At 63.5% G+C, this 83,995-nt stretch carries 79 protein-coding genes and 1 tRNA gene (1 of these 80 cut by a window edge); 36 read left to right on the top strand and 44 right to left on the bottom strand.

From position 1 onward, the window contains the following. Positions 1 to 164: 164 nt before the first annotated feature. Complete coding sequence (locus PSUB009319_RS07900) at positions 165 to 437, bottom strand: hypothetical protein (protein WP_124381667.1); 273 nt, start codon at positions 435 to 437, stop codon at positions 165 to 167. Positions 438 to 844: 407 nt separating this feature from the next. Here PSUB009319_RS07900 and PSUB009319_RS07895 point away from each other — a divergent pair, with 407 nt between their 5' ends. Beyond that, positions 845 to 1,651 (top strand): hypothetical protein, encoded by an 807-nt coding sequence (locus tag PSUB009319_RS07895; RefSeq protein ID WP_124381666.1) that lies wholly within the window; start codon positions 845 to 847, stop codon positions 1,649 to 1,651. 33 nt (positions 1,652 to 1,684) lie between these two features. Here PSUB009319_RS07895 and PSUB009319_RS07890 read toward each other — a convergent pair whose 3' ends face one another. Together PSUB009319_RS07890 and PSUB009319_RS07885 are read right to left on the bottom strand one after the other, a co-directional pair. Beyond that, complete coding sequence (locus PSUB009319_RS07890; RefSeq protein WP_124381665.1) at positions 1,685 to 2,488, bottom strand: transporter substrate-binding domain-containing protein; 804 nt, start codon at positions 2,486 to 2,488, stop codon at positions 1,685 to 1,687. Between the two features lie 78 nt (positions 2,489 to 2,566). Then, the gene (locus PSUB009319_RS07885) at positions 2,567 to 3,988 is read right to left on the bottom strand and encodes a M20 family metallopeptidase (protein WP_124381664.1); all 1,422 of its coding nucleotides are present in this window, start codon (positions 3,986 to 3,988) and stop codon (positions 2,567 to 2,569) included. A gap of 227 nt (positions 3,989 to 4,215) precedes the next feature. On the opposite strand from PSUB009319_RS07885, the gene PSUB009319_RS07880 reads away from it, so the two are divergent. Further along, on the top strand, positions 4,216 to 4,491 hold the full coding sequence (locus tag PSUB009319_RS07880; RefSeq protein WP_124381663.1) for a hypothetical protein: 276 nt from the start codon (positions 4,216 to 4,218) through the stop codon (positions 4,489 to 4,491). Between the two features lie 27 nt (positions 4,492 to 4,518). Here the strand turns inward: PSUB009319_RS07880 and PSUB009319_RS07875 are convergent, their stop codons facing one another. The 4 genes from PSUB009319_RS07875 to PSUB009319_RS07860 form a co-directional block, all read right to left on the bottom strand. Continuing rightward, a complete protein-coding gene (locus PSUB009319_RS07875; protein ID WP_124381662.1) occupies positions 4,519 to 5,829 on the bottom strand; it encodes a HipA N-terminal domain-containing protein in 1,311 nt (436 codons plus the stop codon). Between the two features lie 521 nt (positions 5,830 to 6,350). Next, on the bottom strand, positions 6,351 to 7,283 hold the full coding sequence (locus PSUB009319_RS07870) for a DMT family transporter (RefSeq protein ID WP_124381661.1): 933 nt from the start codon (positions 7,281 to 7,283) through the stop codon (positions 6,351 to 6,353). 61 nt (positions 7,284 to 7,344) lie between these two features. Further along, the gene (locus tag PSUB009319_RS07865) at positions 7,345 to 7,893 is read right to left on the bottom strand and encodes a methylated-DNA--[protein]-cysteine S-methyltransferase (RefSeq protein ID WP_124381660.1); all 549 of its coding nucleotides are present in this window, start codon (positions 7,891 to 7,893) and stop codon (positions 7,345 to 7,347) included. A 13-nt stretch (positions 7,894 to 7,906) separates the two neighbouring features. Further along, the gene (locus PSUB009319_RS07860) at positions 7,907 to 9,382 is read right to left on the bottom strand and encodes a DNA-3-methyladenine glycosylase 2 family protein (protein ID WP_124381659.1); all 1,476 of its coding nucleotides are present in this window, start codon (positions 9,380 to 9,382) and stop codon (positions 7,907 to 7,909) included. A 138-nt stretch (positions 9,383 to 9,520) separates the two neighbouring features. On the opposite strand from PSUB009319_RS07860, the gene PSUB009319_RS07855 reads away from it, so the two are divergent. Then, positions 9,521 to 10,267, top strand: coding sequence for an SDR family oxidoreductase (locus PSUB009319_RS07855; protein ID WP_124381658.1), 747 nt, complete (start codon positions 9,521 to 9,523; stop codon positions 10,265 to 10,267). Between the two features lie 78 nt (positions 10,268 to 10,345). Here the strand turns inward: PSUB009319_RS07855 and PSUB009319_RS07850 are convergent, their stop codons facing one another. Beyond that, positions 10,346 to 11,233 carry a neutral zinc metallopeptidase gene (locus PSUB009319_RS07850; protein WP_124381657.1) on the bottom strand — a complete coding sequence of 296 codons (888 nt, stop codon included), beginning with the start codon at positions 11,231 to 11,233 and terminating at the stop codon, positions 10,346 to 10,348. A gap of 316 nt (positions 11,234 to 11,549) precedes the next feature. On the opposite strand from PSUB009319_RS07850, the gene PSUB009319_RS07845 reads away from it, so the two are divergent. After that, entirely contained in the window at positions 11,550 to 12,161 is a 612-nt protein-coding gene (locus PSUB009319_RS07845) for a hypothetical protein (protein WP_124381656.1), read from the top strand. A gap of 46 nt (positions 12,162 to 12,207) precedes the next feature. Here the strand turns inward: PSUB009319_RS07845 and PSUB009319_RS07840 are convergent, their stop codons facing one another. Beyond that, entirely contained in the window at positions 12,208 to 13,524 is a 1,317-nt protein-coding gene (locus tag PSUB009319_RS07840) for an MFS transporter (protein WP_124381655.1), read from the bottom strand. Between the two features lie 91 nt (positions 13,525 to 13,615). Further along, positions 13,616 to 15,244 (bottom strand): gamma-glutamyltransferase family protein, encoded by a 1,629-nt coding sequence (locus PSUB009319_RS07835; RefSeq protein ID WP_124381654.1) that lies wholly within the window; start codon positions 15,242 to 15,244, stop codon positions 13,616 to 13,618. Between the two features lie 116 nt (positions 15,245 to 15,360). Between PSUB009319_RS07835 and PSUB009319_RS07830 the strand changes: the two genes are divergently transcribed. Together PSUB009319_RS07830 and PSUB009319_RS07825 are read left to right on the top strand one after the other, a co-directional pair. Beyond that, positions 15,361 to 16,245, top strand: coding sequence for a LysR family transcriptional regulator (locus PSUB009319_RS07830; protein WP_124381653.1), 885 nt, complete (start codon positions 15,361 to 15,363; stop codon positions 16,243 to 16,245). 34 nt (positions 16,246 to 16,279) lie between these two features. Then, a complete protein-coding gene (locus tag PSUB009319_RS07825) occupies positions 16,280 to 16,690 on the top strand; it encodes a DoxX family protein (protein WP_124381652.1) in 411 nt (136 codons plus the stop codon). Positions 16,691 to 16,700: 10 nt separating this feature from the next. Here the strand turns inward: PSUB009319_RS07825 and PSUB009319_RS07820 are convergent, their stop codons facing one another. Beyond that, positions 16,701 to 18,257: an MFS transporter gene (locus PSUB009319_RS07820; protein WP_124381651.1), complete on the bottom strand. Its 1,557-nt coding sequence runs from the start codon at positions 18,255 to 18,257 to the stop codon at positions 16,701 to 16,703. Positions 18,258 to 18,330: 73 nt separating this feature from the next. On the opposite strand from PSUB009319_RS07820, the gene PSUB009319_RS07815 reads away from it, so the two are divergent. From PSUB009319_RS07815 to PSUB009319_RS07805, 3 genes are all read left to right on the top strand, one after another. Further along, entirely contained in the window at positions 18,331 to 19,239 is a 909-nt protein-coding gene (locus PSUB009319_RS07815) for a LysR family transcriptional regulator (RefSeq protein WP_124381689.1), read from the top strand. Between the two features lie 73 nt (positions 19,240 to 19,312). Beyond that, entirely contained in the window at positions 19,313 to 20,278 is a 966-nt protein-coding gene (locus PSUB009319_RS07810) for a LysR family transcriptional regulator (protein ID WP_124381650.1), read from the top strand. A 39-nt stretch (positions 20,279 to 20,317) separates the two neighbouring features. After that, complete coding sequence (locus PSUB009319_RS07805) at positions 20,318 to 20,794, top strand: MliC family protein (RefSeq protein WP_124381649.1); 477 nt, start codon at positions 20,318 to 20,320, stop codon at positions 20,792 to 20,794. Here the strand turns inward: PSUB009319_RS07805 and PSUB009319_RS07800 are convergent. From PSUB009319_RS07800 to PSUB009319_RS07780, 5 genes are all read right to left on the bottom strand, one after another. Further along, positions 20,791 to 21,756 (bottom strand): MBL fold metallo-hydrolase, encoded by a 966-nt coding sequence (locus tag PSUB009319_RS07800; protein ID WP_124381648.1) that lies wholly within the window; start codon positions 21,754 to 21,756, stop codon positions 20,791 to 20,793. The two genes, PSUB009319_RS07805 and PSUB009319_RS07800, sit on opposite strands and share 4 nt — an antisense overlap. Positions 21,757 to 21,794: 38 nt before the next feature. After that, entirely contained in the window at positions 21,795 to 22,247 is a 453-nt protein-coding gene (locus PSUB009319_RS07795; RefSeq protein ID WP_124381647.1) for a DUF192 domain-containing protein, read from the bottom strand. Positions 22,248 to 22,337: 90 nt separating this feature from the next. Next, positions 22,338 to 23,669, bottom strand: a complete 1,332-nt coding sequence (locus tag PSUB009319_RS07790) for a cytochrome-c peroxidase (protein ID WP_374704187.1) — start codon at positions 23,667 to 23,669, stop codon at positions 22,338 to 22,340. Then, positions 23,666 to 25,180: a metallophosphoesterase gene (locus PSUB009319_RS07785; RefSeq protein ID WP_124381646.1), complete on the bottom strand. Its 1,515-nt coding sequence runs from the start codon at positions 25,178 to 25,180 to the stop codon at positions 23,666 to 23,668. Before PSUB009319_RS07785 ends, PSUB009319_RS07790 begins: the two co-directional genes overlap by 4 nt. 186 nt (positions 25,181 to 25,366) lie before the next feature. Further along, entirely contained in the window at positions 25,367 to 25,579 is a 213-nt protein-coding gene (locus tag PSUB009319_RS07780) for a hypothetical protein (RefSeq protein ID WP_124381645.1), read from the bottom strand. Positions 25,580 to 26,215: 636 nt separating this feature from the next. Here PSUB009319_RS07780 and icd point away from each other — a divergent pair. The 4 genes from icd (at position 26,216) to PSUB009319_RS07760 (ending at position 30,825) form a co-directional block, all read left to right on the top strand. Further along, a complete protein-coding gene (gene icd, locus PSUB009319_RS07775; protein ID WP_092972710.1) occupies positions 26,216 to 27,466 on the top strand; it encodes an NADP-dependent isocitrate dehydrogenase in 1,251 nt (416 codons plus the stop codon). A gap of 177 nt (positions 27,467 to 27,643) precedes the next feature. Further along, positions 27,644 to 28,897 (top strand): integrase arm-type DNA-binding domain-containing protein, encoded by a 1,254-nt coding sequence (locus tag PSUB009319_RS07770; protein ID WP_124381687.1) that lies wholly within the window; start codon positions 27,644 to 27,646, stop codon positions 28,895 to 28,897. 45 nt (positions 28,898 to 28,942) lie between these two features. Then, positions 28,943 to 29,215 (top strand): IS66 family insertion sequence element accessory protein TnpB, encoded by a 273-nt coding sequence (gene tnpB / locus PSUB009319_RS07765; RefSeq protein ID WP_124381644.1) that lies wholly within the window; start codon positions 28,943 to 28,945, stop codon positions 29,213 to 29,215. A 29-nt stretch (positions 29,216 to 29,244) separates the two neighbouring features. Further along, positions 29,245 to 30,825: an IS66 family transposase gene (locus PSUB009319_RS07760; RefSeq protein ID WP_124381643.1), complete on the top strand. Its 1,581-nt coding sequence runs from the start codon at positions 29,245 to 29,247 to the stop codon at positions 30,823 to 30,825. On the opposite strand, the gene PSUB009319_RS07755 is transcribed toward PSUB009319_RS07760, so the two are convergent. Continuing rightward, positions 30,792 to 31,163 carry a hypothetical protein gene (locus tag PSUB009319_RS07755; protein WP_124381642.1) on the bottom strand — a complete coding sequence of 124 codons (372 nt, stop codon included), beginning with the start codon at positions 31,161 to 31,163 and terminating at the stop codon, positions 30,792 to 30,794. The genes PSUB009319_RS07760 and PSUB009319_RS07755 overlap by 34 nt on opposite strands. Before the next feature lie 507 nt (positions 31,164 to 31,670). Between PSUB009319_RS07755 and PSUB009319_RS07750 the strand changes: the two genes are divergently transcribed. Both PSUB009319_RS07750 and PSUB009319_RS07740 read left to right on the top strand, forming a co-directional pair. After that, the gene (locus PSUB009319_RS07750; RefSeq protein ID WP_124381641.1) at positions 31,671 to 32,174 is read left to right on the top strand and encodes a hypothetical protein; all 504 of its coding nucleotides are present in this window, start codon (positions 31,671 to 31,673) and stop codon (positions 32,172 to 32,174) included. A 443-nt stretch (positions 32,175 to 32,617) separates the two neighbouring features. Further along, a complete protein-coding gene (locus tag PSUB009319_RS07740; RefSeq protein ID WP_124381639.1) occupies positions 32,618 to 32,902 on the top strand; it encodes a hypothetical protein in 285 nt (94 codons plus the stop codon). A 507-nt stretch (positions 32,903 to 33,409) separates the two neighbouring features. Here PSUB009319_RS07740 and PSUB009319_RS07735 read toward each other — a convergent pair. The 3 genes from PSUB009319_RS07735 to PSUB009319_RS07725 form a co-directional block, all read right to left on the bottom strand. Continuing rightward, complete coding sequence (locus tag PSUB009319_RS07735; protein ID WP_124381638.1) at positions 33,410 to 34,030, bottom strand: DUF4126 domain-containing protein; 621 nt, start codon at positions 34,028 to 34,030, stop codon at positions 33,410 to 33,412. A gap of 71 nt (positions 34,031 to 34,101) precedes the next feature. Next, positions 34,102 to 34,560 (bottom strand): DUF2501 domain-containing protein, encoded by a 459-nt coding sequence (locus PSUB009319_RS07730; RefSeq protein WP_124381637.1) that lies wholly within the window; start codon positions 34,558 to 34,560, stop codon positions 34,102 to 34,104. Between the two features lie 189 nt (positions 34,561 to 34,749). After that, positions 34,750 to 34,953 carry a cold-shock protein gene (locus PSUB009319_RS07725; RefSeq protein WP_004631953.1) on the bottom strand — a complete coding sequence of 68 codons (204 nt, stop codon included), beginning with the start codon at positions 34,951 to 34,953 and terminating at the stop codon, positions 34,750 to 34,752. A gap of 576 nt (positions 34,954 to 35,529) precedes the next feature. Between PSUB009319_RS07725 and clpS the strand changes: the two genes are divergently transcribed. Together clpS and clpA are read left to right on the top strand one after the other, a co-directional pair. Beyond that, positions 35,530 to 35,856, top strand: coding sequence for an ATP-dependent Clp protease adapter ClpS (gene clpS, locus PSUB009319_RS07720; RefSeq protein ID WP_004631954.1), 327 nt, complete (start codon positions 35,530 to 35,532; stop codon positions 35,854 to 35,856). Continuing rightward, the gene (gene clpA / locus PSUB009319_RS07715) at positions 35,853 to 38,141 is read left to right on the top strand and encodes an ATP-dependent Clp protease ATP-binding subunit ClpA (RefSeq protein ID WP_124381636.1); all 2,289 of its coding nucleotides are present in this window, start codon (positions 35,853 to 35,855) and stop codon (positions 38,139 to 38,141) included. The genes clpS and clpA overlap by 4 nt, the downstream gene beginning before the upstream one ends. Before the next feature lie 69 nt (positions 38,142 to 38,210). Here clpA and dut read toward each other — a convergent pair whose 3' ends face one another. From dut to PSUB009319_RS07670, 9 genes are all read right to left on the bottom strand, one after another. Then, positions 38,211 to 38,657: a dUTP diphosphatase gene (gene dut, locus PSUB009319_RS07710; RefSeq protein WP_124381635.1), complete on the bottom strand. Its 447-nt coding sequence runs from the start codon at positions 38,655 to 38,657 to the stop codon at positions 38,211 to 38,213. Further along, complete coding sequence (locus PSUB009319_RS07705; RefSeq protein ID WP_124381634.1) at positions 38,654 to 39,709, bottom strand: LLM class flavin-dependent oxidoreductase; 1,056 nt, start codon at positions 39,707 to 39,709, stop codon at positions 38,654 to 38,656. Before PSUB009319_RS07705 ends, dut begins: the two co-directional genes overlap by 4 nt. Further along, complete coding sequence (gene coaBC / locus PSUB009319_RS07700; protein WP_124381633.1) at positions 39,706 to 40,911, bottom strand: bifunctional phosphopantothenoylcysteine decarboxylase/phosphopantothenate--cysteine ligase CoaBC; 1,206 nt, start codon at positions 40,909 to 40,911, stop codon at positions 39,706 to 39,708. The genes PSUB009319_RS07705 and coaBC overlap by 4 nt, the downstream gene beginning before the upstream one ends. A 479-nt stretch (positions 40,912 to 41,390) precedes the next feature. Next, positions 41,391 to 41,720 carry a hypothetical protein gene (locus PSUB009319_RS07695; RefSeq protein ID WP_260392905.1) on the bottom strand — a complete coding sequence of 110 codons (330 nt, stop codon included), beginning with the start codon at positions 41,718 to 41,720 and terminating at the stop codon, positions 41,391 to 41,393. 26 nt (positions 41,721 to 41,746) lie between these two features. Continuing rightward, positions 41,747 to 42,433 carry a thioesterase domain-containing protein gene (locus tag PSUB009319_RS07690; protein ID WP_124381631.1) on the bottom strand — a complete coding sequence of 229 codons (687 nt, stop codon included), beginning with the start codon at positions 42,431 to 42,433 and terminating at the stop codon, positions 41,747 to 41,749. Between the two features lie 5 nt (positions 42,434 to 42,438). After that, positions 42,439 to 42,978 (bottom strand): PAAR domain-containing protein, encoded by a 540-nt coding sequence (locus tag PSUB009319_RS07685; protein WP_124381630.1) that lies wholly within the window; start codon positions 42,976 to 42,978, stop codon positions 42,439 to 42,441. Between the two features lie 177 nt (positions 42,979 to 43,155). After that, complete coding sequence (gene lspA, locus PSUB009319_RS07680; protein ID WP_124381629.1) at positions 43,156 to 43,689, bottom strand: signal peptidase II; 534 nt, start codon at positions 43,687 to 43,689, stop codon at positions 43,156 to 43,158. Continuing rightward, the gene (gene ileS, locus PSUB009319_RS07675; RefSeq protein WP_124381628.1) at positions 43,689 to 46,577 is read right to left on the bottom strand and encodes an isoleucine--tRNA ligase; all 2,889 of its coding nucleotides are present in this window, start codon (positions 46,575 to 46,577) and stop codon (positions 43,689 to 43,691) included. The genes lspA and ileS overlap by 1 nt, the downstream gene beginning before the upstream one ends. A 102-nt stretch (positions 46,578 to 46,679) precedes the next feature. Further along, positions 46,680 to 47,678 carry a bifunctional riboflavin kinase/FAD synthetase gene (locus PSUB009319_RS07670; protein WP_124381627.1) on the bottom strand — a complete coding sequence of 333 codons (999 nt, stop codon included), beginning with the start codon at positions 47,676 to 47,678 and terminating at the stop codon, positions 46,680 to 46,682. Between the two features lie 221 nt (positions 47,679 to 47,899). Between PSUB009319_RS07670 and PSUB009319_RS07665 the strand changes: the two genes are divergently transcribed. Then, positions 47,900 to 49,732, top strand: coding sequence for a hybrid sensor histidine kinase/response regulator (locus tag PSUB009319_RS07665; RefSeq protein WP_124381626.1), 1,833 nt, complete (start codon positions 47,900 to 47,902; stop codon positions 49,730 to 49,732). A gap of 52 nt (positions 49,733 to 49,784) precedes the next feature. On the opposite strand, the gene PSUB009319_RS07660 is transcribed toward PSUB009319_RS07665, so the two are convergent. Next, positions 49,785 to 50,450, bottom strand: coding sequence for a response regulator transcription factor (locus PSUB009319_RS07660; protein ID WP_124381625.1), 666 nt, complete (start codon positions 50,448 to 50,450; stop codon positions 49,785 to 49,787). A gap of 402 nt (positions 50,451 to 50,852) precedes the next feature. Here PSUB009319_RS07660 and purN point away from each other — a divergent pair, with 402 nt between their 5' ends. From purN to nadC, 7 genes are all read left to right on the top strand, one after another. Then, a complete protein-coding gene (gene purN, locus PSUB009319_RS07655; protein ID WP_124381624.1) occupies positions 50,853 to 51,503 on the top strand; it encodes a phosphoribosylglycinamide formyltransferase in 651 nt (216 codons plus the stop codon). Continuing rightward, entirely contained in the window at positions 51,500 to 52,900 is a 1,401-nt protein-coding gene (locus tag PSUB009319_RS07650; protein ID WP_124381623.1) for an RsmB/NOP family class I SAM-dependent RNA methyltransferase, read from the top strand. The genes purN and PSUB009319_RS07650 overlap by 4 nt, the downstream gene beginning before the upstream one ends. Beyond that, on the top strand, positions 52,897 to 53,466 hold the full coding sequence (locus tag PSUB009319_RS07645) for a phospholipase D family protein (RefSeq protein WP_124381622.1): 570 nt from the start codon (positions 52,897 to 52,899) through the stop codon (positions 53,464 to 53,466). The genes PSUB009319_RS07650 and PSUB009319_RS07645 overlap by 4 nt, the downstream gene beginning before the upstream one ends. Before the next feature lie 25 nt (positions 53,467 to 53,491). Then, positions 53,492 to 54,859 (top strand): mechanosensitive ion channel family protein, encoded by a 1,368-nt coding sequence (locus PSUB009319_RS07640; RefSeq protein WP_124381621.1) that lies wholly within the window; start codon positions 53,492 to 53,494, stop codon positions 54,857 to 54,859. Positions 54,860 to 55,228: 369 nt separating this feature from the next. Further along, positions 55,229 to 56,419, top strand: coding sequence for an acyl-CoA desaturase (locus tag PSUB009319_RS07635; protein ID WP_124381620.1), 1,191 nt, complete (start codon positions 55,229 to 55,231; stop codon positions 56,417 to 56,419). 188 nt (positions 56,420 to 56,607) lie between these two features. Continuing rightward, complete coding sequence (gene nadA / locus PSUB009319_RS07630; protein ID WP_124381619.1) at positions 56,608 to 57,756, top strand: quinolinate synthase NadA; 1,149 nt, start codon at positions 56,608 to 56,610, stop codon at positions 57,754 to 57,756. Next, a complete protein-coding gene (nadC, locus tag PSUB009319_RS07625) occupies positions 57,753 to 58,652 on the top strand; it encodes a carboxylating nicotinate-nucleotide diphosphorylase (protein ID WP_124381618.1) in 900 nt (299 codons plus the stop codon). Before nadA ends, nadC begins: the two co-directional genes overlap by 4 nt. 76 nt (positions 58,653 to 58,728) lie before the next feature. On the opposite strand, the gene nadB is transcribed toward nadC, so the two are convergent. The 4 genes from nadB to radC all read right to left on the bottom strand — a co-directional run bounded on the left by nadB (position 58,729) and on the right by radC (position 61,781). Further along, the gene (gene nadB, locus PSUB009319_RS07620; protein WP_124381617.1) at positions 58,729 to 60,330 is read right to left on the bottom strand and encodes an L-aspartate oxidase; all 1,602 of its coding nucleotides are present in this window, start codon (positions 60,328 to 60,330) and stop codon (positions 58,729 to 58,731) included. Positions 60,331 to 60,508: 178 nt separating this feature from the next. Beyond that, on the bottom strand, positions 60,509 to 60,679 hold the full coding sequence (gene rpmG / locus PSUB009319_RS07615) for a 50S ribosomal protein L33 (RefSeq protein ID WP_003262397.1): 171 nt from the start codon (positions 60,677 to 60,679) through the stop codon (positions 60,509 to 60,511). A 13-nt stretch (positions 60,680 to 60,692) separates the two neighbouring features. Further along, positions 60,693 to 60,926, bottom strand: coding sequence for a 50S ribosomal protein L28 (rpmB, locus tag PSUB009319_RS07610; protein ID WP_004631999.1), 234 nt, complete (start codon positions 60,924 to 60,926; stop codon positions 60,693 to 60,695). Between the two features lie 180 nt (positions 60,927 to 61,106). Beyond that, a complete protein-coding gene (gene radC, locus PSUB009319_RS07605) occupies positions 61,107 to 61,781 on the bottom strand; it encodes a DNA repair protein RadC (protein WP_124381616.1) in 675 nt (224 codons plus the stop codon). Between the two features lie 118 nt (positions 61,782 to 61,899). On the opposite strand from radC, the gene PSUB009319_RS07600 reads away from it, so the two are divergent. The 7 genes from PSUB009319_RS07600 to PSUB009319_RS07570 all read left to right on the top strand — a co-directional run bounded on the left by PSUB009319_RS07600 (position 61,900) and on the right by PSUB009319_RS07570 (position 68,851). Further along, positions 61,900 to 62,388: a peptidylprolyl isomerase gene (locus PSUB009319_RS07600; protein WP_124381615.1), complete on the top strand. Its 489-nt coding sequence runs from the start codon at positions 61,900 to 61,902 to the stop codon at positions 62,386 to 62,388. Between the two features lie 2 nt (positions 62,389 to 62,390). After that, a complete protein-coding gene (ispH, locus tag PSUB009319_RS07595) occupies positions 62,391 to 63,377 on the top strand; it encodes a 4-hydroxy-3-methylbut-2-enyl diphosphate reductase (RefSeq protein ID WP_124381614.1) in 987 nt (328 codons plus the stop codon). Positions 63,378 to 63,831: 454 nt separating this feature from the next. Continuing rightward, a complete protein-coding gene (locus tag PSUB009319_RS07590) occupies positions 63,832 to 65,040 on the top strand; it encodes a branched-chain amino acid ABC transporter substrate-binding protein (RefSeq protein WP_124381613.1) in 1,209 nt (402 codons plus the stop codon). 211 nt (positions 65,041 to 65,251) lie between these two features. Continuing rightward, the gene (locus PSUB009319_RS07585; RefSeq protein ID WP_124381612.1) at positions 65,252 to 66,187 is read left to right on the top strand and encodes a branched-chain amino acid ABC transporter permease; all 936 of its coding nucleotides are present in this window, start codon (positions 65,252 to 65,254) and stop codon (positions 66,185 to 66,187) included. Positions 66,188 to 66,200: 13 nt separating this feature from the next. Further along, positions 66,201 to 67,328 (top strand): ABC transporter ATP-binding protein, encoded by a 1,128-nt coding sequence (locus tag PSUB009319_RS07580; RefSeq protein WP_124381611.1) that lies wholly within the window; start codon positions 66,201 to 66,203, stop codon positions 67,326 to 67,328. 13 nt (positions 67,329 to 67,341) lie between these two features. Then, entirely contained in the window at positions 67,342 to 68,118 is a 777-nt protein-coding gene (locus PSUB009319_RS07575) for an ABC transporter ATP-binding protein (protein WP_009241299.1), read from the top strand. A 16-nt stretch (positions 68,119 to 68,134) separates the two neighbouring features. Continuing rightward, complete coding sequence (locus tag PSUB009319_RS07570; RefSeq protein ID WP_124381610.1) at positions 68,135 to 68,851, top strand: ABC transporter ATP-binding protein; 717 nt, start codon at positions 68,135 to 68,137, stop codon at positions 68,849 to 68,851. Positions 68,852 to 68,908: 57 nt separating this feature from the next. Here the strand turns inward: PSUB009319_RS07570 and PSUB009319_RS07565 are convergent, their stop codons facing one another. From PSUB009319_RS07565 to PSUB009319_RS07555, 3 genes are all read right to left on the bottom strand, one after another. Next, complete coding sequence (locus PSUB009319_RS07565) at positions 68,909 to 69,385, bottom strand: GNAT family N-acetyltransferase (RefSeq protein ID WP_124381609.1); 477 nt, start codon at positions 69,383 to 69,385, stop codon at positions 68,909 to 68,911. A gap of 80 nt (positions 69,386 to 69,465) precedes the next feature. Then, the gene (locus PSUB009319_RS07560; protein WP_124381608.1) at positions 69,466 to 70,653 is read right to left on the bottom strand and encodes an acetylornithine transaminase; all 1,188 of its coding nucleotides are present in this window, start codon (positions 70,651 to 70,653) and stop codon (positions 69,466 to 69,468) included. A 277-nt stretch (positions 70,654 to 70,930) separates the two neighbouring features. After that, on the bottom strand, positions 70,931 to 71,983 hold the full coding sequence (locus PSUB009319_RS07555) for a CDP-6-deoxy-delta-3,4-glucoseen reductase (RefSeq protein WP_124381607.1): 1,053 nt from the start codon (positions 71,981 to 71,983) through the stop codon (positions 70,931 to 70,933). 69 nt (positions 71,984 to 72,052) lie between these two features. On the opposite strand from PSUB009319_RS07555, the gene PSUB009319_RS07550 reads away from it, so the two are divergent. Together PSUB009319_RS07550 and PSUB009319_RS07545 are read left to right on the top strand one after the other, a co-directional pair. Continuing rightward, positions 72,053 to 73,054, top strand: a complete 1,002-nt coding sequence (locus PSUB009319_RS07550; RefSeq protein ID WP_124381686.1) for an NAD-dependent epimerase/dehydratase family protein — start codon at positions 72,053 to 72,055, stop codon at positions 73,052 to 73,054. Between the two features lies 1 nt (position 73,055). Then, a complete protein-coding gene (locus tag PSUB009319_RS07545) occupies positions 73,056 to 74,723 on the top strand; it encodes a diguanylate cyclase (RefSeq protein ID WP_124381606.1) in 1,668 nt (555 codons plus the stop codon). Positions 74,724 to 74,937: 214 nt separating this feature from the next. On the opposite strand, the gene PSUB009319_RS07540 is transcribed toward PSUB009319_RS07545, so the two are convergent. Together PSUB009319_RS07540 and PSUB009319_RS07535 are read right to left on the bottom strand one after the other, a co-directional pair. Further along, entirely contained in the window at positions 74,938 to 76,737 is a 1,800-nt protein-coding gene (locus PSUB009319_RS07540; protein WP_124381605.1) for a chloride channel protein, read from the bottom strand. Between the two features lie 4 nt (positions 76,738 to 76,741). Beyond that, on the bottom strand, positions 76,742 to 77,167 hold the full coding sequence (locus PSUB009319_RS07535; protein ID WP_124381604.1) for a MarR family winged helix-turn-helix transcriptional regulator: 426 nt from the start codon (positions 77,165 to 77,167) through the stop codon (positions 76,742 to 76,744). A 251-nt stretch (positions 77,168 to 77,418) separates the two neighbouring features. Here PSUB009319_RS07535 and PSUB009319_RS07530 point away from each other — a divergent pair, with 251 nt between their 5' ends. Both PSUB009319_RS07530 and dkgB read left to right on the top strand, forming a co-directional pair. Further along, positions 77,419 to 78,645 (top strand): MFS transporter, encoded by a 1,227-nt coding sequence (locus tag PSUB009319_RS07530; protein ID WP_260392904.1) that lies wholly within the window; start codon positions 77,419 to 77,421, stop codon positions 78,643 to 78,645. Between the two features lie 47 nt (positions 78,646 to 78,692). Beyond that, positions 78,693 to 79,499, top strand: a complete 807-nt coding sequence (gene dkgB, locus PSUB009319_RS07525) for a 2,5-didehydrogluconate reductase DkgB (RefSeq protein WP_124381603.1) — start codon at positions 78,693 to 78,695, stop codon at positions 79,497 to 79,499. Between the two features lie 101 nt (positions 79,500 to 79,600). Here the strand turns inward: dkgB and ilvD are convergent, their stop codons facing one another. From ilvD to PSUB009319_RS07500, 5 genes are all read right to left on the bottom strand, one after another. After that, a complete protein-coding gene (gene ilvD / locus PSUB009319_RS07520) occupies positions 79,601 to 81,460 on the bottom strand; it encodes a dihydroxy-acid dehydratase (protein WP_124381602.1) in 1,860 nt (619 codons plus the stop codon). Between the two features lie 204 nt (positions 81,461 to 81,664). Continuing rightward, positions 81,665 to 81,749, bottom strand: a tRNA-Leu gene (locus PSUB009319_RS07515). A gap of 64 nt (positions 81,750 to 81,813) precedes the next feature. Next, positions 81,814 to 82,698 carry an NAD(P)-dependent oxidoreductase gene (locus PSUB009319_RS07510; RefSeq protein WP_124381601.1) on the bottom strand — a complete coding sequence of 295 codons (885 nt, stop codon included), beginning with the start codon at positions 82,696 to 82,698 and terminating at the stop codon, positions 81,814 to 81,816. Between the two features lie 21 nt (positions 82,699 to 82,719). Further along, a complete protein-coding gene (locus tag PSUB009319_RS07505; protein WP_124381600.1) occupies positions 82,720 to 83,898 on the bottom strand; it encodes an ABC transporter substrate-binding protein in 1,179 nt (392 codons plus the stop codon). Positions 83,899 to 83,938: 40 nt separating this feature from the next. Then, a protein-coding gene (locus tag PSUB009319_RS07500; protein WP_124381599.1) for a CysB family HTH-type transcriptional regulator crosses the window boundary here: on the bottom strand, positions 83,939 to 83,995 show its 3' portion. It continues 885 nt past the right edge of the window; 57 of the gene's 942 nt are visible here — the last part of the coding sequence; its start codon lies off the right edge, out of view — the gene reads right to left on this strand; its stop codon occupies positions 83,939 to 83,941.

Raw genomic sequence — 83,995 nt, 5'->3', positions numbered from 1 at the left:
CGCGACGAGGAATACTTCTTCCTCAAGATCCGCGCCGCCTTCCCCGGAATTCCTCGATGAACCAAAAAAAAGCGGCCAGAAGGCCGCCTCAGTAAGCCGGTGCCGGCGCCCACTGGGGGCACCCGGCATCGGGGAGGGAGAGTGATAACGGAGATGCGAACGAATTATTGGCCGTCGCTGAACGGGTCAGCCTTGCCGACCAAGGCACCGTCGGTGTACGGATCGGCCTTGCGCAGCGCGCCATCGGTGTACGGGTCTGCCTTGCGCACGGCGCCGTCGGTGTAGACGTCAGCCTTGCGGGCGCCGTCGGTGTACGGATCAGCCTTGGTCACGGCTTGGCCGTTGGTGTACGGGTCTTGGCTTTGCACGCCGGCGGCAAAGGCGGGAACGGCGGCAACAGCGATCAGGGAGGCGAGAATCAGGTTCTTGGTCTTCATGGTGAACTCCACAACAGGGGGTGAGCATTGCCGCAGCGCGGTTTTGCTGCGATGCGGTAACGCGATGGCATAAGCTTAGTCGTTGCCAGAAGGGTAAAAAAGCAGTTCTATAAAACGCTTTGTTCAAAAAATAAGAACAATTGTGGCGCCTCAAGCACCGCAAATCACACATAAGTCATTGAATTGAAATGGAAATGTGAGATGCGGGATAACCCTTAATGCGAAGGTGTGACGACGGGCGCGACGAAAAATTCCTGTCCTGTTCCGCTCCGATTGTTGCGTCGCGTTACAAACACGGGGATTCCCCACCCCATTTGCGGGGCATGTGACGGCTAAACATTCGGCGTGGATGGTCGTTGATGCAGGTACGGGCGGCGTTTTCCGCCCCTTGCAGCAGGAAGGTCATCATGTCCATCACCACCGCTTCCATCGCCCGTTTCGAGATCGATGGCCTGGCCTATCAGGCGAGGCTGTTTGCCATGCCGTTCCACGTGCCGGAAAACGGCCGCGTGCGCGCACATGCGATCGGGCGTCCGGACATGCCGTTCAGCGGCGTGCACGTGCTGGCCAATTGGTTGGAAGAGCGCGCGCTGCCCAAAGGCGTGGGCTTGGTGATGGCCGACCGCCTGTTCTCGCACGGCGCGGTGGAGCAATGGTCGGGTGCCGACGGCGCACGCGCGGCCAAGGTGCTGTCGCAAGTCGCGCTCGGCAGCAAGAGCAGCCACCGTCTGTGGCGCAACACGGTTGCAGGCGGTTTTCGTGACGAGACTGCGTTCTTCCTGGGCGCCGCCTTCGTGCAGACCGACGCCGCGGTCGATGACATCCGCCTGCTGGGCGACCTGGTTCCTGCCGCTGAATGGTCCAGCGTGGCCGATGCTGCCTCGACCATGATGGGTCTGCACCTGTATCGCCCGGACGAGCCGGAAACGCTGGTCGATTGCGCGCTGTTGGCGCCGTCCTGGACGGAAACCGCCGTGGAGCGCGCCGACGGCTACCGCGCGCTCACGCTGCTGCATTCCTTTACCGAAGACGACGAGGTCATCCACGTCGACATCGAACTACTGCCGCCGGGCCAGGTGGTGCTGCAGGTGGAGTCGTGTTCGACACGCTTTTCAGCGCGCTTCGACCCGGCGCTACTGGGCCGCGACATGACCGACGCGCTGCTGCGCGATGCGCTGGCTCTGCAACACGGCGATCCTGCCAGCCTGCACTGACCCAGGCGGACCAGCGCAGCCTCCTCCTTCTGCTTACTTGACCGGCGCGCTCCACGGATACGCCAGCCATGCATCAAAGCGCTTGGCGAATTCACCGCTTTCCGTCGTCTGCCGCAGCCACTGGTCGACGAAGTTCTTGAACACCACGTCGCGCGGCAGCAGGTAGGCTTTCTCCGAAAAATCGAACGGCGCTTCCGGGTGCACGGCGCACAACTCGGGGTGCAGCTTCTGCTGCAGCTTGGTCTCCACCGCATCGGTCATCATCAAGTCCGCGCGGCCCGCGACGATCTCGTTGAAGATCGTCACGTTGTCCGGATACACGCGAATCTGCGCCTGCTTCAGATGCTCACGCGCGAACTTTTCGTTGGTGCCGCCGGGATTGACCACGGCGCGCACATTCGGTTGGTCAATCTGCGCCAGCGTTTGGTACTTCGCTTGATTCTCGCAGCGCGTGATCGGCGTCTTGCCATCGCGCTGATACGGAATTGAATAGAACGCCTTCTTTTGCCGCTCCAGCGTGACCGACACCCCGCTCATGGCGATGTCGTAGCGGTCGGCCGCAAAGTCCTGCATCAGCGTCGACCACGTGGTGGGCACGATTTCCAGCTTTACGCCCAGCGCTTTGGCCAGACGCTCGCCCATCTCGACGTCCAGGCCGATGAAGTGGCCATCGGCGGGGTTCTTGTAGGTGAAGGGCTTGTAATCGCCGGTGGTGCCAACGCGCAGCGTGCCGCGCGCGATGATTTCGTCGAGCCGGTTGGTGGTTTGCGCCAAAGCCGGCGCTGCAAGGCTGGCGCACAGCACGAACGCGCTGGCGCGGATGAAGTGGTTGAACATGAGCATCCCCGTCTGTAAGCAAAGCAAAAAGGCGCGGCCGCCGCAGCGCCGCGCCCCTGAGTCACGGCCGTCTGCCGATTATTCTCCAGCCGATTGCGCGGCCGCCTTGTGCCATTGCAGCGCATTGAGCACCGCCAGCGACATTGCCGTCACGCCCGTCTTGATGGATGGCTCCGGCACTGGCGCAAACAGCGGCGAGTGATTGGTCGGCAGCGGCTTGGCGCCCGGCTTGAGCGAGGCCATGAACGTTTGCGGATCATTCACGCCGATGAAGAAGAACATTGACGGGATGCCCGCGTCAACAAACGCCGAGAAATCCTCACTCGCCGTAATTGGCGGCACGCGCAGCACGCGGTCATTGCCGAAGGCGGTCTTGAACATCGCCTCGGTGCGTGCCACCACGGTCGGGTCGTTGTTGACGGCCTTGCCGCCCTCGGTGATCTTGATCTCGGCATCTGGCGCGCCCGACATCTCCGTCACTGCCTTGGCTGTGCGGCGGATGCCGTCGAGCATCTTCTGGCGCACCACCGGCTTGTACGAACGGATCGTCCCGCGCAGCAGCACGCTGTCGGGGATGATGTTCTCGGCGCTGCCGCCCTGGATGGCGCCAATGCTCACCACACCGAATTCCTGCGGATCTTTCTCGCGGCTGATCACGCTTTGCAGATCCACCACGAAGCGCGCGGCCATCATCACCGGGTCGATGGTCTTGTCAGGCGCCGAGCCGTGGCCGCCGCGGCCCCTGAAGGTGATCTCCAGCCCGTCGGAGTTGGACGTGATGGGGCCGCTGTTGAAGAAGATCGAACCATACGGCCCCGGACCGGTATGCAGCGCAAATGCATAGTCGGGCCTGGGGAAGCGCTTGAAGAATCCGTCGTCGATCATGCTCTGCGCGCCGGACACAGCTTCTTCCGCCGGCTGCGCCACGAACACCAGCGTGCCGTGCCAGCGGTCCTTGAGCGACACCAGCGTCTTGGCCGTGCCAACCCATGACGCCATGTGCACGTCGTGCCCGCAGCTGTGCGCCACGCCCACGTCTTCGCCGCGCCATTTGGTGTGCAGGTGGCTGGCGTAAGGCAGGCCGGTTTTCTCTTCCATCGGCAGCGCGTCGAGTTCCGTGCGCACCAGGATCGTGGGGCCCGTGCCGTTGCGATACACAGCCACCACACCGGTCTTGCCCACGTGCTCCGTCACGTCAAAGCCGATCTTGCGCATCTGCTCAGCCAGCTTGGCGGCGGTGCGCGTTTCCTGGAACGCCAGTTCGGGATGCGCATGGATGTCTTTGTAGAGCGAATCGAGCTGACCGTACTCGGCATTGACCGCAGCATCCACCGCCGGTTTTATCTGCGCCACGTCGATCCCGCCGGGCGTGGCCGCCGCAGCCTGCGCCGATGCGGTGCTGCCAGCGTTGAGCGGAATCTGCGCGAACGCCGGCAAGGCTGCACTGGCTAACAGCCAGGCCAGCGCAGTACGTTTCAACCGGATCGGCGGGGTGATCATGGGTATCTCCTGTCGTTGTGGTGTCGTCAACAAAGTCGTTGCTTCGTCAATCGATTCGATTATGCAACGTGATTCACAGCCTGTGCACCCGGGGCCATCCCCAAGTCGATCCGTGCAGGGCAAGCGCAAACGCCTTCCCGGGACGAGCGTCATGCTTGGCACTCGATAGGCGCTTTCCTAGACTGGGTCAGGTGTGTTGTTTCAGTGAATCGAACCTCGAAACGCGGATGAATCCGACGACATCCTGTCTACAGCTGGCGTTTCGCGATGCCCCGCCTGGGGAGGCGGCGATTCGTGCGGCGCTGGAAGCCGCGCAGCGGGTGCTTGAGCGCAGCGGTGTATCGCCGCGCGCGGCCTTTGCGGCCTACCAGGCCTTCGCCAGTGGAACGGGGAGCCCCGACACTCTGGCGCTTGCATTCGCGCGGGCGGAAGCCGAGGCCATGGATACGCTGGCCGCGCACGGCTATGCACGTTACGGCTCGGTCAGCCTGGCCGCGCTCTAGCCTCGCGTTTCAGTTTCAGCTTCAGTTTCAGGCTTCGGCAGTCTTGCCGCCCAGCCGCCGAGCCGTCTCGGATACATGGCGGTGGATGCGCGCGAGGAAGTCGATCTCCGCCGCGCGTGTTGGCGAATGCCCCAGTGCCTGCGAGAGATGTGTCGCCACAAACGACGATTGCGGTGCCAGCATGCTGATCAGGCGCAGCAACTCACGGCGCGCCTGGCTGGCGTCATAGCCGAGGTGATCGGCCAGGGCGAGCAGGGCGTCCTGATCGATGGCGTCGTAGCGGGCTTGTGCATCCGGCGACAGTTCATCGGCGTTCCATTCGTTGGCGTAGACCGCAGCGCAGAAGAGGTGATCGTGCGCAGCCAGCCGGACGCCATCCGCACCGATGTGGAAATGCAGCGTGCCCGCCGAGGCATTGCGACCGCCGATCAGCAGACAGAACACCATCCAGCGGAACAGTGCGGCCGTGGCGGAAGCGGGGTCCGCGCACAGGCTGGCGCATTGCGCGACTTGCTCGACGGTGATCGGCAGGAAGCGGTACCTGGGCGAGAGCCCCAGCAACTGCACTGCCGAGACGACGTAGCGGGCCTGCACGAGCGCGGTGTCGTCGCTCTTGCAGCGCAGGGTGCGATCGAGGCGCTGCACCACGGCAGCGGTTTCCGGAAACTGGCGCAAGCCGATGAACGGCGTGTCCAACCCGATGCTGCGGCCAAGCAGTGTGGCCCAGCAGTGGTTGATGGTGGCGTAGGGCAGGTGCGCGCCTTCGCCCAGATCCAACCGCACGAAGTGGCTCGATTGTGCGGCATTCGCTGGCGCAGAAAACCGGCCAAGCCACATCGACACCGGCAAGCCATTCGAGGCCAGGAAAGGCAGGCTGATTTCTTCGGACACCGCTGCAGCATCGGTGCCGTAGCGCGCGCGAGGTTCAGCCACGCGCAGGGGCGTGCTGCGGGGCGGGCGGGCGACGGTTTGCTGGAACTGCAGCACGAGATCGCGTTCGGACAGCCCGTCGGCGCGGCCGCTGCACGGCTTGAGGCCGATGGGCACCAGGGTCAGCGGGCCATCCAGATGCGGCGCCGCTTGCGCGAGATGCTCCAGCGCGGCGGCGGCAGGCTTGGGCGTGTTGCGTGCCAATTGGGGCAGCAGGTATTCAAAGAAGTGGCGTACCGGCTGGTCTTTTGCCGTGTCGGCGATGTTGCCGACGGTGCGTGGCAGGTGTGGGCTCAGATCAAAGCCCTGCGACGAAGTCTGCCAGCGAGCATCGTATTCGAACGCCCAACCGCTGCGGCCGCACGATAGCTGACCGATCAGATGCTTATTCAGGTAGACGTCCAGCATGCGCGTATCCAACGTATTTGATGGAGCGTGCGTAGTCGGCTGTGCAGCGGGGAACCCGCCGGCAATTGGGAGTTTCAACTGCCTTGCAGCAATCGGTTATTCCCTTGCACGCCCCTCATCGACCGATGGCGAGCATAACAAAGAAAATCTGCTTCCCAATCAGGGAATTCCGATTTCGATGATGCAACTTTCTCAAATCGGATTATCGGATCGTTAAGATCGAGTGCAGGTTGGCCGATGTCTATGGTGTCTACTTCAGTTTTGCAGATTGGTTAAATCTGTCTGCAGAGCCAATATTGGCGGCGTTGAATAAATTTCAGAAGCACAGAGGTGGCGGGTATTTATTGCAAATCGATGATTTATCACGAGAACGCCAGCACTTGGTCGGGCTGCGCGAATGGAGGCGAAAGCGCATTGCATTGCATTGCGGACCAGCGCATGCACGCATTTAAGTGTTGGCTTCAAGGGATTTTCGGCCGGACACGGCAAGCCTTGACCCGCCGAGGCGCTAACCTGGACGTTTAGCGGTCGGAGCGCAAAAGCGAATCTTTCTCATTTGCTGCGGCCGTTGCACTCGCGCCGGCTTTTTTTCCCGGGGTGAACACGCCAGTCGACAGCGACGTACCGAACAGGATCACCGCGCAGCCGATCACCATATTGAGTGTCAGCGCTTCGCCCAGAAACAGGATGCCCCATAGCACGCCGAACACCGGGATCAGGAAGGTGACAGACACCGCGCGCGTTGGCCCCACATGCGCGATGAGGCGGAAGAAGAGGATATAGGCGACGCCCGTGCACGCGATGCCCAGGGCGATGACATGCAGCCACACGTTGCCGGTGGGCGTTTGCGCGGGCCACAGCCAGTAGGCCAGCGGCGCGAGCCCGATGGCAGCGGCCAACTGGCTGCCCGTCGCCACGGCCAGCGGTGGTACGCCGGTCAGGAAACGCTTGGTGTAGCCGCTGGCTACGCCGTACAGCACGGTGGCCGAGAGCGCCGCGGCCACCGCCAGGCTGCCCTGTTTTGCATCGATGACCGACGACCCACCCACCAGCACGATCACGCCGATAAAACCGATCGCCAATCCCAGCACGCGCAACGGCGACATACGATCGCCCAACCACGTGAATGCCACGATGGCAGCAAACAACGGCGCCGCTGCATTGAGCACTGAGGCGAAGCCCGCTGTGAGCGTGAGTTCAGCGTAGGCAAACAGGCAGAACGGGATGGCCGAGTTCAGCACGCCCACCGCCAGCAGATGCGGCCAATGCGTGCGCAGCGCCCCCATGCCGCCGCGCCAGATCAGCATCGGGACGAGGAAGCACGAGGCGATGGCCACCCGCAACGCAATCAGCGCAACCGGCCCAAACGGCGGCGCAGCCACGCGCATGAACAGGAATGAGCCGCCCCATAGGGCAGCCAGCGTCAGGAGTTCGAGCACATCGGAGCGGCGCATGAAGGTTGTCTCGTGATCGTTGTTGGAGTGGCGTGCGCGCATTGTCCGCGCGATTGGCGTTTTATGCAGGCAGAAGGGCCAGTGAGCCTTGGCGATCCTCGTCCGGCATGGGCAGGCGTTCGCCAACCTGCGCGGGATGCCCTTCGAGCCGGAGCAGCGCGGCCTTGCGCGGCAGGCCGCCGGCGTAGCCTGTGAGCGCGCCATCCGCGCCGACCACACGATGGCACGGGATGGCGATCGAGATCGGGTTGCGGCCGACAGCGGTGCCCACGGCGCGCGCATGTTCACGCGTGAGCCCGAGGCGCGCAGTGATCTGGCCGTAGGTGGTGCGACTGCCGAACGCGATGTCGCACAGCAGGCGCCAGACGTCTTGCTGGAATGGCGTGCCCTCGGGCGCCATCGGCAGATCAAAGTCGTGCAGCTTGTTGGCAAAGTACGCGGTGAATTGCGCCTGCGCCTCGCGGATGACTGCCACGTCTGCGCCCGGCACCATGCGCGCGGCGTTCGCGGGAATCGTCTTCTGGCCGGGGAAGAACGCGCCGGTCAGGTGGGTGTCGGTGGCGGTCAGCAGCAGATCACCGAGCGGACAAGCAAAGGTGTGGCGATACATGGAGGTCAACGCGTTAGCTCGATACAGGCAGGGTGGGCGCGTCTTCGCGGTGCCAGAGATGCATGGCGGCATAGGCACGCCATGGGGCCCACGGTTCAGCGTGTTCGACCATGGCGCGGCGTGTGGGCAGCGCGCCGTCGCCATCCGCCAGCCGTTTGCGCAAGACGTAATCGCCCAGCGGGAATGCATTGGGCCAGCCGAGCGCCCGCATGGCGATGTATTGCGCCGTCCATTCGCCCACACCGGGCAGCGCTTGCAAGGCCGCCAGCGTGGGCGCAAGCGGCACCAGGGGCTCGAGCCGCAGGGTGCCGGCGTCGATGGCACGGGCGAGTTCGACCACGGTGGCGGCGCGGCTGGCTTGCAGCCCGGTTTGCGCGGACAGCCCTTGCGGATCGATTTTTGCCAGCGCAGCAGCGGCCGGAAACGTCATCGACAGCCCTTCGCGTGACTGCGATAGCGGCACGCCATAGGCGGCAATCAGGCGCCCGAGAATGCGCCGCGCCTGCACCAGCGAGATGACTTGTCCGGCGATGGCGCGCACGGCAATCTCGAAGCCATCCACGGCGCCGGGCACACGCAGGCCCGGCGTCTTGGTGGCAAGTGTGCCGAGATGCGCATCCACCAGATCGGGCCGACAGTCGAGATCGAACAGCCGCCGCGCGCGGGCCAGCACGGGCGGCATGGCGTGCAGCAGGCTGGGCGACAGCGTGAGCGCCACGGCGTGGCGTTGCGGCACATTGCGTGCGTGCAGCCAGCCGGTGTGCCGCGCGCCTGCATAGTCGACCGTGATCGTGCGTGCGTAGCTGTCGGCATCGACCACCTCCACGCTCTCGACTGCACGGGCGCGCAGAAACGCAAGCAGCGCGTGCCACGCAAACGGCGGGCGGTAGCCGAGCATGAGCGTTGGGCCGTCTTCGGTGCGTGCGGCGGCTGTGCGAGAACGCAAGCGTGTTGGCGCAAAACCGTAGTGCTCGGTAAAGCCGCTGTTCAAGCGCCGCACACTGCCAAAGCCAGCAGCAAAGGCGACGTCGCCGACGGGCATGGCGGTATCCGTCAGCAGTTGCTTGGCCAGCAGCAGGCGCTGCGTTTGTGCGTATTCGATGGGCGAGACGTCGAACTCCGCGCGGAAGATGCGACGCAGGTGGCGGTCGGTCACGCCCACGGCGGCAGCCAGTGCGGCCAGGTCATGCTCTTGCAGAAAGCCCTCGTCGATCATGCGGGCGGCGGCGCGTGCGAGGCTCGACGACATTTCGGCCAGGCTGTGCCCCGGTGCCAGTTCCGGCCGGCAACGCAGGCAGGGGCGAAAACCCGCGCGCTCTGCGGCGGCGGCTGTGGTGAAGAAGCGGCAGTTCTTTTCCAGCGGCGTGCGGACCGCGCAGACGGGGCGGCAATATACGCCGGTGGAAGTCACACCGACGAAGAACCAGCCGTCAAAGCGCCGGTCGCGCGATTGCACGGCGTGGTAGCAGGCGTTGTGGTCGAGGTGCATGGTGGTGATCGAGGAGCCTGGCAGCTAGTCTAGCCCTGTCGGGTCGCATGGGTTCGCCGGATTCGGACACATCCCTCAATGCCAAAAAATCGGCACCTCGGCACAATTGCGAACACAACAACACATCGGGAGACTGGCATGTCCAAGACCATTGTCATTACCGGCGGGGGCCGGGGTATCGGCCGCGCGACGGCGGTGCTGTGTGCGCAACGCGGCTGGTCTGTCGCGCTGCAATATCGTGGCAACCGGCAGGCGGCGGAAGAGACGGTTGGGCTCATCGAACAGGGCGGTGGCCATGCGCTGGCGGTGCAAGGCGATGTGTCGAACGACGAAGACGTCATTGCCCTCTTTGAGGCGGCCGCGGGGCGCTTCGGCGCGCTGCACGGTGTGGTCAACAACGCGGGCATCGTGGCCGAGGCGCAGGACGTGGCTGACATGACGACGCATCGCCTGCGCACGATGTTCGAGACCAATGTGCTGGGCGCCTTCCTGGTAGCGCGCGAGGCGGCACGGCGGCTATCAACGTCGCGCGGTGGCGTGGGCGGGTCGGTGGTGAATGTGTCGTCGGCAGCGTCGCGGCTGGGTTCGCCGCACGAATATGTCGATTACGCTGCGTCCAAGGGTGCCGTCGACACGATGACATTGGGTTTGGCGCGCGAGTTGGCGCGCGATGGCGTGCGCGTCAATGCCGTGCGCCCCGGCCTGATCGAGACTGACATCCATGCTTCAGGCGGCCAGCCCGACCGCGCTCAGCGCCTGGGCAGCGCCACGCCGATGGGTCGGCCCGGCACGCCGCAGGAAGTGGCCGAGACCATCGTCTGGCTGCTCTCCGACGCGGCATCGTACGTAACGGGCGCGCTGCTGGATTGCTCGGGCGGGCGTTAGCGCCCGCTTACAAGCCCAGCGATTGAGTTACCCGCCCCCCCAAATTGAGGACGTGTTCCATCTGACTATGCTTGCGGACTAAGCATCCGCCCCCGCGCGGAAGGTATCGCACTGACGGAGATCGCCGCCATCAAAGCCTTGGCGGAACCAGTGCATGCGCTGCTCGGACGAACCGTGCGTGAAGGCGTCGGGCGTGACGCTGCGGCCCGCGTTGCGCTGCAGGGTGTCGTCGCCAATGGCGTGCGCGGCGGTCAGCGCTTGCTCAAGATCACCGCGCTCGAGCAGGCCGCGCTGCTGCGCATAGTGTCCCCACACGCCGGCCAGGCAATCGGCCTGCAACTCCAGCCTGACCGACAGCGCATTGGCCGCCGCCTGCGATTTGCCGGCCTGCGCGCGGCTGACCTTTTCCGACACGCCCAGCAGGCTCTGCACGTGGTGCCCGACCTCGTGCGCGACGACGTACGCGGCGGCAAAGTCGCCCGGGGCGCCAAACTTGCGGCGCAGTTCATCAAAGAAGCCGAGGTCGAGATAGACCTTGGTGTCAGCCGGGCAATAGAACGGGCCGACGGCAGAGCTGGCGTCACCGCAGCCCGAGCGGATGCCCTGGCGGAACAGCACCAGCTTGGGCGGCTGGTACGCGCGGCCGGCCTGCTTGAACAGTTGCGTCCACGTGTCTTCGGTGTCGCCCAGCACGTGCGAGACCAATTGTTTGCTGCGGTCGTTGTCGGTCTCGCCGGTGGGGCGGGCCGGGCTGTGCGGCGCGGATTGCGTCGGCGTGTTCTGCGACACCTGCATCACCATGCCAAGGATTTCCAGCGGGTTCTTACCCATCAGTAAGCCGACCACGGCAACGATTGCGATGCCGCCGATGCCCAGCCGCATGCCGCCGCCACCGAAGCCGCCGCCGCCCGAGGATGCGCGCTCATCCTCGACGTTGTTGCTTTCGCGCATGTCATCCCAACGCACGGTGTTCTCCTTGAGGGACGGTGAGGCCAGTAGGGCAGGGGAGCCCGGGCGTCACACCCAGTAAACTTTGCAAAGTCTACCTGCTGTGCGTACGTATGGGCATGTCGCGGCGCTGCCGAATCGTCTGCATTCAGAACTGCTGCAAGTCTCGACAAGGCGCGGCGGCGGTTTGCGGCACCGCACAAAGTCCGGCAGGAAACTTGCTAGCCAAGGCTGCTCATCCTCCGTTCAGCTGTCACACAGGTGACATGCGGCGGTTTCCGAATAATGATCGGCTGAAGATGAGACTGCCGATCCATGACCTCGAGTTTTCACCATGCGCTTGCCCGCTTCCACCACTGCTCAACCGCCGGATGTCACCGAATCGTCGCGTCTGTCGTCGCATCCGGGCGCTGTCCATGTTGATCCGACCGGCGTGTCGGACGTGGAGCCGACCGCCGGCGAGCGAAAGTCGTGGTGGGGGCGCATGTCGAGTGCGGTGGCAGACAGCGCATTCAGCAGTGTTGCGACTGCATTGATTGTCGTGACGGGGGCGATTTACGTGGGGATGTACCACGCGCCATGGGTAAAGAGTCTGGCCAGCCATACGCCGACGACCGCTCAGGCTGGCGATGCAATGAGCGTGGCCATGGCTGCGACGCCCGCCAACGCCGCCACGCCGGCGCAGACGCCTGCTCCTGCTCCTGCGCCGGCCGCTGCTGCCGCACAGCAACCGGCCTCGCCCGACCGCGTGGCCGCCGCGCGTGACCGGATGGAGCAGCGGGTCTACTCGCAAATGCAGCAGCCCCGCGCCCGCACCGTGGCCGAACGCGAGACCCTTGAAGACAACGGCGCGCCAGCCCCGAGTAACGCGCGTCGCCATCATCGCGGCGCGCGCTACACGCGCCATGGCGCGCCGTACAGCGGGGCCTGGTACAAGGGCGCTTGAGCGCCACGCCGAGGGGCCTGATGCGGCGTAAAGAGAGCGCAAAGGCTCAGGCGGCGTGCCCTTGTTTGCGACGGCGCAGTGCGATCACCGTCAGCGAGATGCCGCTCACTGCGGCCGCCGTCAGCACGTAATAGCTTGGTGCCAGCGTATCGCCCGTTGTGTGGATCAGCCACGTGACGATGAACGGCGCGAACCCGCCGAACAGCGTCACGCCCAGGCTGTAGCCGAGCGACAGGCCGGTCGAGCGCACGCGCGTGTGAAAGATCTCCGACATCAGCGCCGGCATCGGGCCTGAATACGCGGCCTTGAAGATGCCCGACACGGCTTGCAGAGCCAGCAATGCACCGATGGTCGGATGCGCACGCAACAGCGCGAACATCGGATAGATCAGCAGGATCATCAGCACCGACGTAGTGAGCATGATGCGGATGCGCCCGATGCGATCCGACAGCGCGCCCATTACCGGAGACAGCAGGAACTGCAGCCCACCGTTGAGCACCACGACCGCGAACGACTGCGCGGCCGGCAGATGCAGTTGTTTGACGGCATACGTAGGCATGTAGAGCTGCAACACGTACACCGACACCGTGGACTGCGCCACCACGCCCACCGCCAGCAGCAGGTTGGTCCACTGTGCCTTGAACGAAGCCTGCGGGTCGACGGTGGTCTTCTTCTGCTCGGCGACGAACTCGGGCGTTTCGTCCAGATGGCGGCGGATGTAGAAACCGACCGGGCCCACCAGCAAACCGAAGATGAACGGCAGCCGCCAGCCCCAGCCTTCCAGATCTGCCGGTGTAAGCGATGCTGTCAGCAGCGCCCCCAGCCCTGCCGCGAGAATGGTGGCAATACCCTGGCTGGCGAACTGCCAGCTTGCGTAGTACCCACGCCCGCGCGTGCTGTGCTCAACCATAAACGCCGTCGCACTGCCAAACTCACCGCCCACCGCAAAGCCCTGCACCAAGCGCGCGAGCAGGATGATGACCGGCGCGACGATCCCGATTTTCGAATAGCTCGGCATCACGGCAATCGCCAGCGTGCCGACAATCATCAACAGGATCGACAGCGTGAGCGCGGCCTTGCGCCCCTTCCTGTCGGCATACGTGCCGAGCACGATCGCGCCCACCGGCCGTGTGATGAATGACACACCAAAACTGCCCACCGCAAACAGCAGCGATACCCACTCGTCATCCGCCGGAAAGAACAGCTTGCCGATGATGGACGCGAAGAAGCCGTAGACGAGAAAGTCGTACCACTCCAGCGCATTGCCGATCGACGACGAAATGACGATGCGGCGCGCGTGCGCGGCACGCGTTGTTGCAGGACGAGCAGGTGCAGCAGAGCCTGCCGCAGATGGGGCGGTCATGATGAGGTTCCTTTGGTGTGGCTGGATATCTCGTTATGGGTACTGCAGCGCGCCGCCCGCCCAGCCTGCGGACCGGCGCGCAAAGGCGGGGTTAGAAGCCCACTGCGTGTCCGTCGCGGCGGCTGTCGCTGGCGGCCACGTAGCCGTGATCGGCGTCGTCCGACAGGCGCCAGATGAATTGGCCCGAACCGAAATCCATGTACGGGTCGGCGATCGATTCGAGCTTGTGTCCGCGGGCTTCCAGCGCGGCGACGGTGGCGGGGTTCATGGTCGCTTCCACGTCGAGCGTGAAATCGCGGTTGACCTTCCAGCGTGGCGCATCGCACGCGGCCTGCGGCTGCTGCTTGTAGTCGAGCATGCGCACGAGCGTCTGCAGATGGCCTTGCGGTTGCATGTCGCCGCCCATCACACCAAAGCTCATCTGCGGCTGGCCGTCCTTGGTCAGGAACGCGGGGATGATGGTGTGGAATGGGCGCTTGCCGCCTTCCACCACGTTGGCCGAACGCGCGTCCATCGAGAAACCGAAACCACGGTTCTGCAGGCTGATACCGGTGCCGGGCACCACCACGCCCGAGCCGAAGCCCATGTAGTTGGACTGGATGAACGAGACCATCATGCCGCTCTCGTCCGCCGCAGTCAGGTACACCGTGCCGCCGGCGCGCGGCATGCCGAAGGTCGGCACCTGCGCGCGGCCCATGTCGATGCGCTTCGCGCGCGCATCGAGGTACGCATCGTCGAGCATCTGCTCGGGCGTGACTTCCATCGAGCGCGGATCGGCCACGTACTTGTAGAGATCGGCAAACGCCAGCTTCATCGCCTCGATCTGCAGGTGCTGCGAATCGGCCGAATCGACGGGCAGGGCGCCCAAGTCAAAGCGGTCGAGAATGCCCAGCGCGATGAGCGCGGCAATGCCCTGGCCGTTCGGCGGAATTTCGTGCAGGTCATAGCCGCGGTAGCGTTTGGTGATGGGCTTGACCCACTCGGGCGAAAAGTCACGCAGGTCTTGCGCGGTCATGCCGCCGCCGCATTCGCGCGAATACGCGGCAATGCGCTCGGCGAGCTCGCCTTCGTAGAAATCGCGGCCGTTGGTCTGGCCAAGGCGGCGCAGTGTGGCGGCGGCAGCGGGCAGTTGAAACTTCTCGCCCACTTCGGGCGCACGGCCATGCGGCATGAAGGCCTGCGCGTAGCCGGGTTGGGTGTGCAGCTCGGGAATGGCCGCAGCCCACTTATGGGCGACGATGGGTGCGACGGTGTAGCCGCGCTCCGCAATTTCAGCGGCGGGTTCCAGCACGTCGGCAAACGCAAGCTTGCCGAAGCGCTCATGCAATGCGGCCCAGGCGGAGACGGCACCGGGCACGGTCACTGCATCCCAACCGCGTGTGGGGCGCTTCGGGTTGCCGTTGGCATCTTCGCCGTACTTGTTGCGGAAGTAATCGAGGTTCCAGGCCTGCGGAGCGGTGCCGGAGGCATTCAGGCCGTGCAGCGCCTTGCCGTCCCACAGAATGGCAAACGCATCACTGCCCAGGCCGCACGACACGGGCTCGACGATGGTGAGCATGGCCGCGGCGGCGATGGCCGCATCCACGGAGTTGCCCCCCGCGAGCAGCATGCGCAGCCCAGCCTGCGCGGCCAGCGGGTGCGATGTGGAGACAACATTGCGCGCAAACAATGGAATGCGCACGGTGGGATAGGGGTTCTGCCAATCGAAGCGGTGGGACATGGACGGCTCAAGCGGAAATGTTTGACGAACGATTATTTGCGGTGCGCAGAATTTAATAAAGTTAAAATTCATTAGATTCAGCTTAAGAAAAACTTGAGGATCGTCCGTTTCGCGCCGTGAGTACCGTCCGCTTTCTCCGCACCTTCGTCGCTGTGGCGCGCCATGGCTCGTTTGCCGCCGCCGCCGAACGCGTGGCGCTTACGCAGGCCGCTGTGAGCCTGCAGATGCGCGCGCTGGAGGCCGAACTGCGTCGTGACCTGTTCGATCGCTCCGGACGCACCGTCACGTTGAATGCGCACGGCCTCGCGCTGCTGCCGCAAGCCGAGCACCTGTTGGGCCTGTACGACGCCATGCGCATCGGCGACGAGCCGCAGACCGAACTGTCAGGCGCGGTGGCGATCGGGGCGGTGGTGTCGGTGATGGGGTCGCTTGCGCACGCGGTGGCGGGGCTCAAACAGGTGCACAAGGGGCTCGACGTCAAGCTCATCACCGGCAAATCGGGCGAACTGGCGGAGCAGGTGGAAGCCGGCGAGCTGGATGGCGCGCTGGTGGTAGAGCATCTGGAGCGTCTGCCTGCCAACCTGGCTTGGCATCCGCTCTATACAGAGCCGCTGGTTGTGGTGGCCGGGCGCCACACACGCGGTCGTGCAGAAGAAGTCCTGCGTACCCACCCGTTCCTGCGCTTCGACCGCGCGGTGCGCACCGGTGCCCTTATCGACCGTGCCCTGCGCAAAACGCACATGGCGGTCAACGAGTTCATCGAGGTCAATTCAATCGAGGCGATTGTCGAGCTGGTGCGCCAACAAGTGGGCGTAACGTTGGTGCCGCGCCTGCGCCGCGCAAGTTGGGAGAGCGACCCCGCCCTGCGGGTGCTGCCCATGCCGCCGCAGACGCCCGTGCGCACCGTCGGCATGATCGAGCGGAAAGAGCATGTGCGGCACGGTGTGATCCAGGCGGTACTCGATGCGCTCGAAACCACACTTGGTAATTCCAGCGCCTAGACTAGGTACACCAAGACTAGCTCCGGAGGCCACGATGGACGCATACATTCAACGCTGGCGTGACGAATTGATGCTGCTCGCCCGCATCCTGATGATGGTGCTGTTTGTGCTGTCCGGATGGGGCAAGCTGACGGGCTTTCAGGGCACGGTTGGCTACATGGCCAGCACTGGGGCACCCATGCCGATGGTGGCTGCAGGGATTGCCGTCGTCATGGAGTTTGGCGTCGGCATCGCCTTGCTGATCGGCTTCTGGACGCGGCCGCTGGCCATTCTGATGGCGCTGTTCGTGCTTGGCACCTCCTTCATCGCCCACTCCTATTGGGACATGGAGGGCGCCATGGAGGCCGCCAACAAGATCCAGTTCTACAAGAACCTGAGCATCATGGGCGGGCTGTTCCTGCTGGCGGCCGTGGGGCCGGGGAAGTACGCCGTGCAGAAATCGTAGTGTGTGCCGCCTAGCGCAACGACCGCTGCACCAGTACCAGCACCGCAAACACACCGCAGGCCACCGCAAACCAGCTGAAGAGTTGGGTGCCAGCCAGTAGCGTTGCCTGCCGGTCGATCTCGGCCGACAGGCTCGCCAGCCGCTGTGCAGTGAGTTCGCCGGTCGCCTGCAGATCCGACGTGAAGCGCGTGACGTGTGCCACGATCAGCGAGCGCGATTCCGCCTGCTGCGTCTGCAGCGATACCGCGGCCAGGCCGGTGCCCACCGCCGTGGCGAACTGGCGCGCGATGTTCTTCATCTGGTAGCCGTGCGCAAAGTCTTCGCGGTCCAGATCCAGGTAGGTCATCATCGCTACCTGGATCATCACCGCACCCGGCGTGATGCCCTCCAGGATAGACACGGGGAAGAACGCGTAGTCCGGTGCGCCCGGCATCAGGCTCGTCGCCAACAGCAGCGCGGCCCCCGCATACACGGCAAAGCCCATGGCAATAAAGCGGCGCTTGCGGAAGAAGAACGGCAGCCAGATCGTCATGACCACGGCCACCACGGTTGACACCGCGCCGCTGATCATCAGGAACAGCGTGGTCGTGCGGAACGTAAAGCCCAGCCCGCCCTGTGACACGGCTGGAAACAGATACGACCAATACCCGCTCATCAGGTAATAGACGCCATAGAAGCCGATGCCCCACAGATAGCGGCGGCCGTTCAGGCGCGAGAGATCGAGCCATGGGTCAGGGTGCGTGCGCAGACGATGAATGGCCAGCAGCAGCGAGGCCGTGCCACCGAGCAACAGCAGCGGAATCAAGGGCGAGGCCGTCAGCCGGCTGTAGCGCAGCTCCGACAGGCCCATCAGGAACGACAGCGCGCCGATGGCCATGGCGCCCACGCCGACCCAGTCCCACTGGCTGTCTTCGGGCGGGGCTTCATCTGGACGGCGTGCGGCGCGGGTGCGCGGCTGATGGTGCTCGGGAGGCAGAAAAAACACCGCCATCCACGCGAATCCGGCCACCGCCAGTTCGATCCAGAAGATCACGCGCCATTCACTGTATTCGAGCACCTCGGCGCAGATCCACGGCGCAATCGTGGTCAGGCCGAACAGGCCGATGCTGAACATCAGCATCGGCGGGATGCGCTCGTCGGGCTCGGCTGTGAGTTGCACCAGAATGCGCGACGCCGAGAACAACCCGCCCGCGCCGAGCCCTTGAATGGCCCGCCCGATGACAAGTTCACCGATATTGTTGGATTGTGCGCACACCACGCAACCGATGGCGAACAACACGATGCCCGCCAGCGAATACATCCGGTAGCCCACGTGCGCGGCAATGCGGCCGATGGCAAGGTTGGCGACCACCGCCGCCACGGCATACGCTGTGACAGCGTACAGATAGGCTTCGGGGCTCGCGTGCACACCGCCCTGGATGTGCTGGCCCGCCACGGCGAACATCTGCGAAGAGACGAAATCGAGGCCCGTGGAGAGGCCCATGGCCAGCCCGAAAGCATGGATGCGAGCCGAAGAAAAATGGGGGAATGCCCGCAGAGAAGCAGGTTTGAGGATTTGCAGCGACATGTGCCCGAGCATAAACTTGCGCGCCAGCCGGATAAACGGCCAACTCTAGGAACACTGTCCAGTCATGCGAACAATGGAGTGGAACGACTGGGAAACCTTCTGCCGTGTGGTGGAGGCCGGCAGCTTCACTGCCGCCGCCGAGGCGCTGGGCATCCCTAAATCGACCGCCAGCGCCGCCGTGTCGCGGCTGGAGGCGGCGCTGGGCGTGCGGCTCATGACCCGCACCACACGCCAGTTGCGGCTGACTGAAGCGGGCTCGCACTTCTACGACGACATCGCGCCACTGTTCGAGCGCTTGCGCGAAGTGCACGCCAACACCACCGCCGCCAGCGAGACCGTGGCCGGCACGCTGCGCATCGCCGCGCCCTATGAGGTGGGCGCCATGTACCTGACCGAGCCCGTGTGCCGCACGCTGGAGAAATATCCGCACCTGCAGATCCAGGTGCACATCTCGTGGGAGCAGCCCGATCTGCTGGCCAGCGGCTACGACATCGTCTTTGTCATGGTCGATCAGGTGCTGCCGGATTCGTCGCTGGTGGCGCGCCGCGTGGTGCTGATCCCGCGCGGCGTGTATGCATCGCCGACGCTGCTGGCAGAACGCCCGCCGCTCACGACGCCCGCTGACCTGGCCGGCTGGCCCTGCCTTTCCGGCCCCGATGATGCGAGCTGGGCTTTCCGCCCCGTCGGCGAGCCCACGGTCGAGCCGATCGAAGTCCCGATCCAGCCGCGCCTGCAGACCTTGAATGCCGAAATGCGCGCTCGCGCCGCCGTGCGTGGTCTGGGCGTGGCGCGCATGGCGCGCTCCGTGGGCGACGCGGAAGTCGCCGCAGGGCGCCTGGTACATGTGCTGCCCAATTTCGAGCTGACCGCGTTGCGCGTCTACGCGCTGATGCCGGCGCGCAAGCTCGTGCCGCGCAAGGTGCGTGTATTTCTGGATGCGCTGGAAGCGGAGAGCGCTTCCGCCACACCTGCGCCCGCCTAGCCGAAGATCGATGCTGGATGTCACAATCGGCGCTTCCCAATTCGCATATTCGAACCACTGAGGACCCGCGGCCATGCGTCTGCGCCAGATCGAAGTTTTCCGCGCCGTGATGCTGGTCGGCACCGTCAGCGAGGCGGCGCGCATGCTGAACGTGTCGCAACCCGTGGTGACGCGCGTGCTGCAGCACACCGAGCTGCAACTCGGCTTTCGCCTGTTCGATCGCACCAAGGGCCGTCTGCAGCCGACCGCCGAGGCGTTCGAGCTGTTCACAGAAGTCGAGCGCCTGTACCAAGAGGTCGAGCGCGTGCGGCGCGTGTCGGCCAACCTGCGGCACAAGGGCGCGGGGCGCTTGCGCGTGGCGGCCACGCCCAGCTTGGCGCCCAGCATCCTCGCACCCGCCGTGCGGCGCTTCTCACAGCGCCATCCCGATACGCTGGTGCGCGTGTTCACGCATCACACCGCTGAGATCGTGCAGGGTTTGCTCTCGCAGGACATCGACGTCGGCTTCGCTTTTGCGCCGCCCGTGCATCCGGCCATCAGTACCACGCCGGTCGCGCAGGGCCGCATCTTGCTTGCGGCACCACGCGCGTGGGTGGGGGGCAAGACGGACGGTCGCGCGTTGCACAAGCTCGTCGCCGAAAAGCCCTTCATCGGCTTGGAAGACCAGATCTCACTCGGCTCGCTGGTCGGGCAGACGCTGGCGCGCGGCGGGCTGGCACCGCAGTCGACGCTGGAAGTGCAGACGTATTCGTTGGCGCGCTCGCTGGTGGAGGAGTCGCTTGGTGTGACGATGCTCGATCAGTTCACGGCAGCCACTGGCAGCATGGAGCGCATCGCGCTGTTTGCGCTCGAACCCGCACAGACGTTTGACGTGCGCGCCATGCGGGCCGAGCATCACGCGCCGTCCTCTTTGGCGGATAGCCTCGTGCAGTGCTTTGCCGAGGCCGCGCGTGCGCTGTCTGAGGAACTGCCGCAGCGCGTCGAGCCGACAGCATTCGTGCTCAAGCCGACCGAACCTGACAGCGATGCGGTTGACTAACCGGCTTGCGTTGACCATTCCCAGGAAGGAGGCTGATCCATGCGCCGTTTAGCAACTGCAGCGATGTTTGGGCTGGCGCTGGGCGCCGGCGTGTTTAGCGGCATCGCGGCCGCGCAGCAATCGCCGGTGCCCGGCATGTCGTCCGACGATCTGAACACCGCGCTCGACTTTGCCAAGGCCGGCCTGAACAAGGCCATCGACCAGGCACGCGCGTATTCTGCGTTGCCGATCAAGGACCCGCGCGACGTGCGCTACACGTGCGAAGGCGGCAAGTCGCTCCTCGTGAAATACATGACGGTGGGGGATACGCCGCTGGCCGCCATGACGCTTAACGGCAAGACGCTCGTCTTTGCCAACGTGATTGCCGCTTCGGGTGCACGCTATGCGTCGGGCCAGTATGTGTGGTGGACGAAGGGCCCCACCGGCTTCCTCACCGACGAGACCCTGCCCGCAGGCCGTAACACAAGCAATCAGCTTTACCGGGATTGCAGCGAAGCCACCAGCGGGCGCCCTTAAATTTCCTGCAGATCGCGTCCGACGATAATCTCGCCCTTGAAGTGCGGGCGCACGGCATCCAGCCAGACCGAATCTTCCAGATACGGATAGCCGCCCGGCACGAAGTGCGACAGCACCAGCGTCTTCACCTTGGCCTCGGTGGCGATGCGGCCGACGTCTTCGGTGGAAGTGTGGCTCGCCAGCAGATGCTCGCGTAATGTCTTGGCGTTCGGCTCGGTGGAGAGCAGCTTGTCGAGCGACGGCAGGTGCATGACCTCGTGCACGAGCACATCGGCGCCGTAGGCCAGGCGCACCAGGTTTTCACTCGGCGCGGTATCGCCGGAGATGACGATGGAGCGGTCGGCCGAATCGAAGCGGAACGCAAATGCCGGCGACACGGGCGGGTGCTTTACCAGCGCGCTCGTCACCTTTACGTTGGCGTCCTGCATCACCAGCCCGCCTTCGGTCAGCTCGTGCGGGTGAAGCATCGGCGCCAGCGGCGGGCGGCCTTCATCGGCAATGCGGGTGCGGATGTCGTAGTCGTATAGCTCGAGGAACCTGGTCGTCATCGCGGCCAGCGGCGGCGGGCCCCAGGTGTCGACCGGACCGGTCAGGTCTGTTGCCCACGCGAGCAGCATCAGCGTGCCGTAGTCGGCGTTGTGATCCGAATGCTGATGCGTGATGAAAACGTGGCGAATGTCCTTGAGTTTGAGGCCTGCCGTTACGTACTGGCGTGCGACACCGTTGCCGCAATCGACCACGTACGACACGCCGTTGATGACGATCACCTGCGCTGGCGCCGAGCGGTTCTTCTTGGGCGTCGGCCCACCGGCGGTGCCCAGCAGAATCAGCCGCGTGCCCTTCTTGGGCGCATCGGCTGCCGATGCCACCAGCGGCCAGCCTGCCGATGCAGCGCCGGCGCCAGCGGCCAGCGCACCGGCTTGCCGCATCCAGCGGCGACGGTTGCTATCGAAAACGTGCATGCGGCGGTCTCCTCTCTGTTGTTGTATGTGCTCGCGTTTTAGCGGGGCAGCCCGCCCACCTTCATGCCGGGCTTGATCCCTTTGCGGGCGAACCATCCCTTGTTCATCTCCAGCGCATAGACGCCGGCCTTGGTCGGGCAGTGGTTGTCTTCGGTCTGCGGCTTCATCTCGGCAATGTCGGAAATGGTGCCGTCGTCGGTGATGAAGGCGATGGACAGCGGCAGGTCCGTGTTTTTCATCCAGAAGCAGTGTCCGGCGGATTCGTCAAACACAAACAGCATGCCTGCCGTATCGGGCATCGACTTGCGGAACATCAGGCCGATCTCGCGCGTTTGCGGGGTGGCGGCCACTTCAGCCTTGACCTTGTACATGCCGAGGGTCAGGGTGGCGACGGGCAGGCCGGTATTCGGGCCGGTCGGGGTTTGCGCAAACGCGCCGGTGGCTGCAACAGCCACGCAGAGCGCAGCAATCAGGCGGGACAAGGTGGTCATGGGGGGAGCGGGTCGAAAACGAAACGCTCCATGATCGGCACTCGGCCGGTTGCCGTCAATGAGACTGCGCGCAAGGATAGGGCGAAGTTGTTACCGCGTGTTTGCCGTACGGATCGGCGCCTTGGGCGCGTGTGCCGAGCGTGCCCGGTCGGCCGCCGGGTCGGGCATGAGCGCCACATAGCGCGCATCGGTGAGCGTGCGCAGGAAGGCGACAAGGTCATCGATCTCGTCTTCAGTAAGGGCAGGCGTGGTGCCGGGGCGGCGGTTCATCGGCACGGCATTCACGTTGACGTTGCCCTGGTACTTGGCAGGCACGTCGTTAAAGCGCAGGGGTGTTCCTTTTGTGCTTGGGTACCACTGCGCGGGGTCGGTTGAGCGCGTGGCATAGAAGGCCACCGCGTCGCGCAGCGTGTGGAACACGCCGTTGTGCATGAAGGTCTGGCGCACCGCCACGTTACGCAGGCCCGCCGTGCGGAAGTAGCCGCACCATTGATCGGGCTCGGGCCACTTGAGCGTGTGGGCGGTCTGGCACAGGCCCACGTCAAAGTGGCGCGCGTCCTTGTTGGCGGGCAGCAGCGGGTTGCGCGGCACGGCGATGGCGTCGTAGCCGAAATCCGTAAAGAGCGAACGCTCTGGCCGCGATGAAGACTCCACCATCAGGTGGCACGACGCGCAGTTGCCTTTGTCCGGATTGCGGAACAACGCGAGGCCACGCATCTCGGCCGTGGAAAGCGGCGTGCGCTTGCGCAGGAAATCATCAAAGCGCGAGGTGAACGGTGCCATCTCGTCGCTCTGGAAGTACGCCTCCAGCGCCTTGCCGAGTGCGCCAACGAGGCGTTCCGGATCGCGTACTGCATCTGCGCCAAATTGCTTTGTCAGCGCTTGGCCGAGGTCGGTGCCGGACACCTTGCGCTGAAGGGCGCGTGGCGAGCGGTTGCCCATCTCGTCCGGGCTGAACAACGGGCCGCGGATCTGCTCGCCAAGCGTATCGGCACGGCCATCGGCAAAGAATCCGCCAAAGGGCGACGGAAAGCTCGCGTCGTCATCCTGGAAGAAGTAACGATGCGGGAGGTAACGCAGATACAGCAGCGACGGCGCATTGCGCGGCGCGACGTGCCGCGGACGGCTGCCGGCCGGCACGCCAATGCGCAACGCCTCGCCCTTCAATGTGGGCGCGAAGGCGCGACCCGGATCGTGGCACGCCGCGCATGATGTGCCTTGCGGCTCCGACAGGCGCACATCGAAGAACACCCGCTTGCCGAGCGCAACGAGGTTCGGGTCTGGCTTGAACGCGGTTGACTCGGCAGGCGCTGGCACGGCGTCCAGCTTGGGCGTCATGCCGATCGATTCGGCCACCGCCACGCCCGGGAAGAGCGTGGCGGTAAGCAGCGCCGCAAGCAGCGCGGTGCTCAGGCGTTTCAAGGTGCAACGAAGCCCGTCTTGTCGCACACCAGGCTCGAGCCGTTCTGCGTGCACGTCGTCAGCAGCTTGCCGGCCACGGTGTAGGCCTTGAACAGCCAGCCCTTGGCGGGAGCAGCCTGGCGGTCCATCACCATGAAGCCGAACGAGTTGTTGTGCGAGATGCTGCCAACCGTTACGCCCGAAGCCGGGCTGATGGCCGGGAACGGATCGGGCAGGGCCACGTCGAGCGCATCGCCGGCGTTGCCAACGACCATGGTCGCCGGGTGGTTGCTGGTGAAGTTGATGGCCTGGAAGTCATGCACGTGGCCATGCAGCGCGACCTGCACGCCCGGCGGATAGTAGGCCGTGGCATTCAGGCTGTTCATGACCGACAGCAGCGCGGCGTTGCCGCCCAGCGGCGTAGCGCCCGCGATGGGCACGAAGCCCAGGATCGGATGATGGTTGGTGAAGATCGACATCACACCCGGCTTGGCAGCCAGCGTGCCCACGGTGCTGAACTGCTTCTGGTAGGTCTGGAACCATGGGTCGGTGGTTGCCAATGCGGTTGTGCCGGCCTTGGCGGAGTCGAACACGATGACCTGCGTATCGCTGCCGATGGCTACGGCGTACGGGTCGGACGCGTTGGCACCGGTATCGTTGGCCGGGTCATCACACGAGCGGGCGGCAGAGTAGGGGCGCGGATCCAGGAAGCGGTACCAGCCCTGGCCGGCGCGCGCGCACTCTTCATGGTTGCCGCGCACCAGCACCCACGGGGCGGCGGCCATCAGCGGGGCCGCGGGCTGGAACAGGTCAGCCTGCCACGTATCCCAGCCGTAGCCCCACGGGCTGCCTTGGCAGCCGGCCACGTCGGGCGGGCAGGCGTTTTCGCGGTAGTGGTAATCGCCCACGTGCAGCACGAGGTCGGGGTTCATTGCAGCGGCCGTGGTGGCGGCGTTGGCGAAGGGCCACGACAGCGGATCGTTACACGCCTGGAACGTGTTGCTCGACTTCTTCATGCGGCAGCCGGTGTCCGCCAAGACCACCACGCGCTGCGGGTTGGCCTTGGGCAGCGGCAACACGCGCGAGCCGATCGACGCGGCGCGGGCGGTAGAGGCCACCGTTGCCTCGCAGGCATTCACAGGGAAGGACGAAGCTTTCGAATCGCTGGCGGCGCTGGCCGTGGTGCGCTGGGCAACAGTGCCAGCCGCCACGCGCAGGCTCATGCGTGTGGCGGTGCCATCCACCGTCAGCAGCGGGCAGACCGAGTTATCAACGGGCGAGGCGCTGTTCGTATAGCTCGTGACGGCACGCACGACCGTTTGGTTGCTGTCGCCAATTTCCACCCACGCGGCTTGGATATTGGCGTCAGCCGTGGCCGCATCCGACGGCGTGGCCGTCGATACGGGCGTCGAATCGGACGACGAGCCACCGCAGCCGGCAATCACGGCAGCAGCGGCCAGCGCGGCAAGACAGAGCATCGTCAAAACAGTGCGTTTGCGTCGCACCGGGGCGAACATCGATCGGAATTCCATTGCGCCATCCCTGTTTCTTGTTATGAGGAATGGGCAACGTACTCAAGCTTGATTGCGCTATTTTGACAGCCCCGCATGCGCGCTCGGGATTTCCACCCGGTAAGCGAGGGCGAAAAAAAAGCAGATGCATAAGCATCTGCTTTTTCTGTATCAGCCGAGCCGCGTGGGCCCAGCAGAAACACAAGCTTATTGCTTGGCAGCCGGTGCCGAAGCGTCAGCAGCTGCTTCTGCCTTCTTGGCAGCCTTCTTGTGGTGGTGCTTCTTGGCCTTCTTGGCCTTCGGAGCAGCCTTTTCGGCAGCAGCCGGAGCAGCAGCTGCGTCAGCAGCCGGAGCGGAGGCTTGAGCGAACACACCGGTGGCGAACAGGCCGGCGATCAGAGCAGCGATCAGCTTCTTCATGGTGAATCCTTTTATAGATCAGTGAGTTAACCAACGACCCGCTTGAATGAGTCATCTGCAATAACGCAGGCCGTTACAGGCCCGTTGACACGTAACAGCGAATTTTTTGTGGAAGACAACCAATGCCCCCAAAGCGCGCTGACCCGATATGTGGCGCATGTTGCGCTGCGCAAGAAAGGTGCCCATCGGCCACGATGAGAGGCCAGCGTTTCGGGCCGACCGATTGGATGGCTTTGCCCGCGTCGGGAGCCTGAAGAATGCGAGCGGATTTTGCTCAAAGGGCCGCCGTACCGGCTTCCGCACCCCGCCGCATGAAGCCGATTTCTGCGTCGACGATTTCATACGCGTTTCGCGGTTCCTCCCTGGCGGTTGACGGCAGTTCTTGTCGCCTCCAGGAGTATGGCGGATGGTGAAATTTTCCGGCATAATGCGAAATTCACTCTTGTGTCTTATATAAGAGTTGCGGCTTGCGCGAGATTTGTGCGGTGCATCGTGAGAGCGTCACCGTAGGCCGTTAGAATCGCCAGTTCAATGCAGCGTGCCACACCGGGCTGGGTCAATCCGGCGTAAGCGGCGCGCTGTGCTGTCAACCCCCACCGTCCACCCGCTCACCTGCGGTCTGCACTGGAGTCGTCCATGTATCAACACATCAAGGTCCCGGCCGGCGAGAAGATCACCGTCAACCAAGACTTCTCCCTGAACGTTCCCAACAACCCCATCATTCCTTACATCGAGGGTGACGGCACGGGCTTCGATATCACCCCGGTGATGATCAAGGTCGTGGACGCAGCCGTTGAGAAGGCTTACAAGGGCGAGCGCAAGATTTCCTGGATGGAAATCTACGCCGGCGAGAAGTCGACCAAGGTGTACGGCCCGGACGTTTGGCTGCCGGAAGAAACCCTGCAAGTCCTGAAGGACTACGTGGTGTCCATCAAGGGCCCGCTGACGACGCCGGTGGGCGGCGGCATCCGTTCGCTGAACGTGGCGCTGCGCCAGGAGCTGGACCTGTACGTCTGCCTGCGCCCGGTGCGCTACTTCAAGGGCGTGCCCTCGCCGGTCAAGGAGCCGGAGAAGACCGACATGGTCATCTTCCGCGAGAACTCGGAAGACATCTACGCCGGCATCGAATTCGAAGCCCAGAGCGACAAGGCCAAGAAGCTGATCAAGATTCTGCAAGACGAATTCGGCGTCAAGAAGATCCGCTTCCCGGAAACCTCGGGCATCGGCGTCAAGCCGGTTTCGCGCGAAGGCACCGAGCGCCTGGTGCGCAAGGCTATTCAGTACGCAATCGACAACGACAAGCCGTCGGTCACGATCGTGCACAAGGGCAACATCATGAAGTTCACGGAAGGCGGTTTCCGTGACTGGGCCTACGCGCTGGCACAAAAGGAATTCGGCGCCGAGCTGATCGACGGCGGCCCGTGGTGCAAGTTCAAGAACCCGAAGACGGGCAAGGAAATCGTCGTCAAGGATGCGATTGCCGACGCCTTCCTGCAGCAGATCCTGCTGCGTCCGGCCGAGTACTCGGTGGTCGCCACGCTGAACCTGAACGGCGACTACATCTCCGACGCACTGGCTGCACAAGTTGGCGGCATCGGCATCGCCCCGGGTGCCAACCTGAGCGACTCCGTTGCCATGTTCGAAGCCACGCACGGTACGGCACCGAAGTACGCAGGCAAGGACTACGTGAACCCCGGTTCCGAAATCCTGTCGGCCGAAATGATGCTGCGCCACATGGGCTGGACGGAAGCCGCTGACCTGATCATCTCGTCGATCGAGAAGTCGATCCTGTCGAAGAAGGTCACGTATGACTTCGCCCGCCTGCTCGAAGGCGCGACGCAAGTGTCGTGCTCGGGCTTTGGTCAAGTGATGATCGACAACATGTAAGCGCGTCTCAGGGTGTTTCACCCCGAGTCATGAAACCCCGGTGGCGTAAGGCCTTCCGGGGTTTTTTGTTTTATGCTGTATCAGGCAGTATCATGGAAACACTCACTTAGTGAGGGCAAATCTGAGGGCAATGAGGGCGGAAGAACCCTCGCTATCCTCACTTCCGAGGGCAAGTCCATGCGCCACTTCAACTACGTCCTGACCCCCACGCGGATCAACAACGCGAAGCCCAAGGAAAAGCCGTACAAGCTGGTGGATGGCGGTGGACTGTTCGTGTTGGTTTCCCCAGGCGGGGCGAAGAACTGGAAATATCAATACCCACTGGGCGGCAAGCGCCGCGAAGTCACCATCGGGCGCTATCCCGAAATCAGCGTGGCGGATGCCCGCGACCGGCACGCCGAATACCGGGCGATGGTCGAGCGCGGCGAAGACCCGGCAGCGCACAGACGTGAAAAAAAGGCCGAGCGCGCAACGCGTGAGGCGCTGGATGCCGATGCGGGCCTGTTCAAAGCGTTTTCCCTCAAGTGGATCGATGAGCGTCTTGCAGGCAAGACGGAGGGCTACCGAAAGCAGATTCGGTCGCGCTTGGATCGGTTTGTGTGGCCTGCCATCGGGCGCAAGGCACTGGAAGACGTGAAGCCTGCCCACGTGCTGGCGATCATCGAGGAGCTACGGCCTACACCGAACACTGCGGAGGGGGTGCGCGGCATCATTCAGCAGTGTTACGACTACGCCGTGCAAAAGCTGCTGGTGGAGGCAAACCCCGCGCGGCCACTGCGCGGCGTTATCACTGTCCCGAAGGCCGAACATCACCGCCACCTGTCCGAATCCGAGCTTGGTACGTTCTGGCGCGCGCTTGGCAAACAAGGAGCGCATCCGTCTACCACTGCCGCCGTTCGCCTGCTGATGTACAGCATGTGTCGGAAAATCGAGGTGCTGCGCGCCAAGTGGACGGAATTCAATCTAGATAAGGCACAGTGGGACATACCTGCCGAGCGGATGAAGTCACGCCGTCCGCACCGCGTCCATCTGTCTCGCCAAGCCTTGGAAGTGTTGGAGGTACAGCGGGCAGTGAGCGGCGGCTATGAGTACGTTTTTCCGTCGCCATCGATCCCGACAGTACCGCTGGCCGATGCCACGTTGAACCACCTGTTCAAGCGCCTGGATTTCGGCGTGCCGGATTTTTCCCCGCACGGTACGCGCGGCACGGCGGCGACGCTGCTACGGGAGCACGGATTCAGTCGCGACGTGGTGGAACTGTTGCTAGCGCATACCGAGCGCAGCCAGACGGCGGCCAGCTATCACCACCATGAATTGGAAACGGAGCGACGCAAGGCGTTGCAATACCTGGCCGATGAGATCGACCGGCAAGCCGCTATTGCGGCGGCTGGCAACGTAGTGAACATCAAGGGCAGGGCGGTTTCTGCTTGACAGTCACGGGCCGCGCCTAGATCGACGGATCGAAAACCGGGCAGCCTGGCCGCCAAGGTCCAGACCGTACTGGAGCGAGATCCGTTCAGTGGCCACGTGTTCGTGTTCCGAGGCAAGCGCGGCGATCTGGTCAAAGTGCTGTGGTGGAGCGGTGACGGCATGTGCTTGCTGATGAAACGCCTGGAACGTGGCCGGTTCGTGTGGCCACGTGCCGATGGTGGCGTGGTGTGCCTGAGCCAGGCACAACTGTCGATGCTGCTCGAAGGCATCGACTGGCGACAGCCGGTCCGTACGGCGGAGCCGACATCGGCGTTGTAAACCTATCGACGGCTGCGTAAACTGCCGCCATGACTGCGGCAAACTCGTATCCAGATGACATCGAAGCGCTCAAGGCCTTGCTGCTTGAGCGCGATGCGCGCATCGGGCATCTGGAAGACGTGGTCGAATCGCACAAGGCGGCAAACGCTACAGCCAAGGCCGAGATCGAGCACCTGAAACTGCTGATCGCGAAGCTGCGCCGCATGCAGTTCGGCCGCAGCTCCGAGAAGCTCGACCACCAGATCGAACAGCTCGAGTTGCGACTGGAAGAGCTCGAGGCTGACGAAGGCGCAGCGCCTATCGAGGTTCCAAAGACGCCACGCACGGCGCCGGAACAGGCGCCACGCAAACCACTCCCCGAGCATCTGCCCCGCGAGATCCTGACTCACTGGCCGGAATCGGGGGAAACCTGCGCGGCGTGCGGCTGCTTCATGAAGCAGCTCGGTGAAGACGTCTCCGAACAGCTTGAATATGTACCGGCGAGCTTCCGCGTGATTCGCCATGTGCGTCCCAAACTGGCGTGCACGTGCTGCGACCACATCGCACAAGCCGCTGCGCCGAGCCGCCCCATCGAGCGTGGCCTGGCTGGTCCGGGCTTGCTGGCGCATGTGCTCGTCTCGAAGTTCGCGGACCATCTGCCGCTGTATCGCCAGTCGGCGATCTATGCGCGCGAGGGCGTTGAGCTGGATCGCTCTCTGCTGGCGAAATGGGTTGGCCACAGCGCGAACCTGCTGCAGCCGCTGGTCGACGCGTTACGCCGGCACGTGATGGCGGCAACGAAGCTGCATGCCGACGATACGCCAGTGCCAGTGCTCGCACCGGGCAACGGCAAGACGAAAACCGGTCGGCTGTGGGTCTACGTGCGCGACGACCGGAACTCTGGCGACATGACGCCGCCAGCCGTCTGGTTCACCTATACGCCGGACCGCAAGGGCATCCAGCCGCAGCGGCACCTCGAATCGTTCAACGGCACGCTGCAAGCCGATGCCTATGGTGGTTACCAGGCCATCTACGAGACCGGACGAGTGACCGAAGCCGCTTGCTGGGCCCATGCCCGACGGCAGTTCTACGAATTGCATGCTGCACGGCCGAATGCCTTGAATACCGGAGCGCTGGAACGCATCGGCGCGCTGTACAAGGTTGAAGAAGCGATCCGGGGGAAACCGCCCGATGAGCGGCGAGCGTACCGGCAAACGCACGCCAGGCCCTTGCTCGATCAACTCCACGCGTGGCTGAGCGCCACGCTGGAAACACTCTCGCGCAAATCCGACACGAGCCGGGCGATCCTCTATGCCCTGAACCGATGGGAGGCACTTACGCGCTATTGCGACGATGGGCACCTGGAGATCGACAACCTGCCAGTCGAGCGCGCGCTGCGCGGCGTGGCCATCGGACGGCGGAATTACCTGTTCGCTGGAGCAGACTCGGGTGGCGAGCGTGCAGCCGCCATCTACAGTCTGATCGGCACGGCCAAGCTCAATGACATCGATCCCGAAGCATATCTGCGCCATGTGCTGGCACACATCGCGGATCATTCAATCAACCGGATCGACGAACTCCTACCGTGGCATCTGGATCAGTCGTCGTACTCGAGCGGTGTGTCGGCGTAGTCCAGAACAATGGTGTGGATGCAAACCTCGCACCACTCCCGGAACATCTTGAGCGTCCGGTTGCGCGGCCATAGATCTGGATCGATATACCAGTCCTCCAGCAACTGCTCGAAAATGACCTTCCAGTTCCGCTGAATCCAGCGCTTGCCCGGCTGGTCGGGGTCATCAGTGCCATCCGTGGGAATCAGGAACGCGGATGGTTCCTCGCGCGCATCCTCGAACGTGACGGTGGCATTGGCTGGAGTGGGATCGGTCGCGTTGATCCATTCGACGAACGGCGCCTTGGGCAGGATGATGGCAACGACCCGGTTCGTAACGTAAAGCGGCTCCAGCGGCATGCTGTCGATCCTCGTGTCAGAAGATCGCATGCTAAAGCAAGACGGCCATCAGGCCACGCTTACTCCTCGACACGGAATAGACCAGTTCCGTGTGAAGGAACAGGAGAGGCGCTTACCGTTCCGTGTGGAGGAACGAAAACGGACATTTTGGGGGATTCGACTGTTCCGCGACACGGAAACAATGAATGTTGCCAGTTACCCCCCACTGAAAAGCGTTCGAGTGTTGTGGGGAAAAAAGGCAGGAGCGGGGTGCGGGCGGTCTCGGAACGGACCCCATGCAATTAAATTTCCGGCGTGCTGGATCATCAGGCGCATTGAACAGAAGAGAGCGATCAAAGCCAGCAAAAGCAATGCCCAAGCGGATTTGAGGGATTTTTGTGGACAAATCGAGGGTTTGCTCATTCTGATGATTTCGTATTCTGTGAGGATCGTATGCGCGGCGGCATGAGATGGGGAGCCGGTAGACCGGCGTGGAAGCCAAAGACGACGCAATGCCGAAGCATCGACGTGCGACGGCTGCATCGGGACAACCTGTTACGGGCAGGGCTGGCCTACGGCTGGCAGTGGAAAGGCGACACGGGCAAGGTAACGGCGAGCATTGACGTGCGCACCGATCACGGCGGGCTAACGGTCTCATACACGACAAACGGCGAGGACGTGGAACAGCGCATCGGCATCGTCACCACGCGATGCAACTACGGCGGCGGGCGTCCCTGGTTCGTCTGCCCGTACTGCCACAAGCGGAGGGCGCTGCTATACCTCGTGCGGCAAGTGGCCTGCCGGACGTGCTTCCATATGACGTACCCGAGTCAGTGCGAGGATGCCATAGGGCGGCTGTGGCGCAAGCAAACCAAGATTGAGGCACGGCTGCACTCTGGCAAGCGCATGCAGGAGCGGACCCGCGAGCGGCTGATTGACGAGCTATGCCGGATCGAGGATGTCAAGGACGGCGTTCTGTACGAGCAAATTGCACGCCTGCTGAGGCACGCAGAGGCGTCCAAGTTTCTGTAGTCAGATACGGTCGCTACGATCTTGCAATATTGGTCGCGTGTACTATCAACCAAGCTGGCAAAGTCGCGTGGGCTGGATATGAACGGTATCACTGCTGCGCGCGATTGTTGGCTTGTTGCTCGACCATGAGGGTGGGAATATGCGTTGGATTGCTTTGGTGGCCTGTGCTGCTTTGTCGGCGTGTGCCTCATCGTCACAGACCTTCGGGCCGGACGGCGAGGTGGCCTATAACCTGAACTGTTCTGGGTTGGCACGCACCTGGGGAATGTGCTTGGAGAAGGCGGGCGAAATTTGCCAGACCAGGGGCTACCGGATCATCTCCAGTAGCGCGGACACTGGCGCTCTCATGACCGCCGCAGCGAACCCATCTGGTGGCTTCGCGTCGGGGGGTACAACAATCAGCCGGTCCATGGTCATTGCATGTAAGCAATGAGGAGACTGCCATGAAAGCTATTCCTGTCGCGTTGCTTGTACTCGCGCTCGCCACGCCAGCTTCCGCAGATTGTGTCTACGGCGCCAAGAGTTCTACTAGCTTCCGCGTGCTGGATGACCATACCCTCCTTCTTGAAGGGGCCATATCCGGCGCGATCATGCTGAAAAGCTTTTCATTTTTCATGCCGTACTCTCGCATCACCGTCCTGAAGGATTCGTTCTGCGATTACGCCACCGACGTCCTCTACGTGAATGGCATGACTGTGTCGGTCCAAGAAGTGAAACAGATCCGATGAGCACAGCGCCACGTATCCGCAGCAGGCCGCTGCGAGAGTTCTTTGCTAGGACGCACCCACCGCCCGCTGCACCGGCAATTCGATCATGCGCTGTGGCAGGCTGCCTGTGGATAAGTGGGATAGCCGCTCGCTAGTGAGTGTAAATCGGAGGGTAAATCGAAGTCTGTACTTTGGCGTGCCTTTCTGTGATTGGGTTCGCGGGAAATTTACACAGAATGATCGAGTAAGCACGTCGCTCGCGGCTTCGGCCGTGATGGATGCGAAAAACCCCGGCAGCTTCGGCTGGCCGGGGTTTTTTTATTTGAAGCTGCGACCGACTCTGCGGGTGCTCGCAGTCTTGGCGGGTTCGCGTTCTCAAACCTAAGGGGCGGGCGAGCACAGGCAAGCTGGAAAATCGATGCCTGCTCCACATCTAGTGGAGCGCCGCGAGCGCGAGGAATGCTGAGCGCGTTATGAGCCGCGCCGGCTTTCTGCTGTTCGGGCTGTTGCGTGCCTTCGGATAGCGTCTTAGCGCGGCAGCCGGGTTGTGCCGGCAGGCGGTGGCTCAGGCGAGCGCCCACGCAGTGCGTCGCGCAGCCGCCGCACGCCGCGCCACAGCTTGGGCAGCAGCCACACTGATACCAAGAGCAGCAGCGCCAGCACCACCAGAAACGCAATCGGCAGGAAAAACGCCATCAGCAAGCCGCCGCTGGCGGCCACGTCTTCACTGAACGACGCTACCCAGTTCGAGAATGGCTCGGGCGACGTGTTGATCAGCGCCCGCGTGCCCGCCTTGGTGGCATGTGCTGTGCCCGCCAGCGTGCCGCCAATCAAGCCCGCCGCCACCACCCATTGCGGATCAAGCTGCCCGAATGCGGCCGCCGCCAGAATCGCCCCTGCAGGCACGCGGATGAAGGTCTGGATGCCATCCCACACGGAATCGAAACCGGGGATCTTGTCGGCAAGGAATTCCGCCACGGCCAGCACGCCAGCCAGGCCGATCACCCACCACGATTCCAGCATCTGCAAGCCGGGCGGCAAGTGCAGCCACCCGGTGCGCCCAAGCACACCGGCAGCAAATACGGCCAGGTACAGACGGAATCCGCTGGTCCAGGACAACCCGGCGGCCAGCGCGGCGGTTTCCAGCATGGGGTTCCTTGAATGGCAGGCGAGCGGTCAGCCGATATTGCAGTGTAGTGCGCGCTCGCCTGCGCTGCGGCTTAAAGCAGTGATTTGCCTTGAGACAGAATTTTGTCGCAAGCCTGCTTGGTGATCTGCGACTTGAGGTTGCTCAGGTCGAATTGGTTGCCATCCGAACTTGTCAGGAGGCCCTTTGTGCCGTCGGTGTAACCGGGGTTGGATCCCGGCGCGCCGCCCAGTTTGCCGAGCAGCTTGTCCTTGACCGATGCCGCATCGGTGGCGCCGCCCAGGTAGTTGTTCTTCATGCAGAACTCCAGCACGCCAGCCACATTGCCGGTGTTGCCCGACGCCAATGCGCCGAGCGACGGTACACCGCCCAGGCTGCCGATGCTGCCTAGGCCACCCGCGGCGCCTTGGCTGTTGTTGCCTTGCGTGGCGCCCTTGATAAGGTCGCCGAGTTGCGCGTGGGTGGCGGCGGGAAGCAGCGCGGCGATCAGCAGTGTTGCCATGGCGGCGATGCGGGTCAGGTGGGGTTTCATGCAGGGAGCTCCTTGAAATGACACGGGCATCATGCACACCGTAGTGCACAACTCGCCGAAATGACGTGTTGCGCGCGGTGAGATATACCCGCCATTGTCCTGCGCCCCGGCAACAAAAAACCCGGCATGTCGCCGGGTTTTTTGCATTTGGACACCATCGCCTTTAGGCGGGGTGCCGCGCAACGCCAATCAGGCAGCCTGGATGTTGGTAGCCTGCTTGCCCTTCGGGCCTTGCGTCACTTCGAACGAGACGCGCTGATTTTCCTTGAGCGTCTTGAAACCAGCCATCTGAATGGCCGAGAAATGCGCGAACAGCTCTTCGCCGCCTTCATCAGGCGAGATGAAACCGAAACCCTTGGCGTCGTTAAACCATTTGACCGTACCGAGTGCCATGAAAACCCCTCCGTTAAAACACAAGTCCGAGCCGGGAGGGTATGCCTGTCGGGGCAGTGCAGAACGGTACCGCGCAGTCATCGCCCGGCCGTCGGCCCCAGGGCACGACGAATGGCGCGGGTGGAACCGCGCCGCAAGCGATCGGTCTTCTTGTGGCAAACACCACAGCCTGAAGCGGTTGTCGATCTGTAGTCGACTGGTGTGAGGCCTCCCGGGCTCACCATTCATGCGGCTCGCTGCCAACGGTTTGCGGGGCAGTAGGGCGCACATGTTGAATTCGATTGTTCGAGGATTGCAAGAAGCTGTCAAGGCCACAAAGGGTGGGTCTGTGGCAAAAAACGGTCAGTTTTTGAAGAGGATTTGCTCGAAATTCGACTAATCGCCCTCACGTAGAGAAAACGATTGGCATGTCAGGCCCAGAGCTTGCGCAGTTTCCCGCCAGCGTGCAGCGGGTAAAACCGTGCGCCCCCCGGGGGCTGGCAGACGCACGCGGCGTGGGCCAAACCGTTTGTAGACCTTGAAGTCGGTGTTATTTCCCCAAATTGCGAACTCGAAAGGAGTGGTTAGAATAAGACCATGGCAATCCGGCAAGCGACCACTCCACAACACGATGCAGGCACCGTACTGGAGCGGAAAGAGCAAGCGCTCAAACCGCCCGCGATGTACAAGGTGCTGCTGCTCAACGACGACTACACCCCGATGGAATTCGTCGTGATGATTCTTCAGCAATACTTCAGCAAAGACCGGGAGACAGCGACACAAATCATGCTGACGGTGCATCGGGAAGGTAAGGGCGTGTGCGGTCTCTATACCCGGGATATCGCCGCGACGAAAGTGGAATTAGTGTCAACGCATGCACGGCAGGCGGGTCATCCGCTGCAGTGCGTGATGGAGGAAGCATGATCGCGCAAGAACTGGAAGTCAGCCTGCACATGGCGTTTGTTGAAGCCCGCCAGGCTCGCCACGAATTCATTACGGTGGAGCATCTGCTGCTTGCGCTGCTGGACAACCCGACGGCCGCGGAAGTGCTGCGCGCATGCGCCGCCAACATTGAAGACCTTCGCACGCACCTGAAGAACTTCATCGCCGACAACACCCCGGTCGTGCCCGGCACGGACGAGGTGGATACACAGCCGACGCTGGGTTTCCAGCGCGTGATCCAGCGCGCCATCATGCACGTGCAGTCCACCTCCAACGGCAAGAAAGAGGTGACGGGCGCGAACGTACTGGTCGCCATCTTCGGCGAGAAGGATTCCCACGCGGTGTACTACCTCCAGCAACAGGGCGTGACCCGGCTGGACGTCGTCAACTTCATCAGTCACGGCATCCGCAAGGACCAGGCTGAGCCCGCCAAGCAAGGCGAAGGCAACCCCGAAGGCGAAGGCGGCGACGGCAAGGAAAGCCCGCTGGAGCAGTTCACCCAGAACCTGAACGCGCTGGCCAAGGCCGGCAAGATTGATCCGCTGATCGGCCGCGAGCAGGAAGTCGAGCGCGTGGTGCAGGTGCTGTGCCGCCGCCGCAAGAACAACCCGCTGCTGGTGGGCGAGGCGGGCGTCGGCAAGACGGCCATCGCCGAAGGTTTGGCATGGCGCATCACCAAGGGCGAGGTGCCGGACATCCTGTCCAAGTCCGTCGTCTATTCGCTCGACATGGGCGCGCTGCTGGCCGGCACCAAGTACCGCGGGGACTTTGAGCAGCGCCTGAAGGGCGTGCTGAAGTCGCTCAAGGACAACCCGAACGCGATCCTGTTCATCGACGAGATTCACACATTGATTGGCGCGGGCGCCGCTTCGGGTGGCACGCTGGACGCCAGCAACCTGCTCAAGCCGGCGTTGTCCTCAGGTGCGCTCAAGTGCATTGGCGCGACCACGTTCACCGAATATCGCGGCATCTTCGAGAAGGACGCGGCGCTGTCGCGGCGCTTCCAGAAGATTGACGTGGTGGAGCCGACGGTTGACCAGACCGTGCAGATTCTGCGTGGGCTGAAGTCGCGCTTTGAAGAGCACCACGGTGTGAAGTACGCATCGTCGGCACTCACCGCTGCGGCAGAGCTGTCGGCCCGCTTCATCACGGATCGCCACCTGCCGGACAAGGCCATCGACGTGATCGACGAGGCCGGTGCGGCGCAACGCATCCTGCCGAAGTCGAAGCAGAAGAAGACCATCGGCAAGGCCGAGATTGAAGACATCGTCTCGCGCATCGCCCGTGTCCCGCCGCAAAGCGTGTCACAGGATGACCGCAGCAAGCTGCAGACGCTGGAGCGCGATTTGAAGTCGGTCGTGTTCGGGCAAGACCCGGCTATCGACGCACTGGCCTCGGCCATCAAGATGTCGCGTGCCGGGTTGGGCAAGACGGACAAGCCGATCGGCTCGTTCCTGTTCAGCGGCCCGACGGGTGTGGGCAAGACGGAAGTTGCCAAGCAGTTGGCGTTCATTCTCGGCATCGAGCTGATCCGCTTCGACATGTCGGAGTACATGGAGCGCCATGCCGTGAGCCGGCTCATTGGCGCGCCGCCGGGCTATGTGGGCTTTGACCAGGGCGGTCTGCTGACGGAAGCCGTCACCAAGAAGCCGCACTGCGTGCTGCTGCTCGATGAGATTGAAAAGGCGCACCCGGACATCTTCAACATCCTGCTGCAGGTGATGGACCACGGCGCGCTGACCGACAACAACGGCCGCAAGGCGGATTTCCGCAACGTGATCATCATCATGACGACCAACGCGGGCGCCGAGACGATGAACAAGGCGACCATCGGCTTCACCACGACGCGCGAACAGGGCGACGAGATGGCCGACATCAAGCGCATGTTCACGCCGGAGTTCCGCAATCGTCTGGATGCGACCATCAGCTTCCGCTCGCTGGATGAAGACATCATCATGCGCGTGGTCGACAAGTTCCTCATGCAGTTGGAAGAGCAACTGCACGAGAAGAAGGTGGACGCCATCTTCACCGAGAAGCTGCGTCGCTTCCTGGCGAAGAAGGGCTTCGACCCGCTGATGGGCGCGCGCCCGATGCAGCGCCTGATCCAGGACATGATCCGCAAGGCGCTGGCGGACGAACTGTTGTTCGGCAAGCTGACCAACGGCGGCAAGGTGGTGGTGGACCTGGACGACGCTGAGGCGGTGAAGCTCGAGTTCTCCGAGAACGAGGCGCCGCCGGCACCCGCGCAGGAAGAAGCGGAAGCCTGAAGTTCAGGTCGCTGCCAAAGAAAACGGCCCGGAAACCCCGGGCCGTTTTTTTATGTGCGCGGACGCCGCTTAGTGGCGCCCAGTGCTGCCAAAACCGCCAGCGCCACGCTCGCTCTCTGCAAAGTCGTCCACGATGTTCAGCTCGGCCTGTACCACGGGCACGATCACGAGCTGTGCGAGGCGTTCCATCGGGTTGAGCACGAACGCTGTGTTGCCGCGATTCCACGTGCTGACCATGAGCTGGCCCTGGTAGTCGGAATCGATCAGGCCGACGAGGTTGCCGAGCACGATGCCGTGCTTGTGGCCCATACCCGAGCGCGGCAGGATCAGCGCGGCATAACCCGGATCGGCCAAGTGGATGGCCATGCCGGTCGGGATCAGGTGCGTGGTGCCGGGCTCGATGGTGAGCGGGGCGTCGATGCAGGCGCGCAGGTCCAGCCCGGCGCTGCCGGTGGTGGCGTACTGCGGACGCTGCTCGTGCAGGCGGGCGTCGAGGATCTTGACATCGAGTTTCATGCGGGGCAGGCCGAAGATGGGTTGGCTGAGGTGGCAGAAGCCGGAGATGGTAGCGCAAACGCCTCCGCCAGCAGCTCGTACGAGCGCAGGCGGGCTTTGTAGCTGGGGGCGACGGTCAGTACGATCAGCTCGTCGGCGACGAAGCGTTCTTTGAGCGCGTGCATCTGGTCAGCAATCGACTCCGGCGTGCCGATGATGCTGCGCGGCCGCTCGCGCATGACGATGGCCTGCTCGCGCTCGGTGTAGACATGCGCTTCGCCTTGTTCGACGGTCGGGATCGGGCCGTTGGCGCCAATCGCCATCTGCACGCGGCGCAAGTCAATCGCAGCTTCGTAGCGGCGCGCCTCGGCCTCGGTGTCTGCCGCGATCACGAAGACGGCGGCAGCGCTGTACGGCCGTGCGTCGTAGCCGGGTTCGAAATCCGTGCGGTACTGCTGCGCGACGATGTGCCCGACGTGCGGATTGATGAAGTGCGCAAACGCGAAACGGATACCGAGGCGCGCGGCCAACGCGCCACCAAAATCGCTGGAGCCGAGCACCCACAGTTCAGGTTGGGTGTCGATCTCGGGCTGCAGGATGACGCCGTAGGCGGGGTGATCCGGCGGCAGCGTGCCCGTCAGGTGCCAGATCAGTTCCTGCACCTGCTGCGGGAAGATGTCGCCGCGGTTGTAGTCGCCCATGGCCACCGCCTGCGCGGTGCGCATGTCGCCACCGGGGGCGCGGCCGACGCCCAGGTCGATGCGGTTCGGGAACAGCGCTTCCAGCAATCGGAATTGCTCGGCCAGCTTGAACGGGCTGTAGTAGGGCAGCATCACGCCGCCTGAGCCCACGCGCAGGTGCTTTGTGGCGCTCGCCACGCGGGCGATCATCACCTCCGGCGCCGGGTTGCTGACGCCGCGCAGGCCGTGGTGCTCGGCGCACCAGTAGCGCGTGTAGCCGAGCGCGTCAGTCAGTTGCGCAAGGTCGACCGTTGCGGCGATGGCGTCGCGCGCGCTGTGCCCGTAGATGACAGGACTTTGGTCGAGCACAGACAGGCGGATCGATGTGCTCATGGCTGCGCTCCGTGCACGCGGTCTGCGATGGCGGCGACGATCTGGCGCGCCAGCGTCAGCTTGTCGGCGCGCGGCAGGCGGGTGATGCCGCTGGCGTCGAACAGCGCGACTTCGTTGTCGTCGCGGCCGAAAGTCTGGTGGCCGAGGTTGCCGACCAGCAGCGGAATGCCTTTCTTCTGGCGCTTGGCCTCGCCAAATTCCTCCAGGCGCTCGGTCTCGGCTGCAAAGCCGACGCAGAACGGTGCATTGGCGCGGCGCGCAACAGCGGCGAGGATGTCAGGATTTTGCGTAAACGTCAGCGCCGGTACGTCGGTGTCGTTCTGCTTCTTGAGCTTGTGGTCGGCCGCTTGTGCGACGCGCCAGTCGGCCACGGCGGCCACGGCGATGAAGATGTCATTCTTGGCGCTATCCAGCTCGCGCATGACGGCATCGTGCATCTGCTGGGCGGTCTGCACGTCGATGCGCAGCACGCCAGCGGGCGTGTCCTGGTAGCACGGTCCGGCGACGAGTGTGACTTCTGCGCCGGCTTGCGATGCGGCGCGCGCCAGCGCAAAACCCATCTTGCCGCTGGAAAGATTGGTGATACCGCGTACGGGGTCGATCGGCTCGAAGGTCGGCCCCGCCGTCAGCAGCACGCGGTGGCCGCGCAGCAGCTTGGGCTGAAAGAACCCAACGAGCTGCTCGACGATGTCTTCGGGCTCCAGCATGCGGCCGTCACCGACTTCGCCGCACGCCTGATCGCCGGCGTCGGGGCCGAGCAGGGTGACGTCGTCGGCGCGCAATTGGGCGGCATTGCGCTGCGTGGCGGGTGCGGCCCACATCTGCCGGTTCATGGCCGGGGCCACGAGCAGCGGGCAGTCGCGCGCGATGCACAGCGTGGAGAGCAGATCGTCGGCCATGCCATGCGCGAGCTTGGCGAGGAAATCTGTCGAAGCCGGGGCAATGACGATGGCATCCGCCTCGCGCGAGAGGTCGATGTGCGGCATGTTGTTGCCGATGCGGTTGTCCCATTCCGACGTGAAGACCGGGCGGCCGGAAAGCGCCTGCATCGTCACCGGCGTGATGAAGTGCGTGGCGGCGTCGGTCATCACCACCTGCACGGTCGCGCCAGCCTTGGTCAGCAGCCGCACCAGTTCGGCCGACTTGTAGCACGCGATGCCGCCGGTCAGGCCGAGGACGAAATGTTTGCCTTGCAGTTCCATAGGTGTCCGCTGGGAATGCGGTTGATACGGGAAGTGTGGGGATGATACCGGCTCGGCATCGGGCGTGTTCGGATGCGGCGCATAGCCCCGATGGCGACGTGCCCACCACCGACGATGGACCTCGAAGCACCGGCGTTGATGCAAAAAGCAGCATCGGTGGACCTCAGAGCCTCATCGTTGATAAAAAAAGCAGCAGCGGTGGTTCTCCGAGGTTCATTCGTGCTGAAAAAAGCAGCAACAGTGGAGCCCCGAAGGTCCGGAGGCGCCCCTTTTGGGTGCATGCATGGGGGTCGAGGGGCCATTGATGAGGTTCAGAGCCCCGGCGATGATGCTCAGAGGTCGATCAATGAAGGTCAGCGGTCCAACGTCGGCGCTTTGGGAGTGGCTGGCGTATGGGGCTGAGGCCGGCCGATCGTCGTGCAGGAAAAACGAAACCCTCGCGGGCGAGGGTTCGAGCGAAAGACGTACGTGGGCCAGTGCTAGCGGGTGGGCGCTGATAAGGTGGATTGTTTTGGCGGCAGCTTGTGTACAAGCCAAGTGTCTGCAAGCGCGTAGCACCCCACGAAGACCACAATTCCGACCGCCATTGAGGCGAAGACTCGGAGCCTGGCGCCAGCGCGCCGGAACAGCACAAACACCGCGATAGGCAATTCCACCAGCACTAGGAGGAAGCCGGCAAACACGGCGGCTCCGCCGATTGCTACGAGCCGCCCTGTCCTTACTGCGTCCAGCGTGATGTCGGCAAACAAGGTCACATGAATCAAGAAGGCCCCGCCGACGAGCACCAACAGGCTCGTGAGCACATCCATTACCCGAATCAGCCGGGTTCGCATCATTACTTCAGCCCCTCGCCAACGACTCGCTTTGCCAGCGCGGCCCATCGCTGGGGGCTGTCCTTAACCACATGTGCGTAGTAGAAGTGCCCTTCACCCTTGCCTGCGGCGAATTGCTTCGCCAGCACGGGAGCGCTTGCCAACAGCGCGGCCTCAGACATGCCAGCATAGATCGGGTCGCCATATTGCTGCAGATCAATCACCACGACTTTGCGGATGAGCCTGTGCCGTTTGAGGTTGGCAAGGAAGTCACCGTCGATAGGAGAGCCGATCAGAACCAGGTGGTCAATCGCGTGCCCGTTTCGGGCGTAGGACCATGCTGTCTGTGCCGCCAGTAGGGAACCATAGCTGTAGCCGATCAGGTTGAACTGGCCGGCCTCCGCTGACATGCCGCTTGAGATTGTCCATTCACCGTCGTCCTGGAACCGAACCACCAGGCCAGACCGGATCGCATCAATGAAGGTGCCGGTCAGACCGGGATAGTCAGCGGTGCCAGTATTGGTCAAGCCGACAAAACAATGCTTGAGGCCGGCTTGCCTGAATGCCTCCACTTGAGGGCGCAGGTATCCACCATCTAGTCCGGCCCCACCCCAATACAGAGTTCCTCTGGGCCTCAACAGCGAGATTTTCATGGCGGCCGTGTCCGAGACTGGCGTCAACTCCATCATGACCGTCTTGATTGGTTGCATGGAAATCAATCTCCAAAGATTTCAAGTCTGACTGTTTCTGACGTAGCACCACTCAAGAGGCCGGTCATCCCTTGCTCGTCGGTGCGCCCTTCAATTGAGCCGGTCTGACCAACCAGACGGTATCGAACATGCGCCAGCGGCCGCCCAGTGGCCTCATCAACAATTTGCGCTCGTCGATCGTAGCGTTGTGCATGGGTCTGCTTGGCGGTCTGCAATGGCAAGCCAGTTGGCCCAAAGCCCATTTCCGCCAATTCATGCACTTGAAACTCGTCGAACATCTTGTCTTGCGAGGCGATCATGACGGGTGGGGGCGAGCACTTGCAAATACATACATCGTCCTCTAGCGCCATTTGCTTGCCCATCCAGTCGTTCGGCCATCGTGGACCTCTCGGAACGATGGTGCCGGTGGTCTTGCAAGTTGGGCATACCACCGTGGCTCCCAGGAAAGTCAGTGCAGTGTTTTCGTTAAAAACGTCTTCCATCCCGTCTATGACGGTTCCGCCCCCCGAAGATTTGTCGTAAAGCTGCAGATACTTGCGCCGCATGTCGTCCTGTCGCTGTGGTGGGAAAGGATGTCAGCATGATTGCGGGCAAGGCGCCCCGGTGGCGAGCGCAAACAAATTGACGGATTGAACCCATGCCCATGATTCCCAGGCGAAAAAAATGCCAGTCAGCGCTTAACTGACTGGCATGCTTCGCCGGGCGAGGATTTGAGTGGACGATCAGCGCCGCACGCGCCGCAGCTCATCAATGATCAGCAGCACCGCGCCGATCGTGATGCCGCAGTCCGCCACGTTGAAGGCGGGCCAGTGGTAGCTGTGCAGGTAGAAATCCAGAAAGTCCACCACGTGGCCGTAGATCACGCGGTCGATCACATTGCCCAGCGCACCACCAAGAATCAGCGCCAGCGCAAAGCAGAACATCTTCTGCCCGCTGTGCCGCTTGAGCAGCCAGATGATGAACAGGGCCGCCGCCACGCCCAGCGCCGTGAAGAACCAGCGCTGCCAGCCGCCCGCCGCCGCCAGGAATGAGAACGCCGCGCCCTTGTTGTAGGCCAGTACCAGGTTGAAGAACCCGGTGATGGGGCGCGACTCGCCATAGGTGAAGGTCTTGAGGATGGCGACCTTGGTCAACTGGTCAAGCAGGATCCAGATGACGGCCAGGCCGAGCCACGGGCCCAGCCCATGACCGCCGCCGCTACCGCTTTTCTTCAACCCGACTGACGACTTGCTCTTGCCATTGTTGCGAGTGGCCATCAGGCAGCGCTCCGTTGTTCACCGGCGCCGAACAGGTTGTCGGTGCAGCGCTTGCAAATGGTCGGGTGGGCCGCGTCGTGGCCGACGTCGGCGCGGTAGTGCCAGCAGCGCTCGCATTTGGCATGGGCGGACGGCACCACGCTGATGAGCAGGTCGCCGCCTTCCGGCGCGCGCTCGAGCTTGGCCGCCGACGTGATCAGCACGAAGCGCAGATCGTCGTTGAGGGTTGCCAGAGCGTCGTACACCGTGTCGCCCGCCGCCACGGTCACTTCCGCCTGCAGCGACGAGCCGATCTTGCCGTCAACGCGCAACGTTTCCAGTTGCTTGGTCACTTCGCCGCGCACGTCGCGGATGGCGGCCCATTTTTCCAGCAGGGCGCTCGCGCCTTGCGGCAGCGGGGCGTCGTAGTAGGTGCTGGTGAAGATGGTGTCGGTGTGTTCCGTGCCGTGCGCGAACACCTGCCACGCCTCTTCGGCCGTGAACGACAGGAACGGCGCCATCCAGTGCAGCATCGCCTGGGTGATGTGGTACAGCGCGTTCTGCGCCGAGCGGCGCGCCACGGAATCGGGCGCCGTGGTGTACAGGCGATCCTTCAGCACGTCGAGGTAGAAGCCGCCCAGGTCTTCCGAGCAGAACGTCTGCAGCTTGGCGACCACCGGGTGGAATTCGTACACGTCGTAGTGCGACAGCACTTCCTTCTGCAGCGCGTCCGTCAGCGCGACGGCGTAGCGGTCGATTTCGAGCCATTGCTCGGTCGGCAGGGCATGCTTGGCGTGATCGTAGTCCGTCAGGTTGGCGAGCAGGAAGCGCAGCGTGTTGCGGATGCGGCGGTAGCCCTCCACCACGCGCTTGAGGATCTCGTCCGAGATGGCGAGTTCGCCCGAGTAGTCGGTTGAGGCCACCCACAGGCGGATGATCTCCGCGCCCATCTTGTTGGCGATTTCCTGCGGTGCGATCGTGTTGCCGATCGACTTGGACATCTTGCGGCCCTCTCCGTCCACCGTGAAGCCGTGCGTGAGCAGGCCCTTGTAAGGCGGCTTGCCGTACAGCATCGAGGCGGTCAGCAGCGACGAATGGAACCAGCCGCGGTGCTGATCGGAGCCTTCCAGATACAGATCGGCCAGGCGACCATCGGGCAGGTCGGCCGAGGCGTCGTACAGGTCAGCCGCGTGCGAGCCGCGGATGACGTGCCAGTGCGTCGTGCCCGAGTCAAACCACACGTCGAGCGTGTCGCGGTTTTTCTCGTACATGTCGGCCCCATCGTCGCCCTCGCCGAGCAGTTCGCGCGGGTCGAGTGTCTGCCACGCTTCGATGCCGCTCTTTTCAATGCGCTGGGCCACCTGCTCCAGCAGCTCGGGCGTGCGCGGGTGCAGTGCGCCGGTTTCCTTGTGCACGAAGAAGGCCATCGGCACGCCCCATTGGCGCTGGCGCGAGAGCGTCCAGTCCGGGCGGTTGGCGATCATGTTGTGCAGGCGCTGCTTGCCCCACGACGGGTAGAACGCGGTGGCATCGATGCCGGCCAGCGCAGTCTCACGCAGCGTGGCGTTGCCGTCGTTGGGCTGCACGTCCATCCCCGCGAACCACTGCGAGGTGGCGCGGTAGATGATCGGCGTCTTGTGGCGCCAGCAGTGCATGTAGCTGTGCGCGTACTTGTGGGCGTCAAACAGGTTGCCCGATTCGCGCAGCACTTCAACGATCTTCGGGTTGGCATCCCAGATCATCTGGCCGCCGAACAGCGGCAGCGTGGCTGCGTACACGCCGTTGCCCATCACCGGGTTGATGATGTCGGCGTCGGGCATGTTGTGCGCCTTGCACGACTGGAAGTCTTCCACGCCGTAGGCGGGCGCGGAGTGGACGATGCCGGTGCCAGTATCCGTGGTTACGTAGTCGCCCAGGTAGACGGGCGAGGTGCGGTCGTAGCCGGCGTCCATCTTGGCCAGCGGATGGTGGAAGCGCACGCCATTGAGCGCCGCGCCTTCACACGTGGCCAGCACGGTGCCCTCGAGCTTCCAGCTCTGCAGGCAAGCTTCGACGCGCTCCTTGGCAACGATCACGAGCCCGCGCGGCGTGTCAACCAGCGCGTATTCGATTTCCGGGTGCAGGTTCAGCGCCTGGTTGGACGGGATCGTCCACGGCGTGGTGGTCCAGATCACGATCCAGCCCGGCTTCGCCTTGAGCACATCGGCGCCCACGTGAAAGGCGCTGGCCAGCGCGTCGATATCGGCAAATGGGAAGCCGACGTCGATCGACAGGTCCGTGCGGTCCGCGTATTCGACTTCCGCTTCGGCCAGCGCCGAGCCGCAATCAAAGCACCAGTTGACCGGCTTCAGGCCGCGGAAAACGTAGCCTTTTTCCAGGATCTTGCCCAGCGCGCGAACCTCATCCGCTTCGTTGCGGAAGTTCATGGTCAGGTACGGATCGGCCCAGTCGCCCAGCACGCCCAGGCGCTCGAAGTCCACCTTCTGGCGGGCGATCTGCCCGGTGGCGTAGGCACGCGCCTTCTCTTGCACTTCCTTGACGGGCAAGCCCTTGCCGAACTGCTTCTCGATCTGGATTTCGATCGGCATGCCGTGGCAATCCCAGCCCGGCACGTACACCGCGTCAAGCCCGGTCAGGCCGCGCGACTTGATCACCATGTCCTTGAGGATCTTGTTGACCGCATGGCCGATGTGCAGGTCGCCATTGGCGTACGGCGGGCCATCGTGCAGGATGAATTTCTTCGCGCCCTTGCGCGCGGCGCGGATCTTCTTGTAGAGCTGCTTGTCCTGCCATTGCTTGACCCATTGCGGCTCGCGCTTGGGCAAGTCGCCGCGCATGGGGAAGGGGGTGTCCAGCAGGTTGACCGGGTACTTGCTCTTCTCCGGCGTGGGCTTCTTGGAATCGGACATGGTGTGATGTGGGGCAGATACGGGCAAATCGGATCAGGACAGCGCGCCCACAGTGCAGGGCGCGTGCGCGGCGTAGCTTCGGGCGGCGAGTGCGTCAGCCGCCTACTGAATTCGGTCGGTGGCCGAAGTGGCAAAGTCGCGCCGCAGTGCGGGCGATTCGCCGGCCGGCGGAATCGGCAAACCGAAGAAGTTGCGCGCGCCGATGCAGTCCTGCGCGATGGCATCCTTGAGCGCATCCAGCGAATCGTAGCGGGCCTCGTCGCGCAGCTTCTTCATGAATTCGACGCGGACCAGTTTGCCGTAGACGCTGGCGTGGTAATCGAAGATGTGCACTTCCAGCAGCACGCGGCCGGAGTCGTCCACGGTCGGGCGCACGCCAATGCTGGCCACAGCCGGCAGCGGTTTCTCGGCCAGTCCGTGCACTTGCACGACAAAGATGCCCGCCACTGCCGGCTTGCGGTGCGAAATGCGCAGATTCAGCGTCGGGAAGCCCAGCGAGCGGCCGAGCTTCTGGCCGTGCACCACGTGTCCGCTGATGGCGTAACCGTGGCCGAGCAGGCGGCGCGCGTGTTCCAAATCACCGGCAGCCAGCGCTTCGCGCACGGCCGAGCTGGAGATGCGGATGCCGGATTCCGAGACCGAGCCCATCTGCTCGACCTCGAAGCCGAACTGGGCGCCGGCGGCCTCCAGGTAAGCGAAATCGCCCGCGCGCTTGGCGCCAAAGCGGAAGTCATCGCCCACCAGCAGCCAGCGTGTGTGCAGGCCATCGACCAGCACGTTGCGCACGAATTCTTCCGGCGTCTGTCCGGCGAAATGCGCGTTGAAATGCTCCACGACCACGCGGTCGACACCCTGGCGGCGCAGGCTTTCCAGCTTGTCGCGCAGCAATGCAATGCGGGCGGGCGCACGGTCCGGCATAAAGAACTCGCGCGGATGCGGCTCAAACGTCATCACCGTGAGCGGCAACCCGCGTGCGTCGGCCGCCGCGCGTGCGCGGGCCAGCAGAGACTGGTGCCCGCGGTGCACGCCGTCGAAGTTGCCGATGGTCAACGCGCAGGGCGCGCGACTCTCGGCGTTGGGCAGGCCGCGAAAGACTTTCACGAGAAGCGTCGGTGGTCGAGGAAAAGAGAAGTGCGTTTTTGTACTGGATTGGCGTGGCAGCCGGCCAGAATCCAGCAAAACGCACATTATATAAGGGATTGCCCCATCCCCGGCGGGTCGGAGAAGGATGAGTCCGGGTGTTGCGCAATCGTCCGAACGGTGCGCCCGCACGGTGCATGCTTGCGGCACAATCCGGTATCCGGTTTCTTTTCCGCATCCCCTTGAACGCATCGTTGCGCCTTTTTTTTGCCAAGTTCGGGCTCGCCAGCCGCGCGCCTCTTGAGCTGGACGCCCGGGCCAAGCTGCTTGCCGCCGTGCATCGCGGGGCGCCCATGGGAATCGCCGCCTCGGTCGTCTTGCCCGCCCTGACGGTGGCGGCCTTCTGGGGGGCGTCCAATCGCCCGGTGCTGCTGGGCTGGTGCCTGATCATGCTGTGCCTGACGGCGTCGGGCCTGCGTTTCTATTTCGGTTACCGCTACGACCTGACCCGCATGACGCTGGCCGCGCACACCCGCAAGTGGTGGACGGGCATGCACGTCATGTCGGCCGTGGGCGGCGTGGCGTGGGGTTGCTCGGCGGGGTTGTATCTGATGTCGCCGTCGCTGGAGTTCAGCAGTTTGCTGATGATCGTCATCATTGGCGTGGCGGCGGCGGCCGTGCTGTCGCAAGCGCCGGTGCCGTCCAGCCTGCTGATCCTCGGGACGGGCATTCTGGCGCCGCACTTTGTGCTGGCCGATCAGGCGTTTCCGGGGCATGGGTTGTACCTGCGCGGTGTGCTTTTGTTCTTTGGGGCGCTGCTGGCGCGGCATGCGGTAAACATCCACAACACGCTGGTGCGCGAAATCCAGCTTGAGAACGAGAGCCGTCAGTTGGCGCGCCGCTATCAGGATGAAAAGCAGCGCGCGCTGTCGGCATCGGAAGAAAAATCGCGCTTCCTGGCCGCGGCCAGCCACGACTTGCGCCAGCCGGTGCACGCGATCGTGCTGCTTGTCGAGGCGCTGCGCGCGCGTAATCAATCCGAATCGCTGGCGCCGCTGGTGGAGCAGTTGGCCTCGGGCGCAGCGACCATTGATCTGCTGTTCCGCTCGCTGCTGGATCTGTCAAAGCTGGAGAGCCGCAAGACCTCGCCGACGCTGGAGCCGGTGGATCTGGGCGAGGTCATCACTGAAGTTGTCCAGCAATTCATGCCGGACGCGCGCGCCAAGGGGCTGACGCTTACGCAGCGTATTCCGCCGCTACCGGTATTCGGAATGGCCGAGCCGGTGCTGCTGCGCCGGGCGCTGTTCAACCTGCTGCAGAACGCGTTGCGCTACACCGAGCGTGGCGGCGTGATGGTGGCGCTGCGGGTGCGTCAGAAGCATCTGCGTATCGAAGTGTGGGATACCGGCATCGGCATCGCGCCGGAGCACCAGAAAGATATCTTCTCAACGTACTACCAGGTCGAAAACCCCGAGCGCGATCCGAGCCAGGGCCTGGGCTTGGGCCTGTCGATCTATAAGGAATGCGTGCGTCTGCTGCGCGGCACCTTTGGCGTGCGTTCAGTCCCGGGGCGCGGTTCGATGTTCTGGATGGCGCTGCGGCCGGTGCCGGCTGAAATCAAGGCGCCGCTGGCTACGCAGCCGCGTGCCGAGCAAAAGCGTGCGGTGCTGGATCAGCCGCGCTTCTCGGGCGTGGTGCTGGTGGTGGACGACGATCCGCAGATCCGCAAGGCTTGGCACGCGCTGCTTGAAGCGTGGGGCGTGGAAGTCCACAGCGCCGCAGATGGCCGCTCCGCAGAGCAACTGCTTGCCCGCGGCATGCGCCCGCAGATCATCTTCTGCGACCTGCGTCTGCCGGGTGAAGAAGATGGCTTGCAATTGCTCGAACGCTGGCAGGTCAGCCACCCCGATGCACACGCCGTGCTGCTGACAGGCGATCGCAATTCTGCCGCCTTGGCGCGCGCGGAAGAGGCCGGCTATCTGCTGCTGGCCAAGCCGATGGACCCGAACATGCTGCGCGTGTTGCTCAAGCGCTGGCTGCGCGGCCGCTCAGCCGAGCCGCAAGTCGCCTTCTAAGACTGAGGAAGAGGTAAAACGGCGCCGTCACTGCGGCGCCGGAATGTTCAGATCAGGCCGCGCCCGTCAGGCGGAAGCGTTCCATGCGCGAGATGATCTGGATGCGCGTGCGCACACCCAGCCGCTGCAGAATCGCCGAGACGTGTTCCTTGACGGTGTTTTCCGTCAGGCCCAACTGGCGCGCGATCGACTTGTTCGGCAGGCCTTCAAGCAGCAGCGCCAGCACCGAGCCCTGACGCGGCGTCAGTCCCAGTTCTGCCGGTGTGATGGGGATGCCATGCGAGGCGCCGCCCTTGCCATTGGTGCCGCCCATATCGTCTTCCGACGGGAATGACGCATCGCCGCCAAAGATACCGGCCACGGCCTTGGAGAATGCATGCGCATCGGCGTGCTTGCCGATAAAGCCGATGGCGCCCAGGGCCTGGGCCTTGGCGACAATTTCCGGCGTGTTTTCAGCCGACATGAAGGCAAAGCGTGCCTCTGGCAGCCGGCCGCGCAATTCGCGCATGGCATCGAAGCCGGTGCAATCGGATAGCCACACGTCCAGCAGCACGACGTCCGGGCGGACGCCTTCTTCGACCAGCGCCAGCGCCTGGCGGCGGCCAATGGCCGCGTGCACCTGGACTTCGGGCAAGGCGTGTGCAAGAAACGTGGTCGTGCCAGACAAGGCGAGAGGGTGGTCGTCGACCACCAGCAGGCTACGCAGCGAGCTCGTCATTCTTATTCCCCGGTGAGGGCAGTGCCCTCTTGTTGTTGTACGCGTGTCGACCCGGCGCGGGCGATGGACGATGGGCCGGGTGTATCACCCTGTGCCGATCTGCCGTCACGGTTATCGCCGCACGATGTTGCAGCGCGGGATGAACGGAAGCTGGATATGCGTCGGCTCATCGCTGGCTGCCCACCCGACCCCTCGGGAGCGCGGACAATTATGGTGCTGAGATTATCAGAGCGCGCCAAAGCACGCCAACGGTTGCTCCTTCCTTTTGCCGGCGCGGCAGGGTTTTTGCTGACGCGCGTCGGCAAAATGCCACGGTGGCCATAAAAGCGCCCGTGGCATGGCCGCGCAGGCATCGCACCCGATTTTCTCGGGGAACTGCGGCGCACTTGATAAAATGCCGCGATGAAAAATATCGTCATTCTCATTTCCGGGCGCGGCTCCAATATGGAAGCCATCGTCCGCGCCTGTCAGACCGAAGGTTGGCCGGGACGCATTGCCGCCGTCATTTCTAATCGGCCCGATGCGGCAGGACTTAAGTTTGCCGCTTCGCACGGCATTGCCACTGCGGTGGTCGACCACAAGGCTTTTCCCGATCGCGACAGCTTTGACGCCGCCCTGGCGCAGGTTGTCGACGGCTTTTCGCCCGATCTGGTGGTGCTGGCCGGCTTCATGCGTATCCTCACGCCGGGCTTTGTCAAGCGTTATGCCGGGCGCATGCTGAATATCCATCCATCGCTGCTGCCGTGCTTCCCTGGGCTGCATACGCACGAGGCCGCGCTGGCCATGGGCGTGAAGGTGCATGGCGCGACGGTGCATTTCGTCACCGCTGACCTGGACCACGGCCCGATCGTGCTGCAGGCCATCATCGATGTGCGTCAGGACGACACGCCGGATTCGCTGGCCGGCCGGCTGCTGTCGCAAGAGCACATGATCTACCCGCGTGCCGTGCGCTGGTTTGTGGAAGGGCGGCTGTCGATTGAACACGGTGTTGTGCGCGTCTCGCCAGATGTGTCGCAGCTTGTGATTGGCGTCAGCGCCCGGGAGGCAGCATGAGTCAGGATCGTCAGCGTTCGCGCGGCAATGGAAGCGGTGGGTCGAGCAACAAGCGCGCAGGTTCAGGTTCGGGTGGAGGGGGCTGGTATCGGGCGCCGCAGGGCAGGCCCGCGCCCCGCAGCACGCCGCGTCCTCGCACGGGCGTGCACGGCAGCCATCTGGAGCATCTGGACAAGGTGCTTGCGCGCCTGCTGCACTTTGCGGCACCGGCCGACATGGTCGTCAGCCAGTACTTCCGCGAGCACCACGAACTGGGCCACCGCGAGCGCGGCATCATCGCCGAGGCGGCATTTGCCGTGCTGCGCCGCAAGGTGGAATTCGGCCAGTTTGCCGAGAGCGGCACCGGCCCGGCACGCCGCCGCCTGGCGTTGCTTGGCCTGCTGCAAACCGCCGGCCGCGAGGCCATCGCCCCATTCCTGAACCCGGCCGAAGCCGAATGGCTGGATCGCTGGGAGAACCGCGATCGCGCCGCACTGGCGGCCCGCGTGCGCGCCAACTTGCCCGACTGGCTGTTCGACGCGCTGGTCGCGCAGCATGGCGCTGACTTTACCGAGGCCTTGGCACAAGCCTGGCTGACCCCGGCGCCGCTGGATTTGCGCGTGAACACGCTCAAGGGCGAGCGCGAAGCCGTGCTTGCCACGCTGGCCGAAGCGGGTATCGAAGGCGCTGCGGCGCCACTGTCGCCAGTGGGCATCCGTCTGGCGGGCAAACCGGCGCTGAACAAGCTCGACATCTTCACCAACGGTACGGTCGAAGTGCAGGACGAGGGCAGCCAACTGCTGTGTCAGTTGCTCGCGCCCAAGCGCAGCGAAATGGTGGTCGATTTCTGCGCGGGCGCGGGCGGCAAGACGCTGGCGATTGGCGCGGCGATGCGTTCGACGGGACGGTTGTATGCCTTTGACGTGTCGGAAAAACGCCTGTCGAACCTCGGCCCGCGCCTGGCGCGCAGCGGCCTGTCGAACGTGCATCCGGGCCGCATCGACAGCGAGCACGACGCCAAGGTCAAACGCCTGGCCGGCAAGATTGATCGGGTGCTGGTTGACGCGCCGTGCAGCGGCTTGGGCACGCTGCGCCGCAATCCGGATCTGAAGTGGCGCCAGTCGGCGCAGGCCGTGGAAGAAATGTCGGCCAAGCAGTTGTCGATCCTGACGTCGGCGGCGCGGCTGTTGAAGCCGGGTGGCCGCCTGGTCTATGCAACCTGCAGTGTGCTGGCGCGTGAGAACCAGCAGGTGGTGGAGCAGTTCCTGGCCGCGCATGAAGACTTCGTGCTCGTGCCCGCCGGTGAGGTGCTGGCCACGCAGAAGATCGCGCTGGATATGGGGCCCTACCTGGAGCTGTATCCGCACGTGCACCAGACCGACGGCTTTTTCGCGGCCGTGCTGGAGCGCCGCGCATGATGGTGCGGCGACTGGGTTTGGCGCTGGCCGCATGGCTGGCGCTTGCGCTGAGCGGCGTTGCGCTGGCGCGCAGCACACCGCCGGTGCAGCCGGCCCAGGGCACGGTGCAGGCAGCCTTCACGCCCGATGACGACATCGAAGGGTTGCTGGCCGAGGCCATCGATCAGGCGCGCGAGCAGGTGTTGGTGCAGGCGTATCTGCTGTCGAACAAGGCGATCACGCGTGCGTTGCTGGCGGCGCATCAGCGTGGCGTCGATGTTCGTGTGCTGGCCGATCGTGGCCAGATGACACGCTCCGGTGGCAGCCGCGTCCCCGAGGTCGCCAATGCGGGCATCCCTGTCTGGCTGGAGGTGCGCTACAAGAACGCGCACAACAAGGTCATCGTGATCGACGCGCGCGGCGCGCATCCGGTGCTCGTCACCGGCAGCTTCAACTTTACGCAGACCGCGCAGCGCGGCAATGCCGAGAACGTGCTCATCGTGCGCGGCGACGCTGATCTCGCCCAGCGCTATGCCGCCAACTGGCAGAAGCATGCGGGAGATGCGCTGCCTTATCGGACCCAATAAGGGCTCGCAATAACCGGCTACGCCAATGAACGGATTGCCGCTGAACCTCAGTCACATCGCGCTGGGCCACATGATCGAGGACATCGTCTCCGATCTGGGGGGGCCGCGCTTTATCTGGCAACTGGGCGTGCTCGCGCTGGTGTTGGCGGCCGCCTGGCTGATCGCGCGGCCGATTTCGCGGCGCTTGCATACGGCGCATGTGAACGACACGTTCGCCCTGCGGTTTGCCTGGTCGAGCCTGGAGCGGGCGATGTTCCCGTTGATCGGTTGGCTGCTGGTGGTGGGTGCACGCTATGCCCTGATCGGTACCATGCCGATCAGCGTGTTCCCGCTGGCTGCGGTGCCGCTGTTCGGCTTGGCGATTCTCTATCTTGGGTTCTACGTGCTGCGCCGGGTGTTGTCGGCCAACGGCGAGCTGCACGGCATGCTGGTCGTGGCCGAGCGCGTGCTGACCACGCTGATGTGGATTGGCATGGTGCTCTACGTGCTGGGCGTGTTGGGCGATGTGGTCGACTACCTCGACGGCATCCGCTTTGCGCTGGGCGGCAAGCAGAAGGTGAGCCTGGCCGCCATGCTGATGGGCGTGGTGTGGATTCTCATCACCGTGCTCGTTGCGATGTGGTTCGGCTCGTGGCTGGACAGCCGCATTACGCGTGCTTCGGCCATTGACGCCAATCTGAAGGTGGTGCTGTCGCGCGTGACCAAGGCAGTGCTGCTGCTGGTGTCGCTGCTGCTGAGTCTGTCGCTGGTGGGTATCGACCTGACGGTGCTGTCCGTGTTTGGCGGCGCGCTGGGTGTGGGCTTGGGCTTTGGCCTGCAGAAGATTGCCAGCAATTACGTGTCGGGCTTCATCATCCTGCTTGAGCGCTCGCTCAAGCTGGGCGACCAGATCACGGTCAGCACCTACACCGGCATCGTCACCCAGATCCGCACACGCTACACCGTGGTGCGCAACGGCGACGGCGATACGCTGGTGCCAAATGAGCTGATGGTCGCGCAGGCGGTGCAGAACCATAATGAGCGCGGCACCGTGCGCGTGGCAGTGCGCGTGCAGGCGTCGTATGCGGCCGACCCGGAAACGGTGCTGGCGTTGCTGGTGCGTTGCGCCCAGGGCGTCCCTCGTGTACTGAACGAGCCAGCTCCCGCCGCTTTCATGGCGCTGTTTGGCGATAGCGGCATCGAGTACGAACTGGGTGTGTGGATCAGTGATCCGCACAACGGCAAGCTGGGTGTGCAGTCTGATTTGAACCGTGCAATCTATCGCCGCTTCAAGGAAGCCGGCATCGAGATTCCGTATCCGCAACGCGAAGTGCGTGTACTGGGGCCGCTGGCGCTGCAGCAGGGCGCTTCGGGTGATGCGGCGGTCTCATCCAATGCCTCCGCGCCGGCTTAGCACACCTTTTGATGGAACGGTGCGGGCTTGTCTGAGGTCAAATTTGCGGTTTTCCCCCATGGAATAGAGGGGGTATTCAGTTAAAATGCTGGATGCTCCCACACAGGATCAGACGGTCGGTCGCAAAGGCTTAGCCCTTGCGACAAAGCACCGCGAACGCCTTGTATTGCGCAGGGGCGGAGGTCATATGATTGGCGGCTGGAAGCTCGCCGATGTGACGCGCAAGCCGGGTGCCAACACCCGAATCCCCGCCAACACGACCCCATTGTCGTAACGCTGCGACAGCGGATGGCCTCAAGAGGCAGCACGTCCTGATCGATTGACGGGCCCAGGCTGCTTTGATCACCCGAGTTGACCACGGAGAACACTTTGATCGACTCCTTTCTGACTTTCCTTGCCAACGGCACCCTGGATTGGGCCTGGTGGCAAATCCTGATTTTCACGCTGGTGGTGACCCATATCACCATCGCCAGCGTCACGATCTTTTTGCACCGTTGCCAAGCGCACCGGGCACTCGATCTGCACCCGATTCCCGCGCACTTCTTCCGTTTCTGGCTGTGGCTGACCACCGGCATGGTCACCCGTGAATGGACTGCCATTCACCGTAAGCACCACGCCAAGTGCGAAACCGAAGACGATCCGCACAGCCCGCAAACGCGCGGCATCCGCAAGGTGCTGCTCGAAGGGGCCGAGTTGTATCGCGCCGAGGCCAAGAATCAGGAAACCATCCAGAAGTTCAGCCATGGCACCCCGGACGACTGGATCGAGCACAACCTGTATTCCAAGTTCACGTGGCAAGGCGTCGGCCTGATGCTGATCCTGGACGTGCTGATGTTCGGCGCGGTTGGCCTGACGGTGTGGGCGGTGCAGATGCTGTGGATCCCGATCCACGCTGCCGGCATCATTAACGGCCTGGGCCACTACTGGGGCTATCGCAACTTTGATTGCGAAGACGCATCGACCAACGTGTCGCCGTGGGGCATCATCATCGGCGGCGAAGAACTGCACAACAATCACCACACGTATGCCACGTCGGCCAAGTTCTCGGTCAAGTGGTACGAGTTCGATATCGGCTGGGGCTACATTCGCGCGCTGGAGATCGTCGGCTTGGCGAAGGTCAAGAAAGTGGCGCCCAAGGCACGTTTTGTCGATGCAAAGCCGGTGGACCAGAACACGCTGGAAGCCATCATCGCCAACCGCTACGATGTGATGGCGCGCTACGCCAAGGCGGTCAAGGCGGCTTACCGTGAAGAACTGGCCAAGCTGAAGGAGTCGCGCGACGTTGAATACCGTGCGCTGAAGCCGGCCCGCAAGTGGTTCCACCGTGACGAGGCCAAGCTGGGCGCGCCGCAGCGCGAGCAGCTCTCGCAGATCGTGTCAGACCATTCGGCGCTGCACACCTTTGTTGAGATGCGTCGCGAACTGGGCGCATTGTGGGGCCGTTCGAACGCCACCCGCGAACAACTGCTGCATCAACTCCAGGAGTGGTGCAAGCGCGCTGAGGAAAGCGGCATCCATGCACTGCAGGAATTTGCTGTTCGCCTGCGCCGTTACGCCTGAGTGTCTTGTTTCATAGGTGAAGCCCCGCTCCGCAGCGGGGCTTTTCTTTTGGGTAAACTGCATCCAGTTCACATTTTTAATACGCCGCGACAAAGCATCGCGGTGCAAGTCCTCCTCACACACCGTCCGTTTCATTGTCGCGTCAGCGTTTCGACGCCTTAGCACCTCGAACGGACGGGGAGACCATCATGGAAACCCACATCAAGACGGTTGAATTCGAGCGCCCGGATATGCTCGCCGAGGCGCAATCTGGCGCCAGTTGTGTCGCACACGCCTGGGCCAAGGTGCCGCCGGTCCTGTCGCGCGAGGAACGCGACGAATTGAAGGCCCGCATCAAGCGCCTGCTCAAGGAGCGCGAGGCTGTGCTGGTTGCGCACTACTACGTCGATGCTGATCTGCAGGATTTAGCCGAGGAGACTGGCGGCTGCGTGTCCGACTCACTGGAGATGGCGCGCTTTGGGCGTGACCACTCGGCCAAGACGCTGATCGTGGCGGGCGTGCGCTTCATGGGCGAGACCGCCAAGATTCTCAGCCCTGAAAAGACCGTGCTGATGCCGGACCTGGACGCGACGTGCTCATTGGATCTGGGCTGCCCGCCAGACGAATTCGCGGCGTTTTGCGACGCGCATCCAGACCGCACCGTGGTCGTCTACGCTAACACCAGCGCCGCCGTGAAGGCGCGTGCAGACTGGATGGTGACGTCCTCCATCGGCCTGAAGATCGTTCAGCACTTGCACGCGCAGGGAAAGAAGATCCTGTGGGCGCCTGACCGCCATCTCGGCAGCTACATCCAGAGGCAGACCGGCGCCGACATGCTGATGTGGCAGGGCTCGTGCCTGGTGCACGACGAGTTCAAGGGCGTGGAGCTGGACCTGCTGCGCGCAGAGCATCCGGACGCGAAGATCCTCGTGCATCCGGAATCGCCCGAATCGGTGGTGGCTCAGGCGGATGTGGTCGGCTCGACTTCGCAGTTGATCTCGGCGGCGCAGTCGCTGTCTGCGCAGGAATTCATCGTCGCGACCGACAACGGCATTCTGCACAAGATGCGCATGGCTGCACCGGGCAAGCGCTTCATCGAGGCACCGACCGCCGGCAACGCCGCTACCTGCAAGAGCTGCGCGCATTGCCCGTGGATGGCGATGAACGCGCTGACCAATCTTGCTGAGGTGCTGGAAACCGGCCGTAACGAAATCCACGTCGATCCGGCTCTCGGTAAGCAAGCCGTCGTCTGCATCGACCGCATGCTCGACTTCGCCGCGCATGAGAAAGCCGCGGTTCGCCCCCAAGGTGAACTGGCCGCCAACGCACAACTCTTCCAAGGAATCGGTCCGGCATGACGGCAACCCAGATGAACGCGATGAGTTCTACCACTGCGGCTCAGGCGATTTTCGACAGCTTCGGCCCCGCGCTGCGCGAGGCGCTGGCTGCCAACGTGGCCGCCGCGATTGCCGAGGATGTCGGCACAGGTGACCGCACTGGCTTGCTGATTCCCGCCGATCGCCATGCGCGCGCGCGCGTCATCGTGCGAGAGAGCGCCGTGCTGTGCGGCACGCCCTGGTTTGACGCTTGCATGCACGCCGTTGACCCGGCGTTGCGCGTGACTTGGCGCCAGCACGAAGGCGAACGGATGACGCCCGATTCAGTGGTGTGCGAGGTCGAAGGTCCAGCGCGTTCGTTGCTGACCGCCGAGCGCCCGTCGCTGAATTTCCTTCAGCTGCTCTCGGGCGTGGCGAGCGCGACATCGCGTTACGCCGAAGTTATCGCCGGGACGCGCGCCCGCGTGCTGGACACGCGCAAGACGCTGCCGGGCCTTCGGCTGGCGCAGAAGTACGCCGTGCGCATCGGCGGCGGCGAGAACCAGCGCCTGGCGTTGTACGACGGCATTCTCATCAAGGAAAACCACATCGCAGCGGCGGGTGGCGTGACGGCGGCCCTGCGTGCAGCGCAGGCGCTGAGCGCCGGCGTGACGATCCAGGTTGAGGTGGAAACGCTTGCTCAGCTCGATGAAGCGTTGGCAGCGGGTGCCACGTCCGTGCTGCTCGACAACTTCGAGCCGCCCGCGATGCGCGAGGCAGTGCGCCTGACCGCGGGCAGGGCGTTGCTGGAGGTGTCCGGTGGCGTGAACATCGACACGATCCGCGCGTTTGCCGAGACCGGCGTGGACCGCATCTCCGTCGGTGCGCTCACGAAGGACGTGCGCGCGACCGACTTCTCTCTTCGGATTATCGAGTAATCATGTGTTGAACCTGCTCGCGATCCGTAGCATCGCAGTGCCAAGATCGGGCCGCGCAGCAGGATCGTGAATGGGTTCAGTGTTTTCGTGCGATCTGCCGATGGGTCGGCTGCATGACCGTCGGCAGTGCCTTGGGTAGCGTCTCGGGGTAGTCGCGCGAGAAATGCAGGCCGCGGCTCTCGTGCCGCGACAGCGCGCTGTCGACGATCAGCGAGGCGGCTTCCACGAGGTTGCGCAGCTCCAGCAGATCGTGACTCACGCGGAAGTTGGCGTAGTACTCGGAAATTTCTTCGCGCAGCAAGGCAATGCGGTGCTGTGCGCGTTCGAGCCGCTTGTTCGTACGCACGATGCCGACGTAGTTCCACATCATGCGGCGCAGCTCGTCCCAGTTGTGCGAGACGACGACTTCCTCATCGGCATCGGTCACGCGGCTCTCATCCCACGCTGGAATCTGTACCGACGTCGGCCTCGACTGCGGTTGTGCGAGGATATCTTCCGCCGCGCCGCGCCCGATCACCATGCACTCCAGCAGAGAATTGCTCGCCAGCCGGTTAGCGCCGTGCAGGCCGGTGTAGGCCGTCTCGCCCACGGCGTACAGGCCGGCAATATCCGTGCGGCCAAGGTGGTCGGTCACCACACCGCCGCACGTGTAATGGGCGGCCGGCACCACTGGAATCGGCTGGCGCGTGATGTCAATGCCCAGCTCCAGGCAGCGCGCCATGATGGTCGGGAAGTGTTCCTTCAGGAACTCCGGGCTCTGGTGACTGATGTCCAGATAGACGCAGTCCAGACCGCGCTTCTTCATCTCAAAGTCGATGGCGCGAGCGACGATATCGCGCGGGGCCAGCTCAGCGCGCTCATCGTGCGCGGGCATGAAGCGCGTGCCATCGGGCAAGATCAGCTTGCCGCCTTCGCCACGCACGGCTTCGGTAATCAGGAACGATTTGGCGAACGGGTGGTACAGACACGTCGGGTGGAACTGGATGAACTCCATGTTCGCCACGCGGCAGCCCGCGCGCCACGCCATGGCGATGCCGTCGCCGCTGGCCGTATCCGGGTTCGTTGTGTAGAGGTAGACCTTGCCTGCGCCGCCAGTGGCCATCACGGTGTGGCTGGCGGTGAGCGTCTTGACGTGGCCAGAGGCAATGTCGAGCACGTACAAGCCATGGCAGCGCATGCCCGGCTGGCCTAGCTTCGCGTCGGTAATCAGGTCGATCGCAAAGTGGTCTTCCAGCAGCGTGATATTCGGGTGATTGCGTACCTTTTCCACCAGCGTGGTCACCACGGCATGGCCGGTGGCATCTGCTGCGTGGATGATCCGCCGGTGGCGGTGCCCACCTTCACGCGTGAGGTGGAAGCCGAGTTCGGCCTGTTCGTCGCGCGTGAAAGGCACACCATGGCCGATCAGCCATTCGATGGCCGAACGCCCGTTCTCGACGATGTAGCGCGTGGCCGCTTCATCACACAAGCCGGCGCCGGCAATGAGCGTGTCGTCGACATGCTCATCATGGCTGTCGCCCGAATCGAGCACGGCGGCAATGCCACCCTGAGCCCAATCGCTGGCGCCTTCCGGCAGGCTGCGTTTGCTGATGACGACCACACGGCGGTGATCGGCGAGGTGCAGGGCGACGGTCAGGCCCGCCAGGCCGCTGCCGACGACGGCAACATCGAAATTCATGGGAGACGCAGGATGTTGGGCAGACGCGGCTGCGTGCTAACACAGTCGCGTGTCAATCGGAAAGATGAGCAGTGTACACCGCAGCTTGCGCCGAACAGCAGGCAACAAAAAACCCGCCTTGAAGCGGGTTTTTGTTGTCGGTCGTGCCGACGGAAACAAGCCAGAGCAATCTGAAGGATTACTTGATCTTGGTTTCCTTGTAAGCGACGTGCTTGCGGGCGACGGGATCGAACTTCATGATCTCCATCTTTTCCGGCTTGGTGCGCTTGTTCTTGGTGGTCGTGTAGAAATGACCCGTACCTGCGGTCGATTCCAGCTTGATCTTGTCGCGTCCGCCTTTGCTGGCCATGATTAACTCCTAATTAGACTTCGCCGCGTGCGCGCAGGTCCACGAGCACTTCGTCGATGCCTTTTTTATCGATCAGGCGCAGACCGGCGTTCGAGACGCGCAGGCTCACCCAGCGGTTTTCGGATTCGACCCAGAAGCGGCGGTTCTGCAGGTTCGGCAGAAAACGGCGCTTGGTCTTGTTGTTTGCGTGGGAAACGTTATTGCCGACCATCGGCGCTTTCCCGGTCACTTGACAGACGCGTGCCATGGAGCACTCCTAACTAAATTCGTTGGCTACAGTTTGCGACCGGGCGCCTGGACCAAAACCAAGCGCAGCGCCACTGTAGAGGTGGGACTTCAGCGAAACGCGGATTATACACACAAAACTGCTGGCAAATCAACGAGTTCAGCGGAGTACTGTTGGGCGACGCGCGATGCGGCGTCGGCACTACATTTTGCCATGCTCCAAGAAGCCATAGACGCTGGTCTGACCCACGATCATGTGATCCAAAACCGTCACGTCGAGCATGGCCAGCGCGCGACATAGTTCATGCGTCAGGACGACATCGGATTCACTGGGTTCGGTGCTGCCGGTGGGGTGATTGTGGGCGAGGATCACCGCTGCTGCATTGTGGTGAAGAGCGCGCTTGGCAATTTCGCGTGGGTAGACGCGCGCTTCCGTCAGTGTGCCGCGAAAGAGTTCTTCCCAGGCGATCAGCCGATGCCTTACATCTAGAAAGAGGCAAGCGAAGACCTCGTGCGGGCGGTGACCGAGTGTCAGGCGCAGAAAATCCTTCACGTTTTGTGGGGATTCAAAGGTCTGGCCGTGCGCGAACTCTTCTTTCAGTGCGCGCCGGGCCACTTCCAGCAGCGCGTGGAGCTGCGCGTATTTGGCGGGGCCCATGCCATTGATCGATGAGAACTCCTGTTGTGACGCATGGCACAGCCGCCCCAGGGAACCAAAGTGCGTGAGCAGTTCGCGCGCGAGGTCGACAGCGCTTTTGCCCGGCATGCCTACGCGCAGGAAGATGGCCACCAGTTCCGCATCGGAGAGCACCGCGGGGCCGTGGGCGAGGAGTTTTTCACGCGGCCGCTCATGCGCGGGCCAGTCAACGATTGCCATAAGGTTGATCAAAGAGAAAAAAGCCCTATTGATATAGGTGCGGCGGGCGCCGCGCCTGCGGCTGCAGGGAGGGCTGACGTACAATAACGGGTTACTTTTTTGGTCAAGCAGGTTGAGCGTGCAAAATTTGGTGAACGGGGCGTCCGCGGCGACGCCAAGCGATGCAGGCAAGGTGGTTGGCCCGGATTCGTTTCTGACGCTGCATTACCGCATCGCGATGGAAAACGACACGGATATCGTCACCACCTTCGACGACAAGCCGGCCACGCTGCTGCTCGGCCAAGGCCAACTGGCACCGACGCTGGAGCAAGCGCTACTCGGTATGCACGAGGGTGAGCGCACGACGTTCCGCCTGGCGCCCGAGCATGCGTTCGGCCCACGCAATCCGGAGTTGCTGCAGCGCGTGTCGCTGGCCACGCTGCGCGAGAATTCCTCGTTCGAAGAGGATTACCAGCCGGGCGACCTGGTTGAATTCAACGCGCCGAGCGGAGGCAAATACGCTGGCGTGCTCAAGGAAGTCGGTGAGACTTCCGCGCTGTTCGACTTCAACCACCCGCTGGCCGGCCAGACCATCGTGTTTGAAGTTCAGTTGATCGGCATTCTCTAACTATGCGCAACGCTGTGAATGGCCCGCTCGATTCCCGCACTGATCCTGTCACCCAGGCCGACGCCGAGGTTTTGCTGGCACAGCCGCGCGGCTTCTGCGCCGGCGTGGACCGTGCCATCGAAATTGTCGAGCGGGCGCTGGAGTTGTTTGGTGCGCCCATCTACGTGCGCCACGAGATCGTGCACAACGCCTATGTAGTCAGCGATCTGCGCAATAAGGGCGCGGTCTTCGTGCAGGAACTCGACGATGTGCCGGTGGGCGGCACCGTCATCTTCAGTGCGCATGGTGTGTCGCGTGCGGTGCGCGAGGCGGCGGAGGCCCGCGGCCTGCGCGTGTTCGATGCAACGTGCCCGCTGGTGACCAAGGTGCACGTCGAAGTGTCGAAGATGCGCGCGCAGGGCTTTGAGATCATCATGATTGGCCACAAGGGGCACCCCGAAGTGGAGGGCACGATGGGTCAGGCCAATGACGGCATGCTGCTGGTGGAGTCCGTCGACGATGTCGCGCACCTTGTGGTGAACGATCCGACGCGCCTGGCTTACGTGACACAGACGACGTTGTCGGTGGACGAGACGCAGGAAATCGTGGCGGCCATCAAGGCGCGCTTTCCGTCCGTGCACGAGCCAAAGAAGCAGGACATCTGCTATGCGACGCAGAACCGCCAGGACGCTGTGAAGTTCATGGCGCCGCAAGTGGAAGTGGTGATCGTGGTTGGCAGCCCGAACAGCTCGAACTCGAACCGCCTGCGCGAACTGGCGGAAAAGCTGGGCGTGCCCGCCTATATGGTGGATACGCCCGAGCAGGTGAGGCCCGAATGGGTGGCCGGCAAGCGCCGCGTGGGCCTGACTGCGGGCGCTTCGGCACCGGAAGAGCTGGCTCAATCAATCGTCGATCGGCTCAAGGTGTTGGGTGCGCGTACCGTGCGTCCGCTGGATGGCATCCAGGAAAACATGTCTTTCCCCCTTCCGAGGGGTCTTCAAATCAGTTGAACATCTTTATGTAAATGCCCACTTAAAAGTGCACGAAAACTGTGCGCCCTAAGGCGGTGCATAAAGCGCTTTTGGCGAATCAGCGGCCGCTTCTTCCGGGAGTGGCCGTTTTGTTTTGTGCATTGCAAAAACCGCTTCAATCCCGCTGACGCCTTGATTTGCCGTGAGAATCGCCCGCTGAGCCGCATGGATAGAGGGTTTCCCCTACTCTGGCATGCTTCTTGATGTACCGATTCGCCCTTCGTGAATGCCTGCGCGAAATGACGCCTGTTTGGGCATTGGGGAAAGCCCGTAAAGCGGCGTAGTTACTGCAAAAATCGTTGTTGCGACGCGTATTGCATCCGCAATAAAAGGGGATACAATTCGCGCGTTTCAAATTGAAACAATCGGCGCAGGGGGAGCGGCCGGGAGGCAGGACGCTCTTCTTGCTCTTGCGAGATCTAGGAGATCACTCATGCAAATCAAGTTTGCCAAAGTTCTGCCGCTTGCGGCTGCCGTGGCACTCGTAGCAGCTTGCGGTAAGAACGAGGAAAAGCCCGCAGACCAAGCTGCTGCACCTGCAGCAACGTCGGCTCCGGCCGCTGCTGCCGGCGGCGGCGAGACCGTCATCAAAATCGGTCACGCGGCTCCGCTTACGGGCGGTATCGCTCACCTTGGCAAAGACAACGAAAACGGTGCACGCCTGGCCGTTGAAGAAGCCAACAAGGCAGGTCTGACCATCGACGGCAAGAAGATCAAGCTGGAACTGGTCGGTGAAGACGATGCGGGCGACCCGAAGACCGGCACCGCCGTCGCGCAGAAGCTGGTTGACGAGAAGGTTGTTGCTGTCGTCGGCCACCTGAACTCGGGCGTTTCGATCCCGGCCTCGAAGATCTATAGCGATGCAGGCATCGTTCAGATCTCGCCGTCGTCGACCAACCCCGACTACACCAAGCAAGGCTTCAAGACGACCTACCGCGTGGTTGCAACCGACGCGCAGCAAGGTCCGGCACTGGCCAACTACGCCGCTAAGACCCTGGGCGCAAAGACCGTGGCCATCGTTGATGATGCGACCGCTTACGGCAAGGGCCTGGCTGACGAGTTCGAGAAGACCGCGAAGGCGGACGGCGTGAACGTCGTGGCACGTGAGGCGACCAACGACAAGGCCACCGACTTCAAGGCCATTCTGACCAAGATCAAGGGCAAGAAGCCGGACGTGATCATGTACGGCGGCATGGACGCCACCGGCGGTCCGTTCGCCAAGCAAGCCAAGGAACTGGGCATCTCGGCCAAGATCGTTGGCGGCGACGGCGTGTGTACCGACAAGGTGGCCGAACTGGCTGGTGACGCGATCGACAACATCGTCTGCTCGGAAGCGGGTCTGGCGCTGTCGAAGATGGAGAAGGGCGCAGACTTCGAGAAGAAGTACCAAGCGCGCTTCAACACGCCGGTGCAGATCTACGCTCCGTTCACGTATGACGCCGTCAACGTGGTCATCGACGCGATGAAGCGTGCCAACTCGACCGATCCGGCCAAGATCCTGGCTGCCATGCCGGCAACCAACTACAACGGCGTGATCGGCAACATCTCGTTCGACGACAAGGGTGACCTGAAGCAAGGCTCCATCACCCTGTACAACTACAAGGACAAGAAGAAGACTGTTCTTGACGTTGTGAAGATGTAATCGAAGGGTTATCCGCCCTGAAAACGGCACCGCGCCCACCCCTGCGGTGCCGTTTTTTATAGCCTAGCCAGTCACACAAGGCCCTCACCATGGGCACGTTCGGCAGGCCGCTTACCAGCAACCTCACCTTACCCATCCGATTGATCGCATACCTTGCGGGCGCGTCATCCCGTCGCCTACAACAAAGCAAGGCATAGCAGGAGCTGTTCTCATGGATATCTTTATCCAGCAGATCGTGAACGGCCTGGTGCTCGGCAGCATTTACGCGCTGATCGCACTTGGTTACACCATGGTCTACGGTATTCTCGGCATCATCAACTTCGCCCACGGCGATGTCCTGATGGTCGGTGCAATGTCTGCGCTGACCGCCATCAACTTCCTCCAGAAGTACTTCCCCAATCTGCCTGACTGGCTCACGCTCGTCTTTGCACTGCTGTTTGCAATGCCGGTTTGTGCCATCGTGGCGTACACCATCGAGCGGGTCGCCTACCGGCCGCTGCGCAATGCGCCGCGTCTGGCGCCGCTGATCACCGCCATCGGCGTGTCGATCGTGCTGCAGACTCTGGCGATGATGATCTGGTCGCGCAACCCGCTGACCTTCCCGCAACTGCTGCCTTCGAACCCGATTGACATCGGCTCCACGGGCGCGACTATCACCGGCAAGGAGATCGTCATCATCGTGGTGGCTATCCTGGTGATGATCGGGCTGATCCTGCTGGTCAACCGCACCAAGCTCGGTCGCGCCATGCGCGCTACCGCCGAGAACCAGCGTGTGGCAGGCCTGATGGGCGTCAACCCGAACTTTGTGATCTCCGCCACGTTCATGATCGGTGCTGCCCTGGCGGCCGTCGCGGGCGTGATGATGGCGACCAACTACGGCAACGCTCACTTCTACATGGGCTTCATCCCCGGTCTGAAGGCGTTCACCGCCGCAGTGCTGGGCGGCATCGGCAACCTGGCGGGTGCCATGGTGGGCGGCATGCTGCTGGGTCTGATCGAAGCACTGGGCGCCGGTTATATCGGTGACCTGACTGGTGGTGTGTTCGGTTCGAACTACCAGGATGTGTTCGCATTCATCGTGCTGATTGGCGTGCTGCTGTTCCGCCCGTCCGGCATCATGGGCGAACGCGTTGCGGACCGCGCATAAGAAGGGGAGCGCCATGACAGAAAATTTCAAAGCGCCGATGAAGACGCGCGCCGCGCTGTACGGCTTCCTGGTCCTTGCGATCTTCGCGCCGTTCATCGTGGGTGCCGCAGGTGGCAACTACTGGGTGCGCGTGCTGGACTTCGCACTGCTGTACATCATGCTGGCTCTGGGCCTGAACATCGTGGTGGGCTTTGCCGGCCTGCTTGACCTGGGCTACATCGCGTTCTACGCGGTGGGTGCCTACATGATGGCGTTGCTGGGTTCGCCACACCTGTCCAACCAGTTTGAATGGATTCACAACCTGTTCCCCAATGGGCTGCACCTCATCGTCTGGTGGGTGATTCCGCTGGGTGCCGGGTTGGCGGCGTTGTTCGGCATTCTGCTGGGCACGCCGGTGCTGAAGCTGCGCGGTGACTACCTCGCCATCGTGACGCTGGGCTTTGGTGAAATCATCCGGATCTTCATGAACAACCTCGACCGCCCGGTGAACATCACCAACGGTCCGAAGGGCATCAACCTGATCGAGCCGGTCAAGATCTTCGGGTTTGACTTCTCGAAGCGCCATGACTTTTTCGGCATCCGCTTCGACTCGGTCTACATGTACTACTACCTGTTCGTGCTCCTGGCTGCGATCATCATCATCGTGTGCCTGCGGCTGCAGAACTCGCGGATCGGTCGTGCATGGGTGGCGCTGCGTGAAGATGAAATCGCTGCCAAGGCGATGGGCATCAACACCCGCAACATCAAGCTGCTGGCGTTTGCGATGGGCGCGTCGTTTGGCGGTGTGTCCGGGGCGATGTTCGCGTCGTTCCAAGGCTTCGTGTCGCCGGAATCCTTTGTGCTGTGGGAGTCGATCTACATCCTGGCGATCGTGGTGCTGGGCGGCATGGGCCATATCCCGGGCGTGATCCTGGGCGGCATCCTGCTGGTGGGTTTCCAGGAATTGCTGCGCGCGCTGGCCGAGCCGGTGCAGAACAAGTTGTTCGGCCATGTGATTGTGGAAGCAGAAGTGCTTCGTCAGTTGCTGTTCGGCCTGGCGATGGTGGGGGTGATGCTGTATCGCCCATCGGGCCTGTGGCCCTCGCCGCGCAAGGAAGACCGTCCGCAGAAGCAGCGGGCTGGTGGACTGTCCCGTATCTGATGGAGGCACGCACATGAGCAATAACAACGTCCTCCTCTCGATCCGAGGAGTGCAGAAGCGTTTCGGCGGCCTGCAAGCGCTGTCCGACGTGAGCCTGGAAATTCGCGAAGGCGAAATCTACGGTTTGATCGGCCCGAACGGCGCCGGCAAGACCACGTTCTTCAACGTCATCACGGGCCTGTACACGCCGGATGCCGGCGAGTTCGTGCTGGGTGGCACGCCCTACCAGCCGACCGCCGTGCACGAAGTGGCCAAGGCCGGCATTGCCCGCACGTTCCAGAACATCCGCCTGTTTGGCGACATGACCGCGGCGGAAAACGTCATGGTCGGCCGTCACGTGCGGACCAAGGCTGGCCTGATCGGCGCAGTGTTCCGCACCAAGGCTGCGCGTGAAGAAGAACAGTCCATCGAAGACTGGGCGCACGACCTGCTGGACTACGTCGGCATCGGCAAGTACGCCAACTACACGGCGCGCAACCTGTCGTACGGCCACCAGCGTCGTCTGGAAATCGCGCGCGCCCTGGCCACGCAGCCCAAGCTGCTGGCCCTGGACGAACCGGCTGCCGGCATGAACGCCACGGAAAAGGTGGAACTGCGTGGCCTGCTCGACAAGATCCGTTCCGACGGCAAGACCATCCTGCTGATCGAACACGACGTGAAGCTGGTGATGGGCCTGTGCAACCGCCTGACCGTGCTCGACTACGGCAAGGTGATCGCACAAGGCCTGCCGCACGAAGTGCAGAGCAACCCGGCCGTGATCGAGGCCTACCTCGGCGCGTCAGCGCACTGACGCAGAGGAACGGAATATGAAACCAGTAATGTTGAAGATCGACAGCCTGAAGGTCGCTTACGGCGGCATCCAGGCAGTCAAGGGCGTGGATCTGGAGATTCGCGAAGGTGAGTTGGTCACGCTGATCGGTGCCAATGGCGCCGGCAAGACGACCACCATGAAGGCCATCACCGGCCTGCAGGGTTGGGCCGCTGGCGACGTGCAGTATCTGGGCAAGTCCATCAAGGGCGTGCCGAGCTACAACCTGCTCAAGCAGGGCCTGGCGATGGTGCCGGAAGGCCGCGGCGTGTTCGCGCGCATGACCATTGTCGAGAACCTGCAGATGGGTGCCTTCACGCGCAACGACGAGGCGCAGATCAAGGCCGACATCGACCGCATGTTCGGCATCTTCCCGCGCCTGAAGGAGCGGGCAAACCAGCTGGCCGGCACGATGTCGGGCGGCGAGCAGCAGATGCTGGCCATGGCGCGCGCGCTGATGAGCCAGCCCAAGCTGTTGCTGCTCGATGAGCCGTCGATGGGTCTCTCGCCGATCATGGTGGAGAAGATCTTCGAGGTGGTGCGTGACATCTCGGCGCAGGGCGTCACCGTGCTGCTCGTTGAGCAGAACGCACGCCTGGCGCTGCAGGCGGCGCACCGCGGCTACGTGATGGACTCCGGTCTCATCACCATGAGCGGCGATGCGAAACAGATGCTGGATGATCCGAAGGTGCGTGCTGCCTACCTGGGCGAATAACCACCGAGCTGTACCATGGAAAAAGCCTCGCAATTGCGAGGCTTTTTCTTTCCCGCGTCAGGTGGGTGGTGCGGCGTAGATGTTCGGCCGGTGCAGTTGCATGAAGCCGATACCCTCGGGCACATCGGTAAAACCGTGCTTGCGGTAGAGCCCGCTGGCATCCGAGGTGACCAGCACCGTGCGGCGCAGTGTCTGCAGCTCCGGGTGTTCACGCATGAACTGCATCAGCGCGTGCGAGACGCCTTTACCGCGCCACTCAGGTAGCACGAACACATCGCACAGATAGGCGAACGTGGCGCGATCGGTGATGACGCGCGCGAAGCCGGTGAGGTCGCCGTGCGCGCCATCGTTATTCCGCTGATAGGCCGCCAAGCACAGCGAATGCGTGATCGATCGGTCGAACACGTCACGCGGCAGGCCACGTGCCCAATACGTTTCTTGCGAGAGAAAGCGATAGATCTGGTCCAGCGGGAGCCACGCGGGATCATCGGACAAAACGATCCCCGTGGCCGGAACTGCAAGCGTTACGGCCATGGCAAACCTCGGAATCGGAAACAGCGGTGGCGCGGGGAAGGGCGACGCATTGCGCGCCGCCCTGGATGCAGCGTTGAAACTTAAACGTGCGCCTTGAGCAAGGTGCGCAGCATGCCGATCATCGTGTCGATTTCTTCGGTGGTCACGTTCAGCGCGGGCATGAAGCGCAGGATGTTCGGGCGCGGGGCGTTCAGCAGCAGGCCCGTCGGGTTCATCTCGCGTGCGGCTTCGACCAGTTGGCCGCCGATGTCCTTGCCGAGCAGCAGCGCGCGCAGCAGACCGTTGCCGCGCTCGCCGGCCAGGCCGAACTCTTCGGTCAGCTTGAGCAGTTGCGCGCGCAGGTAAGCGCCGCGTTCCTGCACGCCGGCCAGGAAGCCTGGTGCCAGCAGTTGCTCGATCACCGAGCAGCCGACGGCCGTCATCAGCGGGTTGCCGTTGTAGGTGCCGCCTTGGTCGCCGGCCTCAAAGCTCGCAACTTCATCCGTGCACAGCAGGGCCGACAGCGGCACACCACCACCGATGCCCTTGCCCAGCGTCATGATGTCCGGCTCGATGTTCGAGAGCTGGTAGGCGAACAGCGTGCCGCAACGCCCGCACCCGGCCTGCACTTCATCCACGATCAACAGGATCTTGTGCTTCTTCGTCAGCGCGCGCAGTTGCTGCATGAATTCCGGTGTGGCGGGCAGCACGCCGCCTTCGCCCTGCACCGGCTCCAGCATCACGCCGACGGTCTCGTCGGTGATCAGCGCTTCCACCGAGGCGATATCGTTCAGCATGGCCTTCGGAAAGCCCGGCACTTGCGGCGCGAAGATGGTGTCCCAGCCGGCCTTGCCCGACGCGCTCATGGTGGCGAGCGTGCGGCCGTGGAAGCTGTGGTCGAAGGTGATGATCTGGAAGGCGCCGTTCTTATGCTTCTTGCCCCACTTGCGGGCGAGTTTGATGGCGCCTTCGTTGGCCTCGGCGCCGCTGTTGGCGAAGAACACCTTGTCGAAACAGCTATGCGCGGTCAGCAGGCCGGCCAGCTTGGCCATCGGCTCGTTGTAGAAGGCCGGGCTCGGGTTGATCAGCTTCCTGGCTTGCGTGTTGAGCGCTTCGATCATGCCGTCGTTGGAGTGGCCGAGGCAGTTGACGGCCCAGCCCTGCACGAAATCCAGGCATCGCTTGCCGTTATGGTCCGTCAGCCACGAGCCCTTCCCTTCGGTGAAGACGATCTCGGGCCGGTTGGTGATGTACATCAGGGACTGGACGGGGTAGTCAGCAAACGCCATGGCAAAGCTCCAGAAAAAGGCGGCAGAAAGATGAAAAAGCGGAAAAACGTGAGTTGGAAAAAGACAAAGGCCACGGGGATCGCCCCGTGGCCTTGTGATCGTCGAATTCTGTGAACCCGATATGCAATCAGCAGACAGCCGCGCGGCTTCCCGGAGGGAGCAACGTACGGCGGCGTCGGAGGTGCAGGGCTTGGTTCATAAGGCGCAAGAATAAGACGGATGCCAAGTCAAGTCAAAACGAAATTTTGACGTGCTTTGGATTTGTGCAACGTCAGCCTCAGCCAGCGGCGGGGTGCAGGTCCGCCTCAGAGGTGAAGGAATCGGCGAAGAACGCATCCGGGTGCATCTTGCACTGGGCGGCGAAGTCGGCGCGGGCTGAGTTGATCACCACCGGCGCGCCGCAAGCGTAGACCTCGTGGTTCGACAAATCGGGGTGGTCGGCGATGACCGCCTGGTGGACGAAGCCGGTGCGACCGCTCCAGGCGTCTTCGGGCAGGGCGTTGGAGACGACCGGCACGTACGTGAAGCCAGGCAGGGTGCGGGCCCATTCTTCGGCCTTGGCGTGCATGTACAGGTCTTGCGGGCGGCGGCCGCCCCAGTACAGCGTCATCGGGCGCTTGCTGCCGATGAACTGCGCATGCTCGACAATCGCCTTGATGGGCGCGAAACCGGTGCCGGAAGCCAGCAGGATGATCGGTTTGTCGGATTCTTCACGCAGGAAGAAGCTGCCCAGCGGCCCCTCAAAGCGCAGGATGTCGCGCTCTTTCATGGCCGGTGCACCGTCCTTGGCGCCGAACACATAATCGGTAAATGCGCCGCCCGGCATGTGGCGGATGTGCAGCTCGATCGGACCGTCTTCGTGCGGCGGGTTGGCGATCGAGTAGCTGCGGCGCTTGCCGTCGCGCAGGAGGAATTCCACGTACTGCCCGGCCAAAAATTGCATACGCTCGGTGGCAGGCAGTTGCAGCTTGACGATGGTGACGTCCGGCGCGGCCCTTTCCAGCGACGCGACGCGGCACGGGATCTTCTTGATGGGCACGTCGCCGGCGCCATGCACTTCGCGCACTTCGATGGTGACATCGGTGGCAGGGGTGGCGCAGCAGAACAGGGCGCGGCCCTCTGTGGCCTCCTGTGCGGAGAGCGCGTTGGGCGAATGGTTGCCCTGAACGATGGAGCCCTCGCGCACGTGGCCCTTGCACGAACCACATGCGCCGTTCTTGCAGCCATATGGCAAGCCGATGCCTTGGCGCAGCGCCGCTGCAAGGATGGTCTCGCCGTCTTCGGCCTGGAACTGGCGGCCGCTGGGCAGCACGTTGATCTGGTAAGCCATACTACAATTCCGAATATGTTGAAAAGAGTGTCTGGTCGCCCGTCTGGGCATGTTATGGCAGCACGTCCGATGGTGAATCAATCAGTCGCTCGGCCATCCAAATCCGCACCACGCCTTGGGCTCCCACGCGTGCTGATCGTCGGCTGCGGCGATGTCGGGCAACGCTGCCTGACGATGCTGCGCACGCGTTTTCGCGTCTTTGCCGTCACCTCACGCGAGGCTGGCCGCGCAGCGTTGCGCGAAGCCGGTGCCGTGCCGATTGTCGCCAATCTGGACGATGCCGCGTCGCTGCGCCGCCTGCGGGGCTTAAGCTCTCGCGTGCTGCATCTGGCGCCGCCGCCTGCTGCCGGCAACGATGATCCGCGTACCGCCGCGCTGCTGCACACGCTGGCGCAACCGGCGCCAAGACTTCGAGCCACAAAACGTCGCATTTTACCCGAGCGGGCGCGCAGGTCTGGTGGTCTCACGGGCCGCTTGAAAACCCGCCTCCAAGCGCGCGCGTTTGTGTACGCCAGCACCAGTGGTGTGTATGGCGATGCGGGCGGCGCCTGGGTCGACGAATCCCGCCCGGTCAAGCCCACGACGGCGCGTGCCCAGCGCCGTGTCGCCGCCGAGCGCCGCGTGCGCTGGTTCGGCGCGGGCGGCGGCTGGCGCACGTCGATCCTGCGTATTCCCGGCATCTATGCGGCTGACCGGCTGCCCATCGCCCGGCTGGAGCGCGGCACGCCCGCCTTGCGCGCCGAGGATGACGTCTATACCAACCACATTCACGCTGACGATCTGGCGCGGGCCGTTATTGCCGCGCTGTTCCGGGGGAAATCGCAGCGCATCGTGCATGCAAGCGATGCGTCGGAACTGCGCATGGGCGACTACTTCGATGCCGTGGCCGACGCACGCGGCTTGCAGCGGCCGCCGCGCATTTCACGGGCTGAAGCCACTCAGCGGATCGAGCCGACGTTGCTGTCGTTCATGAGCGAATCGCGCCGGCTGCGCAACACGCGGCTGATGCGCGAGTTGCGCGTGGCGCTGCGCTACCCAACGGTGGCGGATTTCCTGGCCAGCGAGGCTTGACGTGAACGCGCCTGCCCCGGCACCCGCACCGTCGCCACACGGCGCCCGGCTGCGCGCTGCGCCGCTGGTGATTTGGTTGTCGGCGGTGGTGGTGGGCGTGGGGGTCTCCTGGTTTGTCGCTTGCTTTGTGGCCGATACGATTGGCGCGCGCGATATGCAGCAGATGGTCGATGCGCGGCGCCAACTGGCCGCGCAGGTCGCGGAGGGTATGTCGAACCAGATTACGGCTGACGTGGCATTGCTGCGCGCGCTTCCGCAAACGCTCGCCCAGATCGACGCCATCCCGCGCGCCGTGGAGCGCGTCGACACCCGGCGCTGGAACCTGATGGATGAGGGCTCGCGCGCGGAAGAGGCGCTATCGCATCCGGAGGTGGTCGACGTCAACGCGTTCCTGAGCGCGACTGCCGGCAACCTTGGGCTGGACTACTTGTGGGTGGTCAACCAGGGCAACTACGTGGTGCTGGCCAACAACGCGGGCCACCCCGACTCGTTTCTGGGCGTGCAGGCGAGCATGCAGCCGTACATGAAGGAAGCGATGCTGGGCGGCCTGGGCGAGCAGTTCACCGTGGGCAGGGTGACGGGCGTGCCGGGTCTGTTCTTCGCCGCACCGGTGTATGACGCGGGCGGTTACCTCGTCGCGGCGATGGGCACCAAGGTGAGCTTGGCGCGCCTGCAGCACTGGGTGTCGCATCCGACATCGCTGGTGACGGATCCCAACGGCCTGATCATCCTGTCGACCGATGCGTCGCTGGTGGGCAAGATCCTCCCGGATGCGCGGCTGCAGCACATGAGAGCCAGCGATCGATATAACGCCTACCGGCGCGTCGACTTCGATACGTGGCCATACCGGCCCACCGCCCAGGCCCACCGCGACGTGCCCCGCTGGGTGCCGGTCGAGGTGCGCGACGCGCTGGCCTGGCGCGAGGGCAGTGCGATGCCGTCGCTCACGGTGTCACGCAATGCCAGCGCGGATCTCACCGTCGTCGTGGCAGAACCGCTGCCTGCGTGGGGCCAGCAGATCGCCAGCCACGCGCGCAACCGCACGATCGGCTTTGTGCTGTTCGTGAGCGTACTGGTGACGTTTGTGCTGGTGGCGTGGTCTTTGGTGCGCGAGCGGCAGCATCACCGCGTGACGCGTCATCTGAACCAGCGGTTGCAGCGTACCAACAGCACACTCGCCAACGAGGCGCATTTCGACCATCTGACGGGCGTGCTGACACGCCGTCGCTTCCTGGCGCTGTTCGACACAGTGCTCGCGCGCGCCCACAACCGCGCAGAACCGCTTGTGCTGGTGCTCGCTGATCTGGATCACTTCAAACGCATCAACGACACATGGGGCCACGCCGTGGGCGACATGGCGCTGCAGCGCTTTGCCTCGCTGGCCACTGGGGTGCTGCGCAGCAGTGATCTGGTCGGGCGCCTGGGCGGCGAGGAATTTGCCGTGGTGATGGGCCGCACCACGCTGCAGGCCGCCACTGAGGTGGCTGAACGCCTGCGTGTGGCGGTGGCCGAAACGGATGAAACCTTCCCGACCGGGCTGTCGATGACTGTCAGCATGGGCATGACGGTCTGCCGGCCGGGCGATACCGCGTTAGAGATGCTCAAGCGCGCAGACCTTGCGCTGTACAGTGCCAAGGAAAGCGGCCGCAATCGGCATGTGGCAGGTTAATGCGGCATAACGCAACATTGCAGACGTCTGCCTGTGCCCGATCGACGCGCTAGATCGTGTGCGTCGATCGTGCTTTTCGATATCGAGCGGGGCGACGCTCAAGGCGGATGCGGTAGCGAAGTCGCTGCCGCAGTATGGGATTGCGGCGGGGAACGAGCCCGACCGCGCGAAGCACGGCCGCGCCGAGCCCGTCGTGCAATCAGCGGGCAGCGCCTTAGCGTGCTACCCGGCCTGCGCGCCGGCGGCGCAGTTCAAGCTGCGTGCGTGTGCCTGACAGCGGCACGCGACGAAAGCGCTCACGGCGCTGTTCTTCGTCGAAGAACGCCAGCGACGGCTTGACCAGGTCGCTGCGCGAGACGATGCCCACCAGCGTGCGCGATTGCGAATCGACCACCACCGGCAGTCGCTCCAGCCCATGCACCGCCAGGCGCGTGGCGACAATGCGGCAGGTCTCGCCGGGCAGTGCCATCACCGGGGCGTTTGCACCGAACAGTTCGGCAACGGTGATAGCGCCACGCTTCTGGCCTGCTACCAGCGCATCACGATCGAGCATGCCGATCAGCGTGCCGCTTTGCACCACCGGAAACGCGCGGTGCGCCTGCTTGGCGCCGAAGCGGTTGGCGAGCGTGTCAGCCAGCGTGGCCTGTGCGTCAATGGTTTGCACCGTGCGCGTCATGACCTCATCCACAGCGTGGCGCTCAAGCGGGTCGACAGCGTATTCGCGGTAGATGTGGAAGCCGCGGCGCGCGATCTTCTCGGTCATGATCGAGCGCGGCATCGTCAGCACGACAAAGCCATAGGACACTGCCACCGCCAGCAGGATCGGCAGCAGCGCGTTCACATCGTGCGTGAGCCCAAAGGCGAAGATGATGGCGGTGAGCGGGGCGCCCAGCACGCCGGCCAGCATGGCAGCCATGCACACCAGCGGCCACAGGCCCGGATCACCACCGGGCAGCACGGGCCCGATCAGCACACCCAGGCCAGCGCCCATCATCAGCAGCGGGGCGAGCACCCCGCCCGACGTGCCCGAGCCCAGCGCGATCACCCAGATGATCGCCTTGACCACCAGCAGCGCGAGCGCTACCTGGATAGCCAGATGGTTGTGCAGCAAATCGCCGATGACGTCGTAGCCTACGCCCAGCGCACGCGGCTCGAAATAGCCGCCAATGCCAACAACCAGACCGCCGATGGCCGGCCACCACATCCAGTGGATCGGCAGGCGGCCGAACAGGTCTTCGGTCTTGTACAGCGCCATCGACAGCGAGCGCGCCAGCGCGCCGCACAGCAGCCCGGCGACCACGCAAGAACCCAGCGCAGGCAGCGTCGCCGGCGCGGTTTCCAGTGGGAACAGGGGGCCGGCGTCCAGCACCAGCACGCGCAGAAAACCCGCCACCGCGCACGCCACCGCCACCGGCAGCATGCTGCGCGGGCGCCATTCGAACAGCAGCAGTTCCACCGCCAGCAGCAACGCGGCCACCGGCGTGCCGAACACGGCCGTCATGCCGGCTGTGGCACCGGCCACCAGCAGCGTCTTGCGCTCGGCCGCCGTCAGCTTGAAGAACTGCGCGAACAGCGAGCCGATCGCGCCGCCGGTCATGATGATCGGGCCTTCCGCACCAAACGGGCCGCCGCTGCCGATCACGATGCCCGACGACAGCGGCTTGAGCACGGCCACCTTGGGCGACATCTTGCTCTTGCCGAACAGGATGGCTTCGATGGCCTCGGGAATGCCGTGGCCGCGGATCTTCTCCGAGCCGAAGCGCGCCATCAGCCCGACGATCAACCCGCCGATGAGCGGTACCGCAATCACCCAGACGCCGAGCGTGTTGGTGGCCGGGGAGCGGTCCGCCAGCGACAGGGTCTGGAAGAAAAACAGGTTGGTGAAGAAGCGGATCAGTTGGAGCAGCACCACTGCCGCGAGCGTGGCAAACGCGGCAATGACGACCGCCAGCGCAGTGGTGCGGAACAACGTGGTGTCGGTCGCAAAGTCGCGCCGATGTTCAAGGGTTTGCATGACGTTACTGCTGGACGGGTTGTTCTAGGTGGGGAATCTTGAAAGCGCGGCTGAAGGCCGACAGCTCACTCTGGTGCAGCCCGGCCAGCAGTGCGACGAGGTGGTCGCCCTTTCTGGAGAGATGGACTTCCACTTGGCGCGCGTCGGTATCGCTCTGGCGGCGTTCGACCAGACCCGCTTCTTCGCAGCGCGTGATGAGCGCTGCCGTGCCGTGCGGCGCGGCCTGCAGGCGCTCGGCCAACTCACCCACGGTGGCCCATTCGCGCCCGGCATAGCCTTTGACGTGCAGCAGCAACTGATACTGCAGCGGCGTGATGCCCTTCGAGTGGATCAGGTCTTCAGAGGCGCGCAGGAAGCGACGCAGGTGGTAACGGAAATCGGAGAGGCTCTCGAAATCCTGCTTGGACAAAGGTCGTGCGGGGGTAGACATGGCGAAATCAAACGGTTCGGCGCGGAATATATCACGTCATGACATATTTTGAAATGCCGCGCCGTAGCGGGATTGCCAACCTGGAGTGCATTCTGATCGATATGGATTGTTGATTGACAATCAAGACTGTTTCGTCGGCAGACGGGTTTTTCTGCAAAGGTAAGGCAAGCACACTGCGCTGCACGAAAGGTTTGCGGAACCCGAGGCAGACGTCCTGCCCGCTTTCCACACCCCGCACTGGAGCCCGCCCCATGACCCCCACAACCGTTTCCACCGAGCCGCCACGCGGCACCACACTCGGCACCACACGCAGCAGTGCCACGCTGCCGCTGCTCGCACTTGCCGCAGGCGCCTTTGGCATCGGCACCACCGAGTTTTCGCCAATGGGCCTGTTGCCCGTGATCGCCGAGGGCGTGCATGTGTCGATTCCGCAGGCCGGCATGTTGATCAGCGCTTACGCCATCGGCGTGATGGTCGGCGCACCGGTGATGACGCTGCTGCTCGCGCGCTGGCCGCGCCGCAAGGCGCTGATTGCGCTGATGAGCATCTTCACCATTGGCAACCTCCTGTCGGCGATCGCACCGGATTACACGACGCTGCTGCTCGCGCGGCTTGTCACCAGCCTCAACCATGGCGCGTTCTTCGGGCTCGGTTCAGTGGTGGCCGCCAGCCTTGTGCCGCGCGAGAGGCAGGCAAGTGCGGTGGCAACGATGTTCCTGGGGCTGACGATCGCCAACGTGGGCGGCGTGCCCGCCGCAACGTGGCTTGGGCAGATGATCGGCTGGCGGATGTCATTTGCCGCCACGGCAAGCCTGGGCGTGATCGCCATCGCGGGCCTGTTCGCCGCGTTGCCAAAAGGCGAGGCCGGCAAGATGCCCAACCTGCGTGCTGAACTGGCCGTGCTGATGCGCCCCGTTGTGTTGGGTGCGCTCGCTACCACGGTGCTTGGCGCTGGCGCCATGTTCACGCTCTACACATACGTGGCACCGACGCTTGCGCAGCTCACCGGCGCCAGCCCCGCGTTCGTGACCGCCATGCTGGTGCTGATTGGCGTCGGGTTTTCGATCGGCAACATCGCGGGTGGCCGCCTGGCGGATCGCTCGCTCGACGGCAGCCTGATCGGCTTCCTGCTGGTGTTGATCGTGACGATGCTCGCGTTCCCGATGCTCGCCAAAACGCATGCGGGTGCGGCGGCCGCGTTGCTGGTGTGGGGCCTCGCCACCTTCGCTGTCGTGCCGCCGCTGCAGATGCGCGTGATGCGCGCTGCGGCCGAGGCGCCGGGGCTGGCATCGTCGATCAACGTGGGTGCGTTCAATCTCGGTAACGCGCTGGGCGCAGCAGCAGGCGGGGCCGCTATCTCTGCGGGCTTTGGCTACGCAGCGGTGCCGATCGTCGGTGCAGTGATTGCTGCGGCGGGCCTTGCGCTGGTGGGCCTGCACGTCTTGCAGCGCCGGACCCGCCTGGCCATGAACCCCTGATTCGATTCCATCCATTCCATCCTTGAGTTGTTTTCATGGAGCGCAAAATGAACAAGATTCCCGCTTTCGGCCTTGGTACGTTTCGTCTGAAGGGCCAGGTTGTCATCGATTCGATTCGCAACGGCCTGGATCTCGGCTATCGCGCCATCGACACCGCGCAGATCTATGGCAATGAAGCTGATGTGGGCGAGGCGACTGCCGACTCGGGCGTCCGCCGCGAAGACCTGTTCCTGACCACCAAAATCTGGGTCGACAACTACGCGAAGGACAAGCTTGTGCCGAGTCTCGAAGACAGCCTTGTCAAGCTGCGCACAGGCTACGTCGATCTCACGCTGATCCACTGGCCCGCGCCCAACAGCGGCGTGCCGCTGGAGACATTCATGACCGCGCTGGCCGATGCCAAGGCCCAGGGCCTGACGCGGCAGATCGGCATCTCGAACTTCAATATCGCGCTGACACGGCAAGCCATTGCGGCGGTAGGCAAAGAGGCGATCGCTACCAACCAGATCGAGCTGAGCCCGTATTTGCAGAACCGCAAGCTGGTGGAATTTCTGCAGCGCGAAGGCATTCACGTCACGTCGTATATGACGCTGGCGTACGGCAAGGTGCTGGGCGATCCGGTGATCGGCGCGATTGCGCAGCGGCATCAGGCGACGCCCGCGCAGGTCGTGCTGGCCTGGGCGATGCAGCTAGGCTATTCGGTGATCCCGTCGTCGACAAAGCGGGAAAATCTTGCCAGCAATCTGCGCGCGCAAACGCTGCATCTGACAGACGACGATATGGCGCAGATTGCCGCGCTTGAGCGAAACGGCCGCGAGGTTTCGCCAGATGGGCTTGCCGCGCAGTGGGACTGAGCGTCGCACTGTCGATGCAATAGAGAAGGTAAATCCACCCAAAAAAAAGCCGCTCGGGAGAGCGGCTTCAGCAGCAATAAGGCACAGGGCCCACTGCGGTGTCAGTCGTCCAGTTGTGACAGGTCGCGCACGGCGCCTTTGTCTGCTGACATGACCAGCTTGGCGTACGCCTTGAGCGCGGCCGACACCTTGCGCGGACGCGCCTTCATGGGCTTCCAGCCGAGGGCGTTCTGCTCTTCGCGGCGGCGCGCGAGTTCTTCATCCGACACCAGCACGTTGATCGTGCGGTTGGGGATGTCGATGCGGATCTTGTCGCCATTGCGCACCAAGCCAATCGCGCCGCCCGCTGCCGCTTCCGGCGAGCAGTGGCCGATCGACAGGCCCGATGTGCCGCCAGAGAAGCGGCCGTCCGTCAGCAGCGCGCAAGCCTTGCCCAGCCCCTTGGACTTGATGTAGCTCGTCGGGTAGAGCATTTCCTGCATGCCGGGGCCACCCTTCGGGCCTTCGTAGCGCACGACCACCACGTCGCCGGCCTTGACCTTGTCGGCAAGGATGTTTTCGACCGCTTCGTCCTGCGATTCGGTGACGTGGGCCGTGCCTTCGAACACGAGGATGCTTTCGTCAACACCAGCCGTCTTCACCACGCAGCCGTCAAGCGCGATATTGCCGCGCAGCACCGCCAGGCCGCCTTCCTTTGAGAAGGCATGCTCGTTCGAGCGGATGCAGCCCCCGGCGCGGTCCAGGTCCAGGCTCGGCCAGCGCGTGTTCTGGCTGAATGCCACCTGCGTGGGGATGCCAGCCGGACCGGCGCGGTAGAACGTCTGCACGGCTTCATCCGAGGTGCGGACGATGTCCCATTGGTCCAGCGCATCCTTCAGCGTGGGCGCGTGCACGGTCGGCGCGTCGGTGTGCAACTTCCCGGCGCGATCCAGCTCGCCCAGGATGGCCATGATGCCGCCGGCGCGGTGCACGTCTTCGATGTGGTACTTGTTCGTGTTGGGCGCGACCTTGCACAGTTGCGGCACGACACGCGAGAGGCGGTCGATGTCGCTCATCGTGAAGTCGATCCCGGCTTCCTGCGCAATCGCCAGCAGGTGGAGAATCGTGTTGGTCGAGCCACCCATGGCGATGTCGAGCGTCATCGCGTTTTCGAACGCCTTGAAGCCGACCGAGCGCGGCAGCACGCGCTCGTCTTCCTGCTCGTAGTACTGGCGGGCCAGCTCAACGATGCGTTGGCCGGCGCGCTTGAAGAGCTGCTCGCGGTCTGCGTGCGTGGCAACCACCGTGCCGTTGCCCGGCAGCGAGAGGCCCAGTGCTTCGGTCAGGCAGTTCATCGAGTTGGCCGTGAACATGCCCGAGCACGAACCGCAGGTCGGGCAGGCCGAGCGCTCAACTTCGGCCACTTCCTCGTCGGAATACTTGCTATCGGCCGCGATCACCATCGCGTCGATCAGGTCGAGCTTCTTGATCTCGATCGCCTTGGTGACCGGGTTGGCCAGGCGCGTCTTGCCGGCTTCCATCGGGCCACCCGAGACAAAGATCACCGGAATGTTCAGGCGCATCGCGGCCATCAGCATGCCCGGGGTGATCTTGTCGCAGTTGGAGATGCACACCATGGCATCGGCGCAGTGCGCGTTGACCATGTATTCCACCGAATCGGCAATGATGTCGCGGCTCGGCAGCGAATACAGCATGCCGTCGTGGCCCATTGCGATGCCGTCATCCACGGCGATGGTGTTGAATTCCTTGGCTACACCGCCCGCGGCTTCGATCTCACGCGCGACGAGCTGGCCCAGATCCTTCAGGTGCACGTGGCCGGGCACGAACTGGGTGAACGAGTTGACCACCGCGATGATCGGCTTCTGGAAGTCTTCATCTTTCATGCCGGTGGCGCGCCACAGCGAGCGCGCACCTGCCATGTTGCGGCCGGCGGTGGAGGTCTTGGAACGGTATGTGGGCATTGTGGGAGTGCTGAAGAAGGTTCGAAACTGTACGGGCCACGCGGATAAAGGCCCTCGCGCGCCCGTGCGACCAACCTCTTGAGCCGTGCCCGGGGCAGAACGCACATTATCCCACGCCGCGTGAGGCGCGTTGCCCAGCACGCTGGGATTGCCGAGCGCCCAATGAAAAAGCCGCTTCCGAATGAACAGAAGCGGCTTGGAATTTGGTGCCCGAGGCCGGAATCGAACCGGCACGCCTTGCGGCGGGGGATTTTGAGTCCCCTGCGTCTACCAATTTCACCACTCGGGCAGGTGCAATGAGCCAGCAATTATGCCAGAAGTCAGGCGTGCCTAACAAGGCGGGTCAGGTGAACCTAATTTGCCGTGCGCTCGTTCTGCAGCTCCAGCACGCGCAGCAGCGACGCCGTATCGTCATATCCCCAGCCGTTGGCAACCAGCGTATTGAGCTGCGCGGCCACCAGTTCCATCGCCGGCATCTGCAGGCCGAGTTCCTGGGCGATTTCACGCACAAGGCCGAAATCCTTGTCGTGCAGGCGCGCTTCGATACCGGCGGCAAAGTTGCGCTCGGCCATCTTCGGCCCTTCCAGGTCGAGCATGCGGCTGCCGGCAAAACCAGGGCCGATGGCGGCCAGCACACGCGAGGGGTCGGTGCCCTGAGCGCGTGCAAACAGCATGGCCTCGGCAATACCCTGAATGTTGATGACCTGCACGACCTGGTTGCACGCCTTGGCCACCTGGCCCGCACCATGGCCGCCGACATGCGTGATGGTGGTGCCCAGCAGTTGCAGAAGCGGGCGCACGCGCTCAAGCACGTCGGCCTTGCCGCCCACCATGATCGACAGCGTGGCCTTCTGCGCGCCCATGGTGCCGCCGGAGACGGGCGCATCCAGAAACTCCAGGCCCGCCGTTTCCAGCTCGGCCGCAATACGGCGCGTAGCCATGGCGGAGATCGTGCTGTGGTCAATGCACACTGCACCGCGGGGAGCACCGTGGACAACGCCATCCGGCCCCAGCAGCACGCCTTCCACATCGGCGGTGGAGGTGACGTTGGTGAAGATGACCTCGGCGTCGCGCGCGGCTTCGGCGGGTGTGTTGACGGGCTCGGCGCCGATGGCGCGGGCGTTGTCGGCCGCTTCAGGGCGGCGTACATAGGCGCGCACGGTGTGGCCGGCTGCAATCAGATGCTGGACCATGGGCGTGCCCATGTTGCCGAGGCCGATGAAGGCGATGCGTGTCATGGCAAATCTCTGCGTGTTGAATTAGCGCGGGCCAGCGTAAGCGAAGTGCCCGTTTTTAATGATGCCCATCACGCGGGAGCGCTGGTCGAAGCCCTGGTGATCCTGGGCATTCAGATTCAGCACGCCGTTGGGCACGGTCAGGTTCTGGGTGGTTTCCAGCGCGTCGCGCAGGGCAACGCGGAAGGCGAGGGTGCCGGGCTTGGCGCCAGTCTTCAGTGCGCGCGCTGTCGCGTTGTCGAGCAGTTGCCAGGCACCCCAGGCATCTCCGGCGAATTGCGTAACAGTGTTGGGGCCGTACTTGGCTTCATAGCGGTCGGCAAATTCCACGGCGACCTTGCGCACGGGGTGGCTGGCCGGCAGTTCGCGCGCCACGACCACCGGGCCGGTCGGGAAGAGGGTGCCTTCGACATCCTTGCCGCCCACCTTCAGGAATTCCGTACTGGCGATGCCGTGCGTCTGATAGATGTGGCCCTTGTAGCCACGTTCGACCAGCGTGCGCTCGGGCAGCGCGGCGGGCGTGCCGGCGCCGGCAATCAGGATGGCATCGGGTTTGGCGGCCATCAGCTTGAGCGCCTGGCCGGTCACGCTCGTGTCCGTGCGAGCGAAGCGCTCGCTGGCAACCACCTTCAGCTTGCGCACTTCGGCCAGCTTGGAGAACTCACGCCACCAGCTCTCGCCATACGCATCGGTAAAGCCGATAAAGCCCACCGTGCGCACGCCGCTGTCCGCCATGTGCTGTGTGACCAGCGTCGCCATCTGCGAATCGTTTTGCGGCATCTTGAAGGCCCAGCGGCGCTTGGCGTCCTGCGGCTCGACAATGGAGGCGGATGCGGCCAGCGTCACCATCGGCGTCTGCCCCTCGGCCACGGCATCAAGTGAAGCCAGCGCCGTCGGCACAATCGTCGGGCCGACGATCACATCCACCTTGTCTTCAGCGATCAGCTTGCGCACATTGCGCACCGCCATCGACGGGTCGGACGCATCGTCCAGGATGATGACCTGCGCGCGCTGGCCACCCATGGTTGCCGGCCACATCTGCACCGTGTTCTTGCTTGGGATACCGATGGCGGCGGCGGGGCCGGTGGTCGACAAGACAACGCCCACGCGAATATCGGCTTGGGCGGGCAGGGCTGTTATGGCAATTGCGGCCGCGCTGGCAAAGAGCGCAAGGCCACACAGCAGGCGACGTCGGGTCGTCATGGAATCTCCGGAAATGCGGGATGGTGTCTGAACTTGGGACTCAGAGTTCGTAGGCTTCGTGCTCGCCCGACATCAGTTGCTCCACCAGCTTGCGCGT

This window comes from Ralstonia sp. SET104 (genome assembly GCF_003851545.1).
Classification (GTDB): Bacteria; Pseudomonadota; Gammaproteobacteria; order Burkholderiales; family Burkholderiaceae; genus Ralstonia.
This window is presented reverse-complemented; position numbering and strand designations above follow the sequence as displayed.

Bases quoted from the DNA above. Each gene is read 5' to 3' on its own strand.
- PSUB009319_RS07650 (WP_124381623.1), top strand. From the start codon at position 51,500: ATGAGTCAGGATCGTCAGCGTTCGCGCGGCAATGGAAGCGGTGGGTCG.
- PSUB009319_RS07840 (WP_124381655.1), bottom strand. From the start codon at position 13,524: ATGACCGCCCCATCTGCGGCAGGCTCTGCTGCACCTGCTCGTCCTGCA.
- PSUB009319_RS07685 (WP_124381630.1), bottom strand. From the start codon at position 42,978: ATGCGGCGCAAGTATCTGCAGCTTTACGACAAATCTTCGGGGGGCGGA.
- lspA (WP_124381629.1), bottom strand. From the start codon at position 43,689: ATGGCCACTCGCAACAATGGCAAGAGCAAGTCGTCAGTCGGGTTGAAG.
- PSUB009319_RS07570 (WP_124381610.1), top strand. From the start codon at position 68,135: ATGAAACCAGTAATGTTGAAGATCGACAGCCTGAAGGTCGCTTACGGC.
- PSUB009319_RS07580 (WP_124381611.1), top strand. From the start codon at position 66,201: ATGACAGAAAATTTCAAAGCGCCGATGAAGACGCGCGCCGCGCTGTAC.
- nadC (WP_124381618.1), top strand. From the start codon at position 57,753: ATGACGGCAACCCAGATGAACGCGATGAGTTCTACCACTGCGGCTCAG.
- PSUB009319_RS07640 (WP_124381621.1), top strand. From the start codon at position 53,492: ATGAACGGATTGCCGCTGAACCTCAGTCACATCGCGCTGGGCCACATG.
- dkgB (WP_124381603.1), top strand. From the start codon at position 78,693: ATGAACAAGATTCCCGCTTTCGGCCTTGGTACGTTTCGTCTGAAGGGC.
- purN (WP_124381624.1), top strand. From the start codon at position 50,853: ATGAAAAATATCGTCATTCTCATTTCCGGGCGCGGCTCCAATATGGAA.
- PSUB009319_RS07815 (WP_124381689.1), top strand. From the start codon at position 18,331: ATGGAGTGGAACGACTGGGAAACCTTCTGCCGTGTGGTGGAGGCCGGC.
- icd (WP_092972710.1), top strand. From the start codon at position 26,216: ATGTATCAACACATCAAGGTCCCGGCCGGCGAGAAGATCACCGTCAAC.
- PSUB009319_RS07760 (WP_124381643.1), top strand. From the start codon at position 29,245: ATGACTGCGGCAAACTCGTATCCAGATGACATCGAAGCGCTCAAGGCC.
- PSUB009319_RS07690 (WP_124381631.1), bottom strand. From the start codon at position 42,433: ATGCAACCAATCAAGACGGTCATGATGGAGTTGACGCCAGTCTCGGAC.
- PSUB009319_RS07725 (WP_004631953.1), bottom strand. From the start codon at position 34,953: ATGGCACTCGGTACGGTCAAATGGTTTAACGACGCCAAGGGTTTCGGT.
- PSUB009319_RS07585 (WP_124381612.1), top strand. From the start codon at position 65,252: ATGGATATCTTTATCCAGCAGATCGTGAACGGCCTGGTGCTCGGCAGC.
- clpS (WP_004631954.1), top strand. From the start codon at position 35,530: ATGGCAATCCGGCAAGCGACCACTCCACAACACGATGCAGGCACCGTA.
- PSUB009319_RS07895 (WP_124381666.1), top strand. From the start codon at position 845: ATGTCCATCACCACCGCTTCCATCGCCCGTTTCGAGATCGATGGCCTG.
- PSUB009319_RS07835 (WP_124381654.1), bottom strand. From the start codon at position 15,244: ATGTCCCACCGCTTCGATTGGCAGAACCCCTATCCCACCGTGCGCATT.
- PSUB009319_RS07795 (WP_124381647.1), bottom strand. From the start codon at position 22,247: ATGACCACCTTGTCCCGCCTGATTGCTGCGCTCTGCGTGGCTGTTGCA.
- clpA (WP_124381636.1), top strand. From the start codon at position 35,853: ATGATCGCGCAAGAACTGGAAGTCAGCCTGCACATGGCGTTTGTTGAA.
- PSUB009319_RS07800 (WP_124381648.1), bottom strand. From the start codon at position 21,756: ATGCACGTTTTCGATAGCAACCGTCGCCGCTGGATGCGGCAAGCCGGT.
- PSUB009319_RS07550 (WP_124381686.1), top strand. From the start codon at position 72,053: ATGGTGAATCAATCAGTCGCTCGGCCATCCAAATCCGCACCACGCCTT.
- PSUB009319_RS07880 (WP_124381663.1), top strand. From the start codon at position 4,216: ATGAATCCGACGACATCCTGTCTACAGCTGGCGTTTCGCGATGCCCCG.
- ispH (WP_124381614.1), top strand. From the start codon at position 62,391: ATGCGCAACGCTGTGAATGGCCCGCTCGATTCCCGCACTGATCCTGTC.
- PSUB009319_RS07590 (WP_124381613.1), top strand. From the start codon at position 63,832: ATGCAAATCAAGTTTGCCAAAGTTCTGCCGCTTGCGGCTGCCGTGGCA.
- PSUB009319_RS07560 (WP_124381608.1), bottom strand. From the start codon at position 70,653: ATGGCGTTTGCTGACTACCCCGTCCAGTCCCTGATGTACATCACCAAC.
- nadA (WP_124381619.1), top strand. From the start codon at position 56,608: ATGGAAACCCACATCAAGACGGTTGAATTCGAGCGCCCGGATATGCTC.
- radC (WP_124381616.1), bottom strand. From the start codon at position 61,781: ATGGCAATCGTTGACTGGCCCGCGCATGAGCGGCCGCGTGAAAAACTC.
- PSUB009319_RS07870 (WP_124381661.1), bottom strand. From the start codon at position 7,283: ATGCGCCGCTCCGATGTGCTCGAACTCCTGACGCTGGCTGCCCTATGG.
- PSUB009319_RS07645 (WP_124381622.1), top strand. From the start codon at position 52,897: ATGATGGTGCGGCGACTGGGTTTGGCGCTGGCCGCATGGCTGGCGCTT.
- PSUB009319_RS07660 (WP_124381625.1), bottom strand. From the start codon at position 50,450: ATGACGAGCTCGCTGCGTAGCCTGCTGGTGGTCGACGACCACCCTCTC.
- PSUB009319_RS07780 (WP_124381645.1), bottom strand. From the start codon at position 25,579: ATGAAGAAGCTGATCGCTGCTCTGATCGCCGGCCTGTTCGCCACCGGT.
- PSUB009319_RS07565 (WP_124381609.1), bottom strand. From the start codon at position 69,385: ATGGCCGTAACGCTTGCAGTTCCGGCCACGGGGATCGTTTTGTCCGAT.
- PSUB009319_RS07885 (WP_124381664.1), bottom strand. From the start codon at position 3,988: ATGATCACCCCGCCGATCCGGTTGAAACGTACTGCGCTGGCCTGGCTG.
- PSUB009319_RS07865 (WP_124381660.1), bottom strand. From the start codon at position 7,893: ATGTATCGCCACACCTTTGCTTGTCCGCTCGGTGATCTGCTGCTGACC.
- rpmG (WP_003262397.1), bottom strand. From the start codon at position 60,679: ATGGCCAGCAAAGGCGGACGCGACAAGATCAAGCTGGAATCGACCGCA.
- ilvD (WP_124381602.1), bottom strand. From the start codon at position 81,460: ATGCCCACATACCGTTCCAAGACCTCCACCGCCGGCCGCAACATGGCA.
- PSUB009319_RS07510 (WP_124381601.1), bottom strand. From the start codon at position 82,698: ATGACACGCATCGCCTTCATCGGCCTCGGCAACATGGGCACGCCCATG.
- PSUB009319_RS07695 (WP_260392905.1), bottom strand. From the start codon at position 41,720: ATGGATGTGCTCACGAGCCTGTTGGTGCTCGTCGGCGGGGCCTTCTTG.
- PSUB009319_RS07555 (WP_124381607.1), bottom strand. From the start codon at position 71,983: ATGGCTTACCAGATCAACGTGCTGCCCAGCGGCCGCCAGTTCCAGGCC.
- PSUB009319_RS07875 (WP_124381662.1), bottom strand. From the start codon at position 5,829: ATGCTGGACGTCTACCTGAATAAGCATCTGATCGGTCAGCTATCGTGC.
- PSUB009319_RS07730 (WP_124381637.1), bottom strand. From the start codon at position 34,560: ATGAAACCCCACCTGACCCGCATCGCCGCCATGGCAACACTGCTGATC.
- PSUB009319_RS07770 (WP_124381687.1), top strand. From the start codon at position 27,644: ATGCGCCACTTCAACTACGTCCTGACCCCCACGCGGATCAACAACGCG.
- PSUB009319_RS07860 (WP_124381659.1), bottom strand. From the start codon at position 9,382: ATGCACCTCGACCACAACGCCTGCTACCACGCCGTGCAATCGCGCGAC.
- coaBC (WP_124381633.1), bottom strand. From the start codon at position 40,911: ATGGAACTGCAAGGCAAACATTTCGTCCTCGGCCTGACCGGCGGCATC.
- PSUB009319_RS07820 (WP_124381651.1), bottom strand. From the start codon at position 18,257: ATGTCGCTGCAAATCCTCAAACCTGCTTCTCTGCGGGCATTCCCCCAT.
- nadB (WP_124381617.1), bottom strand. From the start codon at position 60,330: ATGAATTTCGATGTTGCCGTCGTCGGCAGCGGCCTGGCGGGCCTGACC.
- PSUB009319_RS07540 (WP_124381605.1), bottom strand. From the start codon at position 76,737: ATGCAAACCCTTGAACATCGGCGCGACTTTGCGACCGACACCACGTTG.
- PSUB009319_RS07705 (WP_124381634.1), bottom strand. From the start codon at position 39,709: ATGAGCACATCGATCCGCCTGTCTGTGCTCGACCAAAGTCCTGTCATC.
- PSUB009319_RS07530 (WP_260392904.1), top strand. From the start codon at position 77,419: ATGACCCCCACAACCGTTTCCACCGAGCCGCCACGCGGCACCACACTC.
- PSUB009319_RS07740 (WP_124381639.1), top strand. From the start codon at position 32,618: ATGAAAGCTATTCCTGTCGCGTTGCTTGTACTCGCGCTCGCCACGCCA.
- PSUB009319_RS07755 (WP_124381642.1), bottom strand. From the start codon at position 31,163: ATGCCGCTGGAGCCGCTTTACGTTACGAACCGGGTCGTTGCCATCATC.
- PSUB009319_RS07505 (WP_124381600.1), bottom strand. From the start codon at position 83,898: ATGACGACCCGACGTCGCCTGCTGTGTGGCCTTGCGCTCTTTGCCAGC.
- PSUB009319_RS07575 (WP_009241299.1), top strand. From the start codon at position 67,342: ATGAGCAATAACAACGTCCTCCTCTCGATCCGAGGAGTGCAGAAGCGT.
- PSUB009319_RS07735 (WP_124381638.1), bottom strand. From the start codon at position 34,030: ATGCTGGAAACCGCCGCGCTGGCCGCCGGGTTGTCCTGGACCAGCGGA.
- PSUB009319_RS07825 (WP_124381652.1), top strand. From the start codon at position 16,280: ATGGACGCATACATTCAACGCTGGCGTGACGAATTGATGCTGCTCGCC.
- ileS (WP_124381628.1), bottom strand. From the start codon at position 46,577: ATGTCCGATTCCAAGAAGCCCACGCCGGAGAAGAGCAAGTACCCGGTC.
- PSUB009319_RS07900 (WP_124381667.1), bottom strand. From the start codon at position 437: ATGAAGACCAAGAACCTGATTCTCGCCTCCCTGATCGCTGTTGCCGCC.
- PSUB009319_RS07535 (WP_124381604.1), bottom strand. From the start codon at position 77,167: ATGTCTACCCCCGCACGACCTTTGTCCAAGCAGGATTTCGAGAGCCTC.
- PSUB009319_RS07855 (WP_124381658.1), top strand. From the start codon at position 9,521: ATGTCCAAGACCATTGTCATTACCGGCGGGGGCCGGGGTATCGGCCGC.
- PSUB009319_RS07805 (WP_124381649.1), top strand. From the start codon at position 20,318: ATGCGCCGTTTAGCAACTGCAGCGATGTTTGGGCTGGCGCTGGGCGCC.
- PSUB009319_RS07845 (WP_124381656.1), top strand. From the start codon at position 11,550: ATGCGCTTGCCCGCTTCCACCACTGCTCAACCGCCGGATGTCACCGAA.
- PSUB009319_RS07785 (WP_124381646.1), bottom strand. From the start codon at position 25,180: ATGGAATTCCGATCGATGTTCGCCCCGGTGCGACGCAAACGCACTGTT.
- PSUB009319_RS07810 (WP_124381650.1), top strand. From the start codon at position 19,313: ATGCGTCTGCGCCAGATCGAAGTTTTCCGCGCCGTGATGCTGGTCGGC.
- dut (WP_124381635.1), bottom strand. From the start codon at position 38,657: ATGAAACTCGATGTCAAGATCCTCGACGCCCGCCTGCACGAGCAGCGT.
- PSUB009319_RS07890 (WP_124381665.1), bottom strand. From the start codon at position 2,488: ATGTTCAACCACTTCATCCGCGCCAGCGCGTTCGTGCTGTGCGCCAGC.
- rpmB (WP_004631999.1), bottom strand. From the start codon at position 60,926: ATGGCACGCGTCTGTCAAGTGACCGGGAAAGCGCCGATGGTCGGCAAT.